At 46.6% G+C, this 115,343-nt stretch carries 81 protein-coding genes, 1 pseudogene and 1 riboswitch (2 of these 83 only partly in view); of the genes and pseudogenes, 69 read left to right on the top strand and 13 right to left on the bottom strand.

Going from position 1 to position 115,343, the window contains the following annotated elements; all coding sequences use genetic code 11:
• On the top strand, positions 1-506 hold the 3' end of the coding sequence (locus ACSQ8O_RS06925; RefSeq protein ID WP_436240969.1) for a GDSL-type esterase/lipase family protein. 703 nt of this gene lie to the left of the window's left edge; the window shows 506 of its 1,209 coding nt (coding positions 704-1,209); its start codon lies off the left edge, out of view; its stop codon occupies positions 504-506.
• 300 nt (positions 507-806) lie between these two features.
• A complete protein-coding gene (locus tag ACSQ8O_RS06930; protein ID WP_436240970.1) occupies positions 807-6,377 on the top strand; it encodes a hypothetical protein in 5,571 nt (1,856 codons plus the stop codon).
• A gap of 75 nt (positions 6,378-6,452) precedes the next feature.
• Here ACSQ8O_RS06930 and ACSQ8O_RS06935 read toward each other — a convergent pair whose 3' ends face one another.
• Positions 6,453-7,229: an AraC family transcriptional regulator gene (locus tag ACSQ8O_RS06935; protein WP_436240971.1), complete on the bottom strand. Its 777-nt coding sequence runs from the start codon at positions 7,227-7,229 to the stop codon at positions 6,453-6,455.
• A 124-nt stretch (positions 7,230-7,353) separates the two neighbouring features.
• On the opposite strand from ACSQ8O_RS06935, the gene ACSQ8O_RS06940 reads away from it, so the two are divergent.
• Together ACSQ8O_RS06940 and ACSQ8O_RS06945 are read left to right on the top strand one after the other, a co-directional pair.
• On the top strand, positions 7,354-8,412 hold the full coding sequence (locus tag ACSQ8O_RS06940) for an amidohydrolase family protein (protein WP_436240972.1): 1,059 nt from the start codon (positions 7,354-7,356) through the stop codon (positions 8,410-8,412).
• A gap of 15 nt (positions 8,413-8,427) precedes the next feature.
• On the top strand, positions 8,428-8,778 hold the full coding sequence (locus ACSQ8O_RS06945) for a Rieske (2Fe-2S) protein (RefSeq protein ID WP_056608733.1): 351 nt from the start codon (positions 8,428-8,430) through the stop codon (positions 8,776-8,778).
• 240 nt (positions 8,779-9,018) lie between these two features.
• Here the strand turns inward: ACSQ8O_RS06945 and ACSQ8O_RS06950 are convergent, their stop codons facing one another.
• Entirely contained in the window at positions 9,019-9,192 is a 174-nt protein-coding gene (locus ACSQ8O_RS06950; RefSeq protein WP_436241960.1) for an AraC family transcriptional regulator, read from the bottom strand.
• A 164-nt stretch (positions 9,193-9,356) separates the two neighbouring features.
• Here ACSQ8O_RS06950 and ACSQ8O_RS06955 point away from each other — a divergent pair, with 164 nt between their 5' ends.
• The 14 genes and pseudogenes from ACSQ8O_RS06955 to ACSQ8O_RS07020 all read left to right on the top strand — a co-directional run.
• Positions 9,357-10,307 (top strand): carbohydrate ABC transporter permease, encoded by a 951-nt coding sequence (locus ACSQ8O_RS06955; protein WP_436240973.1) that lies wholly within the window; start codon positions 9,357-9,359, stop codon positions 10,305-10,307.
• Positions 10,308-10,320: 13 nt separating this feature from the next.
• Positions 10,321-11,151, top strand: a complete 831-nt coding sequence (locus ACSQ8O_RS06960; protein ID WP_056608742.1) for a carbohydrate ABC transporter permease — start codon at positions 10,321-10,323, stop codon at positions 11,149-11,151.
• Between the two features lie 18 nt (positions 11,152-11,169).
• Positions 11,170-12,720 (top strand): response regulator transcription factor, encoded by a 1,551-nt coding sequence (locus ACSQ8O_RS06965; protein ID WP_436240974.1) that lies wholly within the window; start codon positions 11,170-11,172, stop codon positions 12,718-12,720.
• Entirely contained in the window at positions 12,717-14,426 is a 1,710-nt protein-coding gene (locus tag ACSQ8O_RS06970) for a sensor histidine kinase (protein ID WP_436240975.1), read from the top strand. Before ACSQ8O_RS06965 ends, ACSQ8O_RS06970 begins: the two co-directional genes overlap by 4 nt.
• Positions 14,427-14,531: 105 nt before the next feature.
• Positions 14,532-15,974: an ABC transporter substrate-binding protein gene (locus ACSQ8O_RS06975; protein WP_436240976.1), complete on the top strand. Its 1,443-nt coding sequence runs from the start codon at positions 14,532-14,534 to the stop codon at positions 15,972-15,974.
• Between the two features lie 175 nt (positions 15,975-16,149).
• Entirely contained in the window at positions 16,150-17,310 is a 1,161-nt protein-coding gene (dgoD, locus tag ACSQ8O_RS06980; protein WP_436240977.1) for a galactonate dehydratase, read from the top strand.
• A 30-nt stretch (positions 17,311-17,340) separates the two neighbouring features.
• Positions 17,341-18,093 (top strand): SDR family NAD(P)-dependent oxidoreductase, encoded by a 753-nt coding sequence (locus ACSQ8O_RS06985; protein WP_436240978.1) that lies wholly within the window; start codon positions 17,341-17,343, stop codon positions 18,091-18,093.
• A gap of 20 nt (positions 18,094-18,113) precedes the next feature.
• Positions 18,114-20,075 carry a DUF6259 domain-containing protein gene (locus ACSQ8O_RS06990; RefSeq protein WP_436240979.1) on the top strand — a complete coding sequence of 654 codons (1,962 nt, stop codon included), beginning with the start codon at positions 18,114-18,116 and terminating at the stop codon, positions 20,073-20,075.
• A 135-nt stretch (positions 20,076-20,210) separates the two neighbouring features.
• Positions 20,211-24,422 (top strand): Ig-like domain-containing protein, encoded by a 4,212-nt coding sequence (locus tag ACSQ8O_RS06995; protein WP_436240980.1) that lies wholly within the window; start codon positions 20,211-20,213, stop codon positions 24,420-24,422.
• A gap of 344 nt (positions 24,423-24,766) precedes the next feature.
• A complete protein-coding gene (locus ACSQ8O_RS07000) occupies positions 24,767-26,992 on the top strand; it encodes a helix-turn-helix domain-containing protein (RefSeq protein ID WP_436240981.1) in 2,226 nt (741 codons plus the stop codon).
• Between the two features lie 174 nt (positions 26,993-27,166).
• Entirely contained in the window at positions 27,167-28,075 is a 909-nt protein-coding gene (locus ACSQ8O_RS07005; protein ID WP_436241961.1) for an ABC transporter permease, read from the top strand.
• Between the two features lie 9 nt (positions 28,076-28,084).
• Positions 28,085-28,954 (top strand): carbohydrate ABC transporter permease, encoded by an 870-nt coding sequence (locus ACSQ8O_RS07010; protein ID WP_436240982.1) that lies wholly within the window; start codon positions 28,085-28,087, stop codon positions 28,952-28,954.
• A gap of 35 nt (positions 28,955-28,989) precedes the next feature.
• Positions 28,990-30,555, top strand: a complete 1,566-nt coding sequence (locus ACSQ8O_RS07015) for an extracellular solute-binding protein (RefSeq protein ID WP_436240983.1) — start codon at positions 28,990-28,992, stop codon at positions 30,553-30,555.
• Between the two features lie 87 nt (positions 30,556-30,642).
• Positions 30,643-31,503 (top strand): annotated as a pseudogene (locus tag ACSQ8O_RS07020) (discoidin domain-containing protein); the annotation flags it as partial.
• Between the two features lie 6 nt (positions 31,504-31,509).
• Here ACSQ8O_RS07020 and ACSQ8O_RS07025 read toward each other — a convergent pair.
• Positions 31,510-31,785, bottom strand: coding sequence for a hypothetical protein (locus ACSQ8O_RS07025; RefSeq protein ID WP_436242009.1), 276 nt, complete (start codon positions 31,783-31,785; stop codon positions 31,510-31,512).
• A gap of 30 nt (positions 31,786-31,815) precedes the next feature.
• Between ACSQ8O_RS07025 and ACSQ8O_RS07030 the strand changes: the two genes are divergently transcribed.
• From ACSQ8O_RS07030 to ACSQ8O_RS07060, 7 genes are all read left to right on the top strand, one after another.
• Positions 31,816-35,238, top strand: a complete 3,423-nt coding sequence (locus tag ACSQ8O_RS07030) for a CBM96 family carbohydrate-binding protein (RefSeq protein ID WP_436241962.1) — start codon at positions 31,816-31,818, stop codon at positions 35,236-35,238.
• A gap of 444 nt (positions 35,239-35,682) precedes the next feature.
• Positions 35,683-37,872: a family 78 glycoside hydrolase catalytic domain gene (locus ACSQ8O_RS07035; protein WP_436240984.1), complete on the top strand. Its 2,190-nt coding sequence runs from the start codon at positions 35,683-35,685 to the stop codon at positions 37,870-37,872.
• A gap of 35 nt (positions 37,873-37,907) precedes the next feature.
• A complete protein-coding gene (locus ACSQ8O_RS07040) occupies positions 37,908-40,163 on the top strand; it encodes an AraC family transcriptional regulator (RefSeq protein ID WP_436240985.1) in 2,256 nt (751 codons plus the stop codon).
• A gap of 236 nt (positions 40,164-40,399) precedes the next feature.
• Complete coding sequence (locus ACSQ8O_RS07045) at positions 40,400-41,290, top strand: ABC transporter permease (RefSeq protein WP_436240986.1); 891 nt, start codon at positions 40,400-40,402, stop codon at positions 41,288-41,290.
• A gap of 15 nt (positions 41,291-41,305) precedes the next feature.
• A complete protein-coding gene (locus tag ACSQ8O_RS07050) occupies positions 41,306-42,181 on the top strand; it encodes a carbohydrate ABC transporter permease (protein ID WP_056608777.1) in 876 nt (291 codons plus the stop codon).
• A gap of 116 nt (positions 42,182-42,297) precedes the next feature.
• Positions 42,298-43,986, top strand: a complete 1,689-nt coding sequence (locus tag ACSQ8O_RS07055; protein WP_436240987.1) for an extracellular solute-binding protein — start codon at positions 42,298-42,300, stop codon at positions 43,984-43,986.
• A gap of 92 nt (positions 43,987-44,078) precedes the next feature.
• Entirely contained in the window at positions 44,079-48,881 is a 4,803-nt protein-coding gene (locus tag ACSQ8O_RS07060; RefSeq protein WP_436240988.1) for an OmpL47-type beta-barrel domain-containing protein, read from the top strand.
• Positions 48,882-48,961: 80 nt separating this feature from the next.
• Here the strand turns inward: ACSQ8O_RS07060 and ACSQ8O_RS07065 are convergent, their stop codons facing one another.
• Complete coding sequence (locus ACSQ8O_RS07065) at positions 48,962-49,621, bottom strand: TetR/AcrR family transcriptional regulator (RefSeq protein WP_436234357.1); 660 nt, start codon at positions 49,619-49,621, stop codon at positions 48,962-48,964.
• Between the two features lie 284 nt (positions 49,622-49,905).
• Between ACSQ8O_RS07065 and ACSQ8O_RS07070 the strand changes: the two genes are divergently transcribed.
• The 21 genes from ACSQ8O_RS07070 to ACSQ8O_RS07170 all read left to right on the top strand — a co-directional run bounded on the left by ACSQ8O_RS07070 (position 49,906) and on the right by ACSQ8O_RS07170 (position 82,076).
• Entirely contained in the window at positions 49,906-50,757 is an 852-nt protein-coding gene (locus ACSQ8O_RS07070) for an SDR family NAD(P)-dependent oxidoreductase (protein ID WP_436240989.1), read from the top strand.
• Entirely contained in the window at positions 50,754-51,764 is a 1,011-nt protein-coding gene (locus tag ACSQ8O_RS07075) for a zinc-dependent alcohol dehydrogenase family protein (RefSeq protein WP_436240990.1), read from the top strand. The genes ACSQ8O_RS07070 and ACSQ8O_RS07075 overlap by 4 nt, the downstream gene beginning before the upstream one ends.
• Before the next feature lie 31 nt (positions 51,765-51,795).
• Positions 51,796-52,956, top strand: a complete 1,161-nt coding sequence (locus tag ACSQ8O_RS07080) for an SMP-30/gluconolactonase/LRE family protein (RefSeq protein WP_436240991.1) — start codon at positions 51,796-51,798, stop codon at positions 52,954-52,956.
• Positions 52,957-53,172: 216 nt separating this feature from the next.
• A complete protein-coding gene (locus ACSQ8O_RS07085) occupies positions 53,173-53,388 on the top strand; it encodes a GntR family transcriptional regulator (RefSeq protein ID WP_082595190.1) in 216 nt (71 codons plus the stop codon).
• A gap of 41 nt (positions 53,389-53,429) precedes the next feature.
• Positions 53,430-53,807 carry a hypothetical protein gene (locus ACSQ8O_RS07090; RefSeq protein ID WP_436240992.1) on the top strand — a complete coding sequence of 126 codons (378 nt, stop codon included), beginning with the start codon at positions 53,430-53,432 and terminating at the stop codon, positions 53,805-53,807.
• A gap of 54 nt (positions 53,808-53,861) precedes the next feature.
• Entirely contained in the window at positions 53,862-54,530 is a 669-nt protein-coding gene (locus ACSQ8O_RS07095) for a hypothetical protein (RefSeq protein ID WP_436240993.1), read from the top strand.
• A gap of 226 nt (positions 54,531-54,756) precedes the next feature.
• On the top strand, positions 54,757-56,478 hold the full coding sequence (locus ACSQ8O_RS07100) for a histidine kinase (protein ID WP_436240994.1): 1,722 nt from the start codon (positions 54,757-54,759) through the stop codon (positions 56,476-56,478).
• Positions 56,475-58,070 (top strand): response regulator transcription factor, encoded by a 1,596-nt coding sequence (locus ACSQ8O_RS07105; RefSeq protein WP_436240995.1) that lies wholly within the window; start codon positions 56,475-56,477, stop codon positions 58,068-58,070. Before ACSQ8O_RS07100 ends, ACSQ8O_RS07105 begins: the two co-directional genes overlap by 4 nt.
• Positions 58,071-58,188: 118 nt before the next feature.
• Positions 58,189-59,538, top strand: a complete 1,350-nt coding sequence (locus ACSQ8O_RS07110) for an ABC transporter substrate-binding protein (protein WP_436240996.1) — start codon at positions 58,189-58,191, stop codon at positions 59,536-59,538.
• Between the two features lie 366 nt (positions 59,539-59,904).
• Entirely contained in the window at positions 59,905-61,701 is a 1,797-nt protein-coding gene (locus ACSQ8O_RS07115) for a cache domain-containing sensor histidine kinase (protein WP_436240997.1), read from the top strand.
• On the top strand, positions 61,673-63,109 hold the full coding sequence (locus ACSQ8O_RS07120; protein WP_436240998.1) for a response regulator transcription factor: 1,437 nt from the start codon (positions 61,673-61,675) through the stop codon (positions 63,107-63,109). The genes ACSQ8O_RS07115 and ACSQ8O_RS07120 overlap by 29 nt, the downstream gene beginning before the upstream one ends.
• A 104-nt stretch (positions 63,110-63,213) precedes the next feature.
• Positions 63,214-64,572: an ABC transporter substrate-binding protein gene (locus ACSQ8O_RS07125; RefSeq protein ID WP_436240999.1), complete on the top strand. Its 1,359-nt coding sequence runs from the start codon at positions 63,214-63,216 to the stop codon at positions 64,570-64,572.
• Between the two features lie 102 nt (positions 64,573-64,674).
• Complete coding sequence (locus tag ACSQ8O_RS07130; RefSeq protein WP_436241963.1) at positions 64,675-65,544, top strand: carbohydrate ABC transporter permease; 870 nt, start codon at positions 64,675-64,677, stop codon at positions 65,542-65,544.
• A 20-nt stretch (positions 65,545-65,564) separates the two neighbouring features.
• Positions 65,565-66,413, top strand: a complete 849-nt coding sequence (locus tag ACSQ8O_RS07135; RefSeq protein ID WP_436241000.1) for a carbohydrate ABC transporter permease — start codon at positions 65,565-65,567, stop codon at positions 66,411-66,413.
• 39 nt (positions 66,414-66,452) lie between these two features.
• Positions 66,453-71,606 carry a sugar-binding protein gene (locus tag ACSQ8O_RS07140; RefSeq protein WP_436241001.1) on the top strand — a complete coding sequence of 1,718 codons (5,154 nt, stop codon included), beginning with the start codon at positions 66,453-66,455 and terminating at the stop codon, positions 71,604-71,606.
• Between the two features lie 232 nt (positions 71,607-71,838).
• Positions 71,839-72,714 carry a carbohydrate ABC transporter permease gene (locus ACSQ8O_RS07145; RefSeq protein ID WP_436241002.1) on the top strand — a complete coding sequence of 292 codons (876 nt, stop codon included), beginning with the start codon at positions 71,839-71,841 and terminating at the stop codon, positions 72,712-72,714.
• A gap of 18 nt (positions 72,715-72,732) precedes the next feature.
• On the top strand, positions 72,733-73,554 hold the full coding sequence (locus tag ACSQ8O_RS07150) for a carbohydrate ABC transporter permease (RefSeq protein WP_436241003.1): 822 nt from the start codon (positions 72,733-72,735) through the stop codon (positions 73,552-73,554).
• 32 nt (positions 73,555-73,586) lie between these two features.
• Positions 73,587-74,927: an FAD-dependent oxidoreductase gene (locus tag ACSQ8O_RS07155; RefSeq protein ID WP_436241004.1), complete on the top strand. Its 1,341-nt coding sequence runs from the start codon at positions 73,587-73,589 to the stop codon at positions 74,925-74,927.
• A 106-nt stretch (positions 74,928-75,033) separates the two neighbouring features.
• Positions 75,034-79,332, top strand: coding sequence for an OmpL47-type beta-barrel domain-containing protein (locus tag ACSQ8O_RS07160; RefSeq protein ID WP_436241005.1), 4,299 nt, complete (start codon positions 75,034-75,036; stop codon positions 79,330-79,332).
• A 148-nt stretch (positions 79,333-79,480) separates the two neighbouring features.
• Entirely contained in the window at positions 79,481-80,269 is a 789-nt protein-coding gene (locus ACSQ8O_RS07165) for a class I SAM-dependent methyltransferase (protein ID WP_436241006.1), read from the top strand.
• Between the two features lie 268 nt (positions 80,270-80,537).
• Positions 80,538-82,076: an AbfB domain-containing protein gene (locus ACSQ8O_RS07170; RefSeq protein WP_436241007.1), complete on the top strand. Its 1,539-nt coding sequence runs from the start codon at positions 80,538-80,540 to the stop codon at positions 82,074-82,076.
• A 72-nt stretch (positions 82,077-82,148) separates the two neighbouring features.
• Here the strand turns inward: ACSQ8O_RS07170 and ACSQ8O_RS07175 are convergent, their stop codons facing one another.
• The gene (locus ACSQ8O_RS07175; RefSeq protein ID WP_436241008.1) at positions 82,149-83,198 is read right to left on the bottom strand and encodes a GntR family transcriptional regulator; all 1,050 of its coding nucleotides are present in this window, start codon (positions 83,196-83,198) and stop codon (positions 82,149-82,151) included.
• 290 nt (positions 83,199-83,488) lie between these two features.
• On the opposite strand from ACSQ8O_RS07175, the gene ACSQ8O_RS07180 reads away from it, so the two are divergent.
• From ACSQ8O_RS07180 to ACSQ8O_RS07195, 4 genes are all read left to right on the top strand, one after another.
• The gene (locus ACSQ8O_RS07180; protein WP_236288499.1) at positions 83,489-84,841 is read left to right on the top strand and encodes an ABC transporter substrate-binding protein; all 1,353 of its coding nucleotides are present in this window, start codon (positions 83,489-83,491) and stop codon (positions 84,839-84,841) included.
• 78 nt (positions 84,842-84,919) lie between these two features.
• Positions 84,920-85,777 (top strand): carbohydrate ABC transporter permease, encoded by an 858-nt coding sequence (locus ACSQ8O_RS07185; protein ID WP_436241009.1) that lies wholly within the window; start codon positions 84,920-84,922, stop codon positions 85,775-85,777.
• Positions 85,774-86,616, top strand: coding sequence for a carbohydrate ABC transporter permease (locus ACSQ8O_RS07190; RefSeq protein ID WP_436241010.1), 843 nt, complete (start codon positions 85,774-85,776; stop codon positions 86,614-86,616). The genes ACSQ8O_RS07185 and ACSQ8O_RS07190 overlap by 4 nt, the downstream gene beginning before the upstream one ends.
• A 52-nt stretch (positions 86,617-86,668) precedes the next feature.
• Positions 86,669-87,670: a glycoside hydrolase family 43 protein gene (locus tag ACSQ8O_RS07195; protein WP_436241011.1), complete on the top strand. Its 1,002-nt coding sequence runs from the start codon at positions 86,669-86,671 to the stop codon at positions 87,668-87,670.
• 136 nt (positions 87,671-87,806) lie between these two features.
• On the opposite strand, the gene ACSQ8O_RS07200 is transcribed toward ACSQ8O_RS07195, so the two are convergent.
• On the bottom strand, positions 87,807-88,310 hold the full coding sequence (locus ACSQ8O_RS07200; RefSeq protein ID WP_436241964.1) for an Rrf2 family transcriptional regulator: 504 nt from the start codon (positions 88,308-88,310) through the stop codon (positions 87,807-87,809).
• 233 nt (positions 88,311-88,543) lie between these two features.
• Between ACSQ8O_RS07200 and ACSQ8O_RS07205 the strand changes: the two genes are divergently transcribed.
• Positions 88,544-89,005, top strand: coding sequence for a carboxymuconolactone decarboxylase family protein (locus tag ACSQ8O_RS07205; protein ID WP_436241012.1), 462 nt, complete (start codon positions 88,544-88,546; stop codon positions 89,003-89,005).
• A 200-nt stretch (positions 89,006-89,205) separates the two neighbouring features.
• Here the strand turns inward: ACSQ8O_RS07205 and ACSQ8O_RS07210 are convergent, their stop codons facing one another.
• From ACSQ8O_RS07210 to ACSQ8O_RS07220, 3 genes are all read right to left on the bottom strand, one after another.
• Complete coding sequence (locus ACSQ8O_RS07210) at positions 89,206-89,991, bottom strand: hypothetical protein (protein ID WP_436241013.1); 786 nt, start codon at positions 89,989-89,991, stop codon at positions 89,206-89,208.
• A 348-nt stretch (positions 89,992-90,339) separates the two neighbouring features.
• Positions 90,340-91,170 carry a WYL domain-containing protein gene (locus ACSQ8O_RS07215; RefSeq protein ID WP_436241014.1) on the bottom strand — a complete coding sequence of 277 codons (831 nt, stop codon included), beginning with the start codon at positions 91,168-91,170 and terminating at the stop codon, positions 90,340-90,342.
• Complete coding sequence (locus tag ACSQ8O_RS07220) at positions 91,157-92,467, bottom strand: helix-turn-helix transcriptional regulator (RefSeq protein WP_436241015.1); 1,311 nt, start codon at positions 92,465-92,467, stop codon at positions 91,157-91,159. Before ACSQ8O_RS07220 ends, ACSQ8O_RS07215 begins: the two co-directional genes overlap by 14 nt.
• 216 nt (positions 92,468-92,683) lie before the next feature.
• Between ACSQ8O_RS07220 and ACSQ8O_RS07225 the strand changes: the two genes are divergently transcribed.
• Positions 92,684-93,466, top strand: coding sequence for a nucleotidyltransferase domain-containing protein (locus ACSQ8O_RS07225; protein WP_436241016.1), 783 nt, complete (start codon positions 92,684-92,686; stop codon positions 93,464-93,466).
• A 34-nt stretch (positions 93,467-93,500) separates the two neighbouring features.
• The gene (locus ACSQ8O_RS07230) at positions 93,501-94,727 is read left to right on the top strand and encodes an RtcB family protein (RefSeq protein ID WP_436241017.1); all 1,227 of its coding nucleotides are present in this window, start codon (positions 93,501-93,503) and stop codon (positions 94,725-94,727) included.
• A gap of 379 nt (positions 94,728-95,106) precedes the next feature.
• Here the strand turns inward: ACSQ8O_RS07230 and ACSQ8O_RS07235 are convergent, their stop codons facing one another.
• The 3 genes from ACSQ8O_RS07235 to ACSQ8O_RS07245 all read right to left on the bottom strand — a co-directional run bounded on the left by ACSQ8O_RS07235 (position 95,107) and on the right by ACSQ8O_RS07245 (position 96,936).
• Entirely contained in the window at positions 95,107-95,529 is a 423-nt protein-coding gene (locus ACSQ8O_RS07235; protein WP_436241018.1) for a hypothetical protein, read from the bottom strand.
• A gap of 12 nt (positions 95,530-95,541) precedes the next feature.
• Positions 95,542-96,579 carry an eCIS core domain-containing protein gene (locus ACSQ8O_RS07240; RefSeq protein WP_436241019.1) on the bottom strand — a complete coding sequence of 346 codons (1,038 nt, stop codon included), beginning with the start codon at positions 96,577-96,579 and terminating at the stop codon, positions 95,542-95,544.
• 210 nt (positions 96,580-96,789) lie between these two features.
• Positions 96,790-96,936, bottom strand: coding sequence for a hypothetical protein (locus ACSQ8O_RS07245; RefSeq protein ID WP_436241020.1), 147 nt, complete (start codon positions 96,934-96,936; stop codon positions 96,790-96,792).
• Between the two features lie 470 nt (positions 96,937-97,406).
• Between ACSQ8O_RS07245 and ACSQ8O_RS07250 the strand changes: the two genes are divergently transcribed.
• The 9 genes from ACSQ8O_RS07250 (at position 97,407) to ACSQ8O_RS07290 (ending at position 106,640) form a co-directional block, all read left to right on the top strand.
• Positions 97,407-98,690, top strand: coding sequence for a glycosyltransferase family 39 protein (locus ACSQ8O_RS07250; RefSeq protein ID WP_436241021.1), 1,284 nt, complete (start codon positions 97,407-97,409; stop codon positions 98,688-98,690).
• Entirely contained in the window at positions 98,663-99,379 is a 717-nt protein-coding gene (locus tag ACSQ8O_RS07255) for a glycosyltransferase family 2 protein (protein ID WP_436241022.1), read from the top strand. Before ACSQ8O_RS07250 ends, ACSQ8O_RS07255 begins: the two co-directional genes overlap by 28 nt.
• Positions 99,380-99,381: 2 nt before the next feature.
• Positions 99,382-99,786 (top strand): DUF2304 domain-containing protein, encoded by a 405-nt coding sequence (locus tag ACSQ8O_RS07260; protein WP_436241023.1) that lies wholly within the window; start codon positions 99,382-99,384, stop codon positions 99,784-99,786.
• Positions 99,780-100,118 carry a hypothetical protein gene (locus tag ACSQ8O_RS07265; RefSeq protein ID WP_436241024.1) on the top strand — a complete coding sequence of 113 codons (339 nt, stop codon included), beginning with the start codon at positions 99,780-99,782 and terminating at the stop codon, positions 100,116-100,118. Before ACSQ8O_RS07260 ends, ACSQ8O_RS07265 begins: the two co-directional genes overlap by 7 nt.
• 5 nt (positions 100,119-100,123) lie before the next feature.
• Positions 100,124-101,206: a GNAT family N-acetyltransferase gene (locus ACSQ8O_RS07270; protein ID WP_436241025.1), complete on the top strand. Its 1,083-nt coding sequence runs from the start codon at positions 100,124-100,126 to the stop codon at positions 101,204-101,206.
• Positions 101,207-101,248: 42 nt separating this feature from the next.
• On the top strand, positions 101,249-101,914 hold the full coding sequence (locus tag ACSQ8O_RS07275) for a methyltransferase domain-containing protein (protein ID WP_436241026.1): 666 nt from the start codon (positions 101,249-101,251) through the stop codon (positions 101,912-101,914).
• Positions 101,907-102,755 carry a DUF3473 domain-containing protein gene (locus ACSQ8O_RS07280; protein ID WP_436241027.1) on the top strand — a complete coding sequence of 283 codons (849 nt, stop codon included), beginning with the start codon at positions 101,907-101,909 and terminating at the stop codon, positions 102,753-102,755. The genes ACSQ8O_RS07275 and ACSQ8O_RS07280 overlap by 8 nt, the downstream gene beginning before the upstream one ends.
• Positions 102,756-102,871: 116 nt before the next feature.
• On the top strand, positions 102,872-104,668 hold the full coding sequence (gene ade / locus ACSQ8O_RS07285) for an adenine deaminase (protein ID WP_436241028.1): 1,797 nt from the start codon (positions 102,872-102,874) through the stop codon (positions 104,666-104,668).
• 145 nt (positions 104,669-104,813) lie between these two features.
• Positions 104,814-106,640 (top strand): APC family permease, encoded by a 1,827-nt coding sequence (locus tag ACSQ8O_RS07290; protein ID WP_436241029.1) that lies wholly within the window; start codon positions 104,814-104,816, stop codon positions 106,638-106,640.
• A gap of 180 nt (positions 106,641-106,820) precedes the next feature.
• On the opposite strand, the gene ACSQ8O_RS07295 is transcribed toward ACSQ8O_RS07290, so the two are convergent.
• Positions 106,821-107,315 (bottom strand): hypothetical protein, encoded by a 495-nt coding sequence (locus tag ACSQ8O_RS07295; protein ID WP_056608857.1) that lies wholly within the window; start codon positions 107,313-107,315, stop codon positions 106,821-106,823.
• Between the two features lie 376 nt (positions 107,316-107,691).
• Positions 107,692-107,860, top strand: a riboswitch (cyclic di-AMP (ydaO/yuaA leader).
• Positions 107,861-107,978: 118 nt separating this feature from the next.
• Between ACSQ8O_RS07295 and ACSQ8O_RS07300 the strand changes: the two genes are divergently transcribed.
• From ACSQ8O_RS07300 to ACSQ8O_RS07330, 7 genes are all read left to right on the top strand, one after another.
• Positions 107,979-108,449 (top strand): hypothetical protein, encoded by a 471-nt coding sequence (locus ACSQ8O_RS07300; protein WP_436241030.1) that lies wholly within the window; start codon positions 107,979-107,981, stop codon positions 108,447-108,449.
• Between the two features lie 201 nt (positions 108,450-108,650).
• On the top strand, positions 108,651-108,866 hold the full coding sequence (locus tag ACSQ8O_RS07305) for a hypothetical protein (RefSeq protein WP_436241031.1): 216 nt from the start codon (positions 108,651-108,653) through the stop codon (positions 108,864-108,866).
• A 121-nt stretch (positions 108,867-108,987) separates the two neighbouring features.
• On the top strand, positions 108,988-109,065 hold the full coding sequence (locus ACSQ8O_RS07310) for a potassium-transporting ATPase subunit F (RefSeq protein ID WP_436241965.1): 78 nt from the start codon (positions 108,988-108,990) through the stop codon (positions 109,063-109,065).
• Between the two features lie 47 nt (positions 109,066-109,112).
• A complete protein-coding gene (kdpA, locus tag ACSQ8O_RS07315; protein WP_436241966.1) occupies positions 109,113-110,783 on the top strand; it encodes a potassium-transporting ATPase subunit KdpA in 1,671 nt (556 codons plus the stop codon).
• A 38-nt stretch (positions 110,784-110,821) separates the two neighbouring features.
• Positions 110,822-112,858 (top strand): potassium-transporting ATPase subunit KdpB, encoded by a 2,037-nt coding sequence (gene kdpB, locus ACSQ8O_RS07320; RefSeq protein ID WP_436241032.1) that lies wholly within the window; start codon positions 110,822-110,824, stop codon positions 112,856-112,858.
• Positions 112,859-112,886: 28 nt separating this feature from the next.
• Positions 112,887-113,450, top strand: a complete 564-nt coding sequence (gene kdpC, locus ACSQ8O_RS07325; RefSeq protein WP_436241033.1) for a potassium-transporting ATPase subunit KdpC — start codon at positions 112,887-112,889, stop codon at positions 113,448-113,450.
• Positions 113,451-113,523: 73 nt separating this feature from the next.
• Positions 113,524-115,343: the 5' portion of a histidine kinase gene (locus ACSQ8O_RS07330; RefSeq protein WP_436241967.1), read on the top strand. It continues 484 nt past the right edge of the window; 1,820 of the gene's 2,304 nt are visible here — the first part of the coding sequence; its start codon is at positions 113,524-113,526; its stop codon lies beyond the right edge, outside the window.

Here is a 115,343-nt window from a genome sequence, read left to right on the forward strand (position 1 = left end):
TGGTCCCGTCCAATCCGTGGGAGTACGCATCCATGCAGCCGCTGGATGGTCTTGCCCATTTATCGGCAGGATGGTCTTACGTGACGCCCGATGATTTTGAGCTGGCCCGTAAGTACGATTGGTTGTTCCCCGGCCTATGGCGGGCAGTCGATCCTGGAGAGGCGATCACGGTGCAGTTCGAAGGCACGCACATCGGGCTGTTCGATATCGGGGGACCTGATTCCGGTAGATTGAAGGTTACGGTGGATGGTGGAGAGCCCTTCCTTGTCGACCGATTCACATCCTACAACGATCACAATCGAAATCAATTTGTTTTCTTGCCAGAGCTTCCGAATGGAAGACATACGGTTCGCTTCGAAATCGATAACGAGAAGACAGACAAAGCGGCTGTGTTTGAGGCATCCGGTAACGAGCGAAGCAGGCAGCATGTCCAGGAGCATCCGGATTGGTATGATCAAACGGTGATCCAGCTTGGGAAGTTGTTGTTGGTGCAGCCGCCCGTATAATGGAGAGGCTTAGCTTCTTGGAAAACCTGCATGGTACCTGACTGCTGCCCAGCAGTCTATTACCATGTAGGTTTTTTCACTTAAAATCTTATAAAAAATTCTAGAAATCGAAGAAATTTCACGGTTAGGTTACATGCTATGCTACAAAAGACGAAGGAGATTACCAGAAGGATATGGTTAATCGCTTCGTAACGATCATTCTAACAAAGGGGGGTATTATTGTTTATGTTGAAAGCGTTGTCAATAAATGGAGAGGATGTGAGTTATATGATAAAAAGGAAGCTGCTTTTAATCGTTTTAATGATGACAATGATAGTGCCATTAAGTTTTTTCGGAGTAAGCCCCGCTAATGCGGATTCCTTACCGAATAAGACGATCATCATCGATGATGGGAGCATCACGATTGATGGTGTTGTGACCTCGGATGCCGATAACATGAATAACGGATACTCGGCTCCGAATTGGACCACAAGTACAGGTGTGAAGGGGTATGATAACTCCAGTTCCAAATATACAAGTACAGTAGGCAGAACCATAACGTGGAATCCACGATTGGACGCAGGGACGGCGAGAATATCATTCTACAAGCTGGATTGGGCGGATAAAGCAGATAGCAATGTAAAAATCGAAATCGTTCATAATGGCACGACGGATGTTCAATTTATAGATTTGAGACCTTCATTCGGGGCGGCTGTGGGTTGGGTTGATTTGGGAGAATACTATTTTTCGGGGATTGGTGAAGAATTCGTTAGATTGACCCGGTCTACCAGCAGCACCAGCACGATACTAACGCGTGCGGACGCGGTTAAGTTCGAAGGGAATATTCAGCAAAAAGAGCCCCATAAGACGATCATTATTGATAATGGAAGCATCACGACGGATGGTGTTGTCACCGTTGATGTGGATAACAAGAATAACGGATATTCAGCTCCTTATTGGAGCACTAGCACGGGGGTAAAGGGTTACAATAATTCCAGTTCCAACTTTACAGATGCTGTGGGAAGAACCATCACCTGGAATCCGCGATTGGAAGCAGGAACGGCGAAAATATCGTTCTACAAGCTGGACTGGGCGGATAAAGCGGATAGTAATGTGAAAATCGAAATTGTTCACAATGGGATTACGGATGTCATGTTTATGGATTTAAGGCCATCATCAGGTCCATCCGTCGGTTGGGTTGATTTGGGGAACTATTATTTTAGTGGTGATGATACTGAGTTTGTCAGGTTGACACGAACACAACCTACAACTGGAACAATCATTACGCGTGCGGATGCGGTAAAGTTCGAAGGGAACATCCGGCAGCAAGCGCCACCTTTGCCTCCGCTGCGCAGCCGCACATTGGCGAATCTCAATTATACGGAAAAAGGCAGCATTGAAAACGCAAACTATAAGGCGACTTTCTATGAAGCCGCTTGGGATGGCGGCAAGTCCATCGTTCGTGATCTGTTCTACAAGGACACGGGGACAGGGAACTGGGTGCCAATTAATACTGTGCCGGAAAGACTTGAAGAACAATGGGTCTTATTGGATGGGAATGCGGGAAGTCGAACCAATTACTACGATACGATGAACAAACGCTGGATTACATTCGACGGGATCCATTTCCCTGATAGCCATACGGCCGTATTAACCGATTCTTTGCATGGAAGCGATTACGATTTACAAGTAAACTGGTCCTTGGCAGGGGACAAACCTGATGTTTCCTTTGCTTTTACACCTCGCCGGAACGGCAATTATGTGATTGGCTATCAATCTTTCACAACAGAGCTAGTTTCTGGCATCAATGAAGTGTTAAGTGGTTTCAGGTCGCATGCGAAAATGGTAGGATCAGTTGAATCAACTAGCTTGAGGGAGTTAAGTGCTCCGATGAGTCTAGTTGAGAAGAATGATGGAGCTGGGAATGCTATATCGTATGGCATATTTGCACCATCTGAGGAGCTGCCGGTCGAGTTTGAACCGACGGGTGGCGTTTCCCAGCAACGGCTTGGCATGAGTCTTGTCAACAACGAAGGCAGCGTGCAGCCGATCCTTTATGCGCCTCAACTAGGGACTTATTCACAAATGACCGCTGAAAGCACCTATCAGTTTCATATGGGGCTAATTGCTCAGAGAAGCAAACTGTATGAAGCCTACGAGGATATTCTCCGCAGTGAATACGACTATTCGGCATACCGGGAAAATGTCGCGGATCAGTCACTTACTGATGCGATGTTTAATATGATCGATCTGCTCAAGATCGAACCGCAGGGGGATGACTCTGTTAATTATGTCCCATCACCAAGCGGGTGGTGGAACCGGGCCAAGGGCTTCATTGATATCGAGAACGAGGATAGCGTTCGAACAACATCGAATGCGGCTCTTCTGGGGGCTTATTATTTGACTGGGGACGACCAGCTTTACAATACGAGGGCGTTGCCGTTAATTCAGTACGGGGTATCGCGAAATGGTATCGGTTGGTCGCCTACACAGAAGCCCGTATACAGCGTACCATCGTTATGGAAAATGGCAACCTTGCCGTTCGACGTTTCAAGCGTAGCCGCTGTCAATCAGATGCTGGGCACTTCGGCAGGGATTGGGGCGCTGGGGCAGGAAGAGTACCTTGTACGAGATCCTGATCAGAAAGATCGAGGGCCTGTCATTCAACCACTCATGATGTATCGTATGACGGGGGATGCGCAGTATCTGCAGGATGCCAAGGATGCAGCTGACAGCTATATCGCTCAGAATATTGATACACCTGCAACCACGAATGTGAGTAAAAATGAGTTTATCTATTATTATAGCAAGCTGTGGATGGAGATCTTGGAGCTGTACGAGGAAACGCAAGATCCCAAATACTTGAATGCCGCGTACAAGGAAGCCAAACAGTACGCTACCATGTTCGTAGCTCGTCCGGTTCCTGAAGGCTCCGTTACGATTCCACAGCCGGAGACGTATAATTACGCGGAGTCGTTCCATTGGCCGGAAAGCGGGAAATACGACTATCCTAGAAGCAAGCTTCCTGAAGATGTAGCTGGGGGCGTACAAGCGGACAGTTGGCTTGTTTCTCCCAATGGGCTGACGTTTGAAGCGGGAAGTACAACTGGCTATTACCGGATGAATGCGCAGGAGGCGCCATTCATGATGAGATTATCGCTCTATACAGGCGATAAATTATTGCAGGATATCGCTCATAATGCGGTCATCGGACGATATTCCAACTATCCAGGGTATTACTATAAGGGTTTTGCCGTTAGTCAACTGGAACCAGATTTTCCACTGGAGGGCCCAAGCGGGGCTACATCCATTTATTATCACCATATGCCGGCACAGCTCGGGCAAACGATGGATTATTTGATCACCGAACAATCACTGAAATCGAACGGAAGTATCTCCTTCCCTTCCGTATTTGAAACTAATTTTTTATGGTTCAAATATCATCTCTATGGGAATAAGCCAGGTCAATTCTACGGCAATTCCAACGTTTGGCTCTGGATGCCCAAGGGGATTATTCAGACCAACCATCCGCAATTGAACTGGATAACGGGAGAAAGCGGAAATAAATTCTACATCAGTTTAAGTAACGAATCGACGTCTGAGGTACAGACTCCGATCGCATTGAATGCGCAAATGATCGGGTTCAATCCAGCACAAAATTATAACGTAACCATCATTCGCGATAATGGCACACCAGAACAAACGATTATGAGTGGCGGAATCATTCAGGCCACGGTTTCAAGCAAAGGAATAACAGCTATCATTGTGGAGGGACTTAACATTGATGTGCCGCTGCATCAAGTTAGAACGGCCGATACATCGGATGCAAGCTATTTCTTCGATGTCCACAGTCCAATAGATGCTGTGAAAGGCATGCTCATCGTCAAGCCCGACGAAACGTCCTACGATGCTTACGTGGAGGCAAAAACGACAAAGCCAGCGACGATTCATTACTCCTTGGATGGCGGGGCCACGTACACGACCGTTCCAGATACGATATATCCGATGGAATGGTCGATACGGGTAAACGATTTATCCCGAACGTTCACTTATTATGTGGAATCGGACGGCAAACAGACCCGCAAGCGGACGCTATATTTGCCTGATCACGTAGCAGTAACGCCAGTCCAACCGGAATGGCAGGATGGATCATCCATCATTGTGGATAATACGGAGGCGGATACTGAAGGGGTATGGATTCGAGATACAACGGCCAATGACTACTACTACGATAACTATGTATATGCCAAATCAACTACAGGCACAGCAACGAGCACAATTAAATGGCGGCCAGAGCTGCCGGAAAGTGTCACTTATAGCGTGTATTACAAACTGCCGCAAATAACCGCTACAAGTGAAAATTGGGCAACAAATGCTACTTTTACCGTTTATTATAGCGGGGGCTCCGAGACGGTTACCGTTGATGAATCCATAGCCAATGGGACGTGGGTATTCCTAGGAGCTTATCCTTTTGCAGCAGGGGATAGTGGGTATGTCGAATTAACGAATAAAGCCAACAAGTCACGGGTAGTTGCCGATGCCATGATGTGGGTGGACCCTAATAGGGCGCTCCAATTGGAGTCGGTGGTCATCCAGTCGAATCAGGATGAATTGCAGATGACTCAAGCTGCTCAACTGAATGTAACCGGTTATTTGGATAACGGACTGATCGGTGATCTGACCCAGGCCAATGTGCAGTATTTCGTTGATAGAACCGATCTAGCTGAAGTGGACAGCAACGGTGTGTTGACCCTTCAAAGCTTGGATGGAGTAACAGATCATATCTCGGTGTGGGCCACGGTAACGATGGACGGAGTGACCTTATCAACACCACATTTGACCATAGCAATCAGGGATCTAACGGTTATCGTCGACAGCACGAATACGGCTGGGTTATACACGACGGAAGGGTCTTGGAGCCAAAGTAATTTAGCCGGCTACAAAATTGGAGTTAAGTCCCGTTACTCGACTGTTCAAGGATCGTCGGCGACATGGAAGGCCCAATTTCCAGAGGGGAGATATGCGGTCTCTATTTACAAGCTTGTCCATACGACGGCAAATGATAATCATGTCAAAGTGGAAGTGAAGCATCAGTCGGTTACCGAGGTCACGTATCTCGATGCGACAGTAGGCTCGTCGGGTTGGGTTAATCTTGGCACGTTCGACTTTACAGGAGACGGCAGTGAGTATGTTCGTTTGACCAGGGAGACTGCGACTACAATAGATCCGCCAACCCTTCCTGCGGATATGATTTATACGAGGGCTGATGCAGTCAAGTTTGAACGGCAATCCTTCAGCGCAGCATTGTTAGCGAACAACGCACCAGATAAACCGATACTATCGAATAATAGTGGTTATGCGTCAGGCTTACATGATGGCAATTATGAGGTTACGATGAATATGTGGTGGGGGAATAATGGCTCACTGTATAAGTTGTATGAGAATGGCCAATTGATTCAAACGAAGTCACTGGCCGATGCATCACCAGCAGCCCAGACTTCTATTATTCCGATTCAAGGGAAGCCAAACGGAACCTATGTGTATACATGTGAGTTATCGAATTCGTACGGAACGACTTCATGTGATCCACATACCGTCATCGTGAGTGATGCGAATCCCGGCAAACCTGTGTTGTCCAGTGACAACTGGGATCAAGATGGGAACTATCACATTACTGCTAATATGTGGTGGGGGACGAACGGAACAACGTATCATTTATATGAAAACGGCGTTCTTATCGATACGCAATCTTTATCTTCACACACACCAAGTGCCCAATCGGCAATTACACAAATTTCAGGCAAAGCTCCTGGCACTTATCAATATCGCGGCGAGTTTATGAATGGAAGTGGAACAACGGTAAGTGATGTTATACAAATTGTTGTAAAATAACCCTAAGAGCTGAGTGGATGAGAACGATCCATTCGGCTCTTTTATTTCTTTTGGTCCTCATAGGGCAGTCATTGATTACATTTTCCCGAGCTTTAATGAGTGGGAAGGTGGATGCCCGACGATTTTCTTATACATGTAGTTGAAATAGGTCTGGTCGCAGTATCCGAGTGAATCCGATATTTCCCCGATAGTCATATTCGTCGTCAGAAGCAGCTCCCTTGCGGCGGAGATACGTATCTCATGCATATATGCTACCGGCGTTCGCCCGGTCACTTCCTTGAACACATTCGAAACATAATTCGGGCTTCGGTCGACATGCTGGGCTAGATCGTGTATCCGCAGAGGTTCCCGATAATGCTGAACGATATATTGCTGGAGCCGCAGCGCTAGACTTCGACGCGAGGAGGAGAACGTTCCGTTCGTTAATTCTCGCTGCACAAGTCCAAGTATCTCCGTCAATATGCCTTCGGATATCATCTCGTAAAAAGGCATCTTGCCGATCCAAGATTCGTTGAGAACGGAGAAGCGCTGCTTGATGTAGTCAAAACCGATCGGGCGGTATAACAAGTAGGGCTCCTTGCTGAATCCGGTTAGCTTATCGAGAGGTAAATCACTAAAATGGGCGGAGTACATATGGTGGGGCTCGCTCTCATCGGCTTCCGCAGCACGCCATGTACCTTGGGTCAGGAACAGCCCCTCCCCTTTTGAAATGCATAATGTCCTGTCGCCAATTGTATAGCGTACTTTTCCCTTCACGACGAGCAGCAGAATATGATGACGAGTCGGGCCCAGGTCCACATGCCAATTCGATCCGGCCGGCTGTTGGTCGAATATGATATGTTCGATCTTCATCAGAAACGTCTCCCCTCGGTCGTTTAAAAATCGTAGAATCCTTAAAAAAATTGTATGATTACCAATCGTAAACGCTATCCAAAGAAAATACAATAAGGACAGACGAAGGAAAGGGGTTTGATGTATGAACAAGGAAATGAAATGCATTGATGTCGATGTCCATAACGACCTGAAGAGTCCGCAAGAATTGCTGCCGTATTTGCCAGAGCCGTGGAGATCTAGAGTAGCGAGCTCGGGGCTCGGCTTACCTGGACACGGATATTGGTCTCCGGTCGGGGTCGTCCGCAAGGATTGCATTCCGCCTTCCGGAGGACCGTCTGCTTCCGATCCGGATTATCTCGTTAAGGATCTTGTCGAGCAGTTCAACATGGATAAAGTGATCCTAACGGGCAACTTGACAAACTCCTCGACGATCCATGATCCGGATTACGCAGCAGTGCTCGTCTCGGCCTACAACGATCATATTGTCGCCGACTGGCTGCCGAAGCACGAATCATTCCGGGGTTCGATCACCATCGCTCCGCAGGATCCGTCGCTCGCTGTGAGGGAGATCGATCGGCTGGCCGATCATCCGGCAATGGTACAAGTTCTCATGGGCAGCGCGCAGCGTGCAGGGCTCGGACAGCGCCAGTTCCATCCGATTTACGAAGCAGCCGAGCGGCATGGTCTGCCCATTGCCATTCATCCGGGGGGCGAAGGCTCAGCAGGGATGCCAGCCCCGACGCCAGCAGGTTATCCAACCCGTTACCTGGAGTGGCATACCTGCCTTTCGCAAAATTATATGGCACATCTGACCAGTCTCGTCTGCGAAGGCGTATTCGAGAAATTTCCGAAGCTGAAGTTCGTGATGCTGGAGGGCGGCATCGCTTGGCTTCCGCATCTCATGTGGCGGCTGGATAAAAACTACAAGGCATTGCGTTCCTCGGTGCCATGGCTGAAGCGGCTGCCGAGCGAATATATCAGGGATCACTGCATGTTCTCCACACAGCCGATCGAGGAACCAGATGACCCTAAGCAGCTGATCTCGATCTTCGATATGATCGATGCCGAGAATATATTGATGTTCTCCAGCGACTATCCACATTGGGACAACGATATGCCGACGGAGATTTTGAAGCGGCTTAGCTCCGAAGCGCGGCAAAAAATATTTTACGATAACGCCAAAGCGTTGTATCGCATATAGGAGGGGAGATGAACAATGGCAATCCATTATGTAGCTGAAGCGGATGATATTTGGGAAGGCAAGAGCAAGATCGTGGATGTCGAGGGCCGGTCTATCGGAATCTACTGCGTAGGAGGCGAATATTACGCGCTGCATAACAGGTGTCCGCATGAAGGCGCTCCGTTGTGCAAAGGTCCGGTTTGCGGAACAACGCTGCCGTCCAAGGTATACGAATACGAATTCGGCCGCAATGGCGAGCTGGTGCGTTGTCCTTGGCATGGCTGGGAATTCGAGATCAAGACTGGGAAATCGATCTTCGACGAGAAAGTTCGAACGAGAAGCTATAAGGTTCAGGTCGATAACGGCAAAATTGGGATCATCATTTAGAGGAATTCTTCCTGTCGTCCAAGAGGATTTTATCTCGCGAATATTGCTCGGGGAATATCGGGATGACTTGTCGATCGCGTATTATTCCAAAGAAATCGCGTTTGCCTGTGAGCTTGAGGGTGCGCGCGCCGTGCTTGTGGTCGAGTATCAATATCTGGCAACTATACCTTCAGCATGTCATACTTGGGCACCTATCAGGAGAAAACGGGAATCTTGACAAAACAACCTCTCACGGGCTGTCTAGCCTTTGGGAGGTTGTTTTTGTCGATATTGCGTCGGCGTGATGCCGACCGCTTTCTTGAAGAGCATATAGAAATACCCGGCGCTCAGAAATTCACAGCAGTGATTTTGAGAGGAGAGGACTATATCATTTAACCTAACGGGGTCCAGAATTTCTCCAGTTATGTGCAGTATATATAAAGTTTAAGGGGGGGATTGTCGAAAAGGGTGGTGCTATAATGGCGTTACCAATACAAAGAAGGGGGCAATACCCATGAATACTAGCGTGAAGCATTGGATTTCCTCGTTGGGGCTACGAGGCCTTCTGCCAGCAGATGGAATAAAGGAGGTCGGAAGGGATGACTGATTTATCCGTAAAGTCTGACATCACTCCGGCTGTAAGTGTGAGAGCCCTAAACCCCTTTCGACTCTTTTGGAGAAAGTATGGCGCCGCGTACCTCATGCTGCTGATTCCTGTTTGCTGCTTTGTTATTTTTTCCTTATACCCGATTGCTTGGGCGGTTAAATACGTTTTTTATTACTATGATGGAGTTAGGCCGGAGCGGTTTACGGGGCTGGCAAATTTCCGAGGACTGATGGATGATCAAATTTACTGGTCTAGCCTCTGGAAGCAGGCTCTTTTCTCCCTGAAAATCATCCTTGAGCTTCCTCTGGCCTTTATGCTGGCTCTGTTCCTCAGTTCGCAAATGAAAGGAAAAAATGTGTTTCGGGCCATGTTTGTTATGCCTTACATTCTGCCGGCCTCAACGATGGCCTTGGTGGTTTATATCCTGCTGAACCCGTATAACGGGGGGCTTAATCAGCTGCTGCTCGCCTTAAACCTGATCGATCAACCCATTGCATTCCTGTCAGGCGGGTGGACAGCTTTTGTTAGCGGGATGGTTTTAGACGCCTGGCAGAATTTCGGGATCAATATGCTGCTTTTACTTGTAGGTCTGACCAGCATTCCGAAGGATGTCTATGAAAGCGCTGATATCGACGGAGCTACGGGGTGGACCAGGGTGCGTTATATCTCCCTTCCAATGATGGGGCGGATTCTGCAGATGATTTTGTTCCTGTCTATTCTAGGGACACTCAAGTCGATGGGCCCCTTTCTCGTCCTTACTGATGGTGGACCGAACTATGCTACCGAGCTGACCTTCTTGTATATTTTTCATCAGTTTTTCGGAGGAGATACAGGCACCAATTATGGCTACGGGGCAACGGTCGCGGTGTTTACCGCACTTATCCTGGTCGTGATATCGATAGGCTACTTCAAGTTGACTAAGAAAATGGATTATCATAATTAAGGAGGACAGCAAAGTGAAACATCTGTTAAAGTGGTTAAAGTATGTAATTTTGTCTGTCGTCGCCATCCTAACATTGATTCCGGTGCTTTACGTCTTGTTTTATTCCTTCAAATCCAATCAGGAACTGATTACAGGTGGCGGCTTGCTACCTAGGAAGTGGATATTCTCCAACTATTCGGAGGTATGGGAAGAGCTGAATTTCTCCCTGTATTTCTATAACTCGGTGGTTTTTGCTACGGTTAGCTCTGGGCTGAGTGTGTTTATGGGGGCGATGTCTGGGTATGTTTTTGCCAGAACCCAATTCCCTGGAAAACGACTACTCTCTCTGTTGGTTATCGGGGTGATGTTCGTCAGCCTAGGTCCGATGACTTTGTTTCCAAAGTTCAAGCTCGCCGTGGATTGGGGATTGACGAACAGTATTTTTACGATCCCACTTGCTGCCTTGTATGGTTTGGGGGCTAGTGTTTTCCTGTACGAAGGCTTCGTTAAATCGCTCGGCAAGGAGATGGATGAGGCGGCAATTGTTGATGGGGCATCCTATTTCAAGCGTTTTTATCGACTGACACTGCCGTTGATGGCTCCGATTACCGCTACTTTTTTCCTGTTGGAATTTATTGCGGAATGGAACACTTATATTTTCCCATTAGTCATGAGTATCGGTAATCCGGATACCAAAACACTGACTGTAGGTGTGGTTGAACTGCGGAATATGGGTTCTGGAGCAGCAGCCTGGAACTTGTTGCTGGCGGGCTCGATGATTTCGGTTATTCCCGTACTTGTCGTATTTATTGTTTTAAACCGGCAAATTGTAGGTGGACTTGCGCAAGGTGCTGTGAAGGGTTGACAGATCGGAGGATGCAGCATGTATAAAGTGTTGATTGTGGATGATGAGCATTTTATTCGGGAAAGACTAGTCACAATTATTCCTTGGGAAGAATACGATCTCGTGGTTGCCAGTGTAGCAGAGGATGGAGAGAGTGCCCTGGAGAAAATCCGGGCCGTTTCTCCGGATATTGTCATTACGGACATCAGAATGCCGGACATGACAGGACTAGAGATGATAGCCCGGGCTGAGGCCTATCGGCCGAACACCCAGTTTATCATTCTCAGTGCTTACAGTGAATTCGATTATGCCCGCAGGGCACTCCAGTTGGGTGTAACGGATTATCTTCTCAAGCCGACGAAGCCTGAAGAATTACTGCAGGTTCTTCTTAAGCAGGTGGATAGGCTGGAGCAACTGAAGGTGCTAAGAGAACGTGACCGCCGCAATCGCTATTATGAGGAATCCATCCGCTCCCAGTATATTCAAGAGCTCATATTAGGAGATCAGCCTGGCTATGAGTGGAAAGAGGAGTGTGTTCAGGTAGGGCTGAAATGGCTGCTAGATGGCGAGTTGAGACTGCACCTGATTACGTTGGATGGGGCTGATCAACACGGTCATATAGAGACTGCTAAGATTGACCAGTTTGCCGTGCAGAATGTCATGTTCGAGCTTATAGCTGAATACGAGGCTATTTGCCCGATTCGCCTATCCTTCGGTAAATGGCTGCTGGTTACGGGAGGCATCAGCTCCCAAGAGGAGCTCCTCGTCTTTGCCTGGCGATTATACGATTGTATAGACCGATTCACCAAAAAGAAAGTACACATTATGATTTCAGAGCCTGGACAAAGTCCGCTCCAACTGTCGAGATTATTTTGGGAAACAGAGAAAATGATGGAATATATGGGAGCGAATCCGGAGGAGCCGGTTCGCTTTCTTTTGCCGTCTCGAGACGAAATGGCCTATGTGCAATGGACGAAGCCTATGGCGGAGCTCGTCGGGTGGATGCTGCAGGGGGATACAGACCGAGTGATAGAGTGGCTCAACCAACTGGCTCCTGCCTTTGTAGAATGGGATCTGAATGCGGCTCAGCGTTGGTGCTTTGAATGGCTGTCCACGATCCGGGAGCATGCTGGGGCCCAGGGTGAAGGACTTTTGCCGAGTACAGATGACTTAAGGATGCGCATCTCCGGTCATTCGAAAATCAAGGAACTTCTGTATTTCTTTACCCATGAGATCCATCATTTGCTCCGTCAGCGGCATGGCAAAGGCCTTCATCGGTTGATTCGTCTTGCCCTGGAGCGGATTGGCAGGGAATACGAACAGGATCTCCAATTGACCACCATTGCCGAGGATTTAGGCCTTTCCCCGGTTTACTTAAGTGAGCTGTTCAAGCAGCAAACGGGAGTCACCTTCCGTGTACACCTGCTTCGGGCCCGCATGGGCGCAGCCATTAGGCTGCTGAAAGATCCCACGCTTAAGGTTTATGAGGTGTCCTATAAAGTCGGGTACAACAAGGTAGAGCATTTTGTGAAGTTGTTCAAAAGGGAATATGGCATGACACCCTCGGAGTATCGGGGGGCTCTAGTATGAAGAAACGCCGCCCGCCTTTCCGTCGGTTTCACCAAAAGCTGTTCTTGCTTATGCTCGCATTGGCGCTCCTCCCACTTTTGGTTGTCGGCCTTGTTAATATCCTTGTGACCTCCAATTTATTTACCCGGCAATTGGAAGAAAGCGCGGACTTGATCCTGTCCCGCACAGCTGCCCCTCTAGGGCAGCTATATCAGGAATTCCAAACAGCAGAGGGGCTGTTTCTTCAGGATGAAGAGCTGATGCAGGCTTTTGCAAATCCGCAAGCTCCTATTCTCAGGCAGGTAGAGGTGGCCAACCGGCTATCACAGTACCTGACCAATATCAAGTATATTAACGCGGACTTTCGCGTTTCCTTTCTCTTGCCTCGAAATCACTATCTTTCCAGCTACGGCCTTCCTGTAAAAAATGATCCCGCACGTATTGAGAGCTTTTCCCTGGATAAACGAACACTTGAGCACGTTTACTGGCTGTCTGACGATAAAACAGCAGGGGAATTCACCTGGGTCGTTCCTTTAGGAAGTGTTGCCGCTCAGCAATTGCACGGTTGTCTGCTGATTACCATCCCGTACAGCTCAATGAGCGCAATGCTGGAGGGGCCGCAGCATCTTGGCCAAAGCCAATATCTTATTGTTGATGCCGGTAATGGAAGATTAATCCGTTCTCCGGGAACGGTGGAGAATGCGGCTCTCCAGTCGAGAATCCTTCATCTTCCTGAAGAGAAGAGTATGGACAAGTCGGAATACAGCTTTACAGAAGGGGACAGTTATTTTTCCATACGAACGATTGGGGCGGAATGGATGCTGCTCGGCATTGTACCACGGCATCAAGTGCTGCTGCCGCTCTATAAGGTATATCAATGGACCATCGGCCTGGTGGGGCTATTGCTGTTGGGTATGACGCTGCTCTCCATCAGGCTGGCACGGAATTTCTCCCGGCCGATTGAACGGTTGGCCTCGCTGGTTGTCCGAAAGAAAAGCGAGGGGGCCAACATGCACATCCCGCCTTTGGTGCGGGCGGATGAAATCGGCGTCCTCTATGACGGGATTCGTGAACTGTTAATGGAAATCCGTCAGGAGCAGGTACTGAAGAAGGAGTACCGACTGAGGCTGTTGCAGTATCAGATTAACCCGCATTTTCTCTACAACAGCCTGGATACCATCCAGTGGAAAGCGCTGGAACACAAGGATCGGGAGCTCACTAATATGATTGAATATCTAAGCGGCTTTCTTCGAGGAGGCCTGGATCAGATCGATGTCGTGACCGTTGAGCAGGAGCTAAGGCACCTGAATAACTATATTGGCATGCAGCAAATCCGCTACAAGGGGCAGTTTACGATTGCAATCCAGATCCCTGAGGAATTCATGCAGCAGGAGATTGTGAAAATCTCGCTTCAGCCGCTGGTGGAGAACGCCATCATGTACGGAATGAGCCGCCAGGCGGGTGGAAGTCTTATCAAGGTTGAAGGCTGGCGCGTAGCAGAGGATGCTTTTTGCATTAGTGTCTTTGATGATGGACAAATTCTGGACGAGGAGCGGGTACAGCGGCTGCTCAGCGAGCAGGTTCCCGATCCGGACTCCTTTGGCATCCGTAATGTTCATGAGCGGATCCGACTCTATTTTGGTGAAGATAGTGGCCTGCGGATGCAGAAGTTGGAGCAGGGAAAATGCTTTGAGCTGCTGCTTCCCTTTGTGGAAAGGCTTCCATAATCGTGGCTGGTTTGTCAGTAAATACGAGTTTTGAGGGGTTAACTGCGGGTGGATTCCTTTCTATAATGAGGGTGTAATTCAAATCAAGATGAGGGGTTGAAGCAATTGAGTAGAAGTAAATGGGGAAGCCGCAGTTTGATTACGATAGCTACCGTGGCGCTGGCTTTGTCTGCCGGGTGCTCGTCAGGTACAAACAATGGCAAGGTTGCCAGCAGCACCGCGGGGGTAGAGAAAGAAAAGCCTAAGGAAAAAGTGACGATCAAGGTTTGGACCAACACGCGGCATGATCTTGAGGTTCGTGAGGGCTTAATCAAAAAGTTCAATGAAACGAATCCTGACAATATCCAGATTGACTATAAGGTTTACTCGGACAACTATAACGAGCAGTTGAAGCTTGCGCTGAATGCGGGTAAACTTCCGGATATTGCTTATTATACGCCCGATCTGTCCACTGCGGATTATCCACTGGATTTGAATCCCTTGATCACACCGGAAATTCGCAAACGCTTTGATAAATCCGCTCTTACAGCTCCACCAACCTCCAAGAATGGTGAACTGGACCGTGTCTTTGAAAACGTCACCACTTTTAAATTAGTTTACAATAAGGATTTGTTCAAAGCATCCGGACTTGATCCAGAGAAACCTCCAACGACCTGGCAGGAAATGCAGCAATATGCGAAACAGATAACAGCCAGTGGAGGCGGCAAGAAGTTCGGTCTCGGTCTGCCGATCAAGCAGTCGGCATTCTGGCGGTATTATGTGACTTATCCGGCAGTTGTTTCGGGAGACATTTATGGCAGGGATGGCTGGAATGCCGTAACTGGAAAATATGACTTTTCGCCTTTTGCTAAATATGTGAAGTGGTGGATTGATGTGAATAAGGAAGGCAGCGTCTTTCCTGGCGTAGGCAATTATGACAACGATATGATCCGCGCCCAGTTTTCCGAGGGCAATATCGGCATGCTGTCCGCCGCAACCTGGGATATCGGGGTATTCAACGATCAGTTTCCAGCAAAAATCGACTGGGCCGTGGCAGATTTCCCTACTTGGGCAGGGAAAGTTCTGGGGGGCCCTGGCTACGAGACAGCGGGCGGATTCAGCATCAACAAAAAAACGGAGCATCTTAAAGAAGCAAAGAAGGTATGGGAATTCATGATCTCCGATGAAATGTTTGTGACGCTGGCCAAAAAGGGTCTCGGTTCCTTTACAAACCTTGCCGCTCAGGAAAAATCGATTCAACCAGTGGATCGCAAGGGATCAGCAGGTTTTGTCATCAACGGGAAGTCAACGAATTATCCGGTGGCGCCACTGCTGGATTATTCCGTTTTAAACCCTCCGCTTAAAGTGGGCTCAATCGATGTCAAAAAAGCGGCCGTTGTAAATGACGTCATGTCGGAGCTGTTTATCAGGGGCAAGGAGCTTCCGGAAATTGAGAAGGGACTGCAAGAGCTGGGAGATGCGTTCAACAAACTGACGGCTGCCAATGTGGAAGCGAAAACGGTTGATTTAAACAAGTATCTGCAGCCGGACTTCAAGCCGCTGAAGTAACGGCTGATAGCAGCGATTAACGTACCGGAACTATACTTCGTTGAAAAGCTTATCTTTCGCACCCCCCAGAACACTTTGCATAGCAAACAGCTCTGGGGGGTGTTATCTATCGAGTGCATGGGGCGGCGATTCAGTCCGTGAGAATAAATATGACATGTTTCTTAGGGGTGTGGAGATGAAAATTACTGGCGTGAATACGTTTGTCGTCGATTGTTACCGGACAAACTTCGTATTCGTCAAAATTTACACAGATGAAGGTATTTCAGGGGTTGGCGAAGCAACGCTGGAGTATAAAGAGAATGCTGTAACTGGGGCAATAGAAGATATAAAACGTTACCTAATCGGTAAAAGCCCGCTTGATATCGAAGCGCACTATCACAATATATATCGTGATGCCTACTGGCGGGGTGGAGCCGTTCTGATGTCTGCGCTTAGTGCAGTGGAAATGGCATTGTGGGACATTAACGGTAAATCACTGGGCGTTCCGGTTCACAGGCTGCTTGGGGGCAAGGTTCACGATAAGGTGAAGGTGTATGCCAATGGATGGTTTGCCGGCGCCACTTGCGTAGAGGATTTTGGTGTAAAAGCCAAGGAAGCGATGGAGCGAGGATTCAAAGGGCTCAAGTGGGATCCGTTCGGCAAAGCGTACATGACCCTCTCGAATGAGGAAATGGATAAGGCTCTCGCATGCATAGGCATTGTGAGAGATGCCGTCGGTTATGACATGGATCTGTTTATTGAAGGGCATGGCCGGTTTAATGTACCTACAGCGATTAAGATCGCTAAGGAAATTGAAGCTTTCAAGCCAGTGTGGTTCGAAGAACCAGTTCCACCAGATAACTTGGATGCCATGGTAGATGTAAGGCGGAAATCTCCGGTGGCTATCGCAGGCGGAGAACGATTGTTTACGCGACAAGGATTCAGCGAGGTGTTCAAAAGAAGAGCGCTGGACTATGTGCAACCGGATATCAGCCATGCTGGCGGCATTATGGAATGCCGCAAAATTGCAGCAATGGCGGAAGCGAACTATATTCCATTCGCCCCGCACAATCCAAGCGGCCCCGTAGCTAACGCAGCTACACTGCAATTGGCTGCCTGTACGCCTAACTTTTTCTATCTGGAAATTATGGCAAGTGATGTGCCTTGGCGCAAAGAGATAACGGACGAACAACTGCATTTCGAGGATGGCTACATGACAATCCCGGATAAACCGGGGTTAGGCATTGAACTGTATGAAGACTCAGCCATTAAATATCCTTTTGTCCCGCACGATTTAAGGCATTATAACGGGCAACTTATTCAAATTCGACCACCGGCTGCCGAGCATTACTTTTAAGTCATTTTAGAAACTGAGGTGAGCATCGTTATGTTTGATTTATCTGGCAAAGTGGTCATGGTAACGGGGGCATCGCAAGGTCTCGGACGCGGGATGATCTTAGGAATGGCTGAAGCGGGAGCTAATGTGATTATTAACGCTCTGGAGATCACGGAAAGCGCACTTCAACTTGTTGAGCAGGTCAAGGCGGTGGGGCGGGATGCCATTGCGATTCAAGCTAATGTCAGCCAAGAAGAGGATGTCCAGAAATTGTTTCATGTGGCGGTAGAGAAGTATGGACGCCTCGATATATTGGTCAACAATGCCGGCACTTCCAGGGCGGAAACGATAGGCGAAACGTCGCTGCAAAGTTGGAATGAAATCATCAACAACAACTTGACGAGCACCTTTTTATGCTCGAAGTATGCCATGGACATCATGATGCCGCAAAAAAGCGGAAGGATTATTTCCATCAGTTCGGTCGTTGGACATCAGGGTGCCTTGTATGGCCATGTTCACTACGCTGCTAGTAAAAGTGGACAGATCGGCTTCACAAAAACGCTCGCTCGCACGGCCGCTCCTTATGGCATTACCGTTAACGCGATCGCTCCGGGCATCATCGAAACCGAATTATTGCTTCAAACGCATGGGGATGAGAAGGTAAAGAGTTTAACGGAATCCGTCCCCTTAGGCTTAGGAAAGCTTGAAGACGTTGCGGCTGCGGCGGTATTCCTAGCCAGCGATGAGGCTAGGTACATTACCGGAATTATTCTGGATGTGAACGGCGGTCTTTATTTACGATAAGGAAAGGACAGATTGGGAAAATGACTTTTTCACTTAAGGCAGGACAATTACAGTTTGCTGTAGATCCGCAGGGACGATCCGTACGATGGTCGGCGGAGGGACTTCTATTACAAGAGAGTGCAGGAGCGGATTTCTGGAGAATTCAACTGGACGACGGCGAGTTTCGCGACATGTCCGTTCGTTCAAGTCTTCAGAGCGGGACGGTAACCGAAATTGAGGGTGGATTGGCTGTCCAATACAATCAGCTCGAAGCAGAGGACGGGAATACCTATCCCGTATTGTTTTGGGTGCAGGTCCTCGTAGAAGGAGAGCAATTGCACTTCTCATACAAGGTAACCAATCAGAGCGAAGTAAGGGTTAATGAGATCAAACTTCCGTTCGTAGATGTATCCGTCGTTGCGGATGAAGTGCGCAGCCGTGATGTCTTGTACCGCAGTGAGGGGCATGGACACCGACTTGCAGATCCTTGGACAGCAATTGACAGAGCTCACAGTGAATACATGTCCAGCGATAACCATGAGATTTGGCTCGACATGACCTATCCGAGTTTCGGCAGTATGGCTTGGTTCGGTGTGCAGAGCGGTTCGCATTTCCTTTATGTAGGAAGGCATGATGACAACTTCACTACGTGTGTGTTGGCCGCAGGAATAGGCCCGCGCAACAGCGATCCGCGTCTCGTTCTAGCCGTTTCTCAGTTTCCTTTGGTGCAAGGAGGAGAAGAAGTTTCCTCCCCGACCTCTGTAGTCGCCTTTGTTCCCGGGGATTGGCGGCAAGGCTCGGCCATTTACCGGCAATGGGCGGACGGTTGGTTTAGTGAACCGCAGAAACCCGATTGGGTACAGAAGCTCCCGGGTTGGCAGCGAATCATTATGAAGCATCAGTTCGGCAAAATTCACTTCCGTTATGAAGATTTACCCCGAGTCTACGAGGAAGGCAAGGCAGTCGGGGTGGAAATGATTCTGCTCTTCGGTTGGTGGAAAGGCGGCTTCGATAACGGTTATCCGGTTTATGAACCTGATCCTGCTCTTGGCGGGGAAGAAGGGTTTAAAGCAGCGATTGCGGAAGTGCAGCGTCGTGGGGGACGTGTTGCGCTTTACACAAATGGTGTATTGATCGATGTAAAATCAGACTATTACAAGGAAACCGGACATCGGATTTGCCGCAAAAATATTGATGGCATGGAGTACAGGGAGCATTATAAATTCAACAATGACGGCATGCTGCTGCGCAATTTTGGCTACAAAAGCTTTGTGTCTGCCTGTCAGGCGACCGATGAATGGAATAAGCATCTTACCCAGATCGGTCAACAAAAACTAAGCTACAACCCGGACTCCATTTTCTACGATCAGATCGCTGGACATTTTCCACATCTCTGTTTCGATGCTTCGCATGATCATGGAAACCGGGGGGATAACGAGACGGTTTATCGGCGGCGCAATTTGCAGCAAATGCGTGAATTATGCACAGGGGATAAAGCTTTCGGCTCTGAATTCGTTGTCGACTGCTATGCGCCTCTCCTGGATTTCCATCATAGTTGCCAATACGCGAGTTTTAAAGACGAAGAGTCGTTCCCTGAGCTTTATCGGCAAACGTTCCCCGAGACGATTATGTCCAATCGATACATGCATGATGAGAGAAGCGATTTTAAACAGCAGCTTCACTTCGCTTTTGTGTATGGATACCGCTTTGACATTGCTATTTACCGCTCTCGGGCAACAGTGACTGCGGCTCCGGCCTATGCGAGCCACGTTAAGGTACTGATCGCCTTACGCGATCGCTACGCCGAATTTTTCTATCACGGCACTTTTTCACTGGATACTGATATGGAGCTGCCTGAGGGAATCATCAAAACGGAATACGTTCATCATGCGAGAAGACTCTTCGTATTTTGGAATGATACCGCTGAGGAGAAGCAGATTTCTTTCCAAAACCGAGTGATTCGTTTGGGAGCCAATGAATTCCAATGTGAGATTGTGGAATAAAGTAGTTTGTAAGAGGGGGCAGCAAGGCTGCTCTGTGTTCAAGTCGGCACGGAACAACCTTGTTGTTTTCTTTTTAGATTGAAAGTGAAACGCTTACATTTTTGAATTATATAATGAAGAAAGGGTGGATGCATGATGTATAAAAAGATAATGTCGGGGCTCATTTTATGTACTCTTCTAATTTCGTTGTTACTCCCGCTACCTAAAGGATTTGCCGCTGGAAGTACAGGCGTCCTTCAATTCCAGGATGATTTCAGTGCAGGGATGTCACTGTGGAATGGAATTAACGGGTCATGGGTCGTCGATAACGGCGCACTTCGCGTTACATCGTCCAGCTCGAACAATATTGAGATGAAAGGGACGAATTCGGTTTGGCAGGATCAAATCGTTGATTTTAGGCTGAAAATCTTGGAAACGCCAGGAGGTGGATTTACAAGAGTATATACGAGGTATAGTAGCAATACCAGCAATTTGAGCTTGATGATCCGGCCTATCGGGTTAAGTTATACCATTAATGGGTCTAGCGAGGTGTCCCTTTCCGGCTATAAATTTACCGTTGGCAGTAACTACGACATCAAGATGAATATATCGGGAAGCACGGCAACCGTATATGCAAAAACTGAATCGGAAACCAATTATACGAGTGTAGGAACGATTACGGGTGTACCCGTTCAAAGCGGAAAGGTCAGATTTTCAACCTTCAACGATAAAGTGCAGCTCGATAATGTAAGCGTTGTCAATTTGCGTGATTCGGCTTTTATGGCTAACGGAAACATATTGTCTTCTTTGAACGTGGGAAGTCAATCCAATTTGCAAGTAATAAATACGACTGGAAATTCGGTTATATGGACTTCTGGCGATGCGGGGAAGGCAACTGTTGATGGAAACGGTGTGGTTACCGGGTTAACCAGAGGACTAGTTACGATTACTGCCGTTACGGCAGACAATTTGTCGCAAGTGAAATTCGATATCTATGTGAAAGATCCGGTGGATTCCATAGGGGTATTGCAGTTCCAGGACGATTTCAGCAATGGTATGAATCTATGGAATCCTGTACAGGGCACTTGGATGGTTGATAATTCCCGCTTATCTTCGACAACAACCGCTTCCTCCCTGATTGAACTCAAAGGGGCGAATGCACAATGGAGAAATCAGACGATTTCGATGCGGTTTAATCGTGGAGACAATTTGGCCGGAAACTTCATATCCATTAAGCTTAGATATGTGAGCGAATCCGATTACACACGGCTGCTGATCAGGGGGACCGGATTAAGCTATATTAAAGCAGGCGGTACAGAGCAGTCCTTTTATTCCGCAGCATTTAATCAAGGGATAGATTACGATATCAAACTGGCTGCTTTGGACGATTCGGTTCAAGTATATGTAAAAAGCGCAGCGGATGCTGATTATACGTTTGCGGGAGCCATTTCCAACGTTGCGTATTCATTTGGCAAGGTGCAGTTGACTACTTACAATTTAAAGGCGACTATTGATGATATTAAAATTTGGAACCATGAAAGCTCGAAGTTAGTCATGGGCACCAAGCTAGCCGCTTACGCCAGAGGAAATAGCGCGCCTATTCCGATCACCAATAAAACTGGCAAGAACGTCGTATTAAACTCAAGCAACCATGCTGTAGCAACAGTCGATCAAACTGGTGTTGTCACAGCCGTCGCAAAGGGGCAGGCTACTATTACCGCTGCAACGTATGACGGTTCTTATCAAGATAAGAGTGATGTTGTCGTCTATGTCCGGCCAACAGGCGTTTCCCTAAATAAGGCCAGTACTTCGCTATATGCAGGGGAATCCGAGGAACTCACAGCGACGATCGCTCCAACTGATGCCGATAACTTGTTCACCGTATGGTCAATCAGCGACCCATCCGTGGCAAGCTTGGTCGGCGGAGCAAGCAAGTCCAGAGCCATCAAAGCGTTGTCCGCCGGGACGACGACGGTTACTGTTACTACGGTAGACGGCGGATTTTCGGCCACAACCCAGGTTACGGTGAATCCTATACCGGGTCCAACCGTTTCATCTGCGGAATTCCAGATCGATACGACTCCGTATGCTTTGTCGCCCTATCTATTAGGGGTGCATAACGAACAAGTTTTAAAAATCGGCAGGGTGACCGATTTTCAACCTGCAAGTCATGATAATCTCGGCATGGAACTCAAGCTGCAAAACGTGCGTGGTCCGGATGGAACAGGTGCTGATTTCTACATGTACAACGAAGGTACCCTTATTAATTCGAAGGATCCGCGTTATCAGCAATTTTACGGAAATAAAACGATCGGGGCTATTGAAAATGTAAGCTTAAAGCCGGGTTTTCCTGGGCTATCCCTTGCGAATTCGTACCATCTGGCCAATACTTTGGGTGTGCCGTACGTATATGACTTGAACGTCATCTCACAGTCGGTAGATGAAATTATGACTCAAATTCGGCAGATGAAGCAGCTGACAACCCAGCCTATTTATGTGGAAATGGGGAATGAGCTATATTCCATTTTCTTTGATAAAGCATTTCCATCGGTAAACGAGTACATTGCAAAATGCAAATTGATTTATCAGGGCATCAAAAACATCGACCCAACCATAAAAGTTGGTATTGTCGCGGTCGCGAAAGACCTTGAAGACAGGATCGCGGCTGACCCCAATAATCAGCCAGATCCTAATGTCGACTGGGGAGCAACGCAAGGGGGGCGGGTTGCTGCTTGGAACCAGAGTCTGGCGCAAGATACCAGTTTCTACGATGCGATCATAGTCCATGTGTATTCCCCTATTCCGTATCTGAATGATTTGACGAACAGCAAGATGATGGACTATTTGTATACGTATAACCAAAGCGCATTAGAAGGGCTCATCATTCAAAAAAATCAATTCCCGGGCAAGGAAATGTGGGTAACGGAATGGTCCTCGCTTCCGACGGTCATTTTCGGAGAGACGGACTTAAACGAGAAGGCACGCAAACAGTTCATGAAAACACCAGGATTTGCGATCCACAGTATGGAACGAGTGCTGCAAATGATCGAGTCAGGCGAAGTGACGATTACCGACGTGCACGCGATGGTGGATACTCAGGGGTTTGGAATCGTACAGCAGGCATCGAATGGCGATCTCGTCAAATTACCGAATTTTCATGTATTTAAAGCATTGGGCGATTTGCTTGACGCAAACAGCAGTTTCTACAAGATCAATCTCGCACAGGGCAATGTTCAAAATGAAAAACTTCGCTTTATAGCAACGAATGTATATTATAATGTCGCGGATGTTGGGGCATGGGGATTCGGCGATGCAAGCGGCATTAAGAAGGTCGTATTTGCCAACCGCACGATGAACCCAGTTAACGTATCCGTACCAGGAGCGGCGCTCAAGACGAATTGGATATACGGGGGAGAAAATCCTTTGCCGGATTACCTCACCAATCCGAATGCGAGCTGGCTGGACGCTCCTCAGGTCAATCCGTTGCCAGAGGCACCTGTCTCAAGTTTTGCCGGACAGATTCAATTGAAGCCTTATTCGATGACGATCGTAGACATTGCAGACATGACAGTGCCAACTGCATCGGTCGCATATAGCAGCACAACACCGACCAATGATATTGTAGTAGCGTCCATTACGCCAAGCGAACATGTAACGATCACGAACAACGGGGGGGCAAACAGCTACTCGTTCCTCATGAACGGCAGCTTTACTTTTGAATTTGTTGATGATGCAGGCAATCAGGGTACTGCGACCGCAACCGTAAACAACATGATTACGAAAAGCAAAGGAGTGCCGGGAAAACCTGATCTGTCTAATGACAATGGATATGATACTGGCATTCAAGATGGCAACTACAGGGTGAAAATGGATATGTGGTGGGGAGATAACGGTAGAATCTATAAGCTATATGAAAATGATGTGCTCATCGAGACCCAAATTCTTGTGGATAATTCACCGAGTGCCCAATCTACCGTAACGTCAGTTACCTACAAGATGAATGGGACCTACCGGTACTACGCTGAACTCACCAATACTTTTGGCACAACGAGAAGTGACATTATGACCGTTATCGTTACTCAGGCAACACCGGCTAAACCGGTCCTTTCCAATGACAACTGGGATAGCGACGGGAATTTCAAAGTCAGCATGAACATGTGGTGGGGAACCAATGGCGGTGTGTATTATTTATATGAGAACGGTGTTCTCATTTATACACAAGCACTGACGAGTAATTCACCGTACGCCCAAGGGGGAGTAACGACCATAACGAATAAAGCAATAGGCACCTATCAATATCGTGGTGAGCTCGTCAACTATGCGGGAACCACTTCCAGTGATACGATGATAGTAAATGTAACCAAGTAGTAAGATCAAATTAAGGTGTTTTTTCATAAGCACGTTAAAATTCTAATGATGGCGAGACTCATTTAACCCCAATCTGAAAACAGGTCGCAATTACAAAAATCCATCCCTGAGGGATGGATTTTTGCTTTATTTCATTTTCATAATTGGTGATTGTCCAAATACGTTTGCAGGAACTAATTGTGTTTTTGCTGGAAAACCATCAATCTACGCGATCTGCGCGGCAGTACGACACTTCCGAGAGCAGATTCGTGAAGAAATCACGATAGCAAAATATTGATGATAGACAGACCGTCGCCTTACGGTTATAGTATCTGAATCTCTTTCGTAGATAGAGGAGGGTTCCCGTGATCAAAAAAAGATTTTTTCTCAAGCTGCTGTCCGCCTATCTGGTGCTGGTGATTCTCTATACACTGATTGCGGCAGGCTTATTCATTTACCAGAGCAACGAGCACGTCAACCGGGAACTGTACCGCAAGCAGGCGGTCTATCTGGAACAAATGCGCGATCAGGCGGATATGAAATTGCGCTTCGCACTTACGCTGTCGGACCAGATGAAGGAACAGGAGACGATTGTCGCGTACGCGCGCAATCCGCAGCGGGACTATGCGAACATTACGAGCATCTATAATGAGCTTCAGAAGAGCAGCAATGCGTTCCGTGACTTCGGCTACCGGATAGACATTACCAAGGACAATGACGATCTGGTCATCACGCCCAGCTACACGATTACAAAGGACCGGTACTGGAACGAAATGGGCTTGACGCCCGATTCGAACGAGGCCGAAGACATGGGGGTGCGGCGGACTCCGAAGCCATACGAAGCCGATACTCTGATTACACTTACGAAAAAAGTGGAAGTGCTCTCGGGCAGCGCTTTGTACTTCTATTTATCCTTCCACGAACGTTATCTACTACCGGTACTCGGGCTTGACGGCGAAAGTGCCATCGCCATTCTGGATGGGGAGCGGCTGCTCGCCTACAAGTCCGCTTTCCAGCCCGAGCGGAAAGATGAGGTTCGCGATAACGTGCTGCCGACGGTTCAGTCAGGAAAAGACGGCCTTTCGTTCCGAGACGGTTTGTCCGTGCATACGCTGCGCTCCCAGGTGTTGCCAACTTGGACGTTTGTCTACGTGGCGGAACGGTTCGCCCCCTGGTCGGCGATGAAGGAACAGTTAACGGTAACGGGTTTTGTCTATGTACTGCTGCTGCTGCTCGGCGGGGGCCTGGCCTACTGGATTTCCCGCCGGATGTACCTACCGATCGGCCATGTTGTCAGCTTGCTGCGCTCGGATGAAGACCTAGAGGAGAAGGATTCGGAGGAAAGGGATGAATTTACGTTTATACGTGATACGACAGCCCGGATGAAGAGGGCTAACGTACAGATGCGGGAAGCGATGATGCAAAGCAAGGTTTCGCTCAAGGACAAGCTGCTGCGGGACATGCTCCATGGCTTGCTGCCGCAGGAACGGGCGGCCGCTGAGCTGGAGAAGCACGGCCTCGTCTGGCTAGCCTCGCCTAGCCTGGTATGCGTGGTTGAATTCGCCAGCTACTCGGAGGTGGCGAGCCACTACACGAAGGAAGCGCTCGTTACGTTTAAGTCGCAGCTCCAATTGCTGCTCTCGGAGCGGCTGAGTAAGGAAGGCTTGTGCGAAGTATTCGATTTCGACTACCGTCGCATGGGCATCATGCTGCAGGGGGACGATAGCGAACGGGCGAAGCGGATCGTAAGTTCAGTACTGATGGAGATCGAGGCGAGCGTCGGCTTGCGTCTGGTCGCTGCGCTGGGCGACCCGGTTCTAGCGGGCGGCGAGTGGGAACGGGCTTACCGGCAGGCGGTGCAGTGGCTGGATTATGGGGTACTGCGCACCTCCCGTCTCGTCATCGTGCGAAGCGATCTGGACGGACAGATGAATGACCGGTTTTATTATCCGCTCGATGGGGAGCGCGAGCTGATCGGGAGTGTCATTCGCGGACAACGGGAGAACGTTTTCCTCCTGCTGCAGCGGTTGTTGGATGAGAATCGGAGCAGGGAGGCGATCGGCGGAACAGGCTGGACGCATTTCGTATACGCTCTACAAAACACGGTAAACCGGATTCTCCAGCAGTTGAACAAAGTACTGGATACGGATGAGGGCGAAGTGGCGGAGGCACTCCGGAAGCTTCATCATGCGGCTGAGGATGTCGAGGCAAGGTCAGCCTTGTTTGAGCTGTTCGAGCGGTTGATCGGACTCATTCATTCGGAGCAGACGATGCTGGATCAGACACAGATGCAGGGCATCGTCGACTACGTGCATGAGCATTACACTCGCGACCTGTCTTTGTCGGAGATTGCGGAAATGCATCGATTCTCACTTGGCTATATTAGCGGAGCCTTCAAGAAGCATACGGGTGAAAACTTCAAGGATTACCTAAACCTGTATCGGGTGAAGAAGGCCAAAGAAATTATGGACACGGAGAAGGTGAAAATCGCTGAGCTGGCTTTGCGGGTGGGCTGCAATAACGTTAACACCTTCATCCGCATGTTCCGTAAATATGAGGGTATCTCTCCCGGTCAATATGCGAAGAAATAGCGGGTCTGAACGAAGCTCGATAGCTAAAATACGTCGATTTTCCTCCTTTTCGTGAAATGATGGTGATACCAAAATCATGGTGATAGACGCCTCCAACCCTGTTCGTTAAAGTGAGAACTGTATCCGGGATACGACAAATGATCCTAGAAGTAGGGGGAGTTGAAAGCGCTTTTGGTGGTAACGATCAGAAAGCATGTTGTACAGGAATGGCGGCTGTATTTACTGCTGATACCATTCTTGGCTTGGTATGCGTTATTTATGTACAAACCGATGTATGGACTGCAGATCGCCTTCAAGGATTTCAGCCTGTTCAAAGGCATCGAGGGCAGCGCCTGGGTCGGGCTGGAGCATTTTAAACAATTTTTTAATGGCCCGTATTTCGGGAGAACGCTGAAAAACACGCTGCTGCTCAGCTTATATCAGCTGATCTTCGCCTTCCCAGCGCCGATCGTGCTGGCGCTGCTGCTGAACGAAGTGAGAAACCGGCTTTTCCAGAAATTCGTCCAGACGTTTACGTATTTGCCGCATTTTATTTCCATCGTGGTGGTGGCAGGCATCGTCACGAACTTTCTCGCCCCTTCGACAGGTGTCGTCAATTCCATCCTCCAGCTGTTCGGCGGGGAGAAGCTGTATTTCCTGACGAAGCCGGAGTACTTCCGGATCATCTATATTATTTCCATGGATATATGGAAGGAGATGGGCTTCGGCGCCATCGTGTACATTGCGGCATTGGCCGGGGTGAACCCGGCGCTGTACGAGGCGGCGAAGATCGACGGGGCTGGCCGCTTCCAGCTAATATGGAATGTCACGCTGCCTTCGATCATTCCGACGATTGCGATCATGCTGATCCTCAAGATCGGACAGCTGATGGAAGTTGGCTACGAAGCGATTATACTGCTTTATCAGCCCGCAACATATGAGACGGCGGACGTGATCAGCACCTATGTGTACAGGTCCGGTCTGCAGGAAGGGCAGTACGATCTGGCGACAGCCGCTGGGTTGTTCAACGCCAGCGTCAGTCTGCTGCTCGTTATTATGGCTAACCGGCTCAGCAAGAAGCTGACCGAGACTGGACTTTGGTAGGTGAATGGAATGAGAACCTCGTTAGGTGATAAATGCTTCAATGCGGTCAATACGCTCTTGTTATCAATGATTGGACTTGCCGCACTGTATCCGTTCGTGTATGTGCTGTCGGCCTCGCTGAGCTCTGGCGATGCGGTCGTATCCGGTAAGGTGCTGCTGCTGCCGGTGAACATCAATCTGGAGGCTTATGTCAAGGTCCTGATGCAGAAAAGCATCTGGGTGGCTTACGCAAACACGCTCTATTACACGGTCGTGGGCACGTTGGTAAGCTTGTTTCTGACGATTTGTGGGGCTTACCCACTATCCAAGAAAAGGTTGAAGGGGAAGGGAGTCATCAACTTTCTGATCGCGCTGACGATGTGGTTTCACGCCGGGATGATTCCTTTCTATCTGAATTTGCGGGATATGGGCATGCTGAATGAGCGCTTTACCATCATTATCGCGTTCGCGGTGACGACCTTCTATGTGTTCCTGCTGCGTACGTTTTTCCAAAGCGTGCCCGTGGAACTGGAGGAGGCGGCGAAGATTGACGGTGCAGGCGATTACCGGATTTTATGGACGGTGTACTTGCCGTTGTCCCGGGCTTCGCTGATGACGGTCGGGTTGTTCTATGCCGTTACACGCTGGAATGGGTACTTCTGGGCGATGATCGTCCTGAAGGATAAAGATAAAATTCCGCTGCAGGTGCTGCTGAAGAAGTTGATTGTGGAAAACAACCTGAGCGAGCAGTTGGTCGATTTCGGCTCCTCGACACTCGTTTCCCAGGAGACGGTCATTTACGCCACTATTATTGTTTCCATCATCCCGATGATGGTCGTCTATCCGCTAATTCAGAAATATTTTGCCAAAGGGGCCTTGGTCGGTTCGGTGAAAGGGTAAGTTGGCTCCATTACACATAAGGGGGACGTATAAATATGAAGCAACAGGTATGGAAAAAAGGAGTAGGGGCTGCGCTGACGTTGGTTATGGCTTTATCGGCGGCAGGATGCGGTCAGGATGCCAAGGAAGCGGTGCCTTCGTCTGCACCGGACCAAGGCCGGGAGTTGGGCAAGCCGGTGGAGTTGACGATGCATATGCATTACGGTGACCGGTATATTTACGACAATAATTTCCCGGTGTTCAAGGAAGCGGCTCAGCGTACGAATGTGACGTTGAAGGGAACCGCTTCGCAGACGGCGACCAACAGCAAGGAAATGTTCAATCTGATGATGGTATCCGGCGACATTCCCGACATTGTGCATTACAACGTGAAGGGGGATTTCAACAAATACGGCTCCGAAGGCGCGTTCGCTCCATTAAATGAGCTGATCGACAAGCATGCGCCCAATATTAAGGCGTTCCTGGAGCAGCGGCCGGATGTGAAGAAATTCGCTACGGCACCTGACGGCAAGATGTATTTCCTTTCGTTCGTCCCGGATGGACTGGTCGCGAAGGGCTGGTTTATCCGCCAGGATTGGTTGAAAGCGCTTAATATGCAGCAGCCGAAAACGGTTGACGAGCTGTACCAGGTACTAAAGGCGTTCAAGGAGAAGGACCCCAATAAAAATGGCAAGGCTGATGAAATTCCGTACTTCAACCGTGTGAACAAAGGAGGAGCACAAGATCTGCTGCTGTTCTGGAATTCATACCGCGGCATATATGCGGACCAGGGCAAGGTGAAGTATGGCCCTTATGAGGCAAACTACGAGACGGCGGTCGCGAATATTGCCAAGTGGTATAAGGAAGGTTTGATTGATCCAGAAATTTTCACCCGCGGGGCGAAGTCGCGCGAGGTGCTGCTCGGCGATAACGTCGGTGGCGTTTCACATGACTGGTTCTCCAGTACGGCGGGCTATAATGATACTCTCAAGGATAAAGTACCCGGCATTCTGTTCGCACCGATGGCCCCCCCGGCCAGCAGCGACGGGGTCATCCGTGAAGAGACGAAGCGGGCTACGGTAAGCGAAAGTGGGTGGGCTATTTCCAGCTCTAACAAGCATCAGGTCGAAACGATCAAATATTTCGATTTCTGGTTTACTCCGGAAGGACGGAGACTGATGAACTTTGGGATCGAAGGCGTGCACTACGATCTCGTAGACGGAAAGCCGAAATTCAAGAACAGTCTGCTGACAGGCAGTAAGCCGGTGCTTGAGGCGCTGCAGGCGGATGGGGCGCAGATGGAAGTTGGCTTCCATCAGGATTTTGCCTATGAGGAGCAATGGACGAACAAGACGGCGTTGGCCGGAGTGAAGGAATACAACGAGAAGAAATACCCGATCGAGCAGTTTCCGGTGCTGACGTTTACGGATGGGGAGAAGAAAAAGCTTGATTCGATCATGAAGAGCATCCAGACGTTCACCGACGAGAAATTCCAGAAGTGGGTGCTGGGCTCTGAGCCGGTAGCTGGCAACTTCGAGAAGTTCCGTCAGCAGCTCAAGGAGATGGGACTGGATGAAGTGATCAGTATTCAGCAGGCCGCTTATGACCGGTATATGAAATAGGCTTAGCGATACGGAAAACGGTTGATCGTTCGCCCGGATGACCGGGCGGACGGATCGGCTTATCCTAACGAGAAAGAGGGACATAGGATGAAGAGGATAAAACGGATTTGGAGCACGGGAGTGGCGGGGCTGCTTCTGTTTTCTTCGCTGGCATGGGCACCGGCTCAGGGAGCAGGAGCAAACGGAGGCGGACAAGAGCTTGGGGCAGGCGAGACAGTGGTTGTTCAGGCTGCTTCTGCAACTGAAGTAGTGAAAGCGCTTACTGTCGTGGCAGCTAGCGCGAGTATGAGTGATGAGAATATCCCTGACAATGCGATCGATCATGATCTGACGACCCGTTGGTCGGCTAGTGGCGTCGGTCAATGGCTGCAGCTCGACTTGGGGGCGATACAGCCGATCGGCTATATCGGCATGGCCTTTTATCGGGGCGACCAGCGTAGTCTGAAGTTCGATATTCAGGTGTCCGCCGATGCCGACTCCTGGACGACCGTGTTCTCGGGCAGCGGTAGCGGCACCTCGGTGCAACTGGAGGCGTTCGGTTTCACCCCAACGACGGGCAGATATGTGCGGATTGTGGGGCTCGGCGCCGGATCGACGGACTGGAACAGTATTACTGAGGTCCAGGTATATAAGCCGCATCCGGACGGCTTCGTACTGAGTCCGCTTGAGCTTCCCCCGACCGGTCCCGATCCGGCGGCGCTGCCTCATACGAGACCGGGGCTGTATGAGCCGGACGGGACGTCCCATTCGGTGCCCGAGCTTCCTGTGGTGACGGGGCGGACGCTTAATGTCGTGGATTTCGGTGCGACGACGGCGGATACCGGGACGGAAGACGCCGCTGCGATCCGGGCAGCGATCGCAGCGGCGCAGCCCGGGGACGAGGTGTACTTTCCCAATGGGCATTACCAGTTAACCAGCACGGCGAGTGACAGCGCTTCGCACCTGCTGCTGCACTCAGGCATTCAGCTTCGTGGGGAAAGCGAGGAAGGAGTGCTGCTCGTCTCCGACCATGCCAAGAACATCGGCGACTATGCGACGAATGAAGGCATCATCTTGCGTATCGCGGGTCAGCAGGGCATTGCCGTTCGGAGCATGACGCTGACGGCAAGCTGGCAGGGTGCGTATCCGACGAGCACGACGGTAGCCAATCCCGAGCGGGGTGGTCCGAAGACCGCTGTCTTGATTACGGCGGCCAACGGGAATCCGTCGCGCGACATCATTCTCGACCATGTGACGATCGAGAAGTTCCAGCGCGTTGGCGTGCTCGTCCGCAGCAGCCGCGATGTCGTTATCCAGTATGCCACGCTACGCAATGCGACTGATACCGCCGAGGGGGGAGCGGGCTACGGGGTGTCGTTGGAGGGGTTGTCAAAGGAAAGCCGGTTGGGCCGGGCCAACGATTCGCTATTTAACGTGGTGCGCAACAGCCGCTTCTATGGGCCGTCCCTTCGCCATGGCATCCTGTTGAGCAATTGGACGCATAATAATCTGATTGCGGACAATGAGCTGTACCAGACGAAACTGGACTCGATCGACATGCACGGCGAGGATGAATATATGAATGAATTCGTTGGTAACACTGTGATCAGCAGCGGCGAAGCAGGCTTCGGCGTCGGCAATCCGGGGGCGACGCATGACGCAGCCGGACCGGGCAACTACATCCATCACAACCGTATTGAGAATTCGGCCCTGTATGGGATTCAGGTTTATCTGGGGTCACCAGATACGGTGATTGCCCATAATGTCATCGCCAACTTCATGAAGCCCAGTACGACGGGAATCCGATTGAAAAATGCTCCGGGAACCCAGGTTCGGGATAATGTGATTGAGAACAATACGGGGCCGGGCTTCTGGGCAATTCATACGTTGTACGATATCGGGAATCCAAGCGACGGGGGCAACGGCGCAGGTGAGCCCCGCGACATCAGGATTGAAGGCAATCGGATCGTGAGCAATACGAACGGAATTTTCATCGAGGCGGGCACGGGGATTGTGCTGTCCGGCAATGAATTGTCGGGCAATACGGGCATCGACTATGACAACCGGACGGTGACAGTGCGCGATTTTGTACCAGTGGCCGATGTGTCGGTCCGACAAGGGACATCGACCAATACGGGGACGGATAGATCATTGATCGTCCAGGGAGGTAATAACCTCTCCACGCGCCAGTCGTTTTTGAAGTTTGATCTGGGCACCCTCACCGCATCTGTCAGCTCGGCTAAGCTACTGGTATACGGTAGGGCCTCGGCCTCGGGCAGCGATACAGTGAACAGCCTGTATGGTGTGGACAGCGACGACTGGATCGAGTCCGGTAGCTCCGGCATGGTCTGGGCGAATAAGCCTGCGTTGGGCGGTAAGCTGTCGACTGCGCCCTTCACCAAGGACGATTATGCGTGGCGGGTTTTCGATGCTACAGATTATGTGAGGGCGCAGCTGAACGCCGGTGGTGATCACGAAGCGGCCGGGGGGATCGTGTCGCTCGCAGTTGTGCAGGATACTTCTCTGGGTGTGTACACACTGTTCAACAGCCGGGAGACGAGCGACCATCAGCCTTACTTACGGATTGAGATGTCCGCAACGCGTGAGCTGGAGAGCGTCACACTTACGTCCGACAAGCAGCTTCTAGGCATAGGCCAGCAGGCACAGTTGCAAACGGCTGGAGTGATGAACTCGGGTTTCGCGGCACAGCTTGGGAGTGCGATGATCCGGTATGAGAGCCTTACGCCCAGCTTGGCGGAGGTCAATACCATTGGACAGGTCACGGCGCTGGGTGAAGGCACAGCGGTCATTCGCGTTACGGTAACGCTGAACGGCGTTTCGCGTAGCGCAGAAAGCTTTATCCAGGTGATCGACGGCAACGTGACGAAACTGCTGCCAACCGATGATGCTTATGTGCGTGGAGGCAGCTATGCTAACTCGAATTACCGGACGAGTAATCTCGAGATTAAGAAGGACGGCAGCGAGAGCTTTACCCGTGAAAGCTTCATCAAGTTTGATGTGAGCGGTCTGGATGGCGAAATTACGAATGCTAGGCTGATGATGTACGGCATTGGAAGCCCTTCTGCGGTCACAGCGGACGTGTACCGGACTAACGCGGCTTGGTCGGAAGGGACGGTGACGTGGAATACGAAGCCCGCCCGGCTGGACCGGTTGGCCGGACTAGGACTCGCCGCCGATTGGGGATGGAGTGAGACCGATCTGACAGAGGCTATACGTCTGGTAAAAGCCGATGGCTCCAATGGGCAGATCAGCCTAGGCCTGACGCTGCCTGTAGCAAGCATCAATGCTGTCATCGAGAGCAAGGGAAAGGCGAATGAGCCTTATCTGCTGATCACAACCAAGCGGGCTGAGCCCGATATGGAGCCGCCTGTGGCGACCGTGGGCCAGCCGCTCGATGGAGCAGCCCTGTCGGCTCAAGCGATCAGGATTCATTGGGAGCCATACATCGACAATAGATCGGTAAAGGGCTATTGGATTTACCGGAATGAGCTGCCGTTGGAGACAGTGGCCGCTGATGTATATGCATATACCGATCAGTTTCTTACTCCGTCAACGTCGTATGTCTATTCGCTCAGGGCGTTTGATGACAGCGGTAATCTCTCGGGGCTGAGTAACATCGTTAGCATAGCGACCTGGCAGTCGGATCAGCCGGGAGGCCCTCTAGTTCAGTCTATAAGCTTATCCCATGTTGTGCCATATGTGGAAGCGGGCAAGACTGCGCAATTGCAGCTTAGCGGGAAGATGGAGGACGGTTCCTCTGTGGATATGAGCGTAGCTACTGTGGTTTATAGCAGCGATAACACGTCCGTAATGACCGTGGACGCGCTCGGATTAGTGACAGCGATCAAGCCAGGCAGCTCTAAGATCACGGTGACCGCGAGCATTGGATCCACAGTCAAGACGGCGTCCCTCACGTTGACGGTCCATGAAACGATTGCACCCGTTTCAACAGCTGCGGTGACGCCTGCGCAGCCGGATGGACAAAATGGTTGGTATGTGAATCCGGTAGTAATCACCTTAAGCGCAGCCGACAATCTCTCCGGTGTGGCTACAATGAATTACAGTCTGAACGGTGGCAGCACATGGCAAAGCTACAATGCGCCCGTAACATTGGGCCAAGACGGCAAGTATACGGTAAAATACCGTTCGACGGACAACGCCGGCAATGTGGAAGTTTCCAAAACGATCAGCTTCAATTTGGACGCGACTGCACCGACGATTACGGTATCCGGTCTGGTATACGGTACGTACAGCGATTCTGTGGATATTACATCCTTTATCGAGTTGGACGATCAGTTGTCGGGCGTTGATCCTGTCAAGGTAACGGTAACGCTGGATTCGAATGTAGTACAACAAGGTACGCCGATTGCCCTATATACGCTGCCGCTTGGTATGCATACGTATGTTGTGAGAGCAAGCGATATGGCCGGAAACGAAAAGAGTCAAATTATTACTTTCGAAACTTCAACAAGCATCAATGCCTTAAAGTCACTAGTCACACGTTTTACAAGTGATCATCAAATCGATAATGCTGGAATTGCCAATAGTTTGCTTCAAAAATTGGGGAAAAATAATCTGGAGTCGTTTGTTCACGAAGTGCATGCACAAAACGGAAAACATATTTCGAGTAAAGCTGCATCTTACCTGCTGCGAGACGCTCAATATTTGATTGATCAGCATTAATTTGTTAGTTGCCCTTTCCCTTGTCTATGGGGGAAGGGCATTTTCATATATTTGTAAGAGCTAAGTCGCCTCAAGTTGTTGTAACAAATCGAATATAGTGTGATAACGGCGTCAGACATTCACTGTAGCGAGGAAGCATAAATTTCCCTCTGACAATTCAAGGAGCGTATCCAGCGAGAGGACAACTAGCTGCAATATGGGAATGTTGCGCTTGCCTTAAATCAAGTACAGCACTAGGATTATGGTAAAGAAAGGCAAGGGAATCAGTGGGATGCTGCAGAGAGAAATTTAAGTTTTAACTTTTGTTTGAGAATATTGTTGATCGAGGGAAAATGAACGATTGTTCTACCTTACCTTTCAATTGTACAGTTGGATCGCAGGAGAATTGTAGTTCTCCTGTTAAACTACAAATATTCGAATTCAACTTTAGGGGAGAGATAAGATTTGTCTAAACATTGGCAAGCACGTTGGATAACGGATACCCCGTTTAGATCGATGGAACCATTGGATTTATTTCATAAAGAGATGGATGCAGCTGAATCAGAGGCGCATCGCGAGGATTTGCAGCATCATCATTGGCTTGTAAGGACCACATTTAATCTGGCGTCTGCTGATCTTGAAGCCGTTTCCTTATATATGGATATCACAGCGGATGATTACTACAAGCTGTATCTGAACGGCCGTTTTGTTGCTCAGGGACCGGCTCAGAACGATGCCGGCCACTATTATTACAATCGGATCGAAGTTGGTTCCTTTCTCCAAGAGGGGAACAATGTCATCGCTGTCCACGTGTATTACCAAGGGCTAGTTAATCGGGCATATAACAGCGGCGATTATAGGCAGGGGCTTATCGCAGAGCTGACAACGGGCGACCGTGTTCTCGTGAAAACCGATGAGACTTGGCGAGCTAAACGGGCAGAAGAATACATGAAAGGGGAGGCATTCGGTTATTCCACTCAATTTGTAGAACATATCGATGCCCGAAAGTCGGAGCAAGGCTGGAAGGATCTTTCCTTTGATGATTCCGCTTGGCTTCCCGTCCACACGAACGATCAAGCGGACTATACGCTCGTGGAGCAGCCGACACCTGTTTTATCGGTTTATGAGAAGAAGCCGTATCGCGTAGAAAGAAGGGCTCCCGGTCATTACTGGATTGATTTCGGCGAAGAAATCACGGGGCAGTTTACCATGGAGGCGGAAGGGGAAGCAGGCGAAGAAATCGAAATCCGCTGCGGGGAAGAACTGGAAGCGGACGAACAAGCGGTCAGATTTAGCATGCGCTGCAACTGTACGTATCAAGAGCAATGGACGCTATCCGGGGATTGCGATAGACTGGACTTTTACGATTACAAAGGCTTTCGATACGTGGAAGTGTTCGGCCCCGAACAAGCGATTCGCCCTGACTCGTTCCAAGCGATCGTCAGACACTATCCCTTTAATGAAGAAAGCTGCCGTTTTCAAAGCTCGGATGAATTGATGAACCAAATTTTTCAAATATGTAAAAACGGCGTCAAATATGGCTCCCAAGAAAACTTTGTAGATTGTCCGACCCGTGAGAAAGGACAATACTTGGGCGATAATACGGTGATCGGGCATGCTCACATGCTCCTCAGCGGCGATTTACGATTGTATAAGAAGGCAATTGAGCAATTTGCACTTAGTTCCTCTACGTGCCCAGGTCTCATGTCAGTCGTTCCAGGGAACTTTATGCAGGAGATTGCTGACTTTTCACTTCAATGGCCGCTGCAGCTGCTAGAATATTATCGTTACAGCGGAGATCTGACCTTTTTGCGGGATATGTATCCTTATGCGGAGCAACTGCTCCGTCATTTTCAAGCCTACGATCGAGGCGACGGATTGTTACACGAAATCACCGATAAATGGAATTTGGTTGATTGGCCGAAGGAGCTGCGCGATGAATACGATTTTGAGCTATCGAAGCCGATAGGTCCCGGTAGCCATAACGTGGTTAACGCGTTTTATCTTGGTTGCATCCAAGCAGTGAATGAGATTCGTGATTTGCTTGGTATTTCTTATGAGGAGGATCTTCCACGGTTAAAAAAACGCTTCATCGAAGTTTTTTATGATCCGACTCACCGTTTATTTACAGATGCGGAGGGAAGCAGACATCACGCGCTGCATGCCAATGTACTGCCCTTGCTGTTTGATCTGGCTCCGAAGGAATCCGTTCCATCGATTGTAGATCAAATTCGCGAGAAAAGATTTTCGTGCGGCGTGTACTTTTCCTATTTTGTCCTAAAAGCTTTGGCGAGATTTGGAGAGCATACGTTGATTTACGAGCTTATGAGCTCTGAAGAAGAACATTCTTGGGGAAATATGCTGAAAGAAGGGGCAACGACTTGTTTTGAGGCCTGGGGGAAAGATCAAAAGTGGAATACCAGTCTTTGTCACCCTTGGGCAAGCGCCCCTGTACCCTTGCTGATTGAGGAAATCATCGGACTGAAACCGTCCAAACCGGGGTGGAAGGAGATTTCATTTTCACCAAAAATTCCGGCACACTGGGAGCATTTTACGCTTGAAGTCCGCGTCCCATCTGGTATGATTCGGCTTGCATACAACCATGGACAGTGGGCACAGGATTTCCCGCAACAGGTTCGGGTGATTAGACACTGACCATAATAAATATTTGTAAAAAAGGAGAGTAAACGATGATGAAGAACATCTCGCTGAACAAGACATGGTTTCGTCGTCTCCTGTTTTCCTATGTAACGATTTTCCTTTTTATTGTGCCTCTACTTATGTTTATCCTGTTGATGGCATTCAGTGAGCTATCTCGAAAAACCGCGGTCGAATCCAATAAAATTTTCACCAAACAAGTGCTCCAGTCCATTGACAATCAAATGAAGTTGATCGATAACACGATTACGAACGAGATCGCCAGCGATGATGATATGCTGTCTGCTTTTTTTAATCCTGCTTTACGCGACGACCGATTTTATTCAGGCTATTTGTCGTCTGTCAAAGTAAAAAGTCTCATGGCAACGATGCCTCTCATCGACTCGATCTATTTATATAGGCTGTCAGACGATACGGTGCAGACACCATACTCCGTTTCCAAGCTAGCTACATTTAATGATAAACAATTGATTGTAGAAGCTTTGAAGCAATCCGGACTAAATCAGCAATGGACAGATGTGCGGAAAGGTTACACGGAGCAAGGAGAACCCACCGAATTTGTATCTTTAGTGCGATATGTCCCATTGAATTCTGGTAATGACGGACTAATCGTTGTCAATGTGCAGATTCAAGCGGTTGCCCGTTTCGTTCAAACACTGACGACGGAAAATTCCAATCATCTCAGCCTTTATGACCGCGAGGGGACGCCTATTTATGGTAGTATTCATGGGAACGGTTCCCTAATGACGAAGATGCACTCTGATTATTCCGAATGGGCTATTTTCAGCAGTGTGGCGAATGGTAATTTGTTTCGTCTTGTCTCTGCAATATCCAAATATTGGATATTTATTTGTGCAATTTTCTTTAGTATGGGTGTGATATGGATTGTTGTGGTTACCCGACGAAACTATAAGCCTGTAGAAACGATCATACAGCGTATCCAATTATTCTCCCAGCAAAAAAGCGCCGAATTGTTCCGTAAAGGCAATCAAGACGAATTTAAGTTCATCGATACGGCGTTGGTAAATTTGATGGAACGGTCAAATGCCTATCAGAAGCAGCACGAGGAAGATTTAGTTTTTAAGCGAAAACACTTCTTTTTCGAATGGGTGGATGGGAATCGTCCCTTGAAGGTCGAAGAGTGGCAACAGGAGATGGAGAGCCTCGGAATGCCATGCAATTTTGACTCGCTATGTGTTAGTGTGCTGGAAATTAATAAATATAGTAAATTCGCAAATCTTTATTCAGATCATGATCAAAATTTGCTTAAATTCGTTTTGTGTAGTGTAGTAAAGGAAATCGCTTTTGGTCGAAATGTAACCATATGGACCGAGTGGACGTCCAAAGATCAATTGACTTTGCTGCACCTGGTCCAGAACGATTCTTCGGAAAGTAAGCCCGAGCAGATCGCGAGTGATATAGCGAATGACATGATGCAGTGGGTTAAGACCTACCTTGATTTTAATATTACAATGGGCATAGGATCAGGAGTAGATCGCATAGAACTTGTACATTATGCATACGTCGAAGCGTTGGAAGCACTTCAATATAGACCTACGTTAGGTGAGGATAGTGTGATCTGTTATTGGCAGATTAAACCCGAGGGTAAGCAACAGTCACTCGATCTTCTCGAATATATCCGCGCGATTGCATTTTCATTACGAACGGGGGAAGGCGATTGGCAGGAAAGCTTCACACAACTTTTCGATGGCATTCGAGCCGGTCTGTATGCGCGTAAGGAATTGGACAACCTAATGAGCTACATGATATTTTTCCTTGATAAGGAGTTTACGGACCTACCAGCGGGTGTGCAAAAAATAGGGGCAGACGGTTTGAAGGATAAACTGCAAAAGGCAGTAGACGACTGGGATACGGTGGACGAACTACAACATATGTTGAGAAATGTTCTTACAGAAACAACAGAAGCGATGGCGACGTTGCGTGAGATGAGCAGCAATCATATGCTTATTCGCAAAATTAAATTGTATATGGAGGAACATTACCAAAATCCGGATTTATCATTGCTTCATTTAAGCGATGTGTTTCATGTGCATATGAAAAGTATTAGTCGTACGTTTAAAGAAGAAATTGGTGAGAATTTTATTGATTATTTGACGCGAATTCGTACAGAACATGCAAAAGAGCTTTTGGTTCAAACCGAACACTCCATACAAGAGATTACGGTCAGAATCGGATATCTGCATCCGAACACGTTCATTCGATCATTCAAAAAGCTGGTTGGTCAAACACCAGGCGACTTTCGGAAGACTGCTCAAGTGAAATCATAAAGATGAACTTTGTTGATTGGTGTTTTTTTGTTGATGAATAGGATTTGGATGGCCATAGGATCGGATTCACTGGTGAAAAAGCCAGGGATGACGGTTCTTTTTTTATTTGCGAATATTGTTGATCGAGGGAAAATGAACGATTGTTCCAACTTACCTTTCAGTTGTACAGTTGGATCGCAGGCAACTACAAAGAAAGAGGGAACAATATGAAAGCAATAGACCGAAGGGGAATCAACATGAAGAGATTAAGGGAGAATATACCATTGCTCCTGATGTTCATACCCGTCATTTTATTTTACTTAATTTTCAAATACGCACCAATGGCTGGACTGATCATTGCTTTTAAAGATTATAACTTTTTTGATGGCGTATTCCACAGTCCTTGGGTTGGATTTGAACAGTTCCAAAAGCTGTTCAGTGACCCAAATTCGTTAAAAATTATCCGAAACACACTTCTACTTAGCTCTCTAAATATATTCGTGGGATTTCCGTTTCCGATCCTATTAGCTATTCTTTTGAACGAAGCGAGAAAAATGTGGTTCAAGAAGATCGTTCAAACACTTGTATATTTACCTTACTTTTATTCATGGATTATTGTCGGTGGGATCGTCTTTAGTATTTTTGGAATCGAAGGAAGCTGGTTAAGTCATTGGATGACCCTTTTTAAACTTGAACCATTTCCATTCTTATACAATATCAAATCATGGATCACCATCTTTGTTAGTGCAGGAATATGGAAAGATATGGGTTTTAACGCCATCATCTATTTGGCGGCAATGACGACAATCGACCCGTCGTTGTACGAATCAGCAAGTATGGATGGTGCTAATAAAGGGAAACAGATTATTCATATTACGATTCCCGGAATTGCGCCAACTATCATTTTGGTCTTTATTCTTTCTATGGGGCGGGTGATGGAAGTCGGATTTGACCCCATTTACGTCTTGAAAAATGCTGCGGTGAACGACGTTTCGGATGTCATCAGCACGTATATTTATCGCGTTGGACTGCAAGGCGCGCAATTTAGCTTAACTACAGCAATGGGCATGTTTGAATCAGTCGTTGCTTTAATTCTACTGCTCTCTGTCAATTGGATTGCACGTCGCTTTCAGCAGGGTCTATTTTAGAAAGGAGGAATCGAGATGCGTGCATCCAATGGAGATAAAATCTTTTACATCATAAATTATATCGTATTAGCCTTAATTGCCTGCACTAGCTTGTTTCCACTTCTTCATTTGATTGCGCTTTCCATTAGTAGTTCATCCGCCATCGAAACTGGGAAAGTAAATCTGTGGCCTATCGGCTTCTCCTGGGAAACGTTTAACGTTTTGATCAAGGGAACACCGCTCATCCGATCTTTCAGCAACAGTGCTTTGATCACGTTCGTAGGTGTTACGTTAAGTTTGGTCACCACGATTATGGCTGCATATCCCTTATCACGTCCCAATTTTTATGCACGGCGCTTCTTTACGCTTTCGATGATCTTCACGATGATCTTTACGGGAGGAATTATCCCTACTTTCCTGGTCATCCAAAATTTAGGATTGGTTAACTCCTATTGGGCGCTATGGTTACCGGGTTTAGTAAGTACCTATAACATGTTGCTTCTACGCACGTACTTCGAGAACATCCCGTCTGAAATTGACGATGCGGCACGAATGGATGGTTGCAGCGAAGTACGGCTTCTACTTCAAGTTGTATTGCCCATTTCTATGCCTGTTCTCGCGACATTAACGCTTTTCTATGGTGTTGCGTACTGGAATATTTTTATGAGTATGCTGATTTACATCAACGATACCGATAAGCACAACTTAACCGTTCTCGTACAACAAATGATTCAAAGCCAAAGCGTGCTGCAGCAAACCATGATGGTGCAGCCTGACGACCAGGTTCATGTGGTGGAAGAAGGCATTAAAGCTGCAGGCGTGATCGTCATGATTACCCCGATGCTGGTGGTATATCCATTTTTGCAAAAATACTTTGTCAAAGGTGTCATGCTTGGTTCCGTGAAAGGCTAATGTAGGCAAAATGAATGCGTTAAGGAGGTGGTGCTGCAAAGGAGAATCTGGTTCTCAAAGATCCGATGAGGTAAGCTTAGGCAAACAAATAATGAATTCAAAAGGGGTTATCAAACATGAGAAAATGGTTTGCGACATCACTAACGATGGCATTATCCACTTCAATGGTTCTAACGGCATGCAGTACGAAATCTACCGAACAGCCGAGTTCCTCTACTAATTCAACAACGCCAACTGCATCAACAGCGCCAGCTGCATCAACGGCGCCAGTTAAGAAAGGGGATATATCCGTATCGGTTTATGATCGTGGAAATATTCCTGCTGCAGAAGGCACATTGGAAGATAATCGTTGGACAAAATTCATAAACGAGAATGGCCCTGCGAATGTCAAATATGTGCCAATTCCGCGCAACGATTCCGCACAAAAATTCAATGTACTGTTTGCATCGGGTTCGGCGCCTGACATTATTAACGAGTTTGATCCGAATATACTGAACCCGCTCATCGATCAGAAGCAGCTTATGCCGCTAAACGACCTGATCGAGAAGAACAGCGTTGAATATAAGAAGATTCTTCAGGATTATCCCGCATTGAAGAAAGTCGGGACCAGTCCTGACGGGAAAATGTACAAAGTTGGACGGGTGCTGGAGTCATTTCCAAGTTATGCGGTCTTCGTCCGTGAAGATTGGTTGAAAAAATTAAAACTCGACGTACCGAAAACGACCGAGGAGCTGTATAAAGTAGCCAAAGCGTTTGCGGAGCAAGACCCTGACGGTAACGGAAAGAATGACACATACGGAATGGCATTGAGTTATCGTTCGGAGTATGCAATCGATATGATGTTCGGAAATCCTGTGGAGCAATACGGTCTTGTGAATGATCAACCGACCCGTGCATTTGAAAATGCGAAATTGGCGACAGAGTTCAAAAAGCGCTTGTTTGATGAGGGACTAATCGATAAAGACTTTGTGAATGACAAAAATGGGGCAAAAGCCAAACAAGACTTTTTGAATGGCAAACTGGGCATTTATCCAACTTTTGTAGGAAGTTGGTTTGATTCGACAGTAACGGATATACAAACCTTGAAGAAGGCTGTCCCAGATGCCAGTGTCATCCCTATCGCACTGCCAAAAAGTCCAGTTGGCGAATTTATTCCGGATGTACAAAGTCCAGTGCAAATGACAACTGCGATTAATGCAAAGACGAAAGATCCAGTTGCAGCGATCAAATATCTCGACTTTATGAATCGTGTCTCGACGGGTACCAGCATCCTATTCGGATTGGAAGGTACGCATTATAAGAAGGATGTAAACGGATGTCCGCAAATCATCGATCCTAATAAAACGAAAGCAGAAATTAGCTGGGCGGGCGACTATGCGCAATCCTATTCCCGTTTGCTGCTAGGCAAGTGTTCGTTCTTCCAAAATCAATTCAATCCCGACATTCCAGAACAAAAAGCAGGACTGGATATGTTCAACAAAGCCGAGTCCTTATATCTCGATTCGACTAAAAAATATCGTTTCATCACCTTGCAAGAGCTGATACCGTCTTTCCCCAAAGATATGCAAACGTCATTTAACACTGTCAAAAAGCAAATTACCGATACGTGGTTGAAATCAGTCTTGAGCGGGGATAAATACTCGGTTGAACAAGCCTACAAGGACGTTCAGACTTCATGGGATAAAGCGGGCGGCAAACAAATGGATGACTTCATAATTGAGTGGTATAAAACCAATAAGGACAGCAGTTTCATGATGAAAGATTTATGGGAGACCGTGGCCAAACAAGCGCAAATGAAGAAGTAAGCAACGCGTATTTAACAAAGGATGGGGGCCGTTATACGAATCTGCGGTCCTCAGCTTTTCTTTATCCATGCATGAATACGAGGAGGGGGATTATGAGGAAGTTTAAGAAATTTGTTTGTGTCATGGGGCTATTATTTTTTATGGTCATTGGAGCACGTGCCGCACATGCGGCGGTTATACAGCAGTTGCCAGTCTCGAACCCGGGGTTTGAAACGCTGACCATAAACAACGGTATCAGCAGTCCGAAAGACTGGAAAACGTGGTGGTGGAGCGGGCCCGTAAGCAATCCGTCGATTTCGGCTGCGAGTTATACGGAGGATGAAAAAAGCGGCGGCCAGCGCTCCGTATTTATCAACAGTGTCAGCACGGGATATGCCGGGTGGGTATCGAATCCCATAACGCTTCCTTCAGATATGATGTCGTTTCGAATTTCTGCCAAACTGAAGACATCCCAAGATTATTCTGGAAACAAACCACGCTTTTGGGTTTCGTTCCAGAACAACGGGACCTTTTTGGGCTCTTACACGACGGATCAGACGGAGGGGGTGTCACTTGGAGATTGGACGGAAGTTTCCTTTACTGTTGATCGAAGTCAATTTCCGGCAGGCACCAACACGCTTGTATTGAATCTGTCGACAACCAGCATCAATTCGGCGACACCAGTAAGCGGCAAAATGTACTACGATGATGTGATGGTGGAAGCGTCGGAAGAACCGATCCATGTTATTCAGCAACTGCCGGTTTCGAACCCGAGCTTCGAGACATTGACCGTGACGAATGGCGTAAGCAGTCCAAAAGATTGGAAAACGTGGTGGTGGAACGGGTCCGCAAACAATCCGCCCGTTTCGGCAGCGAATTATACAGAGAATGAAAAAAGCAGCGGTCTGCGCTCGGTGTTTATAGGCAGTGTCAGCAGTGGATATGCGGGGTGGGTTTCGAGTCCCATAACGCTCCCATCGAATATGACATCGTTTCGAATAACAGCCAAGCTGAAGGCATCGCCAGATTATTCGGGGAATAAACCGCGGTTTTGGGTTTCGTTTCAGAACAATGGGACTTTCTTAGGCTCCTACACGACGGATAAGACGGATGGTTTGTCCCTTGCGGATTGGACGGAAGTGTCGTTTACCGTTGATCGAAGCCAATTTCCGGCCGGGACGAACACGCTTGTGCTGAATTTGACGACTACCAGCATAAATGCTGCGACACCGGCAAGCGGAAAACTATACTACGATGATGTGAAAGCGGAAGCGCCGAACCAATCGCTGGGGCCGGTTGTTTTTACGTTGAAAAGCAATAAATTTGCTAGCTGGTGGAATCTGGGGGACCCCGTCGTATATCAATTGAACGCCGGAGCAGTAGCGAGTTCCATTAACACCATTATTGGTAGCGTTTACAATTCTGACAATGAGTTGGTAGTACAAGTGCCTGTATCTAGACAGACATTTCTCGATACAGGCTGGAGCTGGACGCCTCCAGAGCCGGGGTATTACGAAATTGCTTTTTCCTATCAGCAGAACGGTAGTACGGATTTAACGGATCTGCCCGTCAAATATACGTATTCACAGACGGATCTGACTACGTTTGCTCGTGAGCGGTATTCCTTGGTAGTGAGTCAGGGGCCAACAAAACCAGTCTCGCAAAGATGGCCGACGATGGGCTTTAGCTATCAGCTTTCGGAAGGCGAGAATGCTATGAAACTGGCTGATTTAGTGGGATTTCGCTTTGCACGAATTCATTCAGTGCCATGGGGATCGCAGTTCCGCGATACGAGCTGGGCGATTGAACCGTCACGAGGTGTTTATGAGTGGTCGAGATTCGATGACCAAATCAACAAGCTGTCAAGTTACGGCTTTGATATGATTGGAAATCTGTTATACACGCCGCAGTGGGCATCACCGCATCCGGAGCAAACGCAGACGAATATTAGTGTGCCAGCCTATTCCGCTTATGCTCCTGTGGATATGAAGGACTGGGAAGATTTTGTTCGTGCCGTCGTTACTCGGTACGATACTCGTATTAAGACGTGGGAGGTATGGAATGAGCCAAACTTGCCGGGGTTGAGCGTTTTTTGGCTGGATTCAACGGAGCGTTTCGTTGAGCTGTTGAAAACTGCGTATCAGACAATTAAAGAGGAACAGCCGGATTCAGATGTATGGATTGGCGGACTTGCAGGACGCAACTATTTGTCATTTTATAAAGAGCTGCTCAGCTTGGGCGGAGCTTCCTATTTTGATAAGCTCTCGCTGCATGGTTACCTGCCAGATCCTCGCGAATTCCATCGTATAGATCAGGCTTTTGGGATCGCATCCAAGCCGTGGGCCGATTCGGAAAGTCATGCGATTCTGGTCAATTCCAATTCAGTAACAGGCACAGTGCCTACGGAATCTGAGATCGCCAAGCGCATGATTGTTGACTTCCTGTCGCAGCTCAAATGGGGAACGCAAAAAATTGCCCTATTTCATATGCTGAATTTATCGGAGATGGAAACGTTATCTTATGCAAAGAGTACCGGTACTGTTACGCATGCATCGGGTTTATTCCGCTCTAAGCCGCGAGTGGAACCGAGACTCGCAGCGTCAGTAGCCCATCATTTTCTCGATCTTGCTGGCCAATCGCTCGTTTATAAAGGGGAGTATGTTCTCGAGGGAGGACAAAAAGCAGTTGTACTTGACAATGACGGAGCCCGGCTCATAGGGTTGTGGTCTGACGCATCTTCAGAAGCTCCGATCGATTCGCGTCTAGCGGCTGCTTTCACGGGTGAGACTTTCGTTACGGACTGGGAGGGGAAAGTGCAAAGTGCCAATAACCTACTTAGCGTACATCCTGGCAAGGTTTATTGGATAAGTAATGCGGATAGCGCAGCATTAGCGCTACTACCGATCTCAGAGCCGTTTTTGATCTCGGATTTCGACCGTAATACGAATCAAATCGCTGTCCCTGAGTCGAAGGGAACTAGCGGAGAACTGTTCAATCCTGCCACCTTAGAAGTCGCTGACGATGCTGTATGGACTACCGATAATTGGGCGTATAAAGCAGCTGCCCAGTCGACGAAACCAGCGGATTTTGACGCTTCGTTTGCGGCGGGGTATTCAGAAAGCGGGCTAGACCTGATCGTTCGTGTGAAGGATGGGACATTTGTTCAGGATAATCCACTCGGAAGCTACTGGAAAGGTGACAGTGTACAGTTCGCGATTGACACATTCGGACAGGGATTTACGGGAGATCAGGTGGAATTCCAGGCAGCACTGACACCGGAGGGCCTAGTGCTCTATAAACAATCGGTTCCTTATGTTGGCGGTAATTTACCAACCAATTGGACACCGGGCAACAGCGTAGCACAGTATGCGTCCCTCAAGGTAGATCAAACAGTCCCCAATGAAACGACTTATTATATCCATGTGAATTCTTCTGAATTGTATCCTTATGTACATGATCCGAAAAGTCCACTTCGACTGTCTGTTCTGGTCAACGACAATAACGGCAGCGGTCGGCTTGGATGGCTTGAGTGGAGTAGCGGGATTGGCAGTGATAAAAATCCGGCGAAATATGGGAAAGTGTGGATGTTGAATGGGCTAGTTGTTGAAGCAGCTCAAACGAGTATGCCGGAGGGAGAAACCCAGTCTCTGGGTGCCCATGGACTGACGGCAAGCGGGTTTATAGATGTATCTGGCAAAGCTGTTTGGCATTCATCTGATCCATCAAGCGTAACTGTGGATACGTATGGCACAGTGAAGGCGATTGGGGAAGGCAATGCGATTATTCAAGCATCGTACGGTCCCTTTGTCGGGAGCATAGCGATAACGGTAACGGCAGATAAAACGCCACCCTTTACGAGTGCGGACGTCTCACCTGGCCAGCCAGATGGACAAAATGGCTGGTACGTGAGTCCAGTTACAGTAAGCCTCTCCGCGGTCGACAATTTGTCCGAGGTAGCGAAAATAGAATACAGTCTCGATGGAGGAGTAACATGGCAGTTGTATTCAGCGCCGGTTACCTTTGAACAAGATGGCAATTATACCTTGAGCTATCGCTCGACAAACCATGCAGGCAATGAGGAGGTTGCGAAAACGATCAGTTTTAAGATTGACAAGACTACACCGACCGCAACTTTTGCATACAGCCAAATAACGCCCACAACACAAGAAGTTGTCGCAACGATGACACCGAGTGAACCGGTAACGATCACGAACAACGGGGGTTCAAGCAGCTATACGTTCTACTTTAATAGCAGTTCTACCTTTGAAATTGTCGATGCAGCAGGAAATCATGGCACGGTAATGGCGATTGTGAACAATATCGTATTGAAGAGTAAAGCCATACCGGGTATGCCGATCCTTTCAGATGACAATGGGTACGATACAGGTCTTCAAGACGGTAATTACAATGTTACGATGAATATGTGGCACGGAGAAAATGGTAGAATTTACAAGCTTTACGAGAATGATGTTTTAATCGATACGAAAATCCTTACTGACAATTCACCAAACGCACAAACGGTAGTAACCGCAGTTTACGGCAATAAGAATGGGACCTATCGTTACTTTGCGGAGCTTACCAATGCATTCGGCACAACGACGAGCAGTACGCACGTTATAACAGTCACGAAAGCAGCGCCGAACAAACCAGTTTTATCCAACGATAACTGGGATGGTGACGGAAATTTCAAAGTCAGCATGAACATGTGGTGGGGAACCAATGGCGGGGTGTATCATTTATATGAGAACGGTGTTCTTATCTATACACAAGCACTGACAAATCATACACCGTATGCCCAAGCGGAAGTAACGACCGTAACGAATAAAGCAATAGGCACCTATCAATATCGCGGTGAGCTTGTCAATTATGCTGGAGCCACATCCAGTGATACGATGATAGTAAATGTAACTAAGTAAGCTTGGTATAGGAAAACTAAAAACGGAGAACGCGTAGTATACGCGGCTCCGTTTTTTAGTGATTTCAGTCTTTTGTCATTTTAGGTGCTATGATCCGGTAATAATGAGCTGACAATCAAAGATAACGTTTGCTTATATACCGCATAGGCTGCTTGTACATCTCCCAAGTGCCCACCCATGTACAGATGTATAGCCCCGTGGAGCGAGGCCCAGCATATACGCACAACAGATTCGGCATCATAATGGGCTGGAATCAGTCCTTGCTCTTGCGCTTTGCTAATCGCCATCACAAATTGCCTCATGGCCGTTAAGGTGCCATGCATGCTTTCTTCATCCGGTTTGAAATCGGCAAAGGCTCCTCCGAACATCAATTTATAATAGCCGGAGTAATGCTGCCCGAATTGCCAAAAGGCTTCGCCTAAATTCAGTAAGTGCTGTACGGGATCATTCGTCTGCGGCGTCCCCTCGAATTCGTAAGCAAGAAGCTTACAACCTTCCAAATACAACTGCTGTGCCAAACCCTCTTTATTGACAAACAAGCTATAAATAATCTTTGTAGAGCAATCCATTTCCTGGGCTACTCGGCGTACCGTAACGGCTTCCGGGCCCTCTTCTTGCAGAAGCGTTGCCGCCACATCAACAACCAGTTTGCGGAGATTTTCATTATTTTGCAAGCGAGCTTCTTTGTAGGTTTTCAAAATTCGTGTGTTCGTATTGGAAGGGATATCTTGGTCGCTCATAATCATCACCTTAGGTTCTCGTGTTTTTGTCAGGAAACAAAGTTTCTGACTCTCTTACCAGAAATTCTAAACAGTTGTTAGAGAGATGTCAATGAGACCGAGAATGTGGGAAAGCGCAGGTTGACTTTCCCAAAAAGGCGGGTTACAATGAATCTCAAATGAAACACTGTTACCAAAAAGGATATGGCGATTCTTGACTTAACTTGGGAATTGGGGATTACTTCTGACTAACAGGTAACATTGTTTCTAAATTATAACGTAGTAACTAAAAGGAGAGTAGAGTTATGACAATTCAAGGGAAATGGGCGCTTGTCACGGGAGCTTCTTCCGGTATTGGAGAGCAATTCGCTAGACAACTGGCCAAACAAGGCAGCCACTTGGTACTCGTGGCTCGATCAACGAGTAAGCTCGAGAGTCTGGCAGATGAGCTTAGAAAGATGTATGGCATCAAAGCCGAGGTTATCTCGATGGATCTTGCGAAAGAGGGCGCACCCAGCGAGTTATATCGGCAATGTGAACTTTTGAAAGTGGATATCGAACTGCTAATCAATAATGCTGGCTTTGCTACACATGGTTTGTTCGAGCAAGTGTCAGGTGAGCGTCAACATGAAGAAGTTATGCTCAATGTCGCTGCTGTTGTAGATATGACGCACTTGTTCTTGCCAAACATGTTGCGCAAAAACTCAGGAGCAGTTATTAATGTGGCTTCAACCGCCGGATTTCAACCGCTTCCCTTTATGGCCGTATATGGGGCGACGAAAGCTTTCGTCCTGTCGTTTACGCAAGCGTTATGGTGGGAAAATCGCGACCGCGGTATCAAATTCTTCGCACTTTGTCCCGGTTCGACGGACACCAGCTTCTTTAATGTTGTAGGAACGGAAGAAGCCTCTGTCGGAAAGAAAGATACACCGGAAAGAGTCGTAGAGGTTGCACTTCGTGCGTTGAAGGAAGGGAAAATATACGTCGTTCCGGGTGTGCAGAATTATATCGGGGCGCAGTTATCGCGATTCATAACACGCAAGCAAGGTCTTCGACTTGTTGGAGGCATGCTTCGTCCACGCGGAGGATCCGGCAATACTAATAATTATAAGAATACAGGTAATCAATCTGATCTTGCAGGGAGGACAATTCGATGAAAGCTATACAACTGACAAACGGCTTCGGCTTTGAGGAATTAAACTTAACGGAACTCGACATACCAACGCCAGGCCCCCGTGAGGTGCTGATCCGCATGAAGGCAGCTTCTCTCAATTACCGGGATCTAGTGATCCTCAGCGGATTAATGCCAATTGAAATCAAATTCCCCTTCATTCCATTATCAGACGGAGCGGGAGAAATTGCAGCCGTTGGCCAAGGAGTAACAAGGTTTCAGGTCGGACACCGAGTAGCGGGTAATTTGCAACAGCGATTTACTGCAGGCAACCCAAGACCGGGGGTATTAGAAGACAGTCTGGGAGGTCCGCTGAACGGAGTAGCGGCGGAGTACGTCGTTCTACATGAAGACGGAATTGTCCATATTCCCGATCACCTCTCTTATGAGGAGGCCGCCACCTTGCCAATCGCGGCATTAACCGCGTGGAGCATGCTAATCGAATACGGTGGTTTGCAAGCGGGGGATACCGTGCTGCTGCAAGGAACAGGCGGGGTTTCTATCTTCGGGCTTCAATTTGCTCTTATGGCTGGAGCACGAGCGATCATCACATCGAGCAGCTACGACAAGCTGGAACGAGCAAAAGCTCTCGGTGCATGGCAAACGATCAATTATTCGGAAGTTCCCGATTGGGATAAAGCAGTGTTAGAACTGACTGGCGGCGTCGATCATGTTCTAGATGTTGGAGGAGCGGCAACGATGGCCAAATCCATAAATGCGCTTCGCATTGGAGGGACCTTGAGTATGGTCGGGTTCTTATCGGGCTTGACCATTCCGGAATATGATGTCACGGGCATCTTGCAGAAAGCCGCAACGGTTCGCGGCAGTCAAGTCGGCAACCGGGATCACTTTGAAAAGATGAATCGAGCGATTGCCCATCATCGTTTACATCCCGTCGTCGACCGTGTATTCCCTCTGGATCGAATTGGCGAAGCATTCGCGCTCTTGGCTGAAGGAAAGCAATATTTCGGAAAAATCGTAGTCCAAATTTAAATCTCGCTTAAAAGACATAGGAGGCACTCTAATGCCAAATACACAAGTTCGTTCCGTTAAATCTCCTGAAGGCGTGAATCGCCCTAAACGCTCACCACGTAAAGTGCGCAGATTGGGGCTATCGCTGCTTGCAGTGCTCCTTCTTGGAGTCATTATTTTCTTGCTTATTCCTTCACCGATCGAACCGGCAAAATGGTCCGCGCCGACGGCCCCCTCTTTTGAGGAAGCGGGCCCTTGGAAACAGAACAACAAACTCAGCTCTGCTCAGCTTGTTACTGATGCCCCTAAATCCCCGGAATTCATTACCTTCGATAAGGAAGGCCAGCTATACACAGGAGATTCAGACGGGAAAATTTACAAGGTTGCTTTTGATGCAGAGGGCAATCCACAAAAGGCCCAAGTGTTTGCAGACACCAAAGGAACGCCTAATGGGCTTATATTCGATGCCAATGGCAATTTGATCGTTACTGATGTCAAGAAGGGACTGCTATCTATAAACCCATCGGGGAGCATAGAGGTATTGGCCAATCAAGTAGACGGCAAGCCGATCTATTTAGCTAACGAGCTTGATATTGCCAAGGATGGTTCGATTTATTTTTCCGACACCTCGAACTATGGCCGTGTGACTTTCAGAGAAATTGCCGAGAACAAACCGCATGGACGTTTGCTGAAGTACGATCCATTGACCAAACAGACGACAGTTCTGTTAGAAGGCCTCTATTTTGCGAACGGGGTTGCCTTGTCTGCGGATGAAGATTTTGTGCTTGTGGCAGAATCATATCATTATCAGTTGACCAGATACTGGCTCAAGGGTTCCAAGAAGGGGACATCTGATATTTTCGCAGACAATCTCGCAGGCTTTCCCGACAATATTACACGTGATGAACAAGGTCATTTCTGGGTCGGGATCTTCACGACTCGTATTTCTTTCGTAGATCAGATGCATCGTAGCCCATGGTTGGCCGGTATTATGGCCAAATTACCGGAGTCGCTGCTAAGCGGTGCAAGCGCACCGGCGAAGCATGGGCTTGCTGTGGAGCTCAATCCGCAAGGGCAGCTTATTGAAAGTTGGCACGATCCTGAAGGCTCACTGTATGGTGTAACTACGGCTGCGAGCGATAACGGATATTTATATATAGGAACAGCACCTGGAGGTAGTCGAGGTGTTCATCGCGTGCTTCTAACCAAATGACTAATGGCCAAGAGCATATAACAAAGGAAGTCAACAAGTGGTACAGTCCGTATCCCAATGGAATACCAAAAACGGTAGAAGAATTCTTTCTACCGTTTTTTATATGATCCTTTATATTTTTGATATTTGATCAAATATCAAAAATGACGTTTACATGCTTAGCTCAGATATGACATTATACCAAATATCAAATGAATACATTTAAGAGGAGAAAAAATGATGAATATAACGCCAGAATCAGCATTAAATGAAACGACTTATTCACGGGTTCGCGATAAATTGCGCCAAGATATTTTATCAGGTGAATTTAAACCTGGCGTAAGCTTGCGGATCGTCGATTTATCCAATCGTTACGGCGTTAGTCAGATGCTGATTCGGGAAGCTTGCAAAAAATCCAAGGAGGTTGAATGGACTTGGTTAAAAAGAAAATAATTAAGTAAATTGTAAGCGCAATCACGGCGTTGAGCCTGGTGTTGCCTATTACAACTTTTTCCACTGATTTTCGAAATATTGCCCATACCAGCATAAATGCTGCGACACCAGCAAGCGGAAAACTATACTACGATGATGTGAAAGCGGAAGCGTCGAACCAATCGCTGGGACCGGTTGTTTTTACGTTGAAAAGCAATAAATTTGCTAGCTGGTGGAATCTGGGGGACCCCGTAGTGTATCAATTGAACGCCGGAGCAGTAGCGAGTTCCGTTAATACCATTATTGGCGGCGCTTACAATTCTGACAATAAATTGGTAGCACAAGTACCTGTATCGAGACAGGCTGGAGCTGGACGCCTCCAGAGCCGGGGTATTACGAAATTGCTTTTGCGTATCAACAGAACGGTTCTACAGAATTAACTGATCTGCCCGTCAAATATACGTATTCACAGACGGATCTTACTACGTTTTCACGTGAGCGATATTACCTTCGAATTCGTCGATGCAGCAGGAAATCATGGAACGGCAACGGCAACTGTTAGCAATATTACAGCAAAAAGTAAAGCTAAACCGGGTACAGTGGTACTATCCGATGACAACGGGTACGATACAGCTCTACAAGACGGTAAGTACAATGTTACGATGAACATGTGGTACGGAGAAAACGGTAGAATTTATAAGCTTTACGAGAATGATGTTTTAATCGATACGAAAATCCTCACTGACAATTCACCAAACGCACAAACGGTAGTAAGCGCAGTTTACGGCAAAAAGAATGGGACCTATCGTTACTTTGCGGAGCTTACTAATGCATTCGGCACAACGACGAGCGGTACGCACGTTGTAACAGTCTCGAAAGCAGCGCCGGATAAACCAGTTCTATCTAACGATAACTGGGATGGTGATGGAAATTTCAAAGTCAGCATGAATATGTGGTGGGGAACCAATGGCGGGACGTACAATTTATATGAGAACGGTATTCTCATCTATACAGAAGTACTGACCAATCATACGCCGAATGCCCAATCATCAGTAATGACCGTGACAAATAGAGCAATAGGAAACTATGAGTATCGAGCTGAGATTGTTAACTATGCGGGAGCCACGTCTAGCGATAAGATGATTGTAAAAGTAACGAAGTAAGCTTGGTATAGGAAAACTAAAAACGGAGAACGCGTAGCGTACGCGGCTCCGTTTTTTTGACCGGTTAATCAATCTGATCTTACATTAAATATAACCATGTATAAACATTAAACAGCACCTAGTTATAAAAGTAATCTGTGAGTTATAATACTACCTATATAAATCATTATGGCAACCGTTCAGTGGACGGTTGCCATTGCACATTGTTTTCGAAGGGGAGAGAGGAATGACAGTAAACAAAAGGCAGTTATTTTTCTCGCTTCGACTCAAGTTTTTACTTGTATTTACGTTGTTTATTGTGATTCCTATTTTATTAATGTTGTATCTTTACTTCGTTCAATCTGACAAAATATTTATGAGACAAATGACAGACACACAAACTCAGGTTCTAAAGCGGGTTACGGATCGAGCCGACGATATGCTGAATCGGACGTTAAATGTTTCGAATTTGCTCATGAACGACTATGATGTTTTGCAATTACTAAGAAGTTCGGGGCAGTCGGATTTAGATGATTATCCAACCTTCCAGAGGGTAATTGGTCTACAGAGCAAGATGGACAACCTGATCTCCTATATTTTGGACAACCATGCTATTGTTGCGGTTTATGGATTTAATGGCAGTATCTATGCGACCAATCAAGATGAAGAGATTCTTAAAGTGATGCCGGATTACGTGAAACAAGCCAAAGAAAAAAATGGTGCTCCTGCTTGGGATGTGAACCCTTCTTTGAAAGTGAAAGGCCTTGAAGGGAACCAAGAAGGGGGCTTTATTACCATGACCCGGTTAATTAAGGGAGAGACGACAAAGGGGTACGGTTTAGTCTTTATCGCATTTCCAATCAAGGAAATGTTTCTGGTTTCCAATGGCTTAGAGGAGGATTCCCCTGCCCAATTCCTGATATCCGATAAAAACCGCCTGCTTTGGGGACAGGATGAATTGTGGAACAAGACTGAATCGGGAGAGGAACGATCCACATTTGCACAAACGTTAAAAGCAACAGGTTGGCAATTGCGATGGATCCCCATGCAAGAACAATGGATGCAGCAGTTGAAGAACGTACGTTCCACAACGACATGGAGTGTCATCGTTTTATTCGCATTCTTTCTTCTCATCTATGTCTTCTTTACCCTTCGTTTGATGAAGCCAATTCGTTCGCTTGTGCAGGCAATGGGTAAAGCATCATCCGGAAATTTCGAAAAGCCTGCGTTGGCGGGAGGAAACGATGAAATTGGGCTGCTGAGCCATCACTTCAACCGTATGCTGTCAAGCTTGAAGGAGATGGTTAAGACGCTTCGAGAAGAGCAGCAGCTTAAAGAGGAAGCAAGATTTCATGCTCTCCAGGCCCAAATTTCGCCCCATTTCTTGTTTAATGCACTCAATTCTATTAAGTGGCTGGCTTTATTCTCGGGTGCCAAAAACGTTGGGGATATGATTACTTCCTTAGGTATTATGCTCAGCTACAGTATGAAGCAGGAGAGCGAAGTTGTCACACTGCGAGATGAGCTTGATTTTATAGAGCACTATTTTTCACTGCAAAAAATTCGGTTTAACGATAATATAGATTTGTTCATTAAGGTCGATGAAAGTTTGTTGTCTGCGCGCATGCTTAAATTCACCCTTCAACCTATTGTGGAAAACAGCATTATCCATGGGAACCGTATGCCTTTAATCATCCTTATTGGGGCTTATCAGGAAGACGGTTTGTTGTTTGTCACGATTTCAGATAATGGTCAAGGGCTGTCTGAGAGAAAGCTTGCAGACGATGCTCTTGAGAAATCCGATCCCATCAGGCAAGGGAAATATAGTGGAATCGGACTTGAAAATGTTCAAAGTCGAATTCGCATGCATTTCGGGGAACCTCATGGGCTATTTATGCACAATGGCATGGATGCCGGCGTGGAGACGGTTATCAAGCTGCCTTGGAACAGGATGGAGGATCCAGCATGACCAAGCTTTTATTAGTGGAAGATGAATTTCTGGTGAGGCTCGGACTCAAGACGTTTATTCCTTGGGAGGAATTCGGTTTTGAACTAATCGGTGAGGCGGTGGATGGAGTAGATGCTCTTTCCATTCTTGCTGAAAAGTCATGTGACCTCTTGATTACGGACATTTCCATGCCGAACATGGATGGAATCTCGCTAATGGAACGGGTGAAGGAACTATATCCGCACATCAAAACTTTAATTTTATCCAATTATAATGATTTCGGGTATGTAAGGCGGGCCTTACAGCTTGGCGCTTCCGACTATATATTGAAGCTGACCATGAGACCGGAAGATCTTCAATCCAAGCTGCAGCAAATGCAAGCGGAAATCGAGAACGAGCGTAAAAAGCAGGAGGAAACATTACAACTGAATCGGACTGCGTTCCAATACCATCAAGAAATAACGATTGAGAAGCAATTGCGTGATCTCATGACCATGCAATACTCGAAGCGGGAAGCGGATGAACTCAAACAGGAATATGAAAGTTTGCTTCCTCCATTTCCTTGGACGGTATCGATGATGAAGATTGATCGATACGAGTCTGTTGTAGATGAGAATCGCTTTCAGAGTGAAAAGTTGCTGCGCTTTTCTGTGATGAATGTACTTCGGGAAATCATGCGCAAATATAAGACAGGACACATTGTGGAAATGGATGGAGGGCGGTTTGGTATGATATCCGGCATGGGGGCCGAGCCGATGCTTGAGGAGATGACGGAATGTATACAACGTTATCTCAAATTGCCTGTCTATTTCGGTACGTATTCCCCTGTTGAACGAGCATACGACCTGCATGAAGCATGTAAGTTTGCTGAAGAAGCGCTTTTGGAGAGATTTTACAATGACTCGAATCGTGTCATCCGCTATAGAGAACAAATGTTCGCTGATCATGCGTTGCCCATTTCGTCACAGGATGAATGGCTCGATTTGATGGCTCGGCAAGACAAAGAAGCGCTTCAGAATGCTGTAAGGAATTTGGCTGACGCCTATTTAGAAAATGGAGTACCCAGACCTTATCCAGATCTAGCAAGAGAACGTTGGCTGCATATTGTGCATCAATTCGAGGTGTTCCTTCAACATAAAGGTGGGGACCTTTACTCGATTGAGCCCTACGAAGGGAAGTATCCTCATCATGTCGTGAGGACATCGGAGTCCATACAAGAAATAAGCGAGTGGTTGATTGGTTGGATTTCCGTCTTCTTCGAGCATTTGCGCGCAAGCACGGTTCATCAGCCTCGACCCGAAATTAGAGCTGTTCAAAGAATGATCGAAGAAAAGTACAGCACTTCCTTTAAAATGTCCGACTTGGCCAAAGAAGTTAATTTTACGGAACCGTATTTAAGCTCCTTATTTAAGAAAGAAACGGGCGAAACGATGATCGATTACATGATCCGTATACGAATGAAGAAAGCCAGGGAACTGCTCAAGGATCCCAATGTTAAAATTTATGAAGTCGCGGACGCGATCGGCTATTCGGACCCTAATTATTTCGCTAAGTTGTTTAAAAAAATTGAAGGCATATACCCGCAAGAATATCGTAAACGCTATATTCACTAAAAGTGGATAAAACAAGACAGGTAAGATCTTAAATGAGTTCATTACGCAGGAATAGTCACTTTGCTATGCTAATGATGTTCCAACGGATGATAACAAGTAAGAGAGGGGTTTTACCTGTATGAAGAAATCGATTTATTCCGCACTATCACTCACAATGGCATTTAGTTTGATGCTTTCCGGCTGTGCAAAAGGCGACAACCAAACAAGCTCATCTCCCACTGCAGCGACTACTGCCAGCTCCGCAGTTCCGAAGAAAGCCGTCAAACTTAAGATGTGGGGCGGCATTCCTGAAGAGAACGGACCCAAGGATGTGGTCACGAAATGGAACAGCACACATCCTGATATCCAAGTGGAATATACACGTTACGTGAACGACGATAGTGGCAACACGAAGCTCGATACGGCTCTTATCAGCAACACCGATGCTCCGGACATTTTTTTCAGTTATGGAGAAACGAATTACAATCGCCGGGCGAACGCGGGGGTCACCTTTCCGTTGGATGATTTGATTAGCAAATATAAGCTTAATGTGGATGATATCATCGGCAAAGATAATGTCGTCCCGTATAAAGGGAAAACGCACTATTTACCGGCTATGAAGCTATTATCTTCCGTTATGATTAATCAAACGGCCTTGGAGAAAGCGGGAGAGAAGATTCCGGCTCAAGGATGGACATGGGATGACTACATGGCGCTTGCCGAGAAGCTGCATACACCTGACCAGAAGGGCAGCTTTATCAAGGTTCCAGATGATAATATGGTGCGTTTTGCCATTCTTGAGAATAAGCCGGTAGATTCCTATTATACTGCGGATGGATTGTCCACCTTCGACAGTCCTGCCGTTAAGAAGGGCTTGGAATATCAAAAAGCGCTGCAGGACAAAGGATTATCGGTTAAGTGGCCGGAAATAATCGCCAACAAACTGCTTCCTCCAAATGAGCTTCTGACCGGTAAAGCGGCGATGATCTTCGGAGGGACACATCTGCTAAGGAATGTGAAAGATACGAAAAGCTTCCCGCATGAGTTCAAAACCATTTTTGCACCGGTACCTCAGTTGGAGAAAGGCGGCAAAGTGAATACGGCAGGCTTCAACGACTTTATGTCGATAAACAATACGTCCTCGAACAAAGACGAAGCCTTTCAATTTATCTCGTGGTACCTAACCGAAGGGAATCTTCTCATGATTCCGGGTGGACGTTTGCCATCTTCCAAGAAAATCGATGTGGATAAAGTGGCTGAGCTTATGGTCGGAGATGCAGCAAACCTGATTAATGTGGATTCTCTGAAATCTCTAATCAAGGGCGATTATACGTTCCCGGTTCAAACGATTTCCACCGCTTTACCGGAAATGACCAAAATTATTAATGAAGAAACAGAGAAATATGTCATGGGTGTGCAGCCTTTGGACAAAGCCATTCAGAATATGAAGACAAGAGCAGATCAAGCGATTAAGGCTGAAAAAAAATAACGGTTGCAGGGACCTGGCGGACTTCAATTTGAAGTCTGCTAGGTCTTTTTCTAAGTCAGAACGTAATACGTCGATGCAGAATCTCCTTGAACGGAAATAACGGCTATGTGAGGTATGCTCCAACTCCTAAGAATTGTTATATGAATGTACAAGTTTTGAATCTACTGGCACCGTCTCTTCGTGTGATACAGTTAAATTCAATAACCCAAAACCGGTAGTGGTTATGGGCAAAGCGCCTCTTGCACATGACAGAGGCTTTTTTGCTTATTCGAGAAATTCGGCGAATCTTTCGGAGAACGTATACATGCCTCCGTCATGTTTTGTATATTGAAGACATCCGACTACGTTTGGGAGTGAATCACTACGATGAAAATTTGGCGCCTCTTGCTACCGAACACCTTGAAGATTAGGCTTATCATGGCTTACATTACCCTCCTGATGGTTCCTTTGTGCTTCGCTATTTTTTATTTGTTTCAGCATTTCGAATCCATTCGCCAGAAGGACATGATAGACCAAATGTCCGAGCGTATGCAGCAGGTTCATTTGTCCTTGACGGATATGATGGCATTCGCCTATAAGGCGAACATTATGCTGAGCCAGGATGAGAGTCTGATCCAGATTATGGACAATCCGGATAAGTATGATCCCCTTGAGCGAAAGAAAGTGATTGAAAGCAAAATGTTCGGAATCAACAACAGCTTTTTCTTCCACCAGACTGAGCTGTATTTTAGATTCATTGACCGTAAGGGCAATGTATACACCTCCTATGCTCCCAACGGCAAGTTGTCCAATGGGCTGAAAGAAATGCAAGATTGGCAGAATAAACTGGATAGCGGATCTCATCCATACCGCTGGGTGGCGGATGATTGGAATGATGTGAATGGTAGCCAAGGGAGCAAGCTTCTGAGCCTGTATACCATTCTGGATGACCAGCTACGAGGAAATTATGGACTAGCGCGCATCAGCATCAACATTCAAGAATGGTTCCGCAGTACGTTAAAGGATAGTCCGGCAAACAAGGATTTGACCATCTTTTCCGGCCAAGGTGAGATCGTTCTGCAAAGCAAGGAAACGGCTTTCAGCAACGTTATGATGCAAAGGATCATGTCTGCACAGGCGAAAGAAGGACATTTCGAGGACGAACGCGCCTTGTCTCTTGTCAATTACAGCTATCTGGAGGAATTGGACTGGTATGTGGTCAGTCAAATGCCATTAAGCGAGCTGCAGCAGGAGATCCAGCGGTTAAGGCTGATCGCTTTCCTCTTTCTGACGATTCTGGTCATCGCCTTCGTGCTTGTTACCATCTTCCTGTCGGCTCGCATGACGGGGCCGCTGTATGTCCTGGAGCGGAGCATGGAGGAAGCATCGGACAAGAAGCTGAATGTCAAAATATCCGTCGGCAAGGGTGCAACGGACGAGGTGCGCTCCCTTGGCGAAAGCTTCAACCGGATGATTGATGATGTCGTCGTACTTATAAACAAGCTTAAGCTGGAGGAGCGGCAAAAGCAGGCGGTTCGATTCCAAATGCTGCTCTCCCAAATGAACCCGCATTTTCTGTTGAACACCTTGAACACGGTCAAATGGATGGCCAGAAAAGAAAAACAGGAAGCGATCGCGGGCATCTGTACCTCTTTGGGGTTCATTCTAGAGGCAAGCCTCAGCTCGGAAATTGAGCTGGTCACCCTTAAAGAAGAAATAAAACTATTGCGCTCCTACGAATCCATACAGGCGTTTCGCTTCAGGGATCATTTCACCATCCTTTATGAAATGGATGATTCGGTTCAATACGCTCTGGTTCCCAGGTTTAGTCTTCAGCCTCTGGTGGAGAACTCCATCGTCCATGGCTTTGACGCAGCCAAAGGCTGCTGCACCATCTGGGTCAGGGCCAAGGCGGAGGGAAGCGAACTTATTCTGGAGGTGGAAGATAACGGCATCGGCATGGAAGAGGCTGCCCGCAGGCCGGTAAGGCGAAGCGGACACGGGATCGGACTAAGCAATCTGAAAGAGAGGCTGCAGTTGCTTTTTAAGCGGGAGGGTGCCATAGAATTTGTATCCGGCGCGGAAGGGACCCTGGTCCGGGTCCAGTTGCCTTTGCTGATTGCGACACCTTATTCACAGGAAGGAGATAGTGGGCATGTGGACGGTTTTGCTGGTGGAAGATGAAGGTTTCGTCCGGGAGGCCATCCGGGAAACGGTGGACTGGGAACGCCACGGCTTTTGTGTTGCAGGTGAGGCGGGTAACGGAAGGGAGGCTTTGGCGGCTATCCTGGAGTTTAGGCCCGATGTCGTGATTACTGATATTGTCATGCCGGGCATGGACGGGATTGAACTGCTGAAGGAAACGCGGAAGGCGGGAATCCGCAGCCGGTTTATTATGCTGACGGCCATGAGCCACTTTGATTACGCTCGGGACGCCCTTCAATACGGCGCCTTCAATTATCTATTAAAGCTGTCTTTAAATGATGATGTTCTGTTGGAAAACCTGGCGCGGATCAAGGGGGAATTGCTTGAAGAGCTTCGAGATGCGGGAGAGGCGCTTTATCCTCTTTATCACCGCACCTGGTCGGGCATCCGGGGAACAGGCGCATCGGCTCATGAGGATCAGGCCGGAACGGCTGCGGCAGCGGAGAAATTCCGTAGTCTGAGGCTTGATATTATTGCCGTGCTGAGTGGAGCCGTTCCCGCTGCCGCGGATCAGTCGGGTATCCGGACGGAAGCGTATCTGTTGGTCCAATCCTTCTATGAAGGGGGACAGACAACCTTCTTTTGCTGGAGCTTTCAGAAGAAGGCAGACTATGCCCGTTGGAACAAGCCGAACTGTCCGGCTGGACTGGCAGCCGGCAGCAGTCTGGCCCGTCTGTCCCAGGATTGGCGCTCTGCGCTGAATCAGTTGAATGGCGATTGGTACGGCCGTGAGGCAAGCCTGATGAAGGAGCGGAATGAGATGCCGCCAATCGCGGAGCTGGAAGCCGAGCTGATCCGCTTCTTTGAAGAACGCAATGAAACCAAATGCGCCGAGGTGGCAACCCATATATGGGAGTGCATGGAAGCCTCGTCGTTCTCCCATTTGGAAGTGAAAATGCTGGCGTCCCATCTTCTTCATATCCTGGCGATGCTGGCTGGACGAAAATCGGAGGATCGCGAGGGAATCAACTCGGCTTTAAGCCATGAATCGCTATTGGCGCATGTACTGCAAACCATTCGGGAGTTTATCCGGAACCTGAATGAGGAACGGGTCAGCTTTACGGACCATCCCGTGGTGAACCGGGTGATTCAATATATGCTGGAGCATTACAAGGAAAATATCAAGGTTACGGATTTAGCCAAGCTGGTAGCCATCAATGTGGACTATTTAAGCACCGTGTTCGGCAAAAAAACCGGATTGACGCCTATCGCCTATTTGCAAAACATCCGGATCGAACAGGCGAAACGATTGCTCCTGCATGCCAAGCTGAGTGTGGAGGAGATCGCCTTTCAAACAGGCTTTGCCGACGATGCATACTTCATCAAGGTATTCAAGCGTTTGGTTGGACAAACGCCAAGCTCCTTCAGGCGGGAGAACAATATCTAAGTTTTGTACAATCAACCTACAAGTTTCAACTCTAAGAAGATAAGGTGCAGATTGATATAGTTGGGAAGAATCAAACATTAGATTGCAGGGAGGTTACAGGTAAGATGAGTAACAGAAAATGGATGAGAGCAGGGATGGCAGCGCTGATAGCTATACCCTTGGCGCTTACCGGCTGCGGTGCACAGGGTGGCAGCAACCAAGCGGAGGGAACGGCTTCCCCTTCCGCAGGCTCGAGCACGGCGCCTAGCGCCGTGCCAAATAAGAATCCGATCAAACTTACGATGTGGGGAGGCGTGCCGCCCGAGAATGGTCCTCAAGCTGTTGTGGACAACTGGAATAAGTTAAATCCGGATATCCAGGTGGAGTATGTTAGGTTCGTCAATGACGATGCGGGAAATCTAAAGCTGGATACGGCCCTTATTTCCAGCCAGCCCGTGGACATGTACATGAGCTATGATTTCAGCCTCTACGAGAAGCGAATCAAAGCGGGCAACGCACTTGATCTGAGCAAGTTCACCGACTTCAATGTGGACCAAAAAATGGGTATAGGCGCCTCCTTGTGGAAGGTAGACAATAAGTATTACGGCGTTCCCACCCAGAAGGGCATGTCCTTTGTCTGGTTGAACAAGGACATGCTGGATGCCAAGGGTCTTAAGGTTCCCACGGACTGGGGGATGGACGAATTCAGGGATTATGCCAACAAGCTGAAGGGAGATAAGGTGTGGGGAGCGGCGCAATCTGATTATTACTTCAATGTGCCCATCAATGGCTCCATGCTGAAGGGAAGTCTGTTGTTGACGAAACCGGACGGCACGTCGGCTTTCGATAATCCGCTGACGGTCAAGGACCTTCAGGTGTATTCGGACATGATGTTCAAAGACAAGAGCATTATGCCCCATACGGAGCAGATCACCTCGAAGCCGGCCCTGGACCAGATGTTTGTGAAGGGGGAAACGGCGATGCTCTTCTCCACTAACCAGATTTTCAGGACCACCAACAATGTGAAGGATTATCCCCGCACCTTCAAGGTGGCTGCAGCGCCGGCTCCCAAGGTAAACAAGGATCAGACCGATTACATCAATGCCGGTGGATTGGGCGATGTGCTCTCCATCAATCCCCGCACCAAGAATCCGGAAGCAGCCTGGAAATTTATCAAGTGGTATTCGGATACTGGGATGCTGCCGATGGCGGCAGGCGGAAGAGTGCCATCCTCCAAGGACTTCCCCGTTGATGAGGCTATCGCTCTAATGTTCAAGGGCGTGGAGAATACCTATGACATTGATTCCATCAAGCGGGTTATGTTCGGCAGCCTTCCGCTCGGATTAAGCCGTTTGGACAAGAAAACGGGAATCGAGCAGCAGGTCATCTATGACAAGGTTTTCACTCAGAAGCTGAATCCCGAAGAAGGTGCGAAGGAACTGGCCCGGGTGCATAACGAGAACTTACAAGCGGCCAAAAAATAGGAAATGGGAAAGCTAAAGGAGAAGTAGGGATCAACGGTGCCGGTCTTCTCCTTTGGCGTAAACCCATATTAGAGAGAAAGGTGGTGGCCGATCGTGAACTGGATGAAAAGACAGAGGTTGCTTGGCTATGTATTCATCGCCCCTAATCTTATCGGAATGATGATTTTCATGCTGATTCCAGCCCTGTTTTCCTTTTATTTGATGTTTACAGATTGGGTATTCGCTAGCGGGGAATCCCCGCATTTTATCGGATTGGATAATTTCAAGATGATGGTGAGAGACGATTTGTTTGCTGTATCGGTCAAAAACACGCTATTGGTGTTAATTCCTGTACCGATTTCGATTATGCTGGGTTTTCTGATCGCAGTTATGTTAAACAATCGCGTCTATCTCCAGAAGACGCTGCGAGCCTTCTTCTTCGCCCCTTATTTTACCAGTGGCATCGCAATTGCGTTCGTCTGGATGGTGCTGTTCCAGCCTGCAAACGGTCCCATTAATGCCTTCTTAAGATCCGTCGGTATAGCGGAGCCTCCCAAATGGTTTGCTTCACCCGATACGGCCATGTATGCGGTGCTCGTCATGATGATCGCAGGTGGCATCGGTTACAACATGATTATTTATTTGGCTGCCTTGCAGGAAATATCCTCGGAGCAGTTGGAAGCTGCCAAGATGGACGGAGCGACGTTTGGGCAGTTGCTGCGTCTTATTATTTTACCATTGGTCAGCCCGACGACATTTTTTCTGATGATTACTGGCTGTATCGGCTCCATCAAAGGCTTTGGCATGATCTATGCCATTACTCAGGGAGGGCCCGCCAACAGTACGACGGTATTCTCCATTTTCGCCTACAAGAAAGCATTCAACTTTTATGAAATGGGGTATGCGTCCGCCGTTTCGTGGAGCATGTTTCTGCTTATCCTATTCATTACACTTATTCAGTGGGCAGGTCAGAAAAAATGGGTCCATTATTAGGGAAGGGGGAAAGACGCAACATGAATGCAAGAAGTACCAGAATGATCAAGGAGCGGCTGGGCAAAGGCTTGAATACCATCATCATGGCACTCGTCAGCCTACTTTTGCTGTTGCCCATGATCTGGATGATCAGCACTTCGTTTAAGAAACCTAAGGATGTCTTCACCTACCCCATTCAGTGGATTCCATTTGACCCGGTGTTGATCAACCACATCAAGGTCTGGACATCCGGAGACGGATTTGCCCTCTTTTATCTGAACTCTCTGAAGATATCCGTGTTTCTGATGATTGGAGCGCCTCTGCTCGCCGCACTGGCCGCATATGGATTCAGCCGCATTGAGTTCAAGGGCAGGAACGCCATTTTCCTGCTGTACCTGTGTCTGATGATGATACCGCAGCAAGTGCTGTTTGTCCCAAAATTCATCATGTTTGAGTGGATGCATATTTACAATACCCATTGGGCGCTGATTCTCCCGGGCTTGTTTACGGTATTCGGCGTATTTATGATCCGGCAATTTTTTATGAGCATTCCGCATGAAATATCCGAAGCGGCCTTCATTGACGGGGCGGGGCATTTCCGGATTTTCGTGCAATTGTTCCTGCCACTCTCCAAACCCGTATTGGCCACCTTCGCGATCATTGATTTTACATGGACGTGGAACGATTATGAGAATGCGCTGATTTTCCTGCTGGACAAGAAGCTTTACACGGTTCCGCTTGGCATGCAGAACTTCATGCTGGAAGCGGGTGTAGACTACAACTTGATGATGGCTGCCGCCACAGCAGGCGTCGTGCCGCTGCTCATCGTATTTTTCTTAGGTCAGAAGTATATTATTCAAGGCTTTTCAAGCTCGGCAGTCAAGGGATAATAGCGGTTACAAAATAGAATAAGGAGGAATGAACGGCGTATGATTAAAAAGTTGGGTGTAATCCTTCTGGCAATTTGTTTGTCTGGCATTTGGAACGGCGTTGGTCAATTAAACGCGGACCGAGTGTATGCAGCTGAAGAAACGGAATCTGTACAAGAAGTGACCGTGAATGCGGAACAACCCGTTCTTGCAGCAGCGGATTTTAACTACTTAATCAGTGATTTCGAGCAAGGAAAGGATGAATGGATTTTTAGTCTCGGCGATACGCCTGCCGTAAAGGGAAGCCTCAATGTAATCGAATCGGTTTATAGTTACCAAGGGAGCCATACGGGGCAATTACTAGCAGATTTCAGTCAAAGGCCTACGGGTTCGCCGTATGTGTTAATAAAAAAAGATTTGGAAGACCTAGACATTACCCAATTTGCGTTCTGGGTCAAAACCTCGGATCTGAAGTCAGTGCGCATACGAACAACAGATTCGACGGGACAGACGTTCCAGCAGCGCATTACTTTGCAAGACAAATCCGATTGGCAGCAGGTAGTCGTCAGTCAAATGGGATCGAAGTCGTTTACGTATTGGAACGGCGCCAACGACGGGATATGGCATAAACCGGCCAAAAACATATCGATATTCTTCGATCGCTTTGACATTAAGAATGGCGCGTTAACTGCTGCGGTGCTGGTAGACAAGATTACGGCTCAAGTAACGGTTCCGCCGAAGGATTTTGATCATATAATTAGTGACTTTGAGCAAGAAAATGATGAATGGCTCTTTAGCTTCGGTGATACGCCTGCCGTCAAGAGCAGCTACAAGGTGATCGAATCACCTGAGAGCTATAAAGGGAACTATACGGGGCAAATACTAGCAGATTTCAGCAAAAGCCCTACAGGTTCGCCATATGCGTCCATGAAAAAAAGGGTGGATGACCTGGACATTGAACAACTTGCGTTCTGGGTCAAAACCTCGGATCTGAAGTCAGTGCGCATACGAACAACAGATTCGACGGGGCAGACGTTCGAGCAGCGAATTACCTTGCAAGATACATCCAATTGGCAGCAAGTAGTACTCAGTCAGATGGGATCGAAGTCGTTTACGCATTGGAACGGCGCCAACGATGGGATTTGGCACGAGCCGGCTGGAGCCATTACTATACTCTTCGATCGTTTTGATATTAAGAATGGCGCGTTAACGGCTTCTATTCTGGTTGATCAGATTACGGCTCAGCTCGGCGGCTGGCTGCCGGAGCTGAAAATTCAACAAACCGTGCTTGGCAATATTTTCTTGGATCATGAGCCGAATGCTTTTATCGTAAGATCAGGCAGGCCGATAATAAATTGGACCGCTTATGATATTTATGGGGCGCGAGTCGCTTCGGGAAGCGAGAGGACGAACGCCGGGGAGGCCCGGATAACGGTGCCTTTCACCAAATTGGGCTATTTTACGCTGGAGGTTTCTGCTGAGCAGCCTGGTAGTGGACCGCTAGTCCGAAAAACAGCTTACGCGGTCATTTCTTCCGCTTTGCCGACCGGTAATGGCAACTCGCCATTTGGCGTCAGTACTCATATGGGCTGGACTGCCTCTGGATGGAGTAAAGAGCTGAGCAAGCTTGTCCGATATATGGGCGCATCTTATGTCAGGGATGGCATAGAATGGTCCAGCATTGAGAAGGAAAAGGGCCTCTATACCTTTGCTCCTACACCGGATGACTATATGAAGAAGCTTGCGGAGAATGATATTAAGGTACTCTTAGTGGCGGCGTTCAATAATCCGTTCTATGATAACAACGGCACGCCCTACACGGATGCGGGAAGAAGGGGGCTTGCCGAATACGCCAAGGCATATGTGGGGCGTTACAAAGATCAACTTATCGGGTTCAACGTCTACAATGAATTCAATGGCGGTTTTGGCAAGAGGGGCAACAGTCCTGCCAATTCACAGCCGGACTATTACTTCAAACTGATGAAGGAGACCTATAATGTAGTCAAGCCGGCATACCCCGATGTGCCTGTTGTCGGCATCGTTTCAGGGGGTGTCGACTTGAACTGGATTGAAGGTGTACTGAAGGGTGTGGGAGAAGGCGAGGACAAAAATGCCGGTCTGAAATATCTGGATGCGGTGTCCGTACAGACCTATATGGATCCGAGCGCTCCTGACGAAGTATTCACAAAACTGGAAGACCTGAAAACCTTGATTAAGAAATACAATGACGGCAATCTTGTGCCGATCTGGGTGACGGAATTCGGTTCGCCGACACATCAATCCACCAAAGGAGTCGATGAGAAGACGCAGGCCAATTATTTGCCACGCGGATTTGTTAAGGGACTGGAACTCGGACTTGAACGGATGAACTGGTATGATTTCATGAATGACGGACTTAAAGCTGATTATAATGAAGACAATTTCGGTTTGGTCCGGCATAGGGATGACCGGATGGGGGCTTATACACCAAAGCCTGCCTATGCGAGCTATGCTGCAATGAGCAGGCAGTTGGACGGCGCAGCATTCGAGAGGATCGAGCAATTCGGCGGACCGATTAAAAGTAATTTGTTCACAAAAGCCGGCGAAGCTCTCAGAGTCGTCTGGGCGCTGGAGGAAACCCAAGCCGTGATTGAAACGGGCAACATGTTGGAAGTTACGGATTTTATGGGGAACACAGAAGTTTACACACCGCATAATGGCAAGATCTATATGACGCTGACAGGAGAACCTGTTTATATAAAAGGAGTCATAAGCCGGATCGTGAAGGAAGACACTTTTGCTGTCTTCGGGGAGCAAGGGGCAGTAGGCGATCCGCATATGTTCACATTAACAGTGAAAAACGAGACTGGGCCTCAGCTCGCTATAACAGCGCAGATGGAGGAAAGCAGCTATCCAATTGTAGCTATGCAAGGGCAAATGACAGCGCTTTCCCTTACTGTCAGCGAGACGCGGGAAGGTTTCCGCTCGGTAGCGATTCACTTGTTGGACGAAGCAGGTAACAAAATAGGCAAGCTACAGCATGAAGTTGATACGGGTATGCCACACAAGGTTACTGTCAGACCTGTGATGCAGCAGACTGAAGAGCCATACAGCCAAATGCTGAATGTGGATGTAGAAAACTTTAGAAAGGCCGCAGGTCTTACTGTTAACCGTATAACCTGGCGGATTGGTGGACAGTCTGGCCAAGAGCTAGTCAACACGAACGTGCTCCCGGGCAGTAAACAGCAATTCAGCATTCCACTTAGCTCGATCGCTCTTGGAGGGGATCAGCCGACATCCATACGTGTCGAGTTTGCGGAGCAGGAGCCATATGTTTATGAAGGAAATCTCAGTTTTAATCCGGTCTACCGGGGGACGATTGCGGTCAATGACCATTTAGAGCCGGAAATTGACGCTTTAGCGCCTACCATCGATTTGTCACAGGGCAAGTCTGTCTTACTCTCCGGTCATAGTGGCAAGATTGAAGTGAGCGGGCAAGCCTGGCTCCACTATGATCAGGATCATTTGTACCTGACTGCAAAAGTAAAGGACGATGTTCATGCGGCAGCGGCCTCCGGGGCTAATATATGGAATAATGACGGCATTCAGTTTGCCTTGTCACCTGGAATTCCTGGCGAAAGCCTGGGATGGTATGAGTATGGTGTATCGGATACGCCTAATGGTCCGCAAATATATCGCTGGACGACGATGGGGGGATTGCCGGCAGGGCCGGTGCATAATGGTGAAGCAGCGGTAACAAGGGATGAGGAGCAGAAGCTGACGATCTATAAGCTTGCTCTGCCTTGGTCGGAGCTGACGCCGATTCAGCCCCAGAGCGGAGACGTTATGAGCTTCTCGCTGCTTGTGAATGAGAATGACGGCAACGGAAGAAAAGGTTGGATGGAATGGGGCTCCGGAATTGGCAATGAGAAGAGGCCAAGTCTGTTCCGTTCCATGCAATGGATAATACCGACCTATAAGCCTTTGATCCAGATCGATGACATTACGGAAGGTGAAGTGTATACGGATAAAGTGACGCCTGCCGTACGTCTTCTAGATGAGTCGGGGGACTGGACGATTACGCGAATGGAATTGGATGGAGAAGCGTGGACAACGGGATCTGCCGTGACGGAGAAAGGAAATCACTCATTTAGCGTGTGGGCCGAGAGCGCTTACGGCCAACAAATGAGCGAAACCGTTTCGTTTCAGCTGTTTCATAGCACGGCTGTCGAAGTAAGAGACAGCTCGGGAGCATACGGTAATGAAGTTCTGTTGGAAGCTGAACTAAAGGATGCGAGCAGTCAATCGGTAGCCGGTGGACAGGTCAAATTCGAAGTGAATGGCCTTCCTGCTGGAATGGCGCTTACGGATGTGAATGGCAAAGCTTCATTGCCGTACACAATCGAAATCGGAGCAACCGCCGAGACGGATAGCCGTTTGATTGAAGTAAAGGCGATTTATGCAGGAAATGAAGAGGCCTATATCAGGGGAACCGAAGCAAACGGCATACTGACCGTAACGAAAGATGAGGTGGCTATTCAATATACGGGCATCCTTGCGGCCCGCACAGATGAGAACCTTGTATTGTCGGCACATGTTATGCGCGTCGGAGAAGGACATGGGTCGGTGAAAGGACTTCCGGTCGAATTCGTTCTTTCGGCGATAAATCCGGATGGTACGGCAACGCCTTTAAATGCAAGCGTTGTTCAGCAAGTATATATGACGGATGCGGTCGGGAACGTATTCCTTGGCGTCGATCTGCCCGCCGGTTTATACAAGGTGAGGACGAAATTATTGGCTAACGATTATTACAAGGCTTCTGAAAAGGTTTCTCACTTGGCCGTTTACGATCCCGAAGCGGGTTCGATTGAACTAAATGGACATTTTGATTTAACCGGCAATTCTTCCTTCCTAGGGAATAAAGCGAAGAAAGCACACCTGAACCTTGAATCGAATCATGTCCGCATTCATGCTGAACCTCAGGGTATTGACTGGACCTTCGATACGTTAGATTGGGTGATTACGGCAGAAGACAGGGCTTACTTGCAGGGCTCGGAGAGCTCAAACGGCCAGACGTATACCGTTCGTATGATGTTCCGAACGACGCCGGACAGCCATGGGAAGGCCACCGTATCGATGCTAATCTGGAATGGAAGCGACACGACCGCAGACCCTGTGTTTCAAGTTATCGGCGCCGATCTGAAGGGAAGTTATCAGATCAAGCTTACCCGTTAATAAGAAGAGGGACCAAAAGAAATCCGGTTGTCATCTGCAGAGGCAGATGACAGCCGGATTTCTTTTTTTGTTTGCTCATATTTTTTTTAATTTGTTTACCTACATCTTAAAATCAACGCTGTAACAACCTAAATCACGCCATTCCACTCTGATTCGCTACTGTTTATGATACGGGTATGGGTTGAATATAGCTAAATGAGGTGGCATCATGCGACGAGTGTCCAAACATAACATGAAGGAACAATTGGCGGGTTATTTGTTTATTTTGCCGAACTTTCTCGGCGTTTTTTTCTTCGTCATTCTACCTCTGCTTTTCAGTTTTATGCTGATATTTGCAGATTGGGATTACTTAAAGGGGTTTGCTGGGCTGAGTTTTGCTGGATTAGGAAATCTTGAAAAATTAGTAAATGACGTTTACTTATGGCACGCACTGGGGAACAATTTTATTTTGACAGGCGTAACGGTGCCCAGTGCAATGGCGATTGGTTTGGTTGTAGCTGTGCTGCTGAATCGACATGTTTATGCCAAAGGTTTATTGCGAACTTTGTTTTTCCTGCCCTATGTCAGCAGTTTGGTGGCTGTTTCTGTGGTATGGAGCGTGCTTTACAATGCCCAAGATGGCCCGATCAACGCCTTCCTAAGATCGCTGGGGGTTGCCAATCCTCCTGAGTGGTTGGGGAGTACAGCGTGGGCATTGCCGGCTATCATCATTATGGTCGTGTGGACTTACATCGGATACACGATGGTGCTGTATATGGCGGGATTGCAAGGGATTCCGAAAGATTTATATGAAGCGGCTTCGATTGACGGGGCCACAGGGATGAGACAGTTTTTCAAAATCACGGTCCCTATGTTGAAGCCTACGACCTTTTTAATTGCTATTACACTGATTATTTCCACCTTCCAGGTTTTTGCGGTTGTGAATGTGATGACACAAGGCGGACCGGTCAACTCTACGATGGTTATTGCTTATCATATTTATCTCACTGCCTTCCAGAATTATAAAATGGGTTATGCGGCAGCAATGTCATGGGTTTTGTTCGTCATCATCTTTTCGATTACTTTGATTCAATGGCGCAGTCAGAAGAAGTGGCAGCAGCACTTTTAATGGAGGAGTGGGTTCGTAGTGGTATCTTTGCGAAAATTAAGCGTAACGCTTGTCATGTTGGTTTTGGGTGTATTGGTCTTGATCCCGTTTATCTGGATGATTTCTTCGTCTTTCAAAATCCAAGCTGATTTATTCAAATACCCGATCAATTGGATTCCCAAAAATCCGATTCTCTCGAATTATGAAGAGGTTTGGGGTGGCAAATATAAATTTGCTTTGTTTTATTGGAACTCGGCCAAAATCACTTTCTTTACAGTTATTGGCTCCATCATCACCAGCTCGTTGGCTGGGTTCGCGTTCGCTAAATTGAACTTTAAGGGAAGAGATCTAATCTTCCTGATGTACTTGGCCACGATGATCATACCTGCTCAGGTACTGCTTGTCCCTAGGTTTATCCTGTTCGATCGCATTGGGTTGGTGAATACCCATTGGGCTGTCATTTTACCGGGAATTTTCACCGTATTCGGAACGTTCCTGATGCGGCAATTTTTCAGTACAATTCCGAACGAGCTGCTTGAAGCGGCAAAAGCGGATGGAGCGGGATTCTTCCGGATCTATTGGCAAATTTGCTTGCCATTAACGAAGCCCGCCATCGTGACACTTCTCATACTGACCTTTACATGGCACTGGAATGAATATGAGAATCCGTTGATCTTTCTGCGTTCGAGTGAATTGTTCACACTACCGATAGGTCTTTCCAGTTTTGTAGATGAGTACGGTGCAAATTATTCGCTGATTATGGCTGCTTCGGTATCGGCGCTGCTTCCTCTCATTATCGTCGTAGCCATCTTCCAAAGATTCTTTGTTGAAGGCATTGCCAGCAGCGGCCTGAAAGGGTAACAGCAGCGAAATTTAATAAAGGAGTGATATCCGTGAATGATTTTACAAACGATTTTGATATTGTGATTGTTGGGGCAGGCGTAGGCGGCATTTGTGCAGCTTTAGCTGCTTCTAGATTAAACAGTAAAGTGCTGCTTATTGAAAAAATGAGTGAGATTGGCGGAACAGGCGTCCATGCCGCTATAGCTTTAGTATGTAAGTTTCGTGATCATGATGGAAGATGTGTGAACACGGGGATTCATAAGGAATTATTCCCGCAGGCCTACCAGAATACGGGCTTGACCTTTGACGAGGAAACGGTATCCAGCTATGACGAACAGGAATTAAAAGAAACCTATCATCGATTAATTCAAAAAGAGAAAAATCTGACCGTATGGACGAACTGCGAAGTGGATGCTGTACAGGTGGAAGATGGGAATATTCGTTCAGTGACGATCACTGGATCTAAGCATACGCGTGTATTTGGTCACGTGTTCCTGGACGGGACGGCTGATGGGAATTTATCTGCATTGGCAGGAGCTGAGTTTCAAAAGGGGCGAGATAAAGATGGAAAGATGCAGATGGCGACGGTTACTTTCAAGCTGACTGGATTCGACCCCTCGCTATTCAAAGTAAAGGATGTCACAAGCTGGGGCTGCTTTTTTTGGCTGGAAGAGACGCTCAAGCCCTATTATGTTGCGATGAAACAGAGAAAGAACAGTACAAATATGCGTCAGGGCGTATTAGCATTTCCTTATCCAGATGGGAAAGCATTCCTATTTAATTCGACTGCGATAAGCGATGTTGATCCCACCATTCCAGGATCAGTTGAACGTGCGTTTGAAATCGGCAAAGTTCAAGTGTATGAATTAGTTGAAGCGATCAGGGAGCACCCAGCATTTCGGGATGCGAAGATTGAGACTATTTTTACGAAGCTAGGGGTACGTGAAGGCCGCAGAGTTATCGGCGACTATATGTTAACCGGAGAAGACTGTCTGCAAGTACGCAAGTTTGATGATATGGTGGCTGCTTGTGCTTATGATGTGGATGTCCATGATCCGGATGGGAATAAAAATCACCAGGAGTATATGACGATTTTGCCAAGCCCGGGATATTATCATATTCCTTATCGCAGCCTTATCGCCAAAGGATTTAATAATCTGCTGTTAAGCTCACGCTGCATTAGTGGTACTTTTGAGGCCCACGCTTCTTACCGTGTCATGTCAGGAATTAGCGCTATTGGCGAAGCAGCAGGCACTGCAGCAGCCTTAACCGTCAAATCTGGCTTCAGCGATGTTCGTATGATTTCTGCCGAAGAGATACGTTATATCCTGCAAACGCGAGGCCAATTCGTAGAAGGTCCTGTTAAGGAAACACATGTGTTGAACCAGTAGTGAAAAAAGGTATATACGTGGCGCTAAATGAGGAAGGAGGTGACTTTATAGACGAGGTGTCGAGTGTTTTTGAAAACGATTTACATTTGAAGGGAGATGTAAGGCAATGAAAAGAGTGATAAGTCGTCTAAGTACTGCATTTGTGGTATTTGCTCTACTAGCAACGTATGGGTTCACCCTAATCTCAGGAAACCAAGTGGCTTATGCGGCAGCATTAACCATCGAGCAAAACACAGTAGGTAACATTTTCTATGAAAATGACACTAAGAGCTTCAAAATCAATACGGATGGGGACTCGATTGATTGGGTTTATTCCGATTATTGGAATAACACCGTACAGTCTGGAAGCCAAGCGGTAAGCGATGGAACGACCCTGCTAACCGTTAATCCTGGGAAAAAGGGATGGTTCAACTTAGTTATTACGGCCAAGCAGAACGGGAACGTTATTGCCTCCAAAGATACATCTTTTGCGGTCGTTTCCAGTTTCGATCTGAGCCAAGTGGCGGATTCACATTTTTCTGTACAAACGCATGCTGCTCGAACCGATCTTATTGCTCAAGATTCTGCTGCGCTGATACCGATTGCTAAAAAAATGGGAGTTAAGTATGTCAGGGATGCCTTGCGCTGGGGGGACATCGAGGATACGACGAAGGGGGTTTATAGCTTCAAATCCTTCCATGACGACTTCATGTCGCGTGTGGCGGCGAACGATCTCAAGCCCTATATGACTCTGGCGTTATATAATAATTTATACGATGAGGGAAATGCGCCGACGAGTCCGGAGGCAAGGGCGGCATTTGCTGAATACGGCAAGCAAGTATTGAGCAGATATCCCCAGATCGGACAGGTGGAGATTTGGAACGAACCGGACATTCCTTCGTTTGGGAAGGGACTTAGCACTGAGGCAGAGAAAGCGGATTTTTACTTCAATTTGTTAAAAACCTCCTACGAACAAATTCATCCCCTTTTTCCGAATGTGAAAATAACAGGATTTGTCTTTGGTGAACTGGGTTCAGACTCATTTTTGGAAGCGCTTTATCAAAAGGGTGCGCTGAATTATATGGATGAATATTCGTTTCATTCGTATACGAGGATTCCAGAGGATTTCGTTAAAGATATCAACAGGCACAAAAATATAATGAAAACCTATAACAACAATCAAACCATTCCGATCAATCTTTCGGAGACAGGATTCAGCAATTTTAATTTCGACGAGCATGTCCAAGCCAACTATGTGGCTCGAAGAATTGTCACTGCTTTGGCCAATGGGGTCAAAAAAATCAATATTTATAATTTGCAAAATAAATCTACAGTTCCGAATGAATTTGAGGGAACGTTCGGTTTGATTCGCAATCCTGACGATGCCAAAGGTGCTTATGTTCCTAAGCCGGCCTACGCTGCTTATGCGACAATGACCCGTGAATTAACGGGAGCGGATTTTCAAACCACGGAGGATGTTTTCCCCGGAATTTATATTCATAAGTTTATTAAAGCAGCGGAAGATATCCGAGTTATGTACGCTCCTGCGGGAGCCGACCTCAAGCTGTATACTCACAGCCCCCTACAAGTCACAGACATTATGGGGAATATGTTAACTTATATGCCAACGAATGGCTATGTGCGGCTGCTGCTCGATGAGAATCCGATTTATGTAAAGGGTGGGTTGGAGGCTCCTTATATCGAAGAGATACCACCGACCATTACCAATCCGATCACCCTATATAGTGGTTACAGTATGGGGGGCTATGCGGAAGTCAATGGACCGCTTGGAACGGCTACTAATAAATGGGTAACGTCATCCGTGCTCAAAGGCTACAACGGTGGTATTTCGCGAGCGATTACGAACCCAACAGGCGCAACGGCCAAATGGACACCGAATGTGTCCGCATCCGGACGATATCGAGTTTCAGCGTATCTTCCAGGAACGCCCGCCACTCCAGTGAATACAACGAAAATGGCTGCGTATTCGGTCTATATCAACGGAGTCAAACAGGAAACGAAGGTTATTGATCAATTCTCTCTACAGGGATCATGGCAGGTATTGGGTACCTATGAGTTTCCAAGGGGAACAAGCAGCAATATCCTGCTCGAAGACACGAGCCCCACTCACGATCGTCCGCTTCGGGCGGATGTCATCAAGTTAGAGGCAATCCCTTCGACCGGGATTGCTCTAGATACTGATGCACTTGATCTGCGGGTTGGAGATACGCATGCCTTCACGGCTGTGTTTACACCTGCTGAGGCCACTGACCAGACGTTGGTTTGGAGCAGTTCGAACAGTCAAGTTGTGACTGTCGATGCCGAGGGACATGCGAATGCGACGGGGGTAGGAGATGCGGTGATTCGTGCTGTGAATCCGTTAACTTCCCTCTATGCGGAGGCGAGGATTCAGGTAACGATGCCTGCTATTCATCCGGTTACGATCTATCATAGTTATGGCATTAACGGGGGTTACACGGAAATCAATGGGCCGCTAGGAACCGCTACGAATAAGTGGGTGACTTCTACGGTTCTCCAAGGTTATAACGGCGGCATCTCGCGAGCAATTACGAATCCAACGGGCGCATCGGCCAGATGGACGCCGACAATCACCCAGCCCGGACGATATAGGGTATCGGTTTATTTGCCAGGAACGCCTGCGACTCCGGTGTATACGACGAAAGCTGCCGAATACTCGATTTATACGGATGGCGTAAAGAGCAATTCTAAGATCGTCGATCAGTCCACATTGCAAGGCTCATGGCAGGTACTGGGTATCTATGATTTGCCGCGAGGAAGTGCGAGCTACATCACGGTCGAGGATGCGAATTCGGCTCATGACAGACCGCTTCGTGCGGATGTGGCCAAGTTCGAGTTTATCCCCCCTACGGGCATCAGCTTGAATACCCAGGCGCTTGATTTGCAACTAGGAGATACGCATCTATTTACGGCGGGGATAACTCCGAGCGATGCAACGGATCAAAATCTGCTTTGGAGCAGCACGAACACCGATGTGGCAGCCATTGATGCCCAAGGCCAGCTACATGCTCTGACTGTTGGCAGTACCGTGATCCGTGTCACGAATCCATTGACGTCCCTGTATGCCGAGACTGAGGTGAAAGTGACGTCGAATGATAAGACAGCTCCAATGACCACAGATGATGCTCCGACAAGTTGGGTAAACCATGATGTAACCGTAAGCTTGAACGCAAGTGATAGTGAATCAGGGATCGCAGCTATAAACTACACGGTAGATGGCGGTCCGCAACAAACCGGTACTACGGTTACATTGACAGTGGAAGGTATTCATACACTTGTTTATTGGAGTGTTGACAATGCGGGGAATATCGAAGCCCATCACACGATAATCATTAGGATCGATAAAGCACCTCCACCAGAAGCAACCTTATCGGCAGATGTGATGTCACCAACCAACACCGATGTCATCGTAACGATCAGTTATCCGGCTGATGCAGTGGCAAAGGAATACAAATTAGGAACAAACGGCACATGGACAGTGTACACAGACCCTGTTGTTGTTTCCGCAAATAACACGGTGTACGCAAGAGGAACCGATGCCGCAGGCAACGTATCCAATGTAACTCATTATGTAGTCAGTAATATCGATCATGCATCACCAACTGCAACAGTGGCATATAGCGTGGTAAACGCACAGAGTGTGATTGCCACAATCACATCGAGCGAAGCGGTAACGATTACGAATAATGGGGGTTCAAACAGCTATACGTTCATCATTAACGGCAGCTTTACCTTCGAATTCGTCGATGCAGCAGGAAATCATGGAACGGCAACGGCAACTGTTAGCAATATTGCAGCAAAAAGTAAAGCTAAACCGGGTACAGTGGTACTATCCGATGACAATGGGTATGATACCGGACTTCTGGACGGTACATACAATGTTACGATGAACATGCGGTATGGAGAAAATGGTAGAATTTACAATCTTTATGAAAATGGTGTTTTAATCGATACGAAAATCCTTACTGACAATTCACCAAATGCACAAACGGTAGTAACCGCAGTTTACGGCAAAAAGAATGGGACCTATCGTTACTTTGCGGAGCTTATTAATGCATTCGGCACAACGACGAGCAGTACGCACATTGTAACAGTCACGAAAGCAGCGCCGGACAAACCAGTTCTATCCAACGATAACTGGGATGGTGATGGAAATTTCAAAGTCAGCATGAATATGTGGTGGGGAACCAATGGCGGAACGTACAATTTATATGAGAACGGTGCTCTTATCTATACACAAGCACTTATGAATCATACACCGTATGCCCAAGCGGAAGTAATGACCGTAACGAATAAAGCAATTGGCACCTATCAATATCGCGGTGAACTCGTTAACTATGCCGGAGCCACATCCAGTGATACGATGATTGTAAAAGTAACGAAGTAAGCTTGGTATAGGAACCTAAGAGCTGAGTGGATGAGAACGATCCATTCGGCTCTTTTATTTCTTTTCGCTAAGAAAATATTGACAATCGCGAAGCGGGTGGTATTATATACCAGCTAGTACCAATTGTATAAATCTGGGAGGTATGTATTTGCAAAAACAACTGTCAGCTGCGAACAAAATGGCATGGGAAACGAAAGCTTATCAGGCATGGGTTCATTATTATGGAACACCAGAAGAACTTGCAGAGAAACTGAAACTAGAACACAAACATCATTTGCGCTACTGGCTAAAGTACATGGGTGATCCAGCGGGCAAGCGAGTTATTAATTTACTCGGCTCACACGGTCGTAAGGCAATTTCTCTTGCATTGTTAGGTGCAGAAGTGACGGTGGTGGACATATCGGAAGAAAATCGATTGTACGCGATGCAGGTTGCTGCTGCTACTGGTGTCAAAATTGACTATATCTGTTCTGATGTTTTGGATATCCCAAATGAAGAAGCATTAGGCCAATTTGACATCGTGTTGATGGAGTTTGGTATTTTGCATTATTTTACAGACCTCCATGCTATTTTCAGCGTTGTTCGTCGTAGACTTGGGAGCAATGGTCGGTTTATTTTGACTGACTTTCATCCTTTCGCACGAGTATGGCTGAACACATACAACTTGCCGCAGCCAACTGGTAACTACTTCGATGATCGTATTAAAGAGGGGCAAGTAGCCTTTGCTAAGTTGCTCCCCGAGGAAGAACGTACTGAGTTAAGTGAGGTGTTAGTTCGAAGTTGGACAGTCGGAGAAATCATAACTGCTATTGGAGCAACAGGATTATGTATAAGAACATTTGAAGAGATTGCAAGTAAGGCAGATCCAAGATTTCCAGAGTTCTATACGCTAATTGCTGATAAATTGGATGTGGAGTTATCTCCATTATATCCTTGATTGGAAGATGTGCTTTAATAAGGGGGTGCTTCGCGGCAGCTCCTTTTTGATTTTCATAATTTTCAATGACAAAGTATTAAATTCAACCTATTTTTATAATTAAATACATTTTAATAACCAATTTAATATATAAATGGAACTAGAAATGTTTTACAATTACTTGGTAAAGCGCTTACACAAACAGGAAAGGAGATTCGAATCGTCGTCTTCCTAGTCAATGAAACAAGCATTGAGTTCATCAATAATAAATAGCGGAGGAGTTATTTTAATGAGTAAAAGGATTAAAATCTCAAGTATTGCGGTATTTGCTATTGTTATTTTTCTCATGATGATGTCGTCGGCAAGTGCGTTCGGTCCCTCAACTCTGTATACATCGCCAAGCACAGATCCGAGCCCAGGAACCTTGTATCCAAGGGCACTTACACTAAAGTACAGCGGTTCCTATAATGGACGGATGCTGGCAACTTTTGAACATTATGTGAGTGGTACTCCGTCTTTCCCTATCTATCAAAGCACAGATGGAGGGGTAACCTGGTCACACCTGTCGGAGGTTACGGACCAAGTAAATGGATGGGGATTACGGTACCAGCCGTTCTTATATGAACTGCCTCAAGCCATTGGCAATATGCCAGCGGGAACTCTCCTGATTGCAGGCAATTCGATTCCATCCAACCTGGCCACAACGAAGTTAGATATGTATAAAAGTACAGATCATGGTGTGACATGGACGTTTGTTAGTACGCAAGCAACCGGTGGGAAAGCTGATCCATCTGGGGCTTATGATCCGGTTTGGGAACCGTTTCTTCTTGTAGCGAACAATAAGCTCATTTACTATTATTCCGATGAAAGAGATCCTCTTCATAATCAAAAGCTGGTACATATTACTTCAACAGATGGCATTAACTGGAGTTCAGCTGTCGAAGATATTTCGCTCGCCGATTCGACCAAACGACCAGGTATGACGACCGTGGCCAAATTGGGCAATGGCAGCTATATCATGACGTATGAATATGGCGGAGCGAGTCCTGGGTTTGCTGTTTATTACAAAATCTCTACGAACCCCGAGAATTTTGGGGCAGCTACGGATCCCGGAACACAACTCATCACGCAGGATGGTGTCAAACCTTCAAGTTCACCGTATGTGACGTGGCTTTCGGGCACAGGTCCTAACGGGACAATTGCCGTTCGGGCAAATTCAAGTTCAGAGTTATATTTGAATACTGAAAATGGCGCATCGAACACATGGACGAGAGTAAGTACGGCTGTTGCGGGTGGCTACAGCCCTGCCTTAGTTCCTCTTGCGGATAATCACAACGTGTTAATTCTTAATGGTGGCCCTCTTGGCAGCACGAACCATAATGCCGTCACGTATGGAAGTATCGATTTGGGAGATGCTGCCTTGTTGCACCAATGGGAATCGTTTAGTGTACCCGGTTCTTATATGAGGCATTATAACTTTGCCGGGCGCATAGATCCGACTCCTCTTAGTAATGTGGATGACTCCAAATTCCGGATGGTACCGGGACTTGCGAATTCGTCAGGTGTTTCATTCGAATCGCTGAACTTCCCAGGCTATTATTTAAGACACTACAACTATGTCCTTCAAGTAGCCCGAAATGACGGGTCTGCAGCATTTAAGAGTGATGCGACATTCACCAAAGTGGCTGGATTGGGTGACGCTACGAAGGTATCCTTCCAATCCTACAATTACCCAACACGCTACATACGCACATTAAGTAGTATTCTTAGAATTGATCCGATCAGTACGACGCAGGAGAAAAATGATGCGACTTGGATTCAGCACTAATCGAACATAAAAAAAAGATCGCCTTACCTTCGTAAGAAGGCTGGGTGATCTCTTTTTTTTGTAAAGAAGTCCCTATTCAAATGTAACTAAACTCACTGGAATAACTTCTTGTTCAGGCGCGTACTCACCGTCTATTTGTAACTTCAACAATTTAACAGCGGTTTTCGCCATTTGTATTTCATTTTGCTGGATGAAAGGTACATTCGGAATCTCAGGATCATCAAAAGAGATCAATTCCAAGTCTTGATTGGAACGGAAGGTGAGATTCGCCATCTCAGCCGTTAAGGTAAACGCCACTTCAATATGGGGACGAGCCGTCAAGAAATCCGTGATATATTGTATAACCTGTTCCGTTCTTAGAATGTCTAATGGAACATGGCACCACAAATTTTTATCAATCAATACATTATTATCAATAAAGGCTTTTTCAAAACCAGAAGTACGATCTTCAATCGCTGTATTCGCATTCTCAGGTGAGATCAATGCAATTTGCCGATGCCCTTTATTTAATAAGTAGGAAGCCGCTTCAAACGCCCCGTTAAAATTATCAGACGTAATGCGATACGTATCAATATTTCTTAAATAACGGTCAATGAAGACGAACGGGAACTTGTCTAGCGATAAGCGAAGCAGGGATTCGTTATATTTTTCATCCTCAGTTGGGAAAACGATGATGCCCTTCACGCCCGCTTGGATTAACTCTTTAATAGATCGAGACTCTTCTGTTAAAGACTCGCGCGTGATATGTAAAATAAGTTGATACCCAGCCTCTTTTGAAAAATACTCCAAGTAATCTAACAGTTTTTGAATCACTCTCGTCTTCATGGTAGGTATAATCAGACCTATTAAATTATTCGATTGCAAAGGTGGAATAACGACGGGCTTCGTTGTGTCAGAATGGAAGGGCCCCGCTGCTACGAAAGTGCCTTTCCCTTGAATACGAGTGACGAGCCCCTCATCCGCAAGGCCGATTAGTGCATTTTTAGCCGTAATTTTACTCACTTTAAACGTTTCAGAAATTTCTTGTTCAGATGCAATCAAATCTTTGGGGCGAAGAATGCCAGAAACAATTTTATCCCTAATGTCTTGTTGAATCTGTTTATAAAGAGGTATTTTGCTCATTTGGTCCACTCCAATGAACTGGATTTTTAATAGGATTACAGTATAACTCTATTATAGCAGAATTTATGAAAAATTAGATATAAAAAATATAAAGGAATATGTTTTATAATATTTTATAACCAATTGAGTATATATTATATTATTTCTATATATTATAATACTGTTATTGAAGCGCTTTCAATCAGATATTGGACTTCACATCATGGGATAACAAACGTTTAGGAGATCAAATTGCATGGAAGGCAGACTGGATTGTTGAGAGAAACTTAAAAAAGTGGAGGTTAACAAAAATGAAAAAGATTCTGGCGTTATGCTTCTCTTCTACCCTTGTTGTTACAGCACTATCTGGTTGTTCATCAAATGAAACGACTTCATCGACCACTAGTCCTGCAGCTACGGCAGCAGCAGTAGCTGCAACTGCAGCACCAGCTACCCCAGCGCCAAAAGATGACGGCAAGAAAGTGAAATTAACTGTCGTGCATTATATGGTTGAAAAACCGAAGGTGGATACATTCAAGAAAGTGACAGACAAATTTACAGAGAAGAATCCTAATATTACATTCGATATTCAAGTCATGCCTGTAGATAAATTCAACGATAATATCAAATTGAAAATTGCAGCAAACGATCAGCCGGATATCATCTTTGGCCGTCCAGCGGGCATGGTTGAAATGACACAAGCGGGGAACTTCCTCGATCTTACGAATGAGCCATTTACACAGCAAATTGATGATAAATTTAAGCCGAATGTCACCTATGACAACAAGGTATACGGTTTACCAATTGACTTAATGACGAATGGTGTCATGTACAATAAGGATATCTTTAAGGATGCTGGCATTTCCATTCCAAAAACATATTCGGAGTTGCTAAAAGCGGCTGAAACATTGAAGGCGAAAGGGATTCCTGCTTTTGCAGCATCATGGAAAGACGGCGCTTCTTATATGAGCTTCATGTGGCCGGATATGTGGGGCGGACCGTTAGTGAAAATGCCGGATTATGCGGGCTCGATTACGTCTGGTCAAAAGAAATTCGCTGATCTTCCGGAATACAAAGGTTTCCTTACACGCGTAGGTCAATTATCGCAATACGCCAATGCGGACGCGAAGGATATTACATATGACAGAGCCTCCCAATTATTTGCACAAGGCAAAGCGGCAATGGATATTATGGGTAGCTTTGCAATCGGAACGATTCGCAGCTACAATCCAGCAGGTAACTTCGGTGTATTCATGTTCCCTTCCTATGATAATGCAGCGGATAACTATATGACATTGTCCACGGATAATACTTGGATGATCGGCAGTAAATCGAAAAATGTGGATGCAGCAAAAAAATTCTTTGCTTACATGGCATCGGATGAAGGCGCGCAAATTTGGGCGGATGGCGTACAAACGATCAGCGCTTTGAAGAACAACGTGAAACCAAGCACACAAGATTCGATGGCTAGTGATTTCTTAGACATTTACAAGACAGGCAAAGTTGTTAACAATCAGCTGAAACCGCTGTGGTATGGACAATTTGATGATTCATGGCAAAAAACGATGTTGAAATTCATCTATGCCGATCCAAAGACAAGAAGTGTAGATGCTTTGGTTCAAGAATTAGATACGACATTCGCGAAAATCATCGCTAATAAATAAAGCGTACACATGTATGACAACTCCCGGCTGCTTGTATGGGGCCGGGAGAACCATTATAAATTTGGGAGGGGTGATTGGATGAAGAGAAAATACAGAGATGAATTCGTTAAGTTTACATTTCTGATTCCAGCGCTCCTTTTCTTCTCGCTGGTTGTTCTCATTCCATTTTTTCGAGGGCTGAATATCGCCTTTACGAACTGGGATGGGATTGCAGATCATTATAAATATGTGGGGCTTCGCAATCTTGTTCAGCTGTTCAAGGATAACGATGTTTTACCCCCGTTGAAGAATACGTTGTTCTTCGCGCTTGTCACAACATTCTTTGTTAATGTATTTGGCTTGCTGCTTGCCGTATTGTTGGATGTTAAATTCAAAGGCGTAAATGTACTGAAAACGGTTATTTTCATGCCGATGGTCATTAGTTTAGTTCTTGCTGCCATCATCTGGCAGTATGTGTACAGTGATATTTTCCCTATATTGTTCCACACCAGCGGAGGGTTGCTCGGAAGCCCATCGACTGTCATGTGGGGGCTAGCCATTATCTGTATTTGGAAGGAAACAGGGCTGGCCATGGTCATTTATTTTGCAGGCCTCCAAACAATTCCGAAAGATATGTACGAATCCGCTCGCATTGATGGAGCCAGTAGTACACAACAATTTTTCAAAATTACGATACCTTTGCTCATGCCTGCTTTCACCTATTGTATCCCCTTATGGCTAGGTACTGGATTGAGGCAATTCGATTATTCCGTTGTTGCGACAAAAGGTGGCCCGGGTCGAGCGTCCGAAACAATGGCCATGTATGTATATAATTATGAGTTTCCTTATTTTAAAGCTGGTTATGGTCAAATGGCTGCCTTAGTCCTGTTTGTGATGATCCTCATCATTACGGTTATTGTTACACAGTTTTTAAGAAGGAGGGAGGTGGAATATTGAACAACGAACATACTCGCCTTCGTAAATGGCCAAGAATTATTAGGATCATTGCACTGTACCTCATCACACTTGTATTTTTGTTCCCGTTCTATATCGCCATCGTGTACTCGCTGAAAACACGTGTAGAGACGGCACAGTCACCACTAGCTCTTCCTAAACACATTGCCTGGGAAAATTATTCGAATGCGATACAGTCCTCTAATTTCTTCTTAGCATTAAAAAATAGTCTAATTGTTACTTCGTTAACTGTATTCCTTGCTGTATTTGTTTGTTCCATGGCCGCCTATGTGATCTCTAGAAGTAATAATAAATTTTACAATTTTTTCTATTATCTGTTCATGTCGTCGATTATGCTTCCCTTCCAGGTGATTATGTTTCCTTTATATAAAACTTGGGTCGATTTAGGTATTTTGAATACGCTGCATGGACTGACCATTTCGTTGGTAGGTGTGCAGGTTGGTTATTTTTGCTTTCTATATGTCGGGTTTATCAAATCGGTTCCGCGTGAGATGGAAGAGTCAGCCATGATCGATGGTGCTTCGCGATATCGTACTTTTTTTAGTATTATTTTTCCGTTATTAAAGCCGATCAACATGACCATTATCGTATTGAGCGCCCTTGGGGCATGGAATGATTTTGTTGTTTCGATGGTTATTGTTCAAAAGAAAGCAGTCTCGACCTTACCACTCGTTCAATTTAACTTTTTTGGTCAATATTCGTCCGAAGTCAATATGGCTTTTGCCGCGATTATTATGTCGATGGTTCCTATTATGCTTTTCTATTTGATTGCTCAGAAATATATTATCGGCGGTGTAACAGCTGGTGCGGTCAAGGGGTAGGCAGTAGGAGCCTCGGCACTGGATTGAGATTAGGAGAGAAGGGCTTACACATATGAATAATAACTTGGAGAAACCAACTATTTCAGAGGTATTTATGAATCCGCTTGTGGAACAACGTGCGGATCCTTGGGTGTACAAGCATACGGATGGTTATTATTATTTCACTGCCTCTGTGCCAGAATTTGATCGGATTGAACTTAGACGCGCACGGCGCATACAAGAGTTAAACGCCTCAGATGTAGCAGTGGCTTGGACTAAGCACAAGGAAGGTCCGATGAGCTCGCATATTTGGGCGCCGGAGATCCATTTTATTCATGGCAAATGGTATATCTATTTCGCGGCGGCACGCTCGGGCGATACGGATAACGGAATGTTTGATCATCGTATGTTCGTTCTAGAAAATGATTCTAGCAATCCTTTAGAAGGAACGTGGATCGAGAAAGGGCAAATCGTGACGAAGTGGGATAGCTTTTCGCTCGATGCCACAACTTTTGAACACCGAGATATCAGATATTTGGTTTGGGCGCAGAAAGATCCTGCCATCGCTGGTAATTCAAATTTATATATCTCAGCGATGGCCAATCCATGGACGCTTCAAGGAAAGCAAGTCATGTTGTCGAAGCCTGAATTTGCTTGGGAAACGATAGGCTTCCTAGTGAACGAAGGACCGGCGGTCATTCGGAAAAATGGTAGGATTTTTATCAGTTATTCCGCTAGTGCGACGGACTATAATTATTGCATGGGACTTTTGAGCGCAGACGAAAATAGTGATTTATTGGATCCAGCATCATGGACCAAAGCTGGGCATGCGGTGTTCCAAACGAATGACGAGACAGGTCAGTATGGTCCAGGGCATAACTGTTTTACAATTTCGGAGGATGAAACGGAAGATATCTTTATTTATCATGCGCGTAATTATAAGGAAATTAACGGTGATCCTCTCTATGATCCGAATCGTCATGCACGTGCGCAGGTATTGAAATGGTCTCATGATGGTGCACCTCTTTTTGGAATCCCTGTTAGGGATTCCAAGGATGATACGGTGCAAATCTGAAATGATGCCGGAAATAAAGAATCAGGCTCGCGAACGTGATTGCGGACTTGGAGGAATAACCGACGGAAAGCTCGAAAAAACAGCGATAGTCTGGACTTTATTTTCGTCCAAGGCTATCGCTGTTTTATTTTTACCACTAAACATGGTTGCTATTCGCAAAATATTCACGCGTATCTTTGCGGGATTGAGGGGTTAATACCCGATCAAGCTCTTCATTTAACCAAGTAAGAGACTTATTACGTAGAACATTGCGCATACTATCTTCAGCTTCGCGCATGGTTAAGTTAATCACACAGGGAGAAGCTTTAGCGCATGCGGCATAGTCTTCATCACGGCACAGATAGCTATTATTTTTGATGTTTTTACATTGGAAAATGGGGGTAGCACCTTCAACGGCTTGAACGACATCCCAAAAAGAAATATCCGCAGGCGACTTGGCTAATTTGTAGCCTCCTTTGACACCAGGGACAGAGGTTACGATTCCAGCTTTGGTTAATTTACTAAAAATCTTCGAAAGATAGGTTTCCGAAACGCCTTGAAAAGCGGAAAGCTCTTTAATCCCAATGGTTGAATCGGGAGGAATATCAATTAAATATACCAAGCAATGCAGTCCATATTCTACGCCAATACTATACTGCATCCCAACACCTGCTTTCCGATCTATATAAAGGTTGCTATTAAACATCTTAGGTTGATTTAAACCCCTTGTCAAATAGGGGGTTTTGGTGTTTTCAGCCAAAAGACCCATGTTTTTTCGTTGACAGTGATAAACGAAATGGCTATATTATAGATATAGTTAATCGACGATTGATATTATCGACGATATGACGAAGCTGTATTTTATCAATTAAAAATAAAGGAGTGTACTCACACATGGAAATTAGATTCGATTATACGAAAGCACAACCTGAAGCTTTTCAAACACTTTTAAAATTAGAAGGGTATGTAAGGAAGAGCGGTATTGACCACAAACTGTTGGAGCTAATTAAAATCCGCGCTTCGCAAATTAATGGATGTGCCTACTGTCTTGATATGCATACGAAAGATGCGCGTGCGATGGGGGAGACAGAGCAACGATTGTATATGCTCAACGCATGGCGTGAGGCTCCTTTCTATACAGAAGCAGAGCGGGCCGCGATAGCATTAACGGAAGCTGTAACCAAAATTTCGGATGCTGGTGTTCCGCAGGAATTATATACGCAAGTTCGCAACCATTTCGATGAAGGCCAATTTGTTAACTTAATTATGGCGATTAATGCGATCAACAGTTGGAATCGAATTGCGATTTCAACGGGCATGGTACCAGGAGATTATCAACCAGCGGCTCATAAATAATGAGTTATCACATACTACTATTTGATTTAGATGATACCTTGTTAGATGTGCGTTAGAATTATGTCAGAGCTTATCTGCATCCAACAGTTTAGTGGAGCAAAATGATTGCTTACACTTCATAGATTAAAAAAGAAGCTTCCAAAACCACACGTTCTGTGGCTTTGGAAGCTTTTGCAATGTTTCGATATAAAAATTGTGGATTATCTATCAAAAATAATTTGGTTGAAATTGGTACAGGTACGTAAAAAGTCAATTGGTGGTCCAATGCATGCTCTACCACCCAAGACAAGTCTAAAATGACCATGAGCAAGGTCTCCAAATTCCCCTCTGAAAGTCAATTCTAAAACGAAAAGACCAAATTCTCCGCCTAAGCTAAATGTTGGATTTCTCAAACTTATCGTTCCAGATAAAACAGGTGCACCGAACACTCTCACAGTGATTTTAATACTTGGGTCACTGGGATCAACATCTAAGTCTAGACCTAACCCATCGATTAATCGTACAGAAACACAAGTATGACCCGGAGGGCATGAGGTAATTGGTGGCTGAATTAAATTATCAACAATACGTTCACTAAGGAGAACGTTCTTGCTGATTGTTTTAAGTTGTTTATTGATCTTTCTCAAACTCTTTTTAATCTCATCATTGTATTTTTTGCACGCTAAGAGATGAGCAATCATTTTTTGATTAATAAGAACATTTCGGTTGATTGTTTTAAGTTGTTTTTGTATTTTTAGCAAGGAATCTTTATCAAATTGTTTGCCTGAGAGAACTAGTTTAGTTCCAATCGTGTGCTGATTAATGAGAACTATTCTATTGATGGCCCTCAGTTGTTTTCTAATCTGTAATAAGATAACTTTTTCATCTTTTTTGCAAGTCTGTCTAAATTCAATTATTTTCTTTCTATTGAGAAGAACAGCATTGTTAATAGCAATCAGTTGTTTTTGAATTCTTACTAAAATATCATTCTTATTATTTCCTGACATTGACTTGCACCTCCTTTGCAGTACAATAATATATGTGCTGTTTGATATTTTGATATAGGACAAATCCTCAAATTGAGGTATATAGTGAAAAAACAAACACCAGTCTAACACTTTATGTTCGTGTTTACTGGTGTTTGTTTTTTGAATTATATATTTTCTTATGTTCCTAATACTTGAACTAACAATGAGTGATCTCACAAATCTGTGTTAAAAAATGTTCAATAGAGAGCCACATCAGGAATAGTCCACCTGTAATAATAAACACGGCTCCAGCAATCGCAATCCAAATATGCGACTTGTTTCTTCCGATTTTGTTTGTATTACCATTATCCCATTCATCTGTAGGTTTTATATAGCTCCCTCCCTTTCCTCATCGAGCGAATTTACGCCATACCGAGCCAAAGCTTTCGTCGCCGACTCCAGCATACGTCTTTTCAAAAAATCTCCCTCAATAACACGAACACGCTTTCCGAGAAAACGGACCTTGGAGAGAAGATACTCCGTTTCGTCGCCAAGAATAGTTACCCTGACTCTATAGATATCCTTCTCTGTATCATATGCAACGTCTTTTTCAAAACTGGAAAGGGCATATAGAATTCGCGACAGCTCTCTATTGTAATCACGAACGACTTCAAGGACGGCTTCGCCTTTCCGCGCGTCTAGAGCTTTTTTACTCTTCACCAGGATGCTATCTGCATCCTCTGTTTTCAATGCCTCAGCAGTGACACTTATAATCTTATCTAATTTAGTACGCATAATTGTGTGATGCCGAAAATCATACCAGAGCAGGTACCATTCCCTTTTGACCATGGAGTATTCTAATTTATAGGGCAGCCCGGATTGGTCTGATTGCATGCGTCCGCTTTTAATCTCATAGGTTAAGCGTATTCCACTTCTCTCCGTAATAAGCCTACGTAAAGTTCGCAGGAGCGGGTGGTAGACCTGTTTCTCCCTACTGCGGGCTTTCTCAATGAGATGGTCTGAGGTGTCCATGATCTGATCTTGACCTAGGATTACTCGTAGTTTATCCAACGTTTCGGTAGTGAAAGCCTCATCCGCAGCAGGATGCCCGAGCATCGTTTTGAGCCACGCCCTTTCGTGCGAAGTGACCATGAACGTACCTGAGTCTTCAAGCCGGGAAATAATTCGGTAATTAAAAATCTTCTCAAACAGATTCATAATAAGCCTGAATCTCCTTCCATTCGGCGATCATTTCCCTGCGGAACTGAACCGGCTCAAGAATTTCACAGCTAGACCCGAAACTGCGCAGCCAAGGCTTAATTTCTGTCGTCCCGTTAACCAGGATCTCATAAATAAATGAATGCTCATCCTCCTGCACGATTTGCCCCCATTGACCTTGCAGCCATACACGCTCCCTAACAAAGTTAGGCGCAGAACCTTCTGGATTGTAAAATCGAGCACGAACCGTCACAGGTTGCCCCGTGTCTATCAGCCAGCTATACTGAATTTTCGCATGAAGCTCGTTGATCCTGTTCTCAAAGACATCTTCGTCAACGGATTCATCTTCTTCGATTTGCGTGATCCCTTCCAAACGGTATTTCCGAACACCTTCTCTGCTATTTGAGAGTAGATACCAGCGCCCGTATTGATGATCGTAGACGACCTTCAAGGGGAGCGCTTTCTCCACTTTTCCATTCGTATCCCTCTCGAATAGAGGGTTGGTGTTCTTGGAGGCGTAGCTTTTTTCGGACTTTGGTGAAAAATATAAGAAACGAACCTTACGACGGTTGCGGATCGCACTCAGGATCGTGAACAAATGGGCCTCATCTAAGATGCGTGAATAATAGTGATATTTATATAAAAAAGGCTCAATGGCGTGCCTCTCAGCATGTTGGCGAGTCAAATGCTTCTTCAAGCCATCGCGCAGCAAATAGCCTTGAACAGAAGGGACCTGCGTGTTCGCCATGACATCTACGAAATCATAGAGATCATAAAGCTCCTCGTTCGATAATCCGTGGATCAAATCGTTTTGGATGCGGTAGCGATAGGGACGAGCACCTGCTTGCCTTGAAATGACACCAACTTCTTCCAGATACTTAAGATCAGAACGGATCGTCTTCTCATCGGGCAAGGATAGATCGGAAGATTGACTGGTGCAACAGATGTCTAACAGTTCCATGGCAGTCAAAGCTTGTTCGTTCATCGCGGCTAAAAGTAACGAGATTCTCTGAGATTCCGATTCCTTTAGGGATTTGGCTCGAAATAAGAACAGGAGCATCGGATCGGTGGACTCGTAATAGCTGAAGCGAATCGTTTCGGCGAATTCCTTGCGCTCCTCCTGCGGTAAGTGCTGATACGTGGAGCTTACGATTTCTTTTAACCGTCGGATCGTCTTGTCAAAAGTATGGATAGAAATGCCCAGTCGTTCTGAGAACTGCTGTCTGTTGTAGGCACCACTCGTCAGCACGAGCATACGCAGAAACTGGATTTCTTTATCAAAGCTTTCCTTAGCCACGCTACTCCTCCGTTCAATCTACATCTTATTTCCATTGTAACAGGGGATGGAATTGGGCGAAATGGTAAACTTTCTCTGTCATCGTAATACTTTCGCCATGTTCGACGGGACAGAAATGAGTGAAAATAGGGTCATAAGGCCGACACGATAATGTCTTGGGGATACTAATCATCGAGGCGCCTGGAAGGGCAACATGTACCAAAGGAGGAAAGTCATATGTTCGAAATTCATCAACAAATCCTAGAAGAATTGAAACGGATCGAGAAGGAAGAAGGCGTCTGCATCGTGTATGCCTGTGAATCAGGCAGTCGTGCATGGGGCTTCCCCTCCAAAGATAGCGATTATGACGTAAGATTTATATATATCAGACCGGTGGATTGGTACCTTTCGATTTATGATAAACGGGATGTCATCGAGCGACCGATCAGCGATATGTTGGATATCAATGGCTGGGACTTGAGGAAGGCTTTGAATTTGTTCCGTAAATCGAATCCGCCTTTACTAGAGTGGTTACAGTCTCCCATACTGTATTTGGAGAATTTCACGATTGCTGATCAAATCCGTCGTATTTCGCCACTCACGTTTTCGCCAAAATCTTGTATGCACCACTATTTGCACATGGCAAAGGGGAATTATCGGGAATACTTGCAGGGTGATCATGTCAAAATCAAAAAGTATTTCTATGTCCTGCGCCCGATCTTGGCCTGTGAATGGATCGAGCGAAATAACACGATGCCACCTATCGAGTTTCAAGATCTAGTCGATCGTTTAGTACCAGAGGGCAGTCCGCTGAAGGCAGCTATTCAAGAGCTGCTTGCTCGTAAAATAGCCGGTGACGAAATGGATTATGAGCCAAGAATCAATCCGATTAATGAGTTTTTAGAGGCGAGAATCGCCTATTATGATCAAGCCGCATCCGCCATGCAGGTTGGTGAGGGTGGTCAGGATCGGCAGCTTGACGAGTTGTTTCGTTCGGCATTGAAGGAAGTATGGGGATAGGTGTTACAATTTTCACTTACAGGAGCTGAGCTACATGACCTATCAAAATATTAACGGCGTACGCGTCTGGGGGCAACCCGAGGAGGGCGCTTTGTCACAAGCAAGAACATGTTCAGAAACAGGAAGAGTCGTTCAGACACTCCTCATGGCTGATCATCATAAAGGGTACAGCCAGCCGATAGGCGGGGTTGTTGTATACGACGGTCAATTATCGCCATCAGGCGTGGGCTATGATATCGCTTGTGGAAATAAAGCCGTAAGAACGAATTTAATGGCTGCTGATATCAAGCCTCGCATGGCAGGCATGATGGATCAAATTGCACGCAAAATTTCCTTTGGTATCGGGCGTGTAAACAATGAGAAGGTTGATCATGATTTGTTCGATGACCCGGATTGGGATGTATATAAAGCAATCGGTAAACAAGAGCACGACAAGTTAAAGGCACTTGCTCGTGATCAGCTTGGAACCGTAGGTAGCGGGAATCATTTTGTGGATGTGTTTGAGGAAGTGAGCACGGGGCGAGTGTGGGTGGCGAATCATTTTGGCAGCCGCGGGTTCGGTCATAAGACAGCGAGCGGTTTCATTAATCTGACGGCTGGCCGCGACTTTCTGGGCAACGCACCAGGTGAAAAGATGGATCAACCGCCGATTCTTCTGGATTTGTCGAGCGAAATGGGAGACATGTACTTCAGGGCCATGAAGCTGGCAGGGCGGTATGCCTATGCGGGGCGAGATTATGTGATGGAGCAAGTGCTTACTATTTTAGGAGCAGAAGCGGATTTCGCGGTGCATAATCATCATAATTTTGCTTGGAAAGAAGAGCATGATGGTCAAGAGACTATAGTAGTCCGTAAAGGGGCTACGCCTTCTGCGCCGGGGCAACTTGGTTTTATCGGGGGCAGCATGTGCGATATCTCCGTGATCGCAAGAGGGAAAGACACTGATGAGAATCGAGATGCTTACTACAGCACGGTGCATGGCGCCGGCAGGGTGATGAGTCGGACGCAAGCGGCAGGCAAAATGAACTGGAGAAACCGCACCCGAAGTGGCGGTCAAATTTCACTAGATCGCATGATGAATGCGGTCAAAGATTACGGCGTGGAGCTTCGCGGAGCGGGTACGGACGAGAGTCCTTTTGTCTATCGGAAGCTGGAAGATGTGCTCCATGCGCATGAGGAGACGATTGAGGTTCTGCACGTGTTGAAGCCAATCGGTGTTTGTATGGCAGGGGCGGATGAGTTCGATCCGTATAAGGATTAGGAGGGGAAACAGGTAAAATCTATGCTGTTAGTGATGAAAAACATCACTACAGCAGATGGAACGATACGAATTCGACACAAGTGGTGCTGTTAGTGATGAAAAACATCACTACAGCAGATGGAATGATACGAATTCGACACAAGTGGTGCTGTTAGTGATGAAAAACATCACTACAGCAGGTGGAATGATACGAATTCGACACAAGTGGTGCTGTTAGTGATGAAAAACATCACTACAGCAGGTGGAATGGGACGAATTCGACACAAGTGGTGCTGTTAGTGATGAAAAACATCACTATAGCAGGTGGAATGGGACGAAGCCCCTCTCACTAACGAAAAAAGGCAGTCCCCCAAGTAGAATTCTACTTCGGGGACTGCCTTTACTCATTCAACGCATCCTCTAATTCCCACGTATCGCCAATACCGCTTACCTTGTAGCAAGAACCTTCCAACGAAATGCAAGCTTCCAGCTGGAGCTGCGGAAAGGTTAACAACCAGCTCTCCTCATTGTTCTCATACTTTATAGGGAGCACCTCATGCAGGTGCCGGATAAAATCGAAAACATTCGTGTCATCGCCTGCCCCTCGCTTGAAATCAACCCAATGACCTGTGACCTTTCGATCGTTCACCGCGGTGAGGAGATCAATAAGCCAAGAAGGAGCAGCCCCTGCTTCATCAAGCTCGTTCTCTGCAATGTGCTCCGCTAGAGCTTGCTTATTTATCTGCTGAGACCCGTCCGCAGTTAAGGCTATAGCCAGCTCATTTAACACCTGACTTAATTTGTTCACTGCTGATGACTCCATGCCCTACACCTCCTAACTTACTGGAAACATCGTATTGATTTTCAATTTGCCGTTGTCTGGCTGAATATCTAATTGGACCTGATCGCAAGTGACCTCTGTACCATCGCGGAGATAACCGACCCCTGCCCCTGGTACGCTGATTATGGTACCCATGCCGACGAGCTTCTGCTTCGGTGCGTTTTTGGACACCAAAGTGCTGTAAGCGCTGGTGAAGGCCGCCTTATGCTTATCATCCGAGACGAATTTCGAAGCGGCTTTGCCCGTTGGCACTTTACTCACCCGACCTGAAGGCGCGGTACCGCTTTTCAATCGTTCGCGTTGCTGTTCTTCCGTAGTATGCGCCCCGTGATCGGCATAGGAATGTCCACCACCGACATCATATGTACTTGGATCATTGGCATCCAATCCGTCGTATAGGGTGGCAGCCACCTTTTGAATCGTATCCGATGAGGTTGATGCTTCTCCACTTACTAAACTATCGTTGTCCGATCTCTTCATTTGCATACGCTCGCCGCCCAAATCAGATGCTTTTGCTCCCATACGATCGGCTTCGGATTCTAATCCGTGATCATCATTAATGGCGACCCCACCAGCTTGCTGCGTAGGTGCTACTCTGCCTTGACGCTGTTGGACGACATGCCAAGCCTCATGCGGCAAATGCTGCTCTTGACCAGGTCCTACATGGATGTCATTCCCTTGTGCATAAGCCAAGGCTTGCAACTGAGCAGGTTTATCGGAATTGTAATGCACTTTAACGGAATCCATGGACATACCGGATAAGTTTTCTACACCAGATTTCAAATTATCGGGCATGCCCGTGTTATTCTTTTTGGTCTGAATAGGCTTCTCGGATGGTGCTGGAGATTGAGATCTAAATAATTGAGCGACGGCGCGATTTCCGATGGTTCTCTGTAGTTGTGCGATATGTGAAGTGGAAAAAGGGGACATGCGATCCGCTGTTCCAGTTTGTTTGGCTGAGCTGTTAGAGGGTTTCTGCTTATCGTATTGTTCTGACGATTGGTTATTTTTCACATGTGATTGATAACTCATGAATACAATTCACCGCCTAAGTAAATTACCGAACTTTCAACAAAATTCCTTTCGTTTCCTTATTTATTTTAAGGTAAAAGTTACCATTGGACAACAGTTCTAAAGTTGCGTTTATTATGATTGACGATGTTCTGCTATTCTCCCGAAAACAAAAAAGGCTGTCCCTTGGGGAAAGCCAATTTCATTCATCTGAAGGTAGGTCAGAATTTATCAGTAAGGAAAGTAAGGAATCTGAACGTGTTCGATTTTTACACCTACGGGTTTAATAATGATATCCTTGGATTCTGGCGTTGACTGTGGCAATTGAATCGTACCGCTTCCATCGTAATACATAGGCTTTTCTTGTTCAGTTTTCATCCTTACGCCTCCTTGTAATATTAATATTACGAAATACAGCGTAGCATTTTTTTTCGGATTACACAATAAAGAAAAGGCAGGGGATGCTCTGCTTTTCCCTGCTTCATCTGCAAGCGAATATACTCTTTCCGATCCTGTACTTTACTTGTCTGATGCTCCGATTCCTGTGCATCTATAGTTTCGAACATCTTTACGATAATCGGCAATTAGTTGTGTTTTTTCGGCAAAATCAGACAGCGGTCCTTTAGGGGGAGGGCACAATGGTAGATATCTCAGAATTTTCGGAGCTGAGCAAATACTCCCAGGAGCGCCGCCCCAAACTAGCTTATATAAATATATTTTGAATTAGTCCATAAGAAGCAGGAATTTATGAAGGAATGTCGAAAATTCTAAGATGTTTTCACATATACATCACACTTTTTTTACAATTCGTTCACAATTATGTTTACAGATATGGAGTTGTTTGCGGAGTGTATCTTATCGAGCGAATTAATCAAATTTATCAGCGATACAAGAATTACGAATGGATCTATATTCTCCCCCTTGTCGTGCTTTCACTAAAGAGGAAATTAGAGTACTTTTTCTTTATCCTGCACTCAGAGAAGGGACTCCCGAAATCGGAAGATTCGCAGTGGTATCTGAATTACGCCCACTCCCTGTTAACAGATTTCAAGCTTGGCTTACATATGAATGATCTTCTTTACTTGGGCTATAACCTCATTCTCGCCATATTGATAGGTGTGTTTAAGGAAGAATATATCGTTGTATTTATACAGGCTGTAACAACTGCATCGTGTGTGATCTTGGTTTACCTCATCACTCGTCGATTATTCAACCGAATTACCGCAATAGTAGCCTCGTATTTCTATGCAACATCTTGGCATATTACGGTTTGGTCGATGTACATTCTTTCAGATAGTTTATTTATGAATCTAGTATTGTTGAATGTCTTCCTTCTTCTTAAAACGCTTGAGAATAACAATAAAGGTATGGGTTCGTTATTTCTCATTTCTTCGCTCCTCATGCTGGTATTCCGCCCAACGGGAGTCCTGACACTAGCATTTATTTTCATTTACATCGCCTTGCAAATTAATCGATATCCATTATTCGCTTTCTTCAAGAAGCATAGATATAAGTTTGTATGCGCTTTACTATTCGTTTTCGCAGCTGGTGGTTTTCTTATATTTGGGCACAAATTGAATCCACTTCTTACCTCTCTACAATATAATGCGAAGTTGGTTTTATACAATATATATGCCAAAGGCTGGATTTATGATAACCCTTCAGGTCATGACTATGCCTATCGTCCCGATTATCGCATTGATATTTTCGGCAGTTTGATCCTGAGCTTTCTGATTCATAATTGGGATCATGTACTGTTGTTATATGGCAGAAGGGCTCTTGCGTTTATCGGCTGGTGGGTATGGAAGACGGATATACGGAGTCTGGCTGGGGTAATTAAATTGTGCAAGGATGTCGTCCCGTCACTTCTATTTCTATTCGGAACTTACGCTGCCATAAAGAACAACATATTCAGAAAAACATCGATTGTTTGGTTAGTTATTGTGTCGATATTCCTATTTTGTATGGTGTTGTTCATGGATAGTATGTATCGCTATAAACTGCCTGCTTTACCCTTTATTTGTATCGTCTGCGGGTATGGTGTCGAGAGATTGATCCGCATAATGCTATTCTTCATTACCAAATTTGGGGGGGAGTTGCTTCAATGGAACAGAAACAAGCACTCATTGTGATCCCGGCCTATAATGAGCAGAACAATATTCTAAAAGTTATCAAGGATGTTCGTGAGAATCTTCCTAGTTACGATATTCTCGTTGTTAATGATTGCTCGAAGGACAACACGTCTGCGATAGCCAAGCAAGCAGGAGATGGCGTCAAAGTTGTGGACCTCTCCTATAATCTAGGGATTGGCGGCGCGGTGCAAACGGGCTTCAAATATGCCGAGAAGAACGGTTATTCCTATATGGTGCAAATTGACGGCGATGGTCAACACCTTCCCAGTGAGGTGGATAAATTATTTGCCTATATGATGGAAACGGGGGCTGATATGGTCATCGGCTCAAGGTTTCTAGATATTAAATCGTTCCAAACGACGTGGACGAGGCGACTTGGCATTAAAGTGTTCTATTATTTATTTCGCTTATTAATCCAGACGAAGATTACCGACGGAACCTCAGGGTTTCGGATGTATAATCGCAAGAGCATAGAGCTGTTAAGCCAATTTTATCCAGACGATTACCCAGAGCCAGACGCCATTATTTTGATTAGCAAACATGGACTTCGCATCGGGGAAATCGGCGTTGAGATGAGAGAGCGTGAACACGGTGTCTCCTCCATAACCCCGATCCAAAGTCCCTATTATATGACTAAAGTGATTATGTCGATCTTATTCTCTTTTACAAGGACAAGGACGAGGTGGTAGGGATGCTAACGAGTGAACATCATTTGTATAGTGTGCAATTAATGGGCGTCGTCTTTAGTTTAATTCTCATGAGTACCGTATTTATGATGGTAAGGGCTAGAAGACTTCGGGAGAAATATGCACTTGTATGGTTTGTGATTGGTATCTTTACGTTAATCATGTCCATGTTCACGAATTTGATGGAGTGGTTCTCTAAACTACTCGGCATCGACTATGCACCATCTGCATTTTTTGCCATTCTGATTGCATCTGCCTATCTGCTCCTGCTGAATGCGAGTATAAGTATCTCAGGTTTAAAACTACATAACAAAGCGCTTACGCAGGAACTGGGATTGACGAAGCTAAGGCTAGAAGAGCTTGAGAAGAAAAGCAATGAGGAGGAAAAATCATCAAATATATCATGCTAGTTGCCAGTGTACTCATGACCGTTGTGGCGAGTACCCTGCTTAAAATAGGTGGTCGAACCGTCAATTTCGAGGGCGGAATTATGGCTATCGCGATAGGTTACATGACGACACCGTTAATTATAACCGGCTTTGCCTTTTACGCGCTGGCGGCCTTCATCTGGATTTATTGCTTGTCTCAATTTGACCTCAGTTATGTGACCTTTGTGTCGAGTATTCAATATATTTTTATGATTCTCGTTTCGATTATGATTTTCCATGAACAAATTAGCGCCATGAAGTGGGCAGGATGCGTGTTTATTATGATTGGTGTCATTTTATGGTTGAGAGGATAGTCTGCATGTACCGTTGTGTGCCCTATACCGAAGACATGAAGGAAGACTGGGACAGGCTGGCATGGTCTCAGGGGACCATTTTTCATACGTTGTCATTTAGACAGATTCTGCTCGAGACGTTTGGCTATCAATGCTTGTATCATGCTGTGGTTAATCAAAGTGGCCAGATTTGCGCATTAATTCCATTAACGAGTGGTCGCAACTTAGGACTCAAGCGGGTAGGCGTTTCGCTCCCCTTTGTCAATTATACAGATGTGTGTGCCCTGAATGAGGAAGCCTCGCAATTTGCTATGGATGCCATCGTTCAGCTAAAGGAGAAATACCGTCTCCGTTACATCGAGTTGAGATTTAAGAATGGTATGATGCTGAGCGAAGGCAAGCAGTTGTCTCCGGTGCTTAAGCAATTGGATACAGCTCATAGGCAAATAAACGACATCAATCACACGTTCGTACTGCCATTAACCAATGAAGATGAGGTTCTATCCCTCTCCACTCGCAATAATCGAAACCATATCCGGAAGGTCTACAAGAACAACTGGTTTCAGGTTTCTTATGACATAGGGAATCTGGCACGGTTTCATAAGGTCTATGTTCGGCGAATGAAGCAGTTGGGTTCACCAGCGCAAGATATCCGATTTTTCCAAAGATTCTTTGACTATTTTCCTGAGCACGCGGTGCTGCAAACCGTCCTAGATGCAGAGACAGGTGAGGTAGCTGGTGGGATGCTGCTATTAATAAGTCCGGGGGACTCCACACTTTATTATCCCTATGGTGCGAATTTGACGGCGTATAATCACAAATATCTCAATAACTTTATGTACTGGGAAGCCGTGAAATTCGGGATAAGAAGCGGGCTAAAGCAGCTTGATCTCGGTCGTTCACAAACCGGTTCAGGCACGTATAAGTACAAAGAACAATGGGGGGCTGCTGCCGAGCAACTCACATATTTCGTGATGGGCAGCACCAATAAAGAGGCGGGGCCTCCAGATAAAGAAAAGCTGCGTTTCTTCATCGAACTCTGGAAGAGAATGCCTAACATGGTGACAGAACCAGTAGGTAAGCAGCTCATTAAGTATCTAATGCCGTAACCAACCAACAATATGTGACATGACAAACGGGGGAAATAGAGCATGGCTAATCTTAGCTGGAAGCAGTATTTTGACAAGAGGGCAGAGGTTCATGGCGCTTCCGTACAATCCTCTGACTACTATAATGAGGAAAGTTTCTTTCTGCAGCGAAATCATACATTAGGTTGGCTCGGAGAGCTTCACAACAAAGAGATATTGGATGCCGGCTGTGGCGTAGGTGCATTTAGTGAACCTCTCGTTGGGTCAAACACGGTTTACGGGGTGGATTTTTCGGAGAGAAGCCTTGCCTTTGCCGCGGAAAGAGGCCTTCGGACATCGTCAGATGATCTAACGGCTCTACACTTTGAAGAGGGTAAGTTTGACCTCGTGCTGTGTATTGGCGTTATTCAACTAATCGAACGGTATCGAGCGGTTATTGCGGAATTGGCTAGGGTGACCAAGCCGGGAGGGACTCTGCTTATTGAAACTTTGCACCGCAGGTCCTGGCAGAGGAAAGTGCTCCGATTGTTCGAGAAAACCAAAAAATTCGATCGCATGTACGCTATGGATGAATTAAAGAAAGTGCTCATAGAGCACGGATTTGAGCATATAGAGTTCTTAAAGATCTATCATCCTTTCTCTTACGTTTCGAAAGGAAGTGCAGAGTGGAACGTGCACGATCGGTTATGCACATCATTCGCCATCAAGGGGAGTAAGAAGCATGTCTAATTCTTCCAAACAGATCACGAATCTACTCACATTTGATATTGAAGAATGGTTTCATGCGAATTACGACCAGGTGACGCCGGATCGCACGAAGGGTTCTAGTTTCCGAGCCCATATGGATACCTTGCTTCAGATGTGCAGCGATGCGAAATGTAAAGCGACGTTTTTCACACTAGGCTGTATTGGAGAGGATTACCCGGATATCGTGAAGGCTATTGCGCGTGAAGGTCATGATGTCGCCTCTCATGGGTATGCCCACGAATTAGCCTACAAGCAAACCAGAGAAGAGTTTCGTGCGGATGTCCAAAAATCAGTTGATATTCTTGAAGATCTAACCGGAACGAAAGTACTCGGGTATCGGGCGCCGTCATGGTCGATCGTTGAAAGCAACCTCCACTACCTTGAAGTATTAGAAGAGCTTGGCCTCGTGTATGACGCTAGTATTTTTCCAGTGAAAACTTTTCTTTATGGGATTCCTACAGCAAAGACGGAGATTCATAAGCCAATAGTGAACGGTAGAGAACTTAATCTCTTCGAGGTTCCGATGTCTGTCATGCGAGTTGCTGGGAGAAATGTGGGTTATTCCGGCGGTTTTTACTTTAGGTTTTTCCCCGAATTCATTATTCGAAAAGCCATTCAATCTGCTAATCGCCGAGGGAAGCGTTCCATTGTTTATCTGCATCCGCGTGAAATTGATGCGAGAGAACATAAGCTGGAGCTTCCCAGCAAGGAGCATTTTATTCATTACTACAATATTAAAGGTACCAAGGCTAAGCTTGCAAACATGTTGGAGGCATTCTCTTTTACGTCAGTTTCGGAGCATTTGAAAAATAAGTATACATGATGAATGTATAGGGTATCCGTTAGAAGAAATAGTTACAAGTTGCTCAGACATACATTAAGGAGTACATTTATGTATTGAAATGGATGCTCATGTAGGAGTAAAGGAGAACGAAATCTATGACGTATACCTCAAATCGAAATAAATTAACTGACGTCAGCCACATACTGGCTAAAGTTGCAATAGGAGCAGAAGCTGCTGATCTTGTTATTCAAAATGGTACCTTAGTCAATGTGCATTCTGGTGAGCTGATTGCCCATATGGATGTCGCGATTGCTGCTGGACGAATTGCTTTCATAGGAAGGGCTGGTCATACGATCGGGGAGAAGACGGTCGTGATCGATGCGAAAGGGAAATACATGGTGCCAGGCCTGCTGGACGGCCACATGCATGTGGAAAGCACGATGCTTTCCGTGACGGAATTTGCCAAAGCGGCGATTGTCAAAGGGACGACGGGGATTTTCATGGACCCACATGAGATTGCGAATGTGTTCGGCTCAGAAGGGGTCAGACTCATGCATGAAGAGGGACAGCAGTTGCCGCTCAAAGTATTCACGACCTTCCCTTCCTGTGTGCCAGCAACGAATGATTTGGAAGATGGCGGCGCTGTCTTAGAGGTAGCCGATATTCAAGCAGGACTGCAATGGGACAATGTAGTAGGTCTGGGTGAAGTGATGAATTTCCCAGGTGTTGTGTTCGGAGATCCCAAAATGTGCGGAGAAATCGAAGCTACACTGCAAAGCGGGAAGACAGTTACGGGACATTTCCCGAGTGACGATGATCGTATGCTGCAAGCTTATCTCGCATCTGGCGTTACATCGGATCACGAGACGGTTACCCGCGAGCAAGGCTTGCATAAAGTTCGCATGGGGATGCACCTCATGATTCGGGAAGGCTCTGCATGGCATGATGTCAAAGAGGTCATCAAGATTGTCACCGAGGATGGCGTCAATACGTCCAATATCTCACTCGTTACCGATGACGTGAACCCGCAAACGCTCGTGGAGAAAGGGCATCTCAATCATGTAGCACGACGCGCGATAGAAGAAGGCGTTCAACCAGTTACCGCAATCCAAATGGTCACGATCAATGTGGCACGTTATTTTAAGCTGGAGCATGATGTGGGATCGATCACTCCGGGGAAATGTGCTGACATTCTGTTAATGGAAGATCTGCAGAAGATGGAGCCTTCCATGGTTATAACAGATGGTCAAATCATTGCGGAGCAAGGCGAGCTGGCTGTCGAATTCCCTGTGTTTACGTACCCGGCTCATATTCGCAATTCGATGAACGTGAAGCGGGAGCTGACGGCGGAGGACTTTAAGCTTAGGGCGGCTAACGAGCAGGAGAAAACGAAAGTCAATGTGATCCGCGTGATCGAAAATAGTGCCAGAACCGAGAAGATGACGGCAGAGCTCGACATTCTACAAGGCATCATCCTGCCGGATGTGGAGCAAGACATTATTCGCCTGGCCTGTATCGAGCGGCATCATGGCACAGGTCAAATTTCACTTGCTTTTGCCCATGGCTTTGGCGTGAAGTCTGGCGCGGTAGCCTCTACGGTGGCCCATGACAGTCACAATCTGCTTGTGATGGGGATTGATGAAGCGGATATGGCGTTCGCTGCGAATGAACTGGTGAAGCTTGGCGGCGGGATGATTGTTGTGGAGAATGGCAAAGTGCTGGCTCAGGTCCAGATGACCATTGCAGGCCTGATGTCAGAGAAAACATTGCCTGAAGTCGTCAAGGAAGTCGCGCAGATGGACAAAGCATGGCAGCACATCGGCTGTGCTATGAACGCGCCGTTCATGACGTTTTCCCTCATTGCTCTGCCTGTGATTCCCGAAATTCGCATTTCGAATCGCGGGTTGGTGGATGTGACTCAATTTAAGCTGATTGATGTGGAAATCGTCTAACCAATCAATAAAATTCGAACCTTTTCTGAACATTAGAGCATTATTCTAATGTTCTTTTTTCTATGGCGTTTCCAGTATTTATAATGGATTTCAAGAAATAGGGCAAACTGAGACGAACTTATCACATCAAGGTGGTGTACGCACATTGTTGACTGTTTTGAAGCGTTTGTTAATAGGCCAGCCCTTGAAGTCCCATGAATTAGGCGAGCAGAAGTTAAATAAAAAGAAAGCGTTGGCGATTCTTTCCTCCGATGCACTCTCCTCGGTAGCCTATGGCCCAGAGCAGATTCTAATTGTCTTAATAACGATTAGCGCAGCGGCGTTCTGGTATACAATCCCTATTGCTTGCGGTGTTCTGTTTCTCTTAGTAGCTCTTATTTTGTCCTATCGACAAATCATCTTCGCTTACCCGCAAGGGGGAGGTGCTTATGTCGTCTCGAAGGAGAACCTGGGGATGAACGCAGGGTTGTTTGCGGGCGGATCCTTACTGGTCGATTACATCCTGACGGTAGCGGTTAGTATATCCGCGGGTACCGATGCGATCACCTCAGCTTTTCCAAGCTTACACAGCTACACCGTACCGATTGCTCTGGCACTCGTATTGTTTATCACGATCCTCAATCTGCGCGGAATCACGGAATCGGCCTCCATCTTGGCGTATCCCGTGTATTTGTTTGTGATCGCATTGTTAGTCCTGATAGGTATTGGTTTATTTAAGATCCTTACAGGTGAAATTTCTCCTGATTTGCATACGCCCTTGGGGACACCAGTTGCGGGCATTTCCTTATTCATCTTGTTAAGAGCCTTCTCCTCAGGCAGCTCGGCATTAACAGGGGTTGAGGCGATATCCAATGCCATTCCGAACTTTAAGACGCCTGCCCCGAACAATGCTTCCAAAACATTAATGGCCATGGGCTTGCTATTGGCGATTTTGTTCGCCGGCATCATCTACTTGGCCTACTACTACGGCATTGCCCCGGCCGAGAAGGAAACTGTTGTTTCTCAGATTGCGACGGTGACATTTGGCCGAGGACTGATGTATTATATCGTCCAAGGTACAACCGCGATGATTCTTGTGCTCGCCGCGAATACGGGCTATTCCGCATTTCCTTTGCTCGCGGTGAATTTGGCCAAAGATAAATTTATCGCTAGAATGTTTACGATGCGCGGCGACAGATTGGGCTATTCGAACGGGATTATCTTCCTAGCTGTGACCTCTATGCTATTAATTATCGTGTTCAAAGGGCAGACCGAACAGTTAATCCCGCTCTATGCTGTCGGGGTGTTCATCCCCTTTACGCTCGCACAGACAGGCATGCTGGTGAAATGGTTTAGGGAGAAGCCGAGAGGTTGGCTGCTCAAATTAACGGTCAACTTGGTAGGGGCATTCATGAGCTTCATCGTCATGATGATTTTCTTTATCACCAAGTTTGGACAAGTTTGGAGTGTGCTCATTTTCCTGCCGCTCATCGTTTTCATTTTTCATCAAATCAAAAAGCATTACGATGCGATCGCTGAACAATTGCGACTCTCTTCTTGTGAACCTGCCATAAAGATTGAAGGGAATGTCATGATTGTACCTGTAGCCGGCTTCACACATGTGGTGGAGAATTCGTTGAACTATGCCAAGTCGCTGTCACCCGATCAAATTATTGCGGTGTATGTGGCTTTTGAACGGGACGATGAGAAAAAGTTCGAGGAGAAATGGCAAAAGTGGCAGCCCGATGTGCGTTTGGTCACGCTGCACTCCCATTATCGAAGCATTGTTCACCCGCTGACCAAATTCATCGACACGGTTGAACACAAGGCCTCGGAATCGAACTTCCGGGTGACCGTGATCATTCCACAGTTTATTCCTAAGAAGAATTGGCATAACATCCTCCATAATCAGTCCAGTTTACTGATAAGGGCGTTCCTGCTGTATAAGCGGAATTTGGTTGTGACGACCGTGCCATATCATTTGAAAAAGTAGCGTGAATGCTCGATAGTTCGGGTGGGGGTGCACTGGCGGCAGGTGTGCAAGTCGATTTTATCGACTTGGTACGGGTTGGACTCCGCCCTCAGCATCAATTAGTCTGAAATTATCGAATTAATTCCTGAGATAAACTGGAAAAGGTAGCCCTTACTTCAGAGTAGGGCTACCTTTTTTCATTCATGTTTCCATCTGATGCTCCTCACTTACCCGTTGCATAAACCCACGAAGCTCTGCCTCGGTTTCACAGACGGCGGCATGTTCCAACCATACAAAGAATTTCTTCTTGAGAATGGCTGAAACATGAAGGGGGTACGTCTCCCGCGATTTGATGATATACAATCCAGAGGAAACTTCACTCCAGGGTGATTTGAAAATCGTACGGATGGATAAGCGAGTCCGCCTCTCCCAATCCTGTTTTTTCTGTTTGTTTCTTATGGACTCATACATTCTCATTATGGTTTGATGATCGGATATTTCGGTCCATGTTGAAAACCCTGACTGGATAGCATCATGTATAATCTCGGACTTTTCTTTAGAAAACCAGTAACCAACAATGATAGGAAAATGATGTTCCTCTTCTAGCCATAAGACACCGAACCACTCGTAATCTAAATCGATTGGATTCAACAAATGCGGTAGGGTTCCTAAATAGTATCGGGAGGTGGAAGTCATGACATTTCTCCTTCTGACGCTTTGTTTGAAACAGTAGAATTGCAAAAAGTCACTTTGCTTGATGAGCGCCATCTGATAGGTATAATTGTATGATTGAACCTTATAAAAAGGGGGTAAAGAATCCATAGCTAACGTATAAAAATACAATAAAAATGCAAATCCACTGATAGTCTCGAAGCCGTGGGATTAGAGGTTGATGGCTACGAATCGCCAAAAACGGAAGCAAGCTGAAGCATTTATATCGAAAATGAATGTTTGGATAGTTTGGATCCAATTTTATTTGCTGAATTAGCTGAAAAATAAGAAATAGAGTCCCTACACGCCGTTTTACTTTCTTGGCTATGAGGCGTAATATTCGGATCAACAACAGATCATTTAAAGCAAAACGCTGAATTCCCGTAAGGGAAACGGGGGAACCAGAAGAACCGATAGGATACAGCATCGGTTTCTCGGGGTGAATCTTTAGCAAGCGCAGCTTGCTAGGGTAGGGCACTTCCAAGCCCGAATCCGACAGCTAACCTCGTAGGCGCATTGGGAGAGAACGACCTTCTTTTCGTGCCGTCCACAGCGCGTTTATTCACGCTGTTTCGAAGCCCGATAGTAGAGATTCTCTGCTCTTTGGCTTCTTTTTGTTGTTCATATTTTGAGGAGAGTGAATCTATTATGTATCCCGAACCCCTGACTCTAGTGAGAGAATCTGACGAATGTACCGAACTTATCAAGGAATGCAAGATTATCCGTATTGAATGTTTTCGATTTGATTGTGAATTATCCGATAAACTGCAGCCTGGGCATGGCACCGACTGTCATTGCGGTATACTGACGATTTCAACGAATCTCGGAACATGCGGTTTAGGGCAATTCGTGATTCCATGCGGCAATCTGAAAGGGGATTTCGTTCAATGGGCGTCAGTATTTCAGAAGCTCAAAGGTCTTCCTCTTCAAGATGGTTTACAATATGTTCATCAGAAACAAGAGGCATGGGGAGAAGTACGATCTCATTTAATGGCAACTGCACTAACGAATTTATCGGAAAAGCTAGAGAACTTATCAACTGCAAGTGAACAAGAACTAAGTTATCTATCCAATCGCACTTATTTATTTGAGCATTCTGGGGCGTATATCTCTTTCTAAGAGAGAAAGCTAGATTACAATTCAAAGAGCACCTCCAACCACTAGTCATTGAGTGGGGAGGTGCTTTTTTGATTTAACTTGGATAGGTGGATAAGAGAATCCATATTTTTATACTTTTTTTATACCGATGCCATAGTTTCTTTACCCCCTTTTTATATGGATCGGCGTTACAATGTTTCAGGAAAGGGGGCGGTGATCGTCATGCAAAGTGATTTTTTGCTGATAGCTGCGCCAACCAAGGCAGGCGAGGCGTTTATGAAACATACGAAATTGGTAGGAATTCCTTTTGTTGCATTAACAAACAACAAGATGGAGAGAATCAAGTTAAAGGGTCTAGGGGCGAAGCGAATTATCCAAGTAGATACAACAGACTCAGGAGCATCCATCAAGGAGGTGTGTCCGTGTACAACGATGTAACAATGATCTTATTATTTGCAGTAACTTTTCTAGGCTTTTGGGGATTTGCAAAATATTGTGAGAAAGCATAAGCGTAAGTTTACGAAGTCGTTTTTCAAGAAAAACGTTAGGAGGCAATCAGATGATTGTTATCGGACTTATTGCATGTGCCATTATGGTGTATCTTGGTTTTGTTTTAGTGAAGCCAGAGAAATTTTAATTGTAGAATATGAGATTACGTAAGCAAGGGGAGAACCTACTATGGGTATGGGATTATTACAAGTAGTTATTACACTGGGGATTATCATGCTTTTGGTAAAGCCTGTGGGCATCTACTTGGTAAAAGTGTTTGGCTATGAGAAGAGTGGCCTTGATCGTGTTTTTGGTCCTTTCGAGCGTGTATTTTATCGCATCATGGGTGTTAAAGAAGACGAAGCCATGGGGTGGAAAAAGTATGTAGGAGCTGTCCTGTTAGTTAACTTTGTGATGATGCTTCTTATGTACGCTGTATTTCGGCTTCAGAAATACTTACCGCTTAATCCTGATGGTATAGGTAATATGCCTCCGGCACTCGCTTTCAATACAGCTGTTTCTTTCATTACCAATACGAACTGGCAAGCTTACAGCGGTGAAAATGCCATGTCCTATTTGTCACAAATGGTGGGGCTTACGTTCCCGATGTTTACTTCGGCAGCAACTGGATTTGCTATTGCGGTTGCCTTCACGCGCGGTTTAGTTGGCCGTCAAGATAATCTAGGGAATTTCTATGTGGACATAACTAGGGCGATTACACGCGTATTCCTGCCACTTAGCTTCATTGTTGCTTTGGTCCTAGTTTTTCAAGGTGTTCCACAAACTCTACTGGGTGCCGTACATGCTACAACCATTGAAGGTGCTGGGCAAACCATTACTCGTGGTTTAGTTGCTTCTTTTGAATCTATTAAACACATAGGCACCAACGGTGGTGGTTGGTTCGGCACGAATGCCGCGCATCCTTTTGAAAATCCAACACCTGTTGCCAACTTGATCCACATTATTTGTATGATGCTTCTACCTACCTCACTGGTGTACGCATTTGGACTCATGATCAAGAACAAGAAGCAAGGCTGGACGATCTTTGCAGCGATGGGGATTATTTTCGTAGTTATGGTTGCTACGGTTTTCTATGCTGAATACAAAGGTGTGCCTGCAGTAGATGCGTTAGGCGTACATGGGAATATGGAAGGCAAAGAAGTACGATTCGGAGCGTCCGAATCTGCGTTATTTACAGCCGTGACCACAGCTGCAACAACAGGCAGTGTCAACAATATGCATGAGTCGCTTACGCCTCTCGGAAGCATTGTTCCTTTTGCCCAAATGATGTTGAACAATGTGTTCGGCGGTAAAGGAGTAGGCTTGTTAAACGGCTTGCTTTACTTGATTTTATCCGTGTTTATCTGCGGGTTAATGGTAGGGCGTACGCCAGAGTTTTTAGGTAAAAAGATTGAAGGGAAAGAGATTAAATTAGCGGCCATCGCGATTCTTACCCATCCGCTGATCATTCTCGCACCGACAGCTTGGGCGCTGATTCGCCCTGAATCTATTCATTCTATCGCTAACCAGGGCACGCATGGTCTCTCAGAGGTGTTGTATGCCTTCACATCGGGTGCAGCTAATAATGGCTCGGCCTTTGGCGGCCTGACCGCGAACACGAACTTCTACAATTTGGGCATTGGTATGGTGATGCTGTTTGGTCGTTACATTTCGATTATCGCGATGCTGGCCATTGCGGGATCACTTGCTACGAAGCGAGTCGTACCTGTTACGACGGGAACACTTCGGACGAATACGCCTTTATTTATGGGCATTATGATCATGATTATTCTAGTTATTGGTGCTCTAACGTTCTTCCCGGCGCTGGCACTGGGGCCGATTGCTGAACATTTGGCGGCGCGTTAAACGGATAGACGTAATAGAGATGGAGGATTGATTGGACTGTGGAACGTAAAAAAACATTAACTAAAGATATTGTGAATCAAGCTATCGTGGATTCGTTCAAAAAATTAAATCCTTGGATCATGATGAAGAATCCGGTCATGTTCGTGGTGGAAATCGGCACGGTGATTACCCTTCTGCTTTCTCTTGCACCCGAGTTGTTTGGCAGCTCGGAAGTAGGGCGGGGGTATAACATCGCAGTGTTCTTGATCTTGCTGTTTACCTTACTATTCGCTAACTTTGCTGAAGCGTTGGCGGAAGGTCGAGGTAAGGCGCAGGCTGATTCCCTCAGGAAGACGAAATCCGATACGATGGCTCGCTTAGTTCAAAAGGATGGCACTTATAAGCAAGTGTCTTCGACTTCGCTTCGCAAAGGTGATGTAGTACGCATTGAAATTGGAGAGCTTATCCCCTCCGATGGTGAAATTATTGAGGGTTTGGCCTCTATTGATGAATCAGCGATTACTGGGGAATCTGCTCCGGTAATTAAGGAAGCAGGCGGCGATTTCTCATCTGTGACAGGCGGTACACGGGTAGCCTCTGACTATATCGTTGTCAAAGTGTTGACGGATCCCGGCGAATCATTCTTGGATCGTATGATTGCGCTCGTCGAAGGTGCCAAACGGCAGAAAACGCCGAACGAAATTGCTTTAACAACGCTGCTTGCTGTACTGACATTGATCTTCTTAATTGTCATTATGACGATGGTTCCAATGGCATCGTATTTGAACGTAAAATTAGAGATCTCCACGCTGATTGCGCTGCTCGTATGTCTCATTCCGACCACAATCGGCGGGCTCCTATCCGCGATTGGTATCGCTGGGATGGATCGTGTGACGCAGTTTAACGTGCTGGCGATGTCGGGTAAGGCTGTTGAAGCGGCTGGTGATATCGATACGATGATTCTGGATAAAACGGGGACGATTACTTTCGGGAATCGTATGGCTGCCGAGTTTGTGCCCGTGGGTGGTAAATCTGTGAAAGACATTACGTTTGCAGCGCTGCAAGCCTCAGTGAAGGATGAAACACCAGAAGGACGTTCCATTGTTGAGCTTGCCAATAAACTTGGCGAGTCTTGGCAAGCGGATCACTACTCGGATGCAGAAGTCGTGGAGTTCACCGCAGAAACGAGGATGTCGGGACTTGATCTAGCAGACGGTGTGAAATTCCGCAAAGGTGCGGTTGATGCGATCAAGAACTATGTTACTGCGCATGGTGGTAAAATTCCAGCTGATTTAGAAGCGATAACGAACCGAATCGCGAAAGCAGGAGGCACGCCACTCGCAGTTGCGATTAACGAGCGAATCTATGGTGTTATTTACCTTAAGGATACGGTAAAACCGGGCTTGAAGGAACGTTTTGCGGAACTTCGCGCAATGGGTATCAAAACTGTGATGTGTACAGGGGATAACCCACTTACGGCTGCAACGATTGCACTCGAGGCTGGTGTAGATGAGTTTATTGCTGAAGCGAAGCCGGAAGATAAAATTGCCGCAATCAAGAAAGAACAGCAGGAAGGCAAACTCGTTGCCATGACAGGCGACGGCACGAATGATGCGCCTGCACTTGCACAAGCGGATGTAGGACTCGCGATGAATTCAGGGACGATGGCTGCCAAAGAGGCGGCTAATATGATCGATCTGGATTCCGATCCGACCAAGCTGCTATCGGTGATCTCTATTGGTAAACAATTACTGATCACTCGTGGGGCTTTGACGACGTTCTCGATCGCCAACGACATTGCTAAATACTTCGCGATCATTCCTGCGATGTTCATTCTAGCTATGCCGCAGCTGCAGGCCTTGAATATTATGAATCTGGCATCACCAGAATCGGCCATTCTATCTGCTTTAATTTTCAATGCTATCATCATCCCGCTGTTGATTCCCATTGCAATGAAGGGTGTTAAGTACCGGGCGATGTCGGCTGATAGGCTGTTGTCACGTAATATTTTGCTCTACGGTATCGGTGGTGTGGTTGTACCTTTTATCGGGATTAAAATCATTGATATGGTACTTCATGGCTTAAACATCGTGTAAAGAGATAGAGAAACGAGGAGATCATTTTATGAAATCGGTTATGATAGCTGTTCGTGTATCGTTATTGTTCATGATCGTCTGTGGACTTATTTATCCACTTGCTACGACAGGGGTGGCTCAAGTTTTATTTCCCAAACAAGCAAATGGCAGTCTCATAGAATCAGGCGGTACGGTTATTGGATCGGAATTGCTGGCTCAAAACTTCGAGTCTCCAAAGCTGTTCCATCCAAGAGAATCGGCAGCCAAGTATGACCCTACAGCATCATCTGGCTCCAATACAGTGGTAGCTTCCAGCGATTATGCAGCGGCAATGGCAGAGAAAATTGCCGCGTTAAAGGCTGAAAATCCTACGCTAACTGAAATTCCGGCAGATTTAGTTACTGTTTCTGGCTCAGGCTTTGATCCGGACTTGTCACCAGAAGGAGCGAAAGCCCAAGTTCCAAGAATTAGTAAGGAAACCGGGATCACCGCGAACGAGCTTAATGATTTAATTGACCGCATGTCAAAAGAGCGGCAGCTTGGCATTTTTGGGGAACCAAGAGTCAATGTGACTGAATTAAATAGTGAACTGCTTAAACAAGTGAAATTGTAAAGTAAGCAGGGTGCCACTCTCGATATGAGAGTGGTTTCTGCACTTTTTAGAGAGAGGGAAGGAGGCCACCATGATGGATGGTTTCAAAAGAAAAACACCAGAAGAGATTCTATTATCCATCTCCAAACTGCACCGCGGCAGCTTGAAAATTTATATCGGGGCGGTTAGCGGATCTGGTAAAACATATCACATGCTGCGTGAAGGTCATAATCTCAAGGGGCAAGGGATCGATGTGGTTATTTGTGCGGTTTCGACGCTCCAACGACCGGAAACCGTGGAACAATTAGGGGATTTGGAGAGAGTACCAAGCATTCATTGGATGAAAGACGGCGTGGAACAAAAGGATCTGAACTTGGATGCCTTACTCGAAAGAAACCCTGAAGTTGTTCTCGTTGATGGGCTTGCTCATCAGAACCGAGAGGGTGCTCAATTCCCAACTAGGCTCGAAGATATTAAATATTTACTCTCGCACGATATAAGCGTGATCAGCACGGTGAATGTCTATGAGCTAGAAGGGACGATGGAGGTTGCTCATAAACTGACAGGTATTGAAGTGGGTCACTGCGTTCCCTCTGATACCTTAGAACTGGCCGATGAGGTGAGACTCATAGATGCAACGCCGGAAACGATTTTAACGCGGCTAGAAGAGGGGCATCTAAAGGGAAACAAAGATGCAGCCTTATTTAAACGCGGTAATTTAGGTGTGCTGCGAGAATTAGCTCTCCGTCTAGTTGCCGAGGATGTCAATGATTCTTTGGAAGCACATCGTGAACAAATGGGGTTTCAAGGGCCATCCGGAGCGACGGAACGTATACTAGTTACAACGCAATATCATTGGAATGGATCCATTTATGTACGTCGTGGTCAACAAATCGCGAAGCGATTGAATGGCGATCTGCATGTAGTCACGCTGCGTAAACAAGGTAAAACACTTACCAAAGAAGCGGCTGCATTTCGAAGGTCCATTATGAAGCTTGTAGAGAAAGTAGGAGGTAAATTTGAAGAGCTGCCGCTTACTTATCGCCGCTGCATTCCTCGGATTTTAGTGGACTATGCGAACGCCAATCATGTTACACGTATTGTGTTAGGGCATTCCAAACAAACGAGATGGCAAACTTTTTTACAAGGCTCCGTTATCAATGGTGTGTTAGAAAGAACCAAAAATATCGATGTGTTTTTGATAGCCGATCGTGCTTCTCAAGAGGGAGAGCGTATTCTGCCTGCTCATATTCACACGCCCAAGGAGCCTTACAAATATAGACGTCTGAGCACACAAGAAGTGGAGGCGAAAATCGAAAAAATCAGACGAGGCAGATTCAAGGTGTACATTGGCGCTGCGCCTGGTGTCGGTAAAACGTACACGATGCTGCGGGAAGGCAATGATCTGCTTAAGAAGGGGATTGATGTGAAGATAGGTTTGCTTGAAACCCATGGAAGAAAAGAGACGACCCAGCAAGTGGGTGATCTTGACATTGTGCCGCGAGCAGTAAACCAATATCAAGGCGTAAGACTGGAGGAGATGGATACAGAAGCCATTATTCGTCTGCGACCTGAAGTAGTCTTAGTGGATGAGCTTGCACATACGAACGTACCAGGAAGTAAGAATAAGAAACGTTATGAAGATGTGCTGGAAATTCTGGAAGCTGGCATCTCGGTTATCTCGACTGTCAACGTTCAGCACTTGGAGAGTCTGAATGATGCCGTTGAGCATATAACGGGTATTCGCGTGAGGGAAACCGTACCAGATAGTCTGCTGCGTATTGCAGATGAAGTTCAGTTAATTGACGTGTCCCCAGAAGCGCTGCAGCTGCGGATGAAAGACGGCAAGATTTATGCGATGGTCAAAGTAGATCAGGCGTTAAATAACTTTTTTAAGACGGGAAATCTGATCGC

This window comes from Paenibacillus sp. LjRoot56, assembly GCF_964253335.1.
Taxonomy (GTDB): domain Bacteria; phylum Bacillota; class Bacilli; order Paenibacillales; family NBRC-103111; genus Paenibacillus_E; species Paenibacillus_E allorhizoplanae.

Bases quoted from the DNA above. Each gene is read 5' to 3' on its own strand.
- ACSQ8O_RS06930 (WP_436240970.1), top strand. From the start codon at position 807: ATGATGACAATGATAGTGCCATTAAGTTTTTTCGGAGTAAGCCCCGCT.
- ACSQ8O_RS06935 (WP_436240971.1), bottom strand. From the start codon at position 7,229: ATGAAGATCGAACATATCATATTCGACCAACAGCCGGCCGGATCGAAT.
- ACSQ8O_RS06940 (WP_436240972.1), top strand. From the start codon at position 7,354: ATGAACAAGGAAATGAAATGCATTGATGTCGATGTCCATAACGACCTG.
- ACSQ8O_RS06945 (WP_056608733.1), top strand. From the start codon at position 8,428: ATGGCAATCCATTATGTAGCTGAAGCGGATGATATTTGGGAAGGCAAG.
- ACSQ8O_RS06955 (WP_436240973.1), top strand. From the start codon at position 9,357: ATGACTGATTTATCCGTAAAGTCTGACATCACTCCGGCTGTAAGTGTG.
- ACSQ8O_RS06965 (WP_436240974.1), top strand. From the start codon at position 11,170: ATGTATAAAGTGTTGATTGTGGATGATGAGCATTTTATTCGGGAAAGA.
- ACSQ8O_RS06970 (WP_436240975.1), top strand. From the start codon at position 12,717: ATGAAGAAACGCCGCCCGCCTTTCCGTCGGTTTCACCAAAAGCTGTTC.
- dgoD (WP_436240977.1), top strand. From the start codon at position 16,150: ATGAAAATTACTGGCGTGAATACGTTTGTCGTCGATTGTTACCGGACA.
- ACSQ8O_RS06985 (WP_436240978.1), top strand. From the start codon at position 17,341: ATGTTTGATTTATCTGGCAAAGTGGTCATGGTAACGGGGGCATCGCAA.
- ACSQ8O_RS06990 (WP_436240979.1), top strand. From the start codon at position 18,114: ATGACTTTTTCACTTAAGGCAGGACAATTACAGTTTGCTGTAGATCCG.
- ACSQ8O_RS06995 (WP_436240980.1), top strand. From the start codon at position 20,211: ATGTATAAAAAGATAATGTCGGGGCTCATTTTATGTACTCTTCTAATT.
- ACSQ8O_RS07010 (WP_436240982.1), top strand. From the start codon at position 28,085: ATGAGAACCTCGTTAGGTGATAAATGCTTCAATGCGGTCAATACGCTC.
- ACSQ8O_RS07015 (WP_436240983.1), top strand. From the start codon at position 28,990: ATGAAGCAACAGGTATGGAAAAAAGGAGTAGGGGCTGCGCTGACGTTG.
- ACSQ8O_RS07025 (WP_436242009.1), bottom strand. From the start codon at position 31,785: ATGGTCGAGAATGATGTCGCGCGACGGATTCCCGTTGGCCGCCGTAAT.
- ACSQ8O_RS07040 (WP_436240985.1), top strand. From the start codon at position 37,908: ATGATGAAGAACATCTCGCTGAACAAGACATGGTTTCGTCGTCTCCTG.
- ACSQ8O_RS07045 (WP_436240986.1), top strand. From the start codon at position 40,400: ATGAAGAGATTAAGGGAGAATATACCATTGCTCCTGATGTTCATACCC.
- ACSQ8O_RS07050 (WP_056608777.1), top strand. From the start codon at position 41,306: ATGCGTGCATCCAATGGAGATAAAATCTTTTACATCATAAATTATATC.
- ACSQ8O_RS07055 (WP_436240987.1), top strand. From the start codon at position 42,298: ATGAGAAAATGGTTTGCGACATCACTAACGATGGCATTATCCACTTCA.
- ACSQ8O_RS07060 (WP_436240988.1), top strand. From the start codon at position 44,079: ATGAGGAAGTTTAAGAAATTTGTTTGTGTCATGGGGCTATTATTTTTT.
- ACSQ8O_RS07065 (WP_436234357.1), bottom strand. From the start codon at position 49,621: ATGAGCGACCAAGATATCCCTTCCAATACGAACACACGAATTTTGAAA.
- ACSQ8O_RS07070 (WP_436240989.1), top strand. From the start codon at position 49,906: ATGACAATTCAAGGGAAATGGGCGCTTGTCACGGGAGCTTCTTCCGGT.
- ACSQ8O_RS07075 (WP_436240990.1), top strand. From the start codon at position 50,754: ATGAAAGCTATACAACTGACAAACGGCTTCGGCTTTGAGGAATTAAAC.
- ACSQ8O_RS07080 (WP_436240991.1), top strand. From the start codon at position 51,796: ATGCCAAATACACAAGTTCGTTCCGTTAAATCTCCTGAAGGCGTGAAT.
- ACSQ8O_RS07085 (WP_082595190.1), top strand. From the start codon at position 53,173: ATGATGAATATAACGCCAGAATCAGCATTAAATGAAACGACTTATTCA.
- ACSQ8O_RS07100 (WP_436240994.1), top strand. From the start codon at position 54,757: ATGACAGTAAACAAAAGGCAGTTATTTTTCTCGCTTCGACTCAAGTTT.
- ACSQ8O_RS07105 (WP_436240995.1), top strand. From the start codon at position 56,475: ATGACCAAGCTTTTATTAGTGGAAGATGAATTTCTGGTGAGGCTCGGA.
- ACSQ8O_RS07110 (WP_436240996.1), top strand. From the start codon at position 58,189: ATGAAGAAATCGATTTATTCCGCACTATCACTCACAATGGCATTTAGT.
- ACSQ8O_RS07115 (WP_436240997.1), top strand. From the start codon at position 59,905: ATGAAAATTTGGCGCCTCTTGCTACCGAACACCTTGAAGATTAGGCTT.
- ACSQ8O_RS07120 (WP_436240998.1), top strand. From the start codon at position 61,673: ATGTGGACGGTTTTGCTGGTGGAAGATGAAGGTTTCGTCCGGGAGGCC.
- ACSQ8O_RS07125 (WP_436240999.1), top strand. From the start codon at position 63,214: ATGAGTAACAGAAAATGGATGAGAGCAGGGATGGCAGCGCTGATAGCT.
- ACSQ8O_RS07130 (WP_436241963.1), top strand. From the start codon at position 64,675: ATGAAAAGACAGAGGTTGCTTGGCTATGTATTCATCGCCCCTAATCTT.
- ACSQ8O_RS07135 (WP_436241000.1), top strand. From the start codon at position 65,565: ATGAATGCAAGAAGTACCAGAATGATCAAGGAGCGGCTGGGCAAAGGC.
- ACSQ8O_RS07140 (WP_436241001.1), top strand. From the start codon at position 66,453: ATGATTAAAAAGTTGGGTGTAATCCTTCTGGCAATTTGTTTGTCTGGC.
- ACSQ8O_RS07145 (WP_436241002.1), top strand. From the start codon at position 71,839: ATGAAGGAACAATTGGCGGGTTATTTGTTTATTTTGCCGAACTTTCTC.
- ACSQ8O_RS07160 (WP_436241005.1), top strand. From the start codon at position 75,034: ATGAAAAGAGTGATAAGTCGTCTAAGTACTGCATTTGTGGTATTTGCT.
- ACSQ8O_RS07170 (WP_436241007.1), top strand. From the start codon at position 80,538: ATGAGTAAAAGGATTAAAATCTCAAGTATTGCGGTATTTGCTATTGTT.
- ACSQ8O_RS07175 (WP_436241008.1), bottom strand. From the start codon at position 83,198: ATGAGCAAAATACCTCTTTATAAACAGATTCAACAAGACATTAGGGAT.
- ACSQ8O_RS07180 (WP_236288499.1), top strand. From the start codon at position 83,489: ATGAAAAAGATTCTGGCGTTATGCTTCTCTTCTACCCTTGTTGTTACA.
- ACSQ8O_RS07185 (WP_436241009.1), top strand. From the start codon at position 84,920: ATGAAGAGAAAATACAGAGATGAATTCGTTAAGTTTACATTTCTGATT.
- ACSQ8O_RS07195 (WP_436241011.1), top strand. From the start codon at position 86,669: ATGAATAATAACTTGGAGAAACCAACTATTTCAGAGGTATTTATGAAT.
- ACSQ8O_RS07200 (WP_436241964.1), bottom strand. From the start codon at position 88,310: ATGCAGTATAGTATTGGCGTAGAATATGGACTGCATTGCTTGGTATAT.
- ACSQ8O_RS07205 (WP_436241012.1), top strand. From the start codon at position 88,544: ATGGAAATTAGATTCGATTATACGAAAGCACAACCTGAAGCTTTTCAA.
- ACSQ8O_RS07210 (WP_436241013.1), bottom strand. From the start codon at position 89,991: ATGTCAGGAAATAATAAGAATGATATTTTAGTAAGAATTCAAAAACAA.
- ACSQ8O_RS07215 (WP_436241014.1), bottom strand. From the start codon at position 91,170: ATGAATCTGTTTGAGAAGATTTTTAATTACCGAATTATTTCCCGGCTT.
- ACSQ8O_RS07225 (WP_436241016.1), top strand. From the start codon at position 92,684: ATGTTCGAAATTCATCAACAAATCCTAGAAGAATTGAAACGGATCGAG.
- ACSQ8O_RS07230 (WP_436241017.1), top strand. From the start codon at position 93,501: ATGACCTATCAAAATATTAACGGCGTACGCGTCTGGGGGCAACCCGAG.
- ACSQ8O_RS07235 (WP_436241018.1), bottom strand. From the start codon at position 95,529: ATGGAGTCATCAGCAGTGAACAAATTAAGTCAGGTGTTAAATGAGCTG.
- ACSQ8O_RS07240 (WP_436241019.1), bottom strand. From the start codon at position 96,579: ATGAGTTATCAATCACATGTGAAAAATAACCAATCGTCAGAACAATAC.
- ACSQ8O_RS07245 (WP_436241020.1), bottom strand. From the start codon at position 96,936: ATGAAAACTGAACAAGAAAAGCCTATGTATTACGATGGAAGCGGTACG.
- ACSQ8O_RS07255 (WP_436241022.1), top strand. From the start codon at position 98,663: ATGGAACAGAAACAAGCACTCATTGTGATCCCGGCCTATAATGAGCAG.
- ACSQ8O_RS07260 (WP_436241023.1), top strand. From the start codon at position 99,382: ATGCTAACGAGTGAACATCATTTGTATAGTGTGCAATTAATGGGCGTC.
- ACSQ8O_RS07265 (WP_436241024.1), top strand. From the start codon at position 99,780: ATGCTAGTTGCCAGTGTACTCATGACCGTTGTGGCGAGTACCCTGCTT.
- ACSQ8O_RS07270 (WP_436241025.1), top strand. From the start codon at position 100,124: ATGTACCGTTGTGTGCCCTATACCGAAGACATGAAGGAAGACTGGGAC.
- ACSQ8O_RS07275 (WP_436241026.1), top strand. From the start codon at position 101,249: ATGGCTAATCTTAGCTGGAAGCAGTATTTTGACAAGAGGGCAGAGGTT.
- ACSQ8O_RS07280 (WP_436241027.1), top strand. From the start codon at position 101,907: ATGTCTAATTCTTCCAAACAGATCACGAATCTACTCACATTTGATATT.
- ade (WP_436241028.1), top strand. From the start codon at position 102,872: ATGACGTATACCTCAAATCGAAATAAATTAACTGACGTCAGCCACATA.
- ACSQ8O_RS07295 (WP_056608857.1), bottom strand. From the start codon at position 107,315: ATGACTTCCACCTCCCGATACTATTTAGGAACCCTACCGCATTTGTTG.
- ACSQ8O_RS07300 (WP_436241030.1), top strand. From the start codon at position 107,979: ATGTATCCCGAACCCCTGACTCTAGTGAGAGAATCTGACGAATGTACC.
- ACSQ8O_RS07305 (WP_436241031.1), top strand. From the start codon at position 108,651: ATGCAAAGTGATTTTTTGCTGATAGCTGCGCCAACCAAGGCAGGCGAG.
- ACSQ8O_RS07310 (WP_436241965.1), top strand. From the start codon at position 108,988: ATGATTGTTATCGGACTTATTGCATGTGCCATTATGGTGTATCTTGGT.
- kdpA (WP_436241966.1), top strand. From the start codon at position 109,113: ATGGGATTATTACAAGTAGTTATTACACTGGGGATTATCATGCTTTTG.
- kdpC (WP_436241033.1), top strand. From the start codon at position 112,887: ATGAAATCGGTTATGATAGCTGTTCGTGTATCGTTATTGTTCATGATC.